Raw genomic sequence first — 115,343 nt, forward strand, 5'->3', positions numbered from 1 at the left:
TGGTACTGCAGGGGGGACCCTGTGGGAGAGTAGGACGCCGCCGAACAATTATTCAAAGGGTTGGACCCCGAACTTCGGTTCTGGGTTCAACCCTTTTTTGTTTTCCGTCACTTGAAGTTCACGTTGCGCTACGAGCATCTGCCGTATGGGTACTGCAGCAATGCTCAGGGCCGCCGGCGTAGGAGTCGGCGACGAGGTCGTCGTACCTGCCTTCGGCAACGTGGAAGTCGCGGAGGCTGTGGCTCTGGCCGGCGCTCTGCCGGTGTTCGCCGACATAGATCCTGTCTCGTACTGCCTGGACGCCTCGGCGGTGGAGGCGGCGCTGACGTCCCGTACCGCCGCCGTCGTCGTGGTGCACCGCTTCGGAAGGCCGGCGAATCTCGGGCCGCTGCACGCGGTCGGCCGGAGGCACGGGCTGCTCGTGCTGGAGCACGGCGAGTCAGAGGCGCCGTACGACGAGATAGCGCAGCGACGGCAGCGGGCGGCCTACCTGGACGGGAAGTTGAAGGGCGTGCGCGCCCCGGACTGGGGAGACGGGCACACCTATCAGCAGTACGTGGTGCGCGTGCCGGGCAATGGGCGTCCGGACCGGGACGCCTTCGCGCGGGCCGTGCGGGGGCGCGGGGTCGGGTGCTGGGTGCCGGTGAAGACGCCGGTGCACCGGATGCCGGGCTTCCGGCGGTGCGTGTCGCTGCCCGAGACGGAGCGGGCGGCCGACGAGACGCTCGGCCTGCCGGTCGACGCCGCGCTGACCAAGAGGGACATGCAGCGGATCGTGTCCGCGTGCAATGCCCTGGGCGGGCTTCTGCAGCCGGCCTTCTGAATGGCGTGGTTGGGAGCACGGGTCTGTTCGGGGTATGATCTATTCCGTTGCCGCGAGGGAAACCTCGGAAAAGCGACAGGCCCCTATAGCTCAGTCGGTAGAGCGTCTCCATGGTAAGGAGAAGGTCAACGGTTCGATTCCGTTTGGGGGCTCCACCACGAAAGGCCCCGCCCAACCGGGCGGGGCCTTTCGCATGCCCTGATGCGACCGGTCAGTCCGCGTGCGGCTCCGGGACGCGCATCGCCAGGATCGCCATGTCGTCGGACGGGGCGTCCGAGGCGAAGCGCTCGACCGCGCGCATGATGCGGGCCGCCACCGCGCCCGCCGTGAGCCCGGTGCAGGTCGTGAGGACGTCGGCGAGGCCGTCGTCGCCCAGCATGCGGGTGCCCTCCCGGCGTTCCGTGACGCCGTCCGTGACGCAGAGCAGGACGTCACCCGGGTCCAGGGTGACCGTCTGCTCGTAGAGCTCCAGGTCCTCGATGACACCGAGGAGCGGCTGAGGTTCGGCGGCGGGTTCCACCGTGCCGTTCTGGCGCAGGCGGAGGGGGAGCGGGTGGCCGGCGCAGACGACCTTCAGCTCGGCGCTGCCGTCGGCCTGGGGGCGCATCTCGCCGTACAGGAGGGTGAGGAAGCGGCTGCGGGCGCCCTCGTCGAGGATGGCGGAGTTGAGGCGCTCCAGGACCGCGGGGCCGGTGAGGCCCTCGCGGGCGAGCAGGCGCAGGGCGTGCCGGGCCAGGCCCGTGACGGCCGCCGCGTTCGGACCCGTGCCGCAGACGTCGCCGATGGCGAAGCCGTACGCGTCGTCGCTGATGGGGAAGAGGTCGTAGAAGTCGCCGCCGACCTCGTTGCCCTCGCCGGCCGCGCGGTAGATGACCTCGACCTCGACGCCGTCGATGACGGGGAGCTCCGGGGGCAGCAAGCTGCGCTGGAGGGACTGGCTGATGGCCGTGCGCTCCGAGTACAGGCGGGCGTTGTCCAGGGCCAGGGCGGCCCGGCGGGACAGGTCCTCGGCGAGTTCCAGGATCTCCTGGCGGAAGTGTTCGTCGGTCGGCTTGCCGAGCGTCAGCATGCCGATGACGCGGTTGCGGGCGACGAGGGGGAGGACCACGGTCTCGCCGCCGACCGCGGCCGCCGTGGCGAGCGTCGGGCCGATGCCGGTGCTCAGCTGGGGCGTCGTACCGCTGTTGAGGCCCAGGTCACGCATGGACGTGCGCAGGGCGGCCTGGTGGGCCAGTTCGCCGGGCGCCGACCAGACGCGGGCGCCGGGGGTGGGCACCGGGTCGGGCGGGGCGATCTTCGAGAGCAGGGACTTGATGCCGTCGATGAGCTCCTCGTCCTCGTGCAGGACGTAGGAGAGGTACGGCTCCGAGGCCTGGTCGGCGATGGTGTAGACGGCGCACCAGGTGGCCAGGGTCGGGACCGTCATCTGGGCCATCAGGGCCAGGGTCTGGTCGCGGTCCAGGGTGCCGGCGAGGAGGTCGGAGGCCTCGACGAGGAAGCTGAGCGAGCCCCGGCGCAGCCGTTCCAGCTCGCCCAGACGGGCGGACTCGACGGCCAGGGCGATGCGGTCGGCGGCGAACTGGAGGCGCAGCGCCTCCTCGTTCGAGTACCGGCCGGCGGCCTCCGCGGCGACGCCGAGGGAGCCGGTGAGGCGGCCCTCGACCTTGAGCGGGACGGTGACGACGGAGCGCATGCCGGTGCCGTTGAGCAGCGGGACGGCGCCGGGGACCGCGGCCAGGTCGTCGTGGACGGCGGGCATGCGGGCGGAGCCGTAGCGGCCGGGGCCGGCCTCGACGGGGACCCGGGCGAAGCGCTGGCGGGCGGAGGGCAGGCCGGTGGAGGCGCGGACCTCCAGCTCCGTCTCGTCGTCGGTCGCCAGGAGCAGGAAGGCGGCGTCCGCGTCGAGCATGTCGCGGGCGCGTTCGACCGTGCGCTGGAGGAGGCCGTCGAGGTCGTCCGGGGCGGGGGAGCCGATGAAGACCTCGAAGGGGTCGGTGCTCTGGCCCTCCGAGGGGGCGGCGCTGTCGGAGGCCGGTACGCGCAACGGTGTCTGGAGGACGGCGCGTTCGTGGTCGCGGACGAGGAGGCAGACCGTGGAGGGCTCGCCGCCGGCGTCGCGGACGCGGAGGTGGGAGGCGTAGACCGGGGTGACGCGGCCGTTGGCGCCCCTTATGCCGTAGCTGCCCTCCCAGCGGGAGAGCTGGAGCGCTTCGGCGATGCCGGTGCTGGTGCCCGGCGTGTGCGGCCAGGCGGCGAGGTCGGTCAGCGGCTTGCCCACGACCTGCTCGGCGGCGTAGCCGAAGAGCTCACCGGCGTCCTCGTTCCAGGACGTGACGGCGCCGGTGCGGTCGATCTGGACGACGGCGACGCGGACGCGGCCGTCGGCGAGCGGGAGCAGGTCGGCGGGGAGCGAGGGACCTGCGGCACGGGTGCCGACCGGGCGCTCGGGCAGGTGGAGGTGGAACCAGACGTTCTTCAGCGTGGGCGTGTACTCGACGCCCCAGCGGTCGGCCAGGGCCGCGCACAGCTGGAGTCCGCGGCCGCCCTCGCGGTCGAGGCTGCCCATGGTGGCGGGGGAGCCCTGGAGCGGGACCTCGCGCTCGGGATAGTGGTCGGCGACCTCGATCCGTACGCCGTCGTCGCTGCGCAGGCAGACGACGTCGGCGGTGGTCCCGGCGTGCACCACGGCGTTGGTCACCAGCTCGCTGGTGAGCACCACGGCGTCGTCGACGATGTCGGCATGGCCCCAGCCCTGCAGCGTGTCCCGGACGAAGGACCGGGCGCTCGCCACCGATCGTCCGACGGGCTCGAAGCTGGCGGCCGCGCGCGCGGTGATCACAGAACTCCTCGACCCTCTCTCCCCGTGCACGGCCTCATGGCCGACCGGCTCGCGCCGCTGCTGCGGCAGTCCACCCGTCGGCCCGGGATCCGGGGGCTGCTCCCCCGGGATCAGTCCGGTGGTCATTCCGGCCGCCCCTCCGATGCCCGCTCGTCTCCGTGCCACCGCCCAGGCCGGACGGACCGGCGAGGCTGGACAGCCGCATGCAAGGTTACTTACCTTCGCCGTCCATGCGGATGCCGGTCTGCTGTGTTTCCGCCCAGAGGGTGTGCGGACGATGTGCGAAGCTGCCGAACTGTTATGGCCTGGTTCGGCCGGGGTGAAACACTGGGCAAGCTTCCAGTGAAGGTCCGGGCAGGTTGAATGCGCACCCAGTGCGGCGGGCAGCAGCCCCGGGAGCGGTCCGGCGAACCCGTGCGGACCGCGCGGCAGCACAGGCAGTACGCGGCAGTAACCGGTCCGCCGAGAGGTGGCGGCCGGGCACAGCAGTAACGGTCGACCCCTGCGGGAGGGACACAGTGGAGTCTGGCGCAGCGACGCGGGGCACAAAGGCGCGCGCGAAAGGCGGACAGTCCCTGAGTAACCAGGGCAAAACGCGGGGCGGCAGTACGACCGTGGACACGGCCGCGCTGAACCGGCTGCTGACGGCACTGGTGGCGATGCGGGAGGGCAACTTCCGCAAGCGGCTCACGGTGTCCGGCGACGGCGTGATGTCGGAGATCGCGGCGGTCTTCAACGAGGTCGCCGACCGCAATCTGCACCTCACGGGCGAGCTGGCCCGGGTGCGGCGGGTGGTCGGACGTGAGGGAAAGCTCACCGAGCGGCTGGAGACGGGGGCCTGCGAGGGTTCCTGGGCGGCCGCCATCGACAACTCGAACGCGCTGGTCGACGACCTCGTACGGCCGGTCTCCGAGGTCAGCCGGGTGCTGTCGGCGGTCGCGGACGGTGATCTGTCGCCGCGCATGGAGCTGCGGACCCAGTCGGCGGAGGGCACCGGGCAGCCGCTGCGCGGGGAGTTCCTGAAGGTCGGCCGGACGGTGAACAACCTGGTCGACCAGTTGTCGACGTTCACGGACGAGGTCACGCGGGTCGCCAGCGAGGTCGGTACCGAGGGCAAGCTCGGCGGACAGGCCCGGGTGCGCGGTATGTCCGGTTCGTGGAAGGACCTGACGGACTCCGTCAACACGATGGCGTACCGGCTCACCGCTCAGGTGCGGGACATCGCCCTGGTGACGACGGCGGTGGCCAAGGGTGACCTGTCCCGCAAGGTCACGGTGCACGTGGCCGGCGAGATGCTGGAGCTGAAGAACACCGTCAACACGATGGTCGACCAGCTCTCCGCGTTCTCCTCCGAGGTGACGCGCGTCGCCCGTGAGGTGGGCACCGAGGGCGCCCTGGGCGGGCAGGCCCAGGTGCCGGGCGTGGCCGGGGTGTGGAAGGAGCTGACCGACTCCGTCAACACCATGGCCGGGAACCTGACGGCCCAGGTGCGGGAGATCTCCCACGTGACGACGGCGGTCGCCAACGGTGACCTGTCGAAGAAGGTGACGGTCCCGGCCCGCGGCGAGGTCGCGCAGCTCGCCGAGACGATCAACCAGATGACCGAGACGCTGCGGATCTTCGCGGACGAGGTCACGCGGGTGGCCAACGAGACCGGTGGTGAGGGCCAGCTCGGTGGGCAGGCGAACGTGCCGGGTGCGGCGGGGATCTGGAAGGACCTGACGGACTCCGTCAACACGGTCTTCCGGAACCTCACCACTCAGGTGCGCGACATCGCCGCGGTGACGACGGCGGTGGCCAGCGGCGACCTGTCGCAGAAGGTCACCGTGGACGTGGCCGGCGAGATGCTGGAGCTGAAGAACACCGTCAACACGATGGTCGACCAGCTGTCCGCCTTCGGCGCCGAGGTCACGCGGGTGGCCCGCGAGGTCGGTGTCGAGGGTGAGCTGGGCGGTCAGGCGCAGGTGCCCGGGGCGGCGGGGACCTGGAAGGACCTGACGGACTCCGTCAACACGGCGTTCCGGAACCTCACCGGTCAGGTGAGGAACATCGCCCAGGTGACGACGGCGGTGGCCAACGGTGACCTGTCGCAGAAGGTCACCGTGGACGTCTCCGGCGAGATGCTCCAGCTGAAGAACACCGTGAACACGATGGTCGACCAGCTGTCGTCCTTCGCCGACCAGGTGACGCGGATGGCCCGGGACGTGGGCACGGAGGGCCGCCTGGGCGGTCAGGCGCGGGTCGACGGTGTGTCGGGCACCTGGAAGGAGCTGACGGACTCCGTCAACTCGATGGCGTCCAACCTGACCGGTCAGGTGAGGAACATCGCCCAGGTGACGACGGCGGTGGCGCGCGGTGACCTGTCCCAGAAGATCGACGTCGACGCGCGCGGCGAGATCCTGGAGCTGAAGAACACCATCAACACGATGGTGGACCAGCTGTCGAGCTTCGCTGAGCAGGTCACGCGGGTGGCCCGCGAGGTGGGCACGGAGGGCCGCCTCGGCGGTCAGGCGCAGGTGCCCGGCGTCGCGGGTGTGTGGCGCGACCTGACCGACTCGGTGAACGGCATGGCCGGCAATCTCACCGCGCAGGTGCGCAACATCGCGCAGGTCGCGACGGCGGTGGCGCGCGGTGACCTGTCCCAGAAGATCACCGTGGACGCGCGCGGGGAGATCCTGGAGCTGAAGAACACGCTGAACACGATGGTGGACCAGCTGTCGTCGTTCGCCCAGGAGGTCACGCGCGTCGCGCGCGAGGTGGGCACCGAGGGCATCCTCGGCGGCCAGGCGGAGGTGCAGGGCGTCTCCGGCACCTGGAAGGACCTCACGCAGTCCGTGAACGGCATGGCCAACAACCTGACCATGCAGGTCCGCAACATCGCCGAGGTGACGACGGCCGTCGCCAAGGGCGACCTGTCGAAGAAGATCACCGTCGACGCCAAGGGCGAGATCCTGGAGCTCGTCACGACCGTCAACACGATGGTCGACCAGCTGTCGTCCTTCGCGGAGCAGGTCACGCGCGTGGCCCGCGAGGTGGGCACCGAAGGCATCCTGGGCGGCCAGGCGCACGTGCCCGGCGTGGTGGGCATCTGGAAGGACCTCAGCGACAACGTCAACCTGATGGCGAAGAACCTCACCGTTCAGGTGCGGAACATCTCCCAGGTGGCCGCCGCCGTCGCCAACGGCGACCTGACGCGGACGGTGACGATCGAGGCGCGCGGTGAGGTCGCGCAGCTCGCCGACACCTTCAACACCATGGTCAAGACGCTGAGTTCGTTCGCCGACCAGGTCACCAAGGTGGCCCGCGAGGTGGGCACGGACGGCATCCTGGGCGGCCAGGCGCACGTTCCGGGTGTGGCGGGCACCTGGAAGGACCTCACCGAGTCGGTGAACCAGATGGCGTCCAACCTGACCGGTCAGGTGCGCAACATCGCCATGGTGACGACCGCCATCGCCAAGGGCGACCTCACCAAGAAGATCGACATCGACGCGCGCGGCGAGATCCTGGAGCTGAAGACGACCATCAACACCATGGTCGACCAGCTGTCGTCGTTCGCCGAGGAGGTCACCCGCGTGGCCCGCGAGGTGGGCACCGAGGGGCAGCTGGGCGGTCAGGCACGCGTGCGTGACGTCGACGGAACCTGGCGGGACCTGACGGAGTCCGTGAACGAGATGGCCGGGAACCTGACCCGGCAGGTCCGTGCCATCGCGCGCGTGGCGACCGCGGTGACCCGCGGCGACCTGAACCTGAAGATCGACGTGGACGCCTCGGGGGAGATCTCCGAGCTCCAGGACTACATCAACAAGATGATCGCCAACCTGCGCGACACCACCATCGCCAACAAGGAGCAGGACTGGCTCAAGGGCAACCTCGCCCGTATCTCCGCGCTGATGCAGGGCCGGCGGGACCTCCAGGACGTGGCCTCGCTGATCATGAGCGAGCTCACCCCGGTGGTCTCCGCGCAGCACGGCGCGTTCTTCCTCGCCATGCCGCACGTCGACGGCCAGGAGCAGGCCGGCGCCGAGGGCGACCAGTACGAACTGCGCATGCTCGGGTCGTACGGCTACTCGATGGGCTCCATGCCCACCTCGTTCCGGCCGGGGGAGGCGTTGGTCGGCACGGCGGCCCAGGAGAAGCGCACGATCCTCGTGGAGAACGCGCCGAGCGGCTATCTGAAGATCTCCTCCGGGCTCGGGGAGGCTCCGCCCGCGCAGGTGATCGTCCTGCCGGTGCTGTTCGAGGGGCAGGTGCTCGGCGTCATCGAGCTGGCGTCCTTCACCCCGTTCACGCAGATCCAGAAGGACTTCCTCAACCAGATCGCCGAGATGATCGCGACCAGCGTCAACACCATCTCCGTCAACACCAAGACGGAGGTGCTGCTGAAGCAGTCGCAGGAGCTGACCGAGCAACTGCGCGACCGGTCGGAGGAGCTGGAGCAGCGGCAGAAGGCGCTGCAGTCGTCCAACGCCGAACTGGAGGAGAAGGCCGAGCTGCTGGCGCAGCAGAACCGCGACATCGAGGTGAAGAACACCGAGATCGAGGAGGCGCGGCAGGTCCTGGAAGAGCGCGCGGAGCAACTCGCGGTCTCCATGCGCTACAAGAGCGAGTTCCTGGCCAACATGTCGCACGAGCTGCGTACGCCGCTCAACTCGCTGCTGATCCTGGCCAAGCTGCTCGCCGACAACGCGGACGCCAACCTGTCCCCGAAGCAGGTCGAGTTCGCCGAGACGATCCACGGGGCCGGCTCCGACCTGCTCCAGCTCATCAACGACATCCTCGACCTGTCGAAGGTCGAGGCGGGCAAGATGGACGTCTCCCCGACACGCATCGCGCTCGTCCAGCTCGTCGACTACGTGGAGGCCACCTTCCGGCCGCTGACCGCGGAGAAGGGCCTGGACCTGTCGGTGCGGGTGTCGCCGGAGCTGCCGGCCACGCTGCACACCGACGAGCAGCGGCTCCTCCAGGTGCTGCGCAACCTGCTGTCCAACGCGGTGAAGTTCACCGACTCGGGAGCCGTCGAGCTGGTCATCCGCCCGGCCCGGGACGACGTGCCGCAGGCCATCCGGGAGCAGTTGCTGGAGGCCGGTTCGATGACCGACCCGGACGCCGAGTTGATCGCGTTCTCGGTGAGCGACACGGGCATCGGCATCGCGGCCAGCAAGATGCGGGTGATCTTCGAGGCGTTCAAGCAGGCCGACGGCACCACCAGCCGCAAGTACGGCGGTACGGGCCTCGGGCTGTCCATCTCGCGGGAGATCGCGCAGCTGCTGGGCGGCGAGATCCACGCGCAGAGCGAGCCGGGCCGCGGGTCGACGTTCACGCTGTACCTGCCGCTGCACCCGAGCGAGCTCCCCGCGCACGGCTACCAGCAGCCCCTGCCGGCCCTGGAGCCCGGCGGGGCGCTCGCCACGCCGGGCGCCGACGTTGCGCTGCCGGGGGCGCAGGCCGAGCTGCCCGCCGAGGTGAAGTCGTACCAGGATGCCCAGAACGGTGCCGCCTCCCTCTTCCGGCGCCGTCGCCGGGCCGCGTCGGAGGCCGCGCAGGGACCCGCCGCACTGCCGGAGCAGCAGCCGTCCGCCGAGCAGGACGCGGCCCCGACTTCGAGCCGCGGCATCCGGTTCGGCGGGCAGAAGGTGCTGATCGTCGACGACGACATCCGCAACGTCTTCGCGCTCACCAGCGTCCTGGAACAGCACGGCCTGTCCGTGCTGTACGCCGAGAACGGGCGCGAGGGTATCGAGGTGCTGGAGCAGCACGAGGACGTGGCGGTCGTCCTGATGGACATCATGATGCCCGAGATGGACGGGTACGCGACGACCACAGCGATCCGCCGGATGCCCCAGTTCGCCGGTCTGCCGATCATCGCGCTGACCGCGAAGGCGATGAAGGGCGACCGGGAGAAGGCCATCGAGTCGGGCGCCTCCGACTACGTGACGAAGCCGGTCGACCCCGATCACCTGCTGACGGTGATGCAGCAGTGGATGCGGGAGGAGTGAGGGCCGGTCCTCGCGGGCACGGGGCGGTACTTCAGGGCAGCGCGCCCGCGGTCCCTGCGGGCACAGTGCCCGGGGTGTGAACGGGGACCGTCCGCACCGCACCCGGGGGCGGTGTGCGAACGTGGGTGTACGCACGTGGCGGGAAGCTCCGGAGTTCACGCCGGGTCGCTGACTCAGTGTGCCCGGAGCCGTGTAGAAGCGCGGGATTCGGGGAACCTTCTGGTCCCCTGCCGCGTTTCTGCTACGTGCACAGTGACATCACGGTGACAGGGTGTGGCGACAGGCGGGGTGCGGCTACGATGACCGGCACAAGGACGGGCGGCGCAAGGGAGCCGTCCCCTGGGGCGGCACCCGCCGGTGCTGCGCCAAGTCCTGCGGACAGGGGAGGCCCCACGCCGGGGCGAGGAGGGCGGGCCATGGTGCAGAAGGCCAAGATCCTCCTGGTCGATGACCGGCCGGAGAATCTGCTCGCGCTGGAGGCGATCCTCTCGGCGCTCGATCAGACGCTGGTGCGGGCATCGTCCGGGGAGGAAGCGCTCAAAGCACTGCTCACGGACGACTTCGCGGTCATTCTGCTGGACGTCCAGATGCCGGGCATGGACGGTTTCGAGACCGCTGCCCACATCAAGCGGCGGGAGCGGACCCGGGACATCCCGATCATCTTCCTCACCGCGATCAACCACGGCCCGCACCACACCTTCCGCGGGTACGCGGCGGGCGCGGTGGACTACATCTCCAAGCCGTTCGACCCGTGGGTGCTGCGCGCGAAGGTCTCCGTCTTCGTCGAGCTCTACATGAAGAACTGCCAGCTGCGCGAGCAGGCGGCGTTGCTGCGGCTCCAGTTGGAGGGCGGCACCAAGGAGGCGGCGGGCGAGGCCAAGGAGCCGGCGGGGCTGCTCGCCGAGCTGTCGGCGCGGCTGGCGGCCGTCGAGGAGCAGGCCGAGGCGCTCTCCAAGCAGTTGGGTGACGAGTCGACGGACGCGGCGGCGGTGGCGACGGCGGCCCATCTGGAGCGCAAGCTCACCGGACTGCGGCGGGCGCTGGACGCCCTGGAGCCGGGCTCGTCCGGAGGGCAGGCCGCGGTCAACTGAGCGGCGTGGGCGGTACCGTCCGTCGCGCGCCTGCCGTGAGGGCACGTCAGGGGCAGTACCGGAGGCGTCAGTTCCGCATTTCCGCGGGGGCGACACGAACGGGTGAAGCGGTGGGCACACGTGTCGACCGCCGTCTCCCCCGGTAACCTCGCACCTATGGCCTCACGTCCCTCCGCAGCCAAGAAGCAGCCCGCGAAGAAGGCGGCCGCTCCCGCGAAGGGTCCGGCGAAGAAGGCCCCTGCCAAGAAGGCACCGGCGAAGAAGGCGCCCGCCAAGAAGGCCGCGGCCAAGAAGCCCGCGCCCAAGCCGGCGCCCAGCCCCACGGGAGGCGTCTACCGGGTCGTACGCGCCCTGTGGCTGGGCATCGCCCACGCCGTCGGCGCCGTCTTCCGCGGCATAGGGCAGGGTGCGAAGAACCTCGACCCGGCGCACCGCAAGGACGGCGTCGCCCTGCTGCTGCTCGGCGTCGCCCTGATCGTCGCCGCGGGCACCTGGGCCGACCTCAAGGGCCCCGTCGGCGACCTCGTGGAGATCCTCGTCACCGGCGCCTTCGGCCGGCTCGACCTGCTGGTCCCGATCCTGCTCGGCGCCATCGCCGTACGCCTGATCCGGCACCCGGAGAAACCGGAGGCCAACGGCCGGATCGTGATCGGCCTCTCCGCGCTCGTCGTCGGGGTCCTCGGGCAGGTCCACATCGCCTGCGGCTCACCGGCCCGCGGGGAGGGCATGCACGCCATAAGGGACGCCGGCGGCCTCATCGGCTGGGGCGCGGCGACCCCGCTGTCGTACACCATGACCGACGTCCTGGCCGTGCCGCTGCTCGTGCTGCTCACCGTCTTCGGGCTGCTGGTCGTCACGGCCACCCCGGTCAACGCCGTCCCTCAGCGGCTGCGGCAGCTCGGCGTACGGCTCGGCCTCCTCCGGGACCCGGAGGCCTACGAGTTCACGGACGACGACGAGCGGTACGACGAACAGTGGCGTGAGGCGCTGCCCGCGCGGTCACGCAAGCGCGGGGGGCCGGCCGCCGAGCCGTACGACCCCGACGGGGCGGAGCAGGAGGCGCTCGCCCGGCGCCGTACCAGGCCCCGGCGGTCCGCCGTGCCGCAGCCCGACATGGACCGGCCGATGGACGCCGTGGACGTCGCCGCCGCCGCGGCCGCCGCCCTCGACGGCGCCGTACTGCACGGAATGCCGCCGTCCCCGCTGGTCGCCGACCTCACCCAGGGCGTGAGCACGGGGGAGCGGGAGTCGTCGGCGCCGACCCCGACGCCGGTTCCGGCGGCGCGTCCGCAGCCGGGGAAGCTCAAGAAGGACGGTCCCGGAGAGAAGGCGGGCGTCCCGGACCTCACCAAGACGCCGGTCCCGCAGGAACGGGAGCTTCCGCCGCGCGCCGAGCAGCTCCAGCTCTCCGGCGACATCACCTACTCGCTGCCGGCCCTCGACCTCCTCACGCGCGGCGGCCCCGGCAAGGCGCGCAGCGCCGCCAACGACGCCATAGTCGCCTCGCTGACCACCGTCTTCACCGAGTTCAAGGTCGACGCCGCCGTCACCGGCTTCACCCGGGGCCCGACGGTCACGCGCTACGAGGTGGAGCTCGGGCCCGCCGTGAAGGTCGAGCGGATCACCGCGCTGGCCAAGAACATCGCCTACGCCGTCGCCAGCCCCGACGTGCGGATCATCAGCCCGATCCCCGGCAAGTCCGCGGTCGGCATCGAGATCCCCAACACCGACCGGGAGATGGTCAACCTCGGCGACGTGCTGAGGCTGGCCGAGTCCGCCGAGGACGACGACCCGATGCTGGTCGCCTTCGGCAAGGACGTCGAGGGCGGCTACGTCATGCACTCGCTGGCGAAGATGCCGCACATGCTGGTCGCGGGCGCCACCGGTTCCGGCAAGTCGTCCTGCATCAACTGCCTGATCACCTCGGTCATGATGCGGGCGACCCCGGAGGACGTCCGGATGATCCTGGTCGACCCCAAGCGCGTCGAGCTGACCGCGTACGAGGGCATCCCGCACCTGATCACGCCGATCATCACCAACCCGAAGCGGGCCGCCGAGGCGCTCCAGTGGGTCGTGCGCGAGATGGACCTGCGCTACGACGACCTCGCCGCCTACGGCTACCGGCACATCGACGACTTCAACCGCGCGGTGCGCGAGGGCAAGGTGAAGCCGCCCGAGGGCAGCGAGCGCGAGCTCCAGCCGTACCCGTACCTGCTGGTGATCGTGGACGAGCTGGCCGACCTGATGATGGTGGCGCCCCGCGACGTCGAGGACGCCATCGTGCGCATCACGCAGCTCGCCCGCGCGGCCGGCATCCACCTGGTGCTCGCCACCCAGCGGCCGTCCGTGGACGTCGTCACCGGCCTGATCAAGGCCAACGTGCCCTCGCGGCTGGCCTTCGCGACCTCCTCGCTCGCGGACTCGCGGGTCATCCTGGACCAGCCTGGTGCCGAGAAGCTGATCGGCAAGGGCGACGGCCTCTTCCTGCCGATGGGCGCGAACAAGCCGACCCGTATGCAGGGCGCCTTCGTCACCGAGGAGGAGGTCCAGGCGGTCGTCCGGCACTGCAAGGAGCAGATGGCGCCCGTCTTCCGGGACGACGTCACGGTCGGGACCAAGCAGAAGAAGGAGATCGACGAGGACATCGGCGACGACCTCGACCTGCTGTGCCAGGCGGCCGAGCTGGTCGTCTCCACGCAGTTCGGGTCGACCTCCATGCTCCAGCGCAAGCTGCGCGTCGGCTTCGCCAAGGCCGGGCGGCTGATGGACCTGATGGAGTCGCGCAGCATCGTCGGACCGAGCGAAGGCTCAAAGGCTCGTGACGTTCTTGTGAAGCCTGACGAGCTGGACGGCGTGCTCGCCGTGATCCGGGGGGAGTCTGAGGGGTAGGGAACGGTGAGCGAGGGTTCCACCGACGGAGAGTCACGGCGGTCGGCCGGCCGATCGTGACTCACCCGTTAGGGATCATTGGGCAACCGTTTCCTCATGGCGTACGTCAAGTTGAGGGAAACGACAAACTGATAGTCCACCATCGGGATGCCGGGCCATACCGATGGCGTACAAAGTCGTACCGCCCGGTTGCCCCACCCGTTCGCACCCCCCCTAGACTGAACGTCCAGCACAGGCGGCTAAACGCTCGAAAGGCGCCCCCGTGTCCATCGGCAACTCCCCTGAAGACGAGCGTCCGATCGCAGACGTGTCCCCAGACGTTCCTGACGAGGTCTCCGAAGGCGCCCCTCAGGAATCCCGCCCCTCCGTCGGCCGCGCCCTGCAGCAGGCACGGATCGCCGCCGGGCTGACCGTCGACGACATCACCACCGCCACCCGGGTCCGGATCGCCATCGTGCACGCCATCGAGGCGGACGACTTCGCTCCGTGCGGCGGGGACGTGTACGCGCGCGGTCACATCAGAACCCTCGCCAAAGCCGTCGGGCTGGATCCGGCGGAGCTGCTCGCGCAGTTCGACGCCGAGCACGGAGGCCGCCCGGCGCCGACTCCGGCCGCGCCCCTGTTCGAGGCGGAACGCATCCGTCCGGAGCGGCGCGGACCCAACTGGACCGCCGCCATGGTCGCCGCGATCGTCGCCGTGATCGGCTTCGTCGGCTTCACGTTCGTCAAGGGCGGCGACGACGGCGGCAACGAGGCGAGCGTCGCCGAGGGCGCCCAGCCGTCGGCCGGCGAATCCGCCTCGCCGAGCGCCAAGCCGAAGAAGCCCGCCGACCCCAAGCCGGACCCGACCGACAGCGCCATCGCCGCCGCGCCCCGGGACAAGGTGACCGTCAAGGTCACCGCCGCCGACGGACGCAGCTGGATCTCCGCCCAGGACCACAACGGCCAACTGCTCTTCGACGACATCCTCGAGAAGGGCGACTCCAAGACCTTCCAGGACAACGAGAAGATCAAGCTCGTCCTCGGCGATGCCGGCGCCATCGAGCTCTACGTCAACGGCAAGAAGATCGACGACGACTTCCAGCCGGGCGCCGTGGAGCGCCTGACGTACACGAAGGGCGACCCGCAGGCCGGATAAGGGGACCGGGGGAGCGCGTCACCACGGGGTTGGCCGGGATCGGCCAACCCCGTCGACGTGGGCTGTCCGCGGGACGAAGTACTCTTGAGCCCATGCCTGAAAGCCGTACCGTCGCACTCGTCACCCTTGGCTGCGCCCGTAACGAGGTGGACTCGGAGGAGCTCGCAGGCCGTCTGGAGGCGGACGGCTGGAAGCTCGTCGACGACGCCGAGGGGGCGGACGTCGCCGTCGTGAACACGTGCGGCTTCGTCGAGGCCGCGAAGAAGGACTCCGTCGATGCCCTCCTGGAGGCCAACGACCTCAAGGGCCACGGCAGAACGCAGGCCGTCGTGGCGGTGGGCTGCATGGCCGAGCGGTACGGCAAGGAGCTGGCCGAGGCCCTTCCCGAGGCCGACGGCGTCCTCGGCTTCGACGACTACGCCGACATCTCCGACCGCCTGCAGACCATCCTGAACGGCGGCATCCACGCCGCCCACACCCCGCGCGACCGGCGCAAGCTGCTGCCGATCAGCCCCGCCGAGCGTCAGGAGGCCGGCGCCTCCGTCGCCCTGCCCGGGCACGCCCCGGCCGACCTCCCCGAGGGTGTCGCCCCCGCCTCCGGTCCCCGCGCGCCCCTGCGCCGCCGCCTGGACGGCTCCCCGGTCGCCTCGGTGAAGCTGGCCTCCGGCTGCGACCGGCGCTGCTCCTTCTGCGCCATCCCGTCCTTCCGCGGCTCCTTCATCTCGCGCCGCCCCAGCGACGTGCTGAACGAGACGCGGTGGCTGGCCGAGCAGGGCGTCAAGGAGATCATGCTGGTCTCCGAGAACAACACCTCCTACGGCAAGGACCTGGGCGACATCCGTCTGCTGGAGTCGCTGCTGCCGAACCTCGCCGAGGTCGACGGCATCGAGCGGGTGCGCGTCAGCTACCTCCAGCCCGCCGAGATGCGCCCCGGCCTGATCGACGTCCTGACCTCCACCGAGAAGGTCGTGCCCTACTTCGACCTCTCCTTCCAGCACTCCGCGCCGAACGTGCTGCGCGCCATGCGCCGCTTCGGCGACACCGACCGCTTCCTGGAGCTGCTGGACACCATCCGGAGCAAGGCGCCCGAGGCCGGTGTGCGCTCCAACTTCATCGTGGGCTTCCCCGGCGAGTCCGCTTCTGACCTCGCCGAGCTGGAGCGTTTCCTGAACCACGCGCGGCTGGACGCCATCGGCGTCTTCGGCTACTCCGACGAGGAGGGCACCGAGGCGGCGACCTACGGCGACAAGCTGGACGAGGACGTCGTCGCCGAGCGGCTGGCCCACGTCTCCCGCCTCGCCGAGGAACTGGTCTCGCAGCGCGCCGAGGAGCGCGTGGGCGCCACCGTGCGCGTCCTCGTCGAGTCCGTGGACCCCTCCGACGAGGGTGACGGCGTCCGGGGGCGGGCGGAGCACCAGGCGCCCGAGACCGACGGCCAGGTGCTGCTCACGAGCGGCGAAGGCCTGCGGGTCGGAAGTATGGTCGAGGCGAAGGTGGTCGGTACGGAGGGTGTTGACCTGGTGGCGGAGCCGCTGCCGGGGTCGTCCGCGTGGAGTGAGGAGGCCGGCAGATGACGGGAGTCCCGGCGTCCGCGGCGGGCGGTTCCTCCGGTGCGCGCAGGACCGGCGGTGCGACCGAGGGCGGGGCCGCCGGGCGCGGCGGCAAGATCGCGGCCGCCGCCGTCAACCAGGCGAGCGTGTGGAACGTCGCCAATCTGCTGACGATGCTCCGGCTGCTCCTCGTACCGGCCTTCGTCGCCCTGATGCTCGGCAACGGCGGGTACGACCCGGCCTGGCGCTCCTTCGCCTGGGCCGCCTTCGCCGTCGCCATGATCACCGACCTGTTCGACGGGCACCTGGCGCGCACCTACAACCTCGTCACCGACTTCGGGAAGATCGCCGACCCCATCGCCGACAAGGCGATCATGGGGGCGGCGCTCATCTGTCTGTCCGCCCTGGGTGACCTGCCGTGGTGGGTGACGGCCGTCATCCTCGGCCGGGAACTCGGCATCACCGTGCTGCGTTTCGTGGTCATCCGGTACGGCGTCATCCCCGCGAGCCGGGGCGGCAAGCTCAAGACCCTCACCCAGGGCGTGGCTGTCGGCATGTACGTCCTGGCGCTGACGGGCCCCCTGGCGACCCTGAGGTTCTGGGTGATGGCGGCGGCGGTCGTCCTGACCGTGGCGACCGGACTGGACTACGTGAAACAGGCCATTGTGCTGCGGCGCCGGGGAATCGCCGAGCGCAGAGCTGCGTTGAAGGAGAGGGAAGTTTGAGTTCCACGGCCGCCGACGTGGTGCGGCTACTCACGGTCAGGGGCGAGACCCTCGCGGTCGCCGAGTCACTGACCGGTGGACTGGTGGCGGCCGGGATCACCTCGGTCCCCGGTGCTTCCAAGGCTTTCCGGGGATCGGTCACCGCCTACGCGACGGAGCTGAAGCGGGACCTGCTCGGCGTCGACGGAGACCTGCTCACGGCGCGCGGAGCGGTGGACCCGCAGGTCGCCGCCCAGATGGCGGCGGGCGTGCGGAAGGCGCTGGGCGCCGACTGGGGCCTCGCGACCACGGGCGTGGCCGGCCCCGACCCGCAGGACGGACAGCCGGTGGGCACGGTCTTCGTGGCCCTGGACGGGCCCTGCGCAGAAGACGGTGGTTCCGCCCGTGGCGGAAAAGTGGAGGCGCTGCGGTTGAACGGCGATCGCGCGGAAATTCGTATGGAGAGTGTACGGAGCGTACTCACACTGCTCTTGAGGACGCTTGCGGGCGAACAGAACGGGAATGAGCGGGCACAGGATACGGAACGGAACGGGGGGTTTTGATGTTTGCAGCCCTGAGTGAACACGACATCGCTCCCCGCACGGCCGCGGCGCGAGGCGGTACGGTGGGGCGTGAAGGATGCGGTTACACGGTCCGAGGAGGGAGCCACCGATGATTCTGCTCCGTCGCCTGCTGGGTGACGTGCTGCGTCGGCAGCGCCAACGCCAGGGCCGTACTCTGCGCGAAGTCTCCTCGTCCGCCCGAGTCTCACTCGGCTATCTCTCCGAGGTGGAGCGGGGGCAGAAGGAGGCTTCTTCCGAACTGCTCTCCGCCATCTGCGACGCGCTGGACGTACGGATGTCCGAACTCATGCGGGAAGTGAGCGACGAGCTCGCGCTCGCCGAGCTGGCTCAGTCCGCTGCGGCCACGCCCAGCGAGACCGTTCCCGCGCCGGTTCGCCCGATGCTTGGTTCCGTGTCGGTGACCGGTGTGCCACCGGAACGGGTGACCATCAAGGCGCCCGCGGAGGCGGTGGACGTCGTCGCCGCCTGAGCGCTGCGAACGTGTGCGTGTGAGGCCCCGGCCGGGGCTTCTCCGGGGAGCCGGAGAGGTGCGGTCGGGGTTTTTGCGTGCGTGGTCGGGATCCTTGCGTGCGTGGGGGCAGGAGTGCCGGTGGTGATGGCCGGTCGTGCCCGGTTTGCCGGTCTTCGGCGGTGCGGTCATCGTGGAGGGACTGGCCGCGGCGGGAGCGGCCGGGGGGCCGACCGACGGAGGTGTGGATGTACGTCGTGAAGAGCCCGTTGTCCGACGCGGACCTGAAGGCCGTCTCCGAGGCGCTCCAGGGCGGCCTCGTGGACCTGGTGGACCTGGCCCTGGTCGCCAAGCAGATCCACTGGAACGTGGTCGGCCCGCGGTTCCGCTCCGTCCACCTCCAGCTCGACGAACTGGTCGACACCGCGCGCACGCACTCGGACACCGTGGCCGAGCGCGCCTCGGCGCTGGGAGTCTCCCCTGACGGGCGTGCCGCGACCGTGGCCGTCGGCAGCGGCATCGACGTGACGCCGGACGGATGGGTCGACGACAACACCGCGGTGCAGACGATCGTGGACGCGCTGGGCGCGGTGATCACGCGGATGCGGGAGCGGATCGCGGCGACCTGGGACCCCGACCCGGTGAGCCAGGACATCTTCATCCAGATCACCGCCGATCTCGAGAAGCAGCACTGGATGTTCCAGGCCGGGAACGGCTGACGCGGCCATGGTGTCGGCGCGGGCCGCTCGCCGGGCGGCCGCGCTGGGGGCCGGCGCGCTGTGGTGGTGGGCCGTACTGCGCCTGGCGCTCGAACCCGGGGCCGGGGTGCTCGAAGGCGCGGTCGCGGTCGGTGGCTGGGGGCTGAGTGTGCTGCCGGTGCACTGCGTCCCCAGGCGGCAGGCGGTGGGGGCGATGGGCGCGGGGCGGTGGCGGCGGGCCCTGTTCGCGGCCGTGTGCGGACGGGGATCGCCGAGGGGTGGTGCATGACCCTGGCTCAGGCAGGCAGCGCTTTACAAGGCCTCCTGACGGAGCTAACGTACAACCAAATGGTTGTAGATGGAGTTCCCGGAGGCACGGAAGAAGCCGAAGACGTCGTGGACCGCCTGTTCCACGCCTTGGCCGACACGACGCGCCGCGACATCCTGCGTCGCTGCGTGGGGGAGGACCTGTCGGTGTCACGACTGGCCAAGGCCTACCCGATGAGCTTCGCCGCGGTGCAGAAACACGTCGCGGTGCTGGAGCGGGCCGGCCTGGTGGTCAAGCGGCGCCGCGGACGGGAGCAGCTCGTGCGCACCGACCCCGATGCCGTGGGCCGGGCCCGTCAGGCACTGGACGAGCTCGAGACCGCCTGGCGCGGCCGGGTGGAGCGGATGTCCCGTCTGCTCGCCGGAGAAGCGGAACCCGACGTGCCCAACCCGCTGGAAGGACCGGAACGATGAGCGTCACCAGTCTGAACAAGGACCTCGAGAACCTGACCCTCACCCTGATCGCCGACTTCTCCGCTCCCGTGGAACGGGTGTGGGAGCTGTGGTCCGACCCCCGGCAGCTGGAGCGCTGGTGGGGCCCGCCGACCTACCCGGCGACGGTGGAAGAGCACGACCTGACCCCGGGCGGGGACGTCACGTATTTCATGACCGGACCCGAGGGTGACAAGTACCGCGGCTGGTGGCGGGTCGCCACGGTGGACGCGCCGACGTCCCTGGAGTTCACCGACGGGTTCGCCGACCAGGACGGCGTGCCCAACGCCGACATGCCGACGACCACGACCAGGGTCACGCTCACCGAGCGCGACGGCGGCACCCGCATGGAGATGCTGGCGGTCTTCGACACCCGGGAGCAGATGGACCAGCTGATGAAGATGGGCATGGAGGAGGGCCTGCGCGAGGCGGCCGGCCAGATGGACGCCCTGCTCGCCGGCTGAGTCAGCGCGGCCCGCGCTGCCACCCGGGCTCGCCCCGCGGGCCGGTGGCGGCGCGGACGGGGGCGGGGCCGGCCTGGCAGGCCGGGCACCAGTACGTGGGACGCTCACGCGAGCCGTCGCCCTGGTCGGCCACCCGGACCGAGGTACCGCAGCGCAGGCAGGGCCGGGGCGCCCGGCCGTACACGAACAGGTCCGCGCCGCGCAGGCCCGTCGTGCGGCGGACCGGACGGTCGCGGTTGGCCTCCAGCAGCCGCTTCGCCAGCGCGGGCACCTTCGCGGCATGCGTGGCGGGCAGCTCCCCGACGGGCAGCCAGGGAGTGACGCCGAGCAGGAAACAGAGCTCGCACTTGTAGACATTGCCGATACCGGCGAGGTTGCGCTGGTCCAGCAGGGCTTCGCCGAGGGTGCGGGCGGGGTCACCCAGCAGGTTGGCCAACGCCCGGTCGGGGTCCCAGTCCGGGCCCAGCAGGTCGGGGCCGAGGTGGCCTACGGCGCGCCCCTCGTCGGCCGTGCGGAGGATCTCCAGCACCGGGAGGCGGTAGCCGACTGCCGTGCGGTCGGCGGTGCCGAGCACGGCGCGGATCTGGTGCGCCGGGCCGCCGCTCCAGCGCCGGCCCGCCGCGAACACCTTCCAGGAGCCGTCCATCCGCAGGTGCGAGTGCACCGTCAGACCGCCCTCCACGCGGGCCAGCAGGTGCTTGCCGCGCGGGGTGACGTCCAGGACCGCGCGGCCGGTGAGGTCGGCCGTGGCGTAGCGGGGGACGCGGAAGTCGCTGCGCGTCAGCACCTTGCCGGCGAGGGCGTCGTGCAACCGCCGCGCGGCCTGCCAGACCGTGTCTCCTTCGGGCATGGGTCAAGGGTGACAGGCTCAGGCGCGGATGCGCAGACCGCGCGGGGTGGCGACGAACCCCGCGTTCTCCAGCAGCGGGTCGAACGGGGAGGTCAGGGCCGCCGCGCCGTTGACACGCTCCACCGTGACCGTGCCGAGGGATCCGGCACGGGCTGCCTCGGCGAGCGCCTCCGTCGCCGCGCGCAGGCGGGGATCGTCCGTGGGCGGACCGTCGGGGGCGGACGGCCACAGCAGGAGCGTCTTGCCGCCGCGCTCCATGTAGAGCGCGGGCTCGCCCTCGACCAGCACCACCAGGGACCCCGCCTTGCGGCCGGGTTTGTGTGTGGAGCCGGCCGGGGGCTCGGGCCAGGGGAGCGCGGCGCCGTACGCGTTCGCCGGGTCGGCGGCGGCCAGTACGACGGCGGGCGGACCGGCGGGGGCGCGGCCGCGGCGGTCGCCGAAACCGGTGCCGTACGAACCACTGCTGTACGAACCGCGCCGGCCGCCGAAGCCGCTGTCAGCGCCTCCGGGTAGCCCTCCGAAGCTGCCGGGACTGCCGCCCTGCGCGCCGCCGCCGCGCGGGCCGCCGGCGCCCGGCTCGGGGTAGTCGCGGGGGGAGATGTAGTCACCACGGGACGGGGACCGGCCCAGCCCGTCCGGGTCCGCGAAGACGTCGTCCGAGGGACCCGGGGCGCCGGAAGCGCCGGGCGACCCGTGGCCGCCGGGCTGGAAGCCGTCGGACGGGGCGTCGAACGAGCCGTCGTAAGGGCCGGCCCAGGGCGAGCCGGGGGCCGGGCCGGGGAAACCGTCGGGTGCCGCCGGGCTGTCGTGGCCGCCGGCGAAGGGCGCCGGTCCCGGGGCGCCCTCGCCGCGGTCCCGGGCGTTCGCCACCGCACGCAACCGGTCCACGGCGCCCTCCATGGCGAACTGCGCCGCCCCGAGCCCTTCCACGACATAGCCCCGCCGGGCCTGCCCGCTCTCCTCGAAGGCGGCCAGAATGCGGTACACCGCCGAGAAACCGCCCTCGACGCCCTCGGCCGCGACCGCACCCCTGGTCACCACGCCGTGTCGGTCGAGGAGCGTGCGGGCCAGCGCGTGAGCGCGCACCGTCGTGTCCGGCTCCCGGGCCGGGAGCAGCGACCATCGTCCGGCGACGGTCGGCGGGCCGCCGCGGGCGGCGGGCCGGGCGGCGGCCGTGAGCGAGCCGTAGCGTCCGCGGGGCACGGATCGCTTGGCGCGGTGAGCGGTGGAGCCCGCGGTGCGGCCGGAGCCCAGCAGGGAGCGCAGGGGCGCGAGCGTGTCGTTGGTCAGCCGTCCGGACCACGCCAGCTCCCACACGGCGTCGGCCAGCTGTGGATCGGTGACGTCCGGGTGGGTGGTCGCACGGACCTGGTCGGCGATCTGGCGGAAGAAGAGGCCGTACCCGCCCGAGAGGGCGCTCAGGACGGACTCGTGCAGAGCGGTCGTCTCCAGGGGGTGCGGAGGCGGCAGGAGCACGGGGGCCGCGTCCGCGAGGTAGAGGGAGACCCAGCCGTCCTTGCCGGGGAGCGAGCCGGCTCCGGCCCACACCACCTCGCCGGCGGCCGTGAGTTCGTCCAGCATCGCCGGGTTGTAGTGCGCCACCCGCGACGGCAGGACCAGCTTCTCCAGGGCGGAGGCGGGCACCGACGCGCCCTGCAACTGCTCGACCGCACGGACCAGCCCGTCGACGCCGCGCAGCGCGTGCCCCTTGCCGATGTGCTGCCACTGGGGAAGGAACTGCCCGAGCGCGGCCGGCGGCACCGGCTCCAGTTCGTGCCGGAGCGCGGCCAGGGAGCGGCGCCGCAACCGGCGCAGGACCGTCGCGTCGCACCACTCCTGGCCGATGCCGGCCGGATGGAACTCGCCCTGCACGACACGGCCCGCCGCCGCGAGCCGTTGCAGGGCGCCGTCGGTGACCGCCACGCCGAGGCCGAAGCGGGCCGCCGCGGTGACCGACGTGAACGGGCCGTGGGTGCGGGCGTGGCGGGCCAGCAGGTCGCCGAGGGGGTCCTTGACCGGCTCGGTGAAGGCCTCCGGCACGCCGACGGGCAGCGCCGTGCCCAGCGCGTCGCGCAGCCGCCCCGCGTCCTCGATCGCCGCCCAGTGGTCGGCACCGGCGATCCGTACCTTGATCGCGCGCCGGGCGGCGGCCAGCTCCGGCGCCCACCGCGGCTCGGCACCCCGCTCGGCCAGCTCGGCGTCGGTGAGCGGGCCGAGCACCCGCAGCAGGTCCGCGACGCCCTCCGGGTCCTTCACCCGGCGGTCGTCGGTGAGCCACTGCAGCTCGCGCTCCAGCTCGGTCAGCACCTCCGCGTCGAGCAGCTCGCGCAGCTCCGCCTGGCCGAGCAGTTCGGCCAGCAGCCGGGAGTCCAGCGACAGGGCGGCGGCCCGGCGCTCGGCGAGGGGCGAGTCGCCCTCGTACAGGAACTGTGCGACGTAGCCGAAGAGCAGCGAGCGGGCGAACGGCGACGGCTCCGGGGTGGTGACCTCGACCAGGCGCACCTTGCGCGACTCCAGGTCGCCCATCAGCTCGACAAGACCGGGCACGTCGAAGACGTCCTGGAGGCACTCGCGGATCGCCTCCAGGACGATCGGGAACGAGCCGTACTCGCTCGCCACCTCCAGCAGCTGCGCGGCGCGCTGCCGCTGCTGCCACAACGGGGTGCGCTTGCCGGGGCTGCGGCGCGGCAGCAGCAGCGCACGGGCGGCGCACTCGCGGAACCGGGACGCGAACAGCGCGGAGCCGCCCACCTGGTCGGTGACGACCCGGTCCACCTCTCCCTTGTCGAAGACGACGTCGGCCGCGCCGACGGGCGCCTTCTCGGCGTCGTACTCGAGGCCCGGCTTCGCGGGGTCCTGGTCGAGGAAGTCCAGACCCATCAGGTCGGCGTCCGGCAGGCGCAGCACGATGCCGTCGTCGGCGTGCATGACCTGCGCGTCCATGCCGTACCGCTCGGTCAGCTTGGCACCGAGCGCCAGCGCCCACGGGGCGTGGACCTGCGCGCCGAAGGGGGAGTGGACCACGACCCGCCAGTCGCCCAGCTCGTCCCGGAACCGTTCGACCACGATGGTGCGGTCGTCGGGGACGTGTCCGCAGGCCTCGCGCTGTTCGTCGAGGTACGCCAGCACGTTGTCCGCCGCCCAGGCGTCCAGCCCGGCGGTGACCAGGCGCAGCCGGGCGTCCTCCTTGGCGAGGGAGCCGACCTCGCGCAGGAAGGCGCCGAGTGCGCGGCCCAGTTCCAAGGGCCGGCCCAGCTGGTCGCCCTTCCAGAACGGCAGCCGGCCCGGCACGCCGGGAGCCGGGGAGACCAGCACCCGGTCGCGGGTGATGTCCTCGATCCGCCAGGAGCTGGTGCCGAGCGTGAAGACGTCCCCCACGCGGGATTCGTACACCATCTCCTCGTCGAGCTCGCCGACCCGGCCGCCGCCCTTCTTCGGGTCGGCTCCGGCGAGGAAGACACCGAAGAGTCCGCGGTCGGGAATCGTGCCGCCGGACGTGACCGCGAGGCGCTGCGCGCCCGGCCGGCCGGTGATCGTGCCGGCGACCCGGTCCCAGACCACGCGCGGGCGCAGTTCGGCGAAGGCGTCGGACGGATAGCGGCCCGCGAGCATGTCCAGGACCGCCGTGAAGGCCGACTCCGGCAGCGAGGCGAACGGGGCGGCGCGTCGGACGGTGGCGAGCAGGTCGTCGACCTGCCAGGTGTCCAGGGCCGTCATCGCCACGATCTGCTGCGCCAGGACGTCCAGCGGGTTGGCCGGGATCCTGAGCGCCTCGATGGCGCCGTCGCGCATCCGCTCGGTGACCACGGCCGCCTGCACCAGGTCCCCGCGGTACTTGGGGAAGACCACGCCCGTGGAGACGGCGCCGACCTGGTGTCCCGCGCGGCCGACGCGCTGGAGGCCGGAGGCCACGGAGGGCGGCGACTCGACCTGGACGACCAGGTCGACGGCGCCCATGTCGATGCCCAGCTCCAGGCTGGACGTCGCCACCACCGCGGGCAGGCGGCCCGCCTTGAGGTCCTCCTCGACCAGGGCGCGCTGCTCCTTGGAGACCGAGCCGTGGTGGGCGCGGGCGATCACGGACGGGGCGCCCTGCGCGACGCCCGACCCGCCCATGAGCTCCGCGGGGGAGTGGTGCTCGTCCAGCGGCTCACCGGTGGCCCGCTCGTACGCGATCTCGTTGAGCCTGTTGCACAGGCGTTCCGCCAGGCGCCGGGAGTTGGCGAAGACGATCGTGGAGCGGTGCGCCTGGACGAGGTCGGTGATGCGCTCCTCCACGTGCGGCCAGATCGACGGTCGCTCCGCGCCCTCGTTGCCGTCCGCGACCGGGGAGCCGCCCAGCTCGCCCAGGTCCTCGACCGGGACGACGACGGACAGGTCGAACTCCTTGCCCGACTCCGGCTGGACCACCTCCACCCTGCCGCGCGGGGCCAGGAACCGGGCGACCTCGTCCACGGGGCGGACCGTCGCCGACAGCCCGATGCGGCGGGCCGGCTTCGACAGCAGCTCGTCCAGCCGCTCCAGGGTGAGTGCGAGATGGGCGCCGCGCTTGGTGCCCGCCACCGCGTGCACCTCGTCCAGGATCACCGTCTCGACGCCGGTCAGCGCGTCGCGCGTGGCCGACGTCAGCATCAGGAACAGGGACTCTGGGGTGGTGATCAGGATGTCCGGCGGACGGGTGGACAGGGCACGGCGCTCGGCGGCCGGGGTGTCGCCGGAGCGGATACCGACCTTGACCTCGGGCTCGGGCAGGCCGAGGCGCACGGATTCCTGGCGGATGCCGGTCAGGGGACTGCGGAGATTGCGCTCGACGTCGACGGCCAGGGCCTTGAGCGGGGAGACGTAAAGGACCCGGCAGCGCTTCTTGGGGTCGGCGGGCGGCGGCGTCGAGGCCAGCTGGTCCAGGGCGGCGAGGAAGGCGGCCAGCGTCTTGCCGGAGCCGGTGGGGGCGACCACCAGGACGTCGGAGCCCTCCGAGATGGCCTGCCACGCCCCCGCCTGGGCGGCGGTGGGCGCGGAGAAGGCCCCCGTGAACCAGCCGCGGGTCGCGGGGGAGAAGCCGTCCAGGGCTCGGTGTGCGGAGCTGACCATGGATCCATCGTGCACCCGAGCACTGACAATCGGCCTGAGCTGGGCGGATGCGGGTGCCTGCGGCTGCGGTGGCGGGGCGGCGCGCAAGCGTGACGGAGAATGGGCGCATGGCGGGATCGGGTGAGCGGGCGCGGCACTGGCGGTACCCGGAGCTGCCCGGCGTCGACCTGCTCCGGGCCCAGTACATACGGAAGACCTTCATCCGCCACACGCACGAGCACTTCGTCATCGCCGCCATCGCCGACGGCGTGGAGATCTTCCACCACGGCGGGAGCGACCAGTACGCAGGGGCCGGGTCGCTCGCCCTCGTCAACCCGGACACCCCGCACACGGGTCGGGCCGGCGTACCGGAGGGCTGGCGCTACGGTGCCGTCTACCCGGCGCCCGAGCTCGTGGCCGGCATCGCGGCGGAGACGACCACACTGCGCGGGACACCCGGATTCGTCAGGCCGGTGCTCGACGACCCGTACACCGTCGAGCTGGTGCACCGCGTGCTGCGGGCCGCCGACGAGGGGAACGCGCTCGCCGCCGACACCCTGCTGCGCGTGGCCGTCACCCGGCTGCTGCGGCTGAACGGCGGTGCGCTGCCGCGCCGGGAGGTGCGGACGGCCGGGGCGCGGATCGCGGCACGCGCGCGTGCCGTGCTGGAGGAGCGGATGGCCGGCCCGCCGAGTCTGGAACGGCTCGCCGCCGAGCTCGGCAGCAGTCCCTTCGCGCTGCTGCGCGCCTTCCGGGACGCCTACGGGATGCCGCCCCACACCTGGCTGACGGACGCCCGGGTACGCCGGGCGCGGCGGCTGCTGGACACCGGGACGTCACTGGCCGAGGCCGCCGTCGCCGTGGGCTTCACCGACCAGCCGCACCTGAACCGGCACTTCGCGCGGATCGTGGGTGTGCCGCCCGGCGCCTACCAGCGGGAGCGCAAGAACGTACAAGACGCGCGGCGGAGACTTCTCCTACCGTCCGAGGAGTGACAGATCAGACAGTAGTCCCGGAAACGAGCGTGGAGGGCAAGCCGGACGCCGCCGTCGTACGGGACGCCCTCGGTGTCGGCGTCGCCGTCGGACTGTCCGGGTTCGCCTTCGGGGTGACCTCGGCCGGCAGCGGACTGACACTGGCGCAGACCTGCGCGCTCAGCCTCCTGGTGTTCACCGGGGCGTCCCAGTTCGCGCTCGTCGGGGCGCTGGCGGCCGGCGGCAATCCGCTCACCGCCGCGGCGGGGGCCTTCTTCCTGGGCGTGCGCAACGCCTTCTACGGGCTGCGGCTGTCGCAGTTGCTGGCCCTCCCGCGCGCGGTGCGCCCGTTCGCCGCGCAGTGGGTGATCGACGAGACGACGGCCGTGGCCCTCGCCCAGCCCACGCGGCGCGGCGTCCGGATCGGGTTCACCGTCACCGGACTCACCCTGTACTTGCTGTGGAACCTCACCACCCTGCTCGGCGCGCTGGGTGCGGAGGCCATCGGGGACACCGACGCCTGGGGGCTCGACGCCGCCGGGCCCGCCGTCTTCCTGGCGCTGCTCGCGCCGATGCTGAGGACCACCACGGAACGGATGGTTGCCGCGCTGGCCGTCCTCCTGGGACTCGGCCTGCTCCCCGTCCTGCCCGCCGGTGTGCCCGTTCTGGTGGCCGCACTGGCGGCCCCGGTCGTCCTCTGGGCGCGCGGACGCCGCGGGAGCGGGGCCGGTCAGGACTTGGCACGGGAGGAGGACCGTTGAGCGTCTGGATCGCGATCGGCGTGACCGCGGTGGGGTGCTACGTCGTCAAACTCGTCGGGCTGCTGGTGCCCGCGGGCGCGCTGGAGCGGCCCTTGGTGCGGCGTCTCGCCGCCCTGCTGCCCGTGGCGCTCCTCGCCGCGCTCACCGCGCAGCAGACCTTCGCCGACGGGCAGGCGCTGGTGCTGGACGCGCGGGCCGCGGGAGTCGCCGCGGCCGCCCTGGCGCTGGTTCTGCGCGCGCCGTTCCTGCTCGTCGTCGCGGCGGCCGTGGTGGTGACCGCGGGCGTACGGGCCATGGGCGGCTGACGAGCCCGGTCGGCCGGTCGGTCGGCCGTCAGTCGATCGGGCGGCCGTACGCGCGGAGCGTGCGCAGGGCCTCGATCGTCACCCCGGGACGGGCCTCCAGGGCGGGAGCGGGTGCCCAGCGGCGCCAGCGGACGGGCCAGCCCCCGTCCTCCTCCTGCTCCGAGGCGAGGAAGTCGAGGGAGCGGGCCATCTCGTCGTCCGTGAACCACGCGCGCGCGAGGGAGTGCGGGTGGCCCGCGTAGTCGTGGGGGAAGTGGTGCTCGCCCGGGGCGTAGCCCGGGGAGACCGGGTACGCGTCGCGCTCGTCCGGCTCCAGTACCGCGAGGCGCTGTCCGCGCACGAGGCGGCCCAGCCGGCCGGCGGCCGCCTCCGCGCGGGGACGGTCGGGAGCGCTGTCCAGGAAGGCCACGGCGGCCTCGATCTCGTAGGGGTGAGAGGATTCCAGCGACTCCGCCGCCTGCCAGCAGAAGTCCGTCGCCCGGAACAGCCAGGCGTGCCAGACGTCGTTGCGGTGCAGCAGGCCGACCACCGGCCCCGTGGCGAGCAGCTCGCCGGGAGGGTCGTCCACGACCGGCACGAACGGGGCCGCCGGATACCCCCGCTGACTGGGGTGGACCGCGGGCAGGGCGCCGTCCCGCGTGGACACGGAGGTCAGGTAGCGGCACATCCGCTCCACGCGCTGTCCGCCGCAACCGCCGACGGCGTCCAGGACGCGCAGGGCACGCGCGGTGTGCAGCGGCTGGCTGACCGGGCCGCGCAGATCGGGCTCCAGCCCGTGACCGTACCCGCCGTCCTCGTTGCGGTAGGCGTCCAGGGCACTCTCCACCGGACCGGCGTCGCCACCGCGGAAGTGGTACGCGAACAGGCGCTGTTCCAGCACCCGCGCGGTGAGCCAGACGAAGTGCTCGGCGCGTGCGAGCGGAGAGCGCCCCGCCGGGGGCGGGGGCGTCGTGGGGAGTGCGGAAGCTCCGTTTTCGGCCATGGTCAAGACCGTAGGACGGAAAGCGGTCCCGGTAGGTGGTCCCGGCACAGGGCCCACCCTCAGGGGCGGGATACTGGAGTCATGCGGTTGACGGTCTTCTGGGAGCGGATGACGGATCACTTCGGTCCGGGGTACGCCGACACCTTCGCGCGCGATCACGTGATGGCGGAGCTGGGCGGGCGTACGGTGCACGAGGCGCTGGACGCCGGCTGGGACGCCAAGGACGTGTGGCGGGTCGTCTGCACCGTCATGAACGTGCCGCGGGAGCAGCGCTGACCGGGCGCGAAGATCACCGAACGGGACTCCGCCGTCCCCGGCGTGGGCGAGACTTGGTCCGTGGCACCGACTGACGAGACCGGGCAGGCGACCCGGCACCCCTCCGCGCCCGGCACGACGCCGCCCGCCCCGCCCCCGCCCGCAGGCGCCGCCGGGCCGGGTGCGCGCATGCCGCGCTGGCTGCCGCGCGCCATGGTGCTCGCTCTCGCGCTCATCGCCGTCTTCCAGCTGGGCAGCTGGGCCTTCCACCAGCTCACCGGCCTGTTGATCAACATCCTCATCGCGTTCTTCCTGGCCCTCGCCATCGAGCCCGCGGTGAGCTGGATGGCCGCTCGCGGCATGCGCCGCGGACTGGCCACCTTCTTCGTGTTCCTCCTGGTGCTGATCGCCGCAGCCGGGTTCGTCACGCTGCTCGGCTCCATGCTCGCGGGCCAGATCGTCAAGATGGTCGAGGACTTCCCGGAGTACCTCGACTCCGTCATCAACTGGGTCAACGGCCACTTCCACACCGAGCTGAGACGGGTGGACATCCAGGAGGGCCTGCTCCGCTCCGACTGGCTGCGCAACTACGTGCAGAACAGCGCCACCGGTGTCCTGGACGTGTCGGCCCAGGTCCTCGGCGGGCTCTTCCAGCTGCTGACGATCCTGCTGTTCTCCTTCTACTTCGCCGCCGACGGTCCCCGGCTGCGGCGCGCGCTCTGCTCCGTCCTGCCGCCCGCCCGGCAGGCCGAGGTGCTGCGCGCGTGGGAGATCGCCGTCGACAAGACGGGCGGCTATCTGTACTCGCGCGGTCTGATGGCGCTCGTGTCTGGTGTCGCGCACTACATCCTGCTGGAGTTCCTGGAGGTGCCGTACGCCCCCGCGCTCGCCGTGTGGGTGGGCCTGGTGTCGCAGTTCATCCCCACCATCGGCACCTATCTCGCGGGCGCCCTGCCGATGCTGATCGCCTTCACGGTCAACCCCTGGTACGCGCTGTGGGTGCTGGTCTTCGTGGTGATCTACCAGCAGTTCGAGAACTACGTGCTGCAGCCCAAGCTGACGTCCAAGACCGTGGACATCCACCCCGCGGTCGCCTTCGGCTCGGTCGTCGCGGGCACCGCCCTGCTCGGTGCGGTCGGTGCGCTGATCGCCATTCCGGCGATCGCCACGCTGCAGGCGTTCCTGGGGGCGTACGTCAAGCGCTACGACGTCACGGACGATCCGCGCGTCCACGGACGCCGGATCCGCCGGCCGGCCGGGGCCGGAGGTTCCACGCGCCTGCGCAAGCTGTGGGCCAAGAGGCCGGAGGACGGGGCCGGCTCTTAGAGGGATCAGCCCTGCGGCTCCTGCGGCTTGGCGTCGGTCTCCCGCAGTCCGAGGTCCGTGCTGCCGGTGCGGGTCTCCGTGCGGTGGCCGCGGGCGATGTAGTCCCGCACCACCGCCTCGACGGCGTCCTGGGGCGATCCGATGCCGGCCAGGACCATCACCTCCACCACCAGTTCGGCGTCAAGACTGATGCTGATCTTGGCCATGGTGCCCCCCTCTTCACGTCGCGACCGCACTCTAGCCACGTGGCGGCCGGACCGGCAGACGTACGCTCGGAGGAGCCACGTGGTGCGCTTGACACGAAAATCGAACATCCATTCTTATGGAGGCTCCGGCGAGGCTCGTGACGGGTGATTCGACTGGGTTTGGACGGAGAAGTGCCCGAGTTATCCACAGGCCGGACCCGCATCGGGGCGCATTGTCAGTGGCAGGCATTAGCGTCTTTGACGTGAAGCGATCGAATCAAGCAAACCGGGTGGAACCCATGGCAGGAACCGACCGCGAGAAGGCGCTGGACGCCGCGCTCGCACAGATTGAACGGCAATTCGGCAAGGGCGCGGTCATGCGCATGGGTGAGCGGTCGAAGGAGCCCATCGAGGTCATCTCGACCGGCTCGACCGCGCTCGACGTGGCCCTCGGTGTCGGTGGCATCCCGCGTGGCCGGGTCGTGGAGATCTACGGCCCCGAGTCCTCGGGCAAGACGACCCTGACCCTGCACGCCGTGGCGAACGCGCAGAAGGCCGGCGGTCAGGTCGCGTTCGTGGACGCGGAGCACGCCCTCGACCCCGAGTACGCGCAGAAGCTCGGCGTCGACATCGACAACCTGATCCTGTCCCAGCCGGACAACGGCGAGCAGGCCCTGGAGATCGTGGACATGCTGGTCCGCTCCGGTGCCCTCGACCTCATCGTCATCGACTCCGTCGCCGCGCTCGTGCCGCGTGCGGAGATCGAGGGCGAGATGGGCGACAGCCACGTCGGTCTCCAGGCCCGGCTGATGAGCCAGGCCCTCCGGAAGATCACCAGCGCGCTCAACCAGTCCAAGACCACCGCGATCTTCATCAACCAGCTCCGCGAGAAGATCGGCGTCATGTTCGGCTCTCCGGAGACCACGACCGGTGGCCGGGCGCTGAAGTTCTACGCCTCGGTGCGCATCGACATCCGCCGCATCGAGACCCTGAAGGACGGCACGGAGGCGGTCGGCAACCGCACCCGCTGCAAGGTCGTCAAGAACAAGGTCGCGCCGCCCTTCAAGCAGGCCGAGTTCGACATCCTCTACGGCCAGGGCATCAGCCGCGAGGGCGGCCTGATCGACATGGGCGTGGAGCACGGCTTCGTCCGTAAGGCCGGCGCCTGGTACACGTACGAGGGCGACCAGCTCGGCCAGGGCAAGGAGAACGCGCGCAACTTCCTGAAGGACAACCCCGACCTCGCCAACGAGATCGAGAAGAAGATCAAGGAGAAGCTGGGCGTCGGGGTGCGTCCCGAGGAGCCGGCGGCCACCGAGCCGGGACCGGACGCCGCCGCGGCCGACCCCGCACCGGCGGTGCCCGCCCCCGCGACCCCCAAGGCCACCAAGTCCAAGGCCGCGGCAGCCAAGAGCTGACCCGTGACGCGACGAACCGACTGGGCGGTCACCACGTACGAGACGGATTCGTTCGCCGTCGACGCCGGTGGCGGAGGCGAGGCGCGCCACGGTGACGGCGAGGCGCGCCGCTCGGGCGGACGTGGCCGTGGAACAACGGGCGGCGGGCGCGGACGGCGGCGGCGCGAGCGCGCTGAGCCGTCCGCGGAGGACGGAGGTGCCACCTCCTCGTCGAGGGCCGAGCAGGCGGAGCCTCCGCGGGACCCGGTGGAGCAGGCACGGGCGATCTGCCTGCGCCTGCTCACCGGGACCCCGCGCACCCGCAAGCAGCTCGCCGACGCGTTGCGCAAACGAGAGATCCCCGATGAGGCCGCCGAGGAGGTGCTGTCCCGGTTCGAGGAGGTCGGACTGATCAACGACAGCGCCTTCGCGGACGCCTGGGTGGAGTCCCGGCACCACGGCCGCGGGCTGGCCAGGCGAGCCCTCGCAAGGGAGCTGCGGACCAAGGGCGTCGACGCCACGCTCATCGACGCGGCTGTCTCCCAGCTGGACTCCGAGCAGGAGGAGGAGACCGCACGCGAACTGGTCGACCGGAAGCTGCGCGCCACCCGGGGTCTCGACCGTGACAAGAGACTGCGCCGCCTCGCGGGCATGCTCGCCCGCAAGGGCTATCCCGAGGGCATGGCCCTGCGGGTGGTCCGCCAGGCGCTGGAGGAGGAGGGCGAGGACACGGAGTTCCTCGGCGAGGAGGGGTTCTGACCGGTACCAGGGCGCCGGGTCTCGGGAGTGCCCGGTCGGCAGACTACGGAGCGGCGACCGGCAGTCCCGCCGCCCGCCACGCCTGGAACCTGCCGATCAGATCGGTCGCCCGGTGCCAGCCCCAGACGGTGCGGTGACTCCGCCGCCAGGCTGGAGGCGTGGCCCTCGTCGCAGATGACGACGGCGCGCAGGTCATGGCCCGTGGCCTCGGGGATACGGTGGCGCCCCGCGGGTCCAGGCGCCACTCTGATGCCGACCAGCAGCGCCGTGCCGGCCCTGGCGGCGTCGTACGCCTCGTGCACGTGGTGCCGGCCGAAGGTGCGTCCCTCGCCGGCAGGCAGCCGGCGTTCCCGGTCCATGCCGTCGGTGAGTTCCAGGGATTTCCAGCTGTCGCGGGCAGACTGGCGGCGAGGGCGTTCTCCTTGAGCTCGCCCGCCGCGGTCACGAAGGCACCGACCGACTCGGCGTGATCGTGCCAGCCGGTGCCGGTGCCGGGTGGCCACCCGATCAGCCAGGCGGTAGGCGCAGAGGCAGGGGAGGAGACAGACGCGGATACCGGCCTGTGTGGTTCGCGAAGAGCGCGCGGCGGCACGTCGAGCGGCGCGTGCGAAGGAAGTGATGCGGATTCAGCAGGACGGGCGACACACGCAGCCCCGCGTAACGGACGAGGTCCGTGTGGACCCTCCGCCGCAGGCGCACACAGGTGTCCGTCACGACCCGGAGTGGACCACGGCGGTGCCGGCCGGTCACGGCGACCGGCCACAGCCGGTCGCCCACGAGTCGTCGACGCGGACCGCGCCCGCCGGTCAGCGACTGGACCCGGCCACCGCACTCGCCTCCGCCGCGTCCTCCGCGGCCGTCGCGCTCGCCGCCGCCCCGCCCAGCGCGGTCTCCGCCGCCGCGTACAGGTCGGCCGGACGCACGCCGCCCTGCGCCGAGACCAGGTGACCGTCGGGCCGTACGAGCAGCACGGTGTGGGCGGCGGCACCCGGGTACGCCTCGGCGACGAGCAGTTCGGCGCGGTGCGGCAGCGCCGTCACCGCGGCCGCCAGCCGGGGCATGATCCCGGCGGTCACCCAGTGCTTCCGGTCCCACACCCCCGTACCCGGCGCGACCAGCACCACCAGCAGCGCCCCGCGCCCGAGCCGGTCGCGCAGCCGTACGAACGTGCCGTCCTCGGCCGTGACCCGCACGTCGGTGACTGGGGAACCGGGCGCAGTGCCGACGACCGCCTCCCCCGCGAGTTGCCCGGGCATGAGCGGCGAGTCGGCGTACGCCCCCGGCGCGCCCAGGGCTCCACGCCCCAGGTGGCCGTCGGCGAGCAGCGCGTCATTGCCCCGTGACGAGCCGGGCACGTAGGCACGCAGGCCACCGCCGCCACGCAGCAGCGGAAGTACCTGGTCGGCGGCGCGCAGACGCGCGGCGATCGCCGTACGCCGCTCCTCCTGGTAACTGTCGAGCAGCGCGTCACGCGGCCCGTGATGCCAGGCCAGGGCCAGCTTCCAGGCGAGGTTGTCGGCGTCCCGCAGCCCTTCCTCCAGGCCCTGCGTGCCCAGCGCGCCCAGGAGGTGGGCCGCGTCCCCGGCGAGGAAGACGCGCCCCACCCGCCAGCGGCGAGCCAGCCGGTGGTGGACGGTGTGGACGCCGGTGTCGAGGAGCTCGTACGACGGAGTCACCCCCTCCGCCCAGCCGGTGAGCGTCTCACGGACGCGGTTCACCAGCAGTTCCGGCGTGACCAGGTCCTTCCCGGGCGGCAGCAGCCAGTCCAGGCGCCAGACACCGTCCGGCAGGGGGCGGCCGACGATCTCTCCCGTCGACGGGCCCGACGTCCGCCACGGCGGCATCCGGTGGAGCAGCGCCTCGTCGGTCCACGGGAGTTCTGTACGCAGCGTGGCCACGGCGTATCGTTCCACCGCCGTACGGCCGGGGAAACGGATGTCCTGGAGCTTGCGGACGGTGGAGCGGGGGCCGTCGCAGCCGACCAGGTAGCTGCCGCGCCACCAGGTGCCGGCGGGCCCGCGGGTGTGGGCGGTGACGCCGGATCCCTCCTGCTCGATGCCGTCGAGACGGCTGTCGACGGCGACCTTCACGAGCGTTTCGCGGGCGAGCGCGGCGCGCAGGACGCCGGTCAGTTCGTGCTGGGTGATGTGCAGCGGCGCGGGGTCGGCGTCGCCGAATTCGACCTCACGCGTCACCTGCTTGCGCCGCATCGACCGCCATCCGGCCCAACGGGAACCCAGTTCCGTCAACGGTGTTCCGGTGAGCCGTTCGACGAGGGCGACGGTGTCCTCGCGCAGCACGACGGTGCGCGCGGGGCGCGGTTCGTCCTTGCCCGGCCCTTCGTCGAGGACGACGCAGGGCACCTCCTGCCGCGCCAGTGCCAGGGCGAGCGTGAGCCCGACGGGCCCCGCTCCGGTGACGATCACCGGGTCCACGGTGCGGTGCCCCCTGCCCGTGGCGGTGTCCCGGGGGACGTAGGTGAACAGGACGTTGGAGCAGGGTGCACGGTCACAGAACGTATGCAACCCATTGGCGCAGCTTGCGTCAAGCGACGGAGGCAGTGGCGATCATGCCACTGCCTCCGTTGGTGTTACGCGAGGTGACCGAGTGTCAGAACCCTCCGGTGCCTGCCACCGCTCCGGCGTTCGGCTGGTTGTCGTCCGCACTGAGAACCGCGCCGGTCGACTTCTTCCCCCGCCGCAGCCGGCGTTCCAGCCAGCTCGCGAAGCTCGTGAGGGCGAAGTTGATCGCGATGAAGATGACCGCCACCACCGTGAAGCTGGCGATCGTGTTGGCGCCGTAGTAGGCGCTCATCGTGTTGGCCGCGGCGAGCGTCTCTCCGAAGGTCAGGATGGCGCCGCCGAGGGCGGTGTCCTTCACGATCACCACGAGCTGACTGACGATGGCCGGAAGCATCGCGGTGACCGCCTGCGGCAGCAGAATCAGCCGCATGACCTGTCCCTTGCGCAGACCGATCGCCATCGCGCCCTCGGCCTGGCCCTTGGGCAGGGCCAGGATGCCGGCCCGGACGATCTCGGCGAGGACCGAGGCGTTGTACAGCACCAGGCCGGTGACAACCGCGTACATGGGGCGGACGTCGGAACTGACGCTGGTGTACTCGGAGAACAGCGCCATACCGAAGATCATCAGGACCAGCACGGGGATGGACCTGAAGAACTCCACCACGATCGCGGCAGGAACACGGACCCAGACGTGGTCGGAGAGCCGGGCGATGCCGAGTACGGCCCCGAGCGGCAGCGCGATGAGCACCGCGAGTGCGGCGGCCTTCAGCGTGTTCTGCAGACCAGGCCAGATGTACGTCGACCAGGGCTCACCACTGGTGAAGAACATCTTCCACTTGTCCCAGTCCAGCTGGCCCTTGTCGGCGAGCGTGCCGATGACCCACCAGAACAGGGCCGCGAAGGCGACGAAGAAGACAACAGTGAACAGGACGTTGCGCCGCTTGGCCCGGGGCCCCTGGGCGTCGTAGAGGACCGAACTCATCGCTTCACCGCCACCTTCTTGCCCACCCAGCCGAGGAACAGGCCGGTCGGCAGGGTCAGGACCACGAACACGAGGGCGATGATCGCGGAGATCAGCAGCAGCTGAGCCTCGTTCTCGATCATCTCCTTCATCACCAGCGCCGTCTCGGCCACACCGATGGCGGCGGCCACAGTGGTGTTCTTGATGAGCGCGATGAGCACGTTGGCCAGAGGGACGACGGAGGAACGGAACGCCTGAGGCAGCACCACGTAGCGCAGCACCTGACCGAAGCTGAGCCCGATCGCCCTGGCCGCCTCGGCCTGGCCGACCGGCACCGTGTTGATGCCGGAACGCAGCGCCTCACACACGAAGGCCGAGGTGTAGAGGACCAGACCGAGGACGGCGAGCCGGAAGTTGATCGTCTCGAAGTCGCCCTCCGCACCGAGGGTGATCTGCAGCGTCTGGTTCAGTCCCAGCGAAGCGAACAGGATGATCACCGTCAGCGGGATGTTCCGCACGATGTTCACGTACGCGGTCCCGAAGCCGCGCATCAACGGCACCGGGCCGACCCGCATGGCGGCCAGTATGGTGCCCCAGATCAGGGAGCCGACGGCCGAGAGCACAGCGAGCTGCACTGTCGTCCAGATGGCTCCCGCCAGGTCGTAATCCTGAAGAAAGTCGAACACGATCTCCCGCGCTTCCGCGTGTAGGGACGCCCGCCAGGGTGCGCCGCCCCTTCCGGAGGGCGGCGCACGTGGTCAGGCCCGGCCTCAGCTCTTGACGTCGCCGATCTTCGGCGCCGGCTCGTTCTTGTAGTTGGCCGGGCCGAAGTTGTCCTTGACGGCCTTGTCCCAGGCACCGTCGGCGACCATGGCCTCGAGCGCGTCGTTGATCTTGGCCTTGAGGTCGCTGCCCTTCTTGACGCCGATGCCGTAGTTCTCGTTGGTCATCTTGAAGCCGCCGAGCTTGAACTTGCCCTTGAACTGCTCCTGCGAGGCGTAGCCGGCGAGGATCGAGTCGTCGGTGGTCAGCGCGTCGATGGCGCCGTTCTGCAGGCCGGTGAGGCAGGCGGAGTACGTCGGGTAGTTCTGCAGCTGCGCGTCGGGAGCCAGCTTGTCCTTGACGTTCTGGGCCGAGGTCGAGCCGGTGACGGAGCAGAGCTTCGCGTCGTTCAGGTCCTCCGGCGACTTGATCTTGTCGTCGTCGGCGCGGAGCAGCACGTCCTGGTGGGCGAGCAGGTACGGGCCGGCGAAGTCGACCTTCTCCTCGCGCTTGGGGGTGATCGAGTACGTCGCGGCGATGAAGTCGACGTCACCGCGCTGCAGCATGGTCTCGCGGTCGGCGCTCTTCGACTCCTTCCACTCGATCTGGTCCTCGGAGTAGCCGAGCTTCTTGGCGACGTACGTGGCGACGTCGACGTCGAAGCCCTCGTAGCCGTCCGGGGTCTTCTGGCCGAGGCCCGGCTGGTCGAACTTGATGCCGATGGTGATCTTCTTGTCGCCGCCGCCGGAGGAGCCGCTGTCCCCGTCGTCGGAGCCGCACGCGGTGGCGGTCAGGGCGAGGGCGAACACGGTGGCCGAGGCGGCGGTGACCTTGCGGAGCTTCATGGTGAACATCCTTTGACTGTGGTCGAACGGCGATCGGGCGATCAGATGACCGGGCGATCAGAGGTTCAGGTGATCGGATGCGGGCGACGCGGGGCGTCGGAGCCGCACCGGGTCAGTGGTGCAGGATCTTCGACAGGAAGTCCTTGGCACGGTCACTGCGCGGGTTGCTGAAGAACTGGTCCGGCGTGGCCTCTTCGACGATCCGGCCGTCCGCCATGAACACCACGCGGTTGGCCGCCGACCGGGCGAAGCCCATCTCGTGGGTGACCACGATCATGGTCATGCCGTCCTCGGCGAGCTGCTTCATGACCTCCAGGACCTCGTTGATCATCTCGGGGTCGAGAGCCGACGTCGGCTCGTCGAAGAGCATGACCTTCGGGTCCATGGCCAGCGCCCGCGCGATGGCGACGCGCTGCTGCTGGCCACCGGAGAGCTGCGCGGGGTACTTGTCCGCCTGGGCGCCCACGCCGACCCGGTCGAGGAGGGCGCGCGCCTTCTCCTCGGCCTTCTTGGCGTCGACCTTGCGGACCTTGGCCTGGCCGAGGGTGACGTTCTCGAGCACGGTCTTGTGCGCGAAGAGATTGAAGGACTGGAAGACCATGCCGACGTCGGCCCGCAGCCGGGCGAGCTCCTTGCCCTCGGCGGGCAGCGGCTTGCCGTCGATCGCGATCGATCCCGAGTCGATGGTCTCCAGGCGGTTGATGGTGCGGCACAGGGTGGACTTACCGGACCCGGAGGGCCCGATGACCACGACGACCTCGCCGCGGGTGATCGTCAGGTCGATGTCCTGGAGCACGTGCAACGCGCCGAAGTGCTTGTTGACACTCTTCAGGACGACCAGTTCGCCGGTCGAGGCCTTGTCTTCCTTGGCCACCGATACTTCGGTCATCGCTCTCGGGCTCCGTCCTCCTCGGTTTCGGAGGACAGTAGTAACGCCGATCGACCTGCGTCTCTATATCTGAGGGGAATCTGAGCATCACGATCCGATAGCAATCGGACACGAGTCGTAGCACTTGTGAGCAGGGCGCATATCGGCCGGATAACTTCGAGCGGCCGCAACCGGAACCCTCTTGACGCCGTCCCCTTCCATCGGCGTCACTGCACAGGACGCACGCGCGCGTGCCTGCGGTTCCGCACCCGCCCGATGCCCGCCCACCATGACGATCAACCCTCCAGACGTACGGCCGATGAACCGAAGGGAGCCCGGATGAGACTGCTGCTCGTCGAGGACGACAACCACGTGGCCGCCGCCCTGTCCGCGATCCTGGCCCGGCACGGCTTCGACGTCACCCACGCGCGCAGCGGCGAGGAGGCGCTCCAGGCGCTCGTCCCGGACGGCGACTGCTTCGGCGTCGTCCTGCTCGACCTCGGGTTGCCCGACCAGGACGGCTACGAGGTCTGCGGCAAGATCCGCAAGCTCACCGCCACCCCGGTCATCATGGTCACCGCCCGCTCCGACGTCCGTTCCCGCATCCACGGCCTGAACCTCGGTGCCGACGACTACGTGGTCAAGCCGTACGACACCGGAGAGCTGCTCGCCCGCATCCACGCCGTCAGCCGGCGCACCGCCCACGAGGACGCCACGGGGAGCACCGAGACCGTGGTGCGCCTGGGAGCCGTGCGCATCGAGCTGCCGACCCGCCAGGTCAGCGTGGACGGTTCGGCCGTCCAGCTCACCCGCAAGGAGTTCGACCTGCTCGCCCTGCTCGCGCAGCGACCCGGGGTGGTCTTCCGCCGGGAGCAGATCATCAGCGAGGTGTGGCGCACCAGCTGGGAGGGCACCGGGCGCACCCTGGAGGTGCACGTCGCCTCACTGCGCGCCAAGCTGCGCATGCCGGCGCTGATCGAGACCGTCCGCGGCGTCGGCTACCGCCTCGTCGCCCCCGGCGCGTAGCGGGGCCGGGTGAGCACACGCCTGCTTCCGCTGCTCATCGTCCTGATGGCGGCCGTACTCCTCGCGCTGGGCGTCCCCCTGGGCGTGAGCGTCGCCCGCGCGGAGCAGCAGAAGGTCGTCATCGACCGCATGGACGACACCGCCCGCTTCGCCGCGCTCGCCCAGTTCGTCACCGAGGAGGTCCCGGGCGGCTCCCGCCCCACCAGCACGGACGAGCGCCTGGAGACCCTGCAGACCGAGCTGACCAGCTACCACGAGGTGTACGGCATCAAGGCGGGCGTCTTCTACCGCAACCACATCCCGATGGCCAACGCGCCGACGACCTGGTTCCTGCCGCAGACGGGCGAGGTGCGCGAAGCCTTCGACGAGGCACTGCTCAGCCGCCGCAGTCACGACCCCCAGCAGGTGTGGCCCTGGCAGGACGGCACCCTGGTGGTCGCCTCCCCGGTCATCCGGGACGGGGACGTCGTCGCGGTGGTGGTCACCGAGTCGCCGACCGACTCGATGGCGTCGCGCACCCTGCGCGGCTGGCTGATCATCGCCGCCGGGGAGACCGCGGCGATGCTGCTCGCCGTCGGCGCCGCGCTCCGGCTGACCGGCTGGGTGCTCCGCCCGGTGCGCGTCCTGGACGCCACGACGCACGACATCGCCACCGGACGCCTCAAGTCCCGGGTCGCACCTGCCGGGGGGCCGCCGGAGCTGCGGCGGCTGGCCCGGTCGTTCAACGAGATGGCGGACCACGTGGAGGACGTGCTGGAGCAGCAGCGCGCCTTCGTCGCCGACGCCTCGCACCAACTGCGCAACCCCCTCGCGGCGCTGCTGCTGCGCATCGAACTGCTCGCCCTGGAGCTGCCCGAGGGCAACGAGGAGATCGCCTCCGTCCAGACCGAGGGCAAACGCCTGGCCCGGGTCCTGGACGACCTGCTCGACCTGGCGCTGGCCGAGCACACCCAGGCGGACCTCGCGGTCACCGACGTCGGCGCGCTGGCCGCCGAGCGGGTGGCCGCCTGGGCGCCGACCGCCGAGGCCAAGGGCGTACGACTGGTGGGGGACTGCCCGCCCACCACCGGGTGGGCCGACCCGGTGGCGCTCTCCAGTGCCCTGGACGCGGTGATCGACAACGCGGTGAAGTTCACGCCCGCCGACGAGACCGTACGCGTCACGGCCGCCTCCACCGGGGACTCGGCGACCGTCGTCGTCACCGACGAGGGCCCCGGGCTGACCGACGACGAACTCGCGCGCGTGGGGGACCGTTTCTGGCGCAGCGGCCGGCACCAGAACATCAAGGGCTCCGGCCTCGGCCTGTCCATCTGCCGGGCGCTGCTCGCGGCGGGCGACGGCTCGATCACCTTCGCCCACCACGAGCCGCACGGCCTGGCGGTGACGGTCACGGTGCCGCGCTCGGGCAACCGCGGGGAGCCGGCGGAGTCCTACGGCTTGACCGACCGGTAGTAGCGCCGGGCGCCCTCGTGCAGCTGAAGCGGGTCGGTGTAGATCGCCGTGCGCAGATCCACGAGCTGCGCGGAGTGGACGTGTGCCCCGATGCCGTCGCGGCTGTCGAGGACCGTCCTGGTCAGCCATTCGGTGAGGCGCGGATCCATGTCCGCGCGGGTGACCAGCAGGTTGGACACCGCCATGGTGGGCACCACGGCGCCGTTCTGCACGGTCGGGTAGGCCGACTCCGGCATGTTGGTGGTGCGGTAGTACCGCGTTGCGCCGCCGGACTCGTGCAGCTTGGTGACGAGGTCCTCGGTGATGGGCACGAACCGGAAGGCCGAGGTCTCCGCTATCTGCCGGAGCCCGTCCGTGGGCACGCCGCCCGACCAGAAGAACGCGTCCAGCTCCTCGCCCAGCCGTCCCGGTCCGGTGTCGATGCCGTCCGCGCTGGGCCTGATGTCCGTCTCCGGGTCGATGCCCACGGCCTTCAGCAGCCGGGTGGCGATCAGCCGGACCCCCGAGTTCGGCAGCCCTATGGCCACCCGCTTGCCGCGCAGGTCGGCGACGGACTGGATGTCCGAGTCGGTGGGCACCACGAGCTGCACGTAGTCGTCGTAGAGGCGGGTGACACCGCGCAGCGCCTCGGCCCCGGGCCGGCCGGCGAGCTTGTACGTCTCCACCGCGTCGGCCGCGGCGATGGTGAAGTCGGCCTCCCCGGACGCCACCCGCTCGACGTTCTCCTGGGAGCCCGCGCTCGTCATGAGCCGCACGTTCAGCTCCGGCATGTCCTTGCGCAGCTCGGTGCGCAGCAACTCGCCGTACCTCTGGTAGACCCCCGCGCGGGTGCCCGTGCTGAACGTGATCGTCCCGCCCGGCGGCTCCTCGCCCAGGGGCAGCAGCCACCACAGCAGCAGCCCGAGGGCGACGGCACCGGCGACCGCGCCCCGGACGGCGCGGCGCCCGCCGACGCGGGAGAACAACGAGGACATGTGCGCGATCCTGCCAGCCCCCACCCCGGCTGACCAGGGCCGAGCTCACACGACGGGGGCGTCGCGCTGCCCGGGGCCGACTGTCGGTGGTGATCGCTACAGTCGGTGGCATGAGCTCTTCGCCCGCCGACCTGGTCCGCGCCTTCCACCACGCCTTCGGGCTCGACGTCCGCGGCGTCCCGGCCGAGGTGCCGCCCGAGCTGGCCGCGCACAGAGGCGAGCTGCTCGCCGAGGAGGCCGCCGAGGTCGCCGAGGTGTCGGTGACGGGGCCGCTGGACCGGCTCGCGCACGAGCTGGCCGACGTGGTCTACGTCGCCTACGGCACGGCCCTCGTCCACGGCATCGACCTCGACGAGGTGATCGCCGAGATCCACCGCTCCAACATGACCAAGGTGGGCCCCGACGGCCACATCAGCCGCAGAGCCGACGGCAAGGTCCTCAAGGGCGATCACTACGAGGCACCGGACGTCTCCGGCGTCCTGCGCGGGCAGGGGTGGGTGCCACGGACGCCGGGAGCCTGAAGCCGGGGTCGGTGCAGAACACGACCCCGGCACCTGCGTACCGGTACCGGGGTCACGTCGGGTCGTGCGCCGCCCGCCGACGGCCGCCGCGTCAGTCGCCCACCGACGCCTCCGCCCCCGTCGGGCGGGGCGTCCCGTCGGCCTCGCCGGGCAGCCCGGCGGATCCGGCGGGACGGTCGGGATTGTCGCGGCGGCGGAACAGGCGCATCGCCAGCGGTTCGGTGAAGCGGGCGGTGAGCGGGCCGAGGACGACCAGGATGAGCACGTAGGCCGTGGCCAGCGGGCCCAGGGACGGTTCGATGCCGGCCGAGACCGCGAGACCCGCGATGACGATCGAGAACTCGCCGCGCGCCACCAGCGCCCCGCCGGCCCGCCAGCGGCCCTTCACGGAGATTCCCGCCCGCCGCGCGGCCCAGTAACCGGTGGCGATCTTGGTCACCGCGGTGAGCAGGGCCAGTGCCAGCGCGGGCAGCAGCACCGGCGGAATGCTCGCCGGGTCGGTGTGCAGCCCGAAGAAGACGAAGAAGACCGCGGCGAACAGGTCCCGCAGCGGGCTCAGCAGCGTGTGCGCGCCCTCGGCGACCTCTCCGGACAGCGCGATGCCCACCAGGAAGGCGCCCACCGCCGCCGACACCTGGAGCTGCTGCGCGACACCCGCGACCAGGATCGTCAGGCCCAGCACCACGAGGAGCAGCTTCTCCGGGTCGTCGCTCGAGACGAACCGCGAGATCAGACGGCCGTAACGCACCGCCACGAACAGCACCGCGCCGGCCGCGGCCAGCGCGACCGCCAGCGTGACGCTCCCGGTCATCAGACCGGCACCGGCCACCAGAGCCGTGACGATCGGCAGGTACACCGCCATCGCCAGGTCCTCCAGGACCAGCACGCTCAGGATCACCGGCGTCTCGCGGTTGCCGACCCGGCCGAGGTCGCCGAGCACCTTGGCGATGACACCGGACGACGAGATCCAGGTCACGCCCGCCAGGACCACGGCGGCCACCGGGCCCCAGCCCAGCAGCAGCGCGGCCACCGCACCCGGCACCGCGTTGAACGCGCAGTCCACGAGACCGGCCGGATAGTGGGACTTGAGGTTGGTGACCAGGTCACCGGCCGTGTACTCGAGGCCGAGCATCAGCAGCAGCAGGATGACGCCGATCTCGGCGCCGGTCGCGACGAACTCCTCGCTCGCGCCCAGCGGCAGCAGCCCGCCCTCGCCGAACGCCAGACCGGCCAGCAGGTACAGCGGGATGGGGGAGAGGCGGTAGCGGCCGGCGAACCGGCCCAGCAGCCCGAGCCCCAGAATGATGGAACCGAACTCGATCAGCAGAACCGCGGAGTGCACCGGCTCACTCCTGCCCGAGTATCGCCGCGGCGGCGTCGACACCTTCGCGGGTGCCGATGACGATCAACGTGTCACCACCCACCAGCCGGAAGTCCGGCGCCGGCGAAGGAATAGCCTCGGCCCGGCGGAGCACGGCGACGATGGAGGCGCCGGTCTCGGTGCGCATGCAGGTCTCGCCCAGCAGCCTGCCGTTCCAGCGGGACGTCGCGGCCACCTCGATCCGCTCGGCGACCAGCCCCAGGTCGGTGGTGTAGAGCAGGTTCGCGCTGTGGTGGGAGGGCTTGAGCGCGTCGATCAGCGCACCCGCCTCCGGGCCGGCCAGCCGAAGCGAGTGCGCGCAGGAATCGGGGTCGTCGGCCCGGTACATGTTCACCGTCCGGGTGCCGTCGCGGTGTGCCACCACCGAAAGGTGGCGGTGTTCGCGGGTCACCAGGTCGTACTGGACCCCGATACCCGGCAGCGGCGTCGCCCTCAGGCGTGGAGCTGACACGAGCTTTCCCCTCATTCGTCTTGCTTCCCTTGCCGCACTTCGCACACGTGCGTGACGTGTTCACGGCCCCGCCATGCTGTCATCCGCACGTACGGTGGCGATATGGGTGTCGTGACGGATATACGCAGCCGCACATGGTCGGCGAAGCTGGTCGAGGCGGTGTCGTGCGCGAAGGCCGGGAGGAGCGGGAAGAGGACCGTGTCGCTTTTCTGGCGGATCTTCTCGCTCAACGCCGCGGGCCTGGTCGTCGCCACCGCACTGCTGCTCGGCCCGGTCACCGTCTCGACCCCCGTTTTGCGGCACGAAGCACTGGTACTGCTCGCCGGTCTCGTGGCGCTGCTCGCCGGGAACGCGTTCGTCCTGCGCATAGGACTCACCCCGCTGCAACGGCTGGGCCGCGCGATGACCACCGCCGACCTGCTGGTGCCCGGCGCCCGTCCGGCGGTCTCCGGGCCGGCCGAGGCGGCGGAGCTGATCGCGACGTACAACACGATGCTCGACCGGCTCCAGGCCGAGCGCGCCGCGGGCGCCGGCCGGGCGCTCCACGCCCAGGAACGCGAACGCCACCGCATCGCCCGCGAGCTCCACGACGAGGTCGGCCAGACCCTCACCGCCGTACTGCTCCAGCTCAAGCGCGTCGCCGACCGGGTGCCCGGAGAACTGCGCGAGGAGGTGTCCCTCGCTCAGGAGGCCACCCGGGCCGGGCTGGACGAGATCCGCCGCATCGCCCGCCGGCTGCGCCCCGGCGTCCTGGAGGAACTCGGTCTCGCCAGCGCGCTGCGTTCGCTCGCCGCCGAGTTCACGCACCACGGTCTCACCGTCCACCACCACGTCCCCGGAGATTTGCCCCCGCTCGCCCCGGAGGCGGAACTCGTCATCTACCGAGTCGCGCAGGAGGGCCTGACCAACACGGCCCGCCATGCCGCCGCCGACCGCGCGGAGCTCCGCCTCCGCCCGCTGCCCGACGGCGTCGAACTGCTCGTCCGCGACAACGGCACCGGTCTGGGACCGGCCGCCGAGGGCGCCGGCATCCGCGGCATGCGGGAACGGGCGCTGCTGGTGGGTGCCGAGATCCACTTCGACGCGGCTCCCGGTGGCGGCACCGACGTACGGCTGCGCGTCCCGGTCCCGTTCGGGAGCCGGAGCGGCGACCGGGTCCGGGAGGAAGACCGACTGAGGGACCGACTCGCAGACCGGCACGCAGACGCATACGCAGACCAGCGCGCAGACGATTACGCAGACAAAGACGCAGACAAAGACGCAGACAAAGACGCAGCACCCTTCACAGCCCGACCCGCACACCGACATACAGACCGCCCCGGAGACCGCCCTTGACGTCCGCACGGCCACCGATCCGCGTCCTGCTCGCCGACGACCACACCCTCGTACGCCGGGGAGTCCGGCTCATCCTGGACGGTGAACCGGACCTCACGGTCGTCGCCGAGGCCGGGGACGGGGCCGAGGCGGTCGCGGCGGCCCGGACCACCGAGGTCGACCTCGCCGTCCTGGACGTCGCCATGCCCCGCATGACGGGCCTCCAGGCGGCGCGCGAGCTCTCCCGCCGCCTGCCCGGACTGCGCATCCTCATCCTGACCATGTACGACAACGAGCAGTACTTCTTCGAGGCGCTCAAGGCCGGCGCCTGCGGGTACGTGCTCAAGTCCGTCGCCGACCGCGACCTGGTCGAGGCGTGCCGGGCGGCCGTACGCGACGAGCCGTTCATCTATCCGGGCGCCGAGCGCGCCCTGGTCCGCTCGTACCTGGACCGCCTGCACGGCGGTGGCGGCCTGCCCGACCGGCCCATCACCGAACGCGAGGAGGAGATCCTCAAGCTGGTCGCCGAGGGCCACACCTCGAAGGAGATCGGCGAGCTGCTGTTCATCAGTGCCAAGACCGTGGAGCGCCACCGCGCGAACCTCCTCCAGAAGCTCGGCGTCCGCGACCGCCTGGAGCTCACCCGGTACGCGATCCGCGCCGGCCTCATCGAACCCTGACCTGCGCGACCCGCCGTGACCTGCCGTGACCCCGGTTGTCCACAGGCGGCCCGGGACACCGCCGCCGACCGCCTACCCTTATTGCCATGAGCAGCATCGACCGGAGCCAGTCAGTGGGCGGCCCACGCACCTATGAAGTACGCACCTACGGGTGCCAGATGAACGTCCACGACTCCGAGCGATTGTCCGGTCTGCTGGAGGACGCGGGCTACGTCCGCGCCCCCGAGAGCGCCGACGGCGACGCGGACGTCGTCGTCTTCAACACCTGCGCCGTCCGGGAGAACGCCGACAACAAGCTGTACGGCAACCTCGGCCACCTCGCCCCGAAGAAGGCGAGCCGCCCCGGGATGCAGATCGCGGTCGGCGGCTGCCTGGCGCAGAAGGACCGCGACACCATCGTGAAGCGGGCGCCCTGGGTGGACGTCGTCTTCGGCACGCACAACATCGGCAAGCTGCCGGTGCTCCTGGAGCGCGCCCGCGTCCAGGAGGAGGCTCAGGTGGAGATCGCCGAGTCCCTGGAGGCGTTCCCGTCCACGCTGCCCACCCGGCGCGAGAGCGCGTACGCGGCCTGGGTCTCCATCTCCGTCGGCTGCAACAACACGTGCACCTTCTGCATCGTCCCGGCGCTGCGCGGCAAGGAGAAGGACCGCCGCCCCGGCGACATCCTCGCCGAGGTCGAGGCCCTGGTGGCCGAGGGCGTATCCGAGATCACCCTGCTCGGGCAGAACGTCAACGCCTACGGCTCCGACATCGGCGACCGCGAGGCGTTCAGCAAGCTGCTGCGGGCCTGCGGGAAGATCGACGGCCTGGAGCGCGTGCGCTTCACCTCCCCGCACCCGCGCGACTTCACCGACGACGTCATCGCCGCCATGGCCGAGACGCCGAACGCCATGCCGCAGCTCCACATGCCGCTCCAGTCCGGGTCCGACCCGGTGCTGAAGGCGATGCGCCGCTCCTACCGGCAGGAGCGTTACCTGGGCATCATCGAGAAGGTGCGGGCCGCCATCCCGCACGCGGCGATCACCACCGACATCATCGTGGGCTTCCCCGGCGAGACCGAGGAGGACTTCGAGCAGACCCTGCACGTGGTGCGCGAGGCCCGGTTCGCCCAGGCCTTCACCTTCCAGTACTCCAAGCGGCCCGGCACCCCGGCCGCCGAGATGGACGGCCAGATCCCCAAGGCGGTCGTCCAGGAGCGCTACGAGCGTCTCGTCGCCCTCCAGGAGGAGATCTCCTGGGAGGAGAACAAGAAGCAGGTCGGCCGCACCCTGGAGCTGATGGTCGCCGAGGGCGAGGGCCGCAAGGACGGCACCACCCACCGCCTCTCCGGCCGCGCCCCCGACAACCGCCTGGTGCACTTCACCAAGCCCGACCAGGAGGTCCGCCCCGGCGACGTGGTGACCGTCGAGGTCACCTACGCCGCCCCGCACCACCTCCTCGCCGAGGGCGCGGTGCTCGACGTGCGCCGCACCCGCGCGGGCGACGCCTGGGAGAAGCGCAACGCGGCCGAGCAGGCCAAGCCCGCGGGCGTGATGCTGGGCCTGCCGAAGATCGGCGTCCCCGAGCCCCAGCCCGCCGTGGCGAGCGGCTGCGGCTGCGACTGACCGCAGGGCGTGCGGTGGCGGACGGCGGTCCGGGGATACGCTGCCGATCATGCTTGTCGCAGCCGCCGTCTGTCCCTGCCCGCCGCTCCTCGTGCCGGAGGTCGCCGCGGGCGCCGCACCCGAGCTGCACGCCGCGCGTGCCGCGTGCACGGACGCGTTGGGCGTGCTCGCCGCCGCGCGGCCCGACCGGCTGGTGGTCGTCGGGCCCGCCGGCGACGCGGGGCCGGAGATCTATCCGCAGGGCACTCCGGGGACCTTCCGGGGCTTCGGGGTGGACGTGGACGTCCGCCTGGGCACGGTGCGTGGCCTCGGCACGGAGGAGACCGGACGCGAGCTGCCGTACGGGCTGGCCGTGGGTGCCTGGCTGCTCGGGCGCGCCGGGTGGGCCGACAGTCCCGTCGAAGGGGTCGGCGTGGGGGAGGAGCTGCCCACTGAGCGCTGCGTGGCCCTCGGACGGGACCTCGCCGCCCGGCCCGGGCGGCTCGCGCTGCTGGTGCTGGGCGACGCCAGCGCGAGCCGCACCCTCAAGGCCCCCGGGTACCTCGACGAACGGGCGGCGCCCTTCGACGTGGAGGTCGCGCGGGCGCTGGCGGCGGCGGACCCCGCCGCCCTGGCGGCCCTGGACGTCACGCTGGCGCGCGAGCTGAAGGCCTCCGGCAGGGCACCGTGGCAGGTCCTCGCGGGCGCGGTCGGCGACGCCGACCTCGCCGGCGCACTGCTGTACGAGGACGCGCCGTACGGGGTGGGATACGTGGCGGCTACCTGGTCGTAGCTGCGGCGACCGCCGGGACGCAGCCGCTGGCACCGTTCGGTCGTGAGGGCCGCGGTCGCTGTCCGGTCGTGAGGGCCGCGGTCACCGTCCGGTCGTGGAAGCCTCCGTCACCAGCCAGCCGTAGTGGCCGCCACCACCTGGCCGCGAGCACCACCCGCCCCCCCCCGCTGCGAACACCGACTGCCCCCCCGGCCGCACGCGCGCCGGCGGACGGCCAGGAGCCGGGTGGCTCGTGACCGTCCGCCGATGTGCGTGCCCCCGTCCGCGCGGGGACGCGTGACCCTCAGGAAGCCGGCGGCGGCCCGGCGGGCGGGGGGCCGCCCGGAGTGGTGCCCGGTGTGCCCCCGCCTCCGGGCGTGCCGTCGTCGTCCTTGTGAGCGAGGCGGTCCATGGCGCCCTTGGCCTTGCCGGTGCCCGTCTGGATCCGGTCGCTGTACTTGCCCTTGGTCCTCTCGTCGACGGTCCTCGCCACCTTGTCGAGACCGCGATCGATCTTGTCCCCGTGCTGCTGCGCGAGGTCGGAGACCTTGCCCTTCGCCGGTCCCAGCCTGGCCTTCAAGTTGTCCATCAGACCCATGGTTCGCCTTCCCTCACGGGGCGGTCAGGTGCGGGCGCCCTTGTCGGCCTCGTTGTCGACGGCCTCCCCGGCGGACTGCTGCTTGGGGATGCCGACGCCTTCCGCATCGGCGGCTTCGGCGGTCTCGTCGGCCTTCGCGGACTCCGACGTGTTCCGGGGCCCGGAGCCGGCCGTCTCCACGGCCTCCGCCGTGTCCTCCGCCGCACGCTCGGTGTCCGGGGTGTCGGTCCGTGCCTCTTCGGCCGACGCCTCCTCAGTGGTCTTCGACCTCCGAAGAAGCCGTGCAAAAACGCCCATATCAACTCCATACGTTACTCGTGCGGGCGAAATCCCGCGGCATCCGGTGCGTCCGTTTGCGCGGCCGGGGCCGTGGCCCCGGTGGCCCGGGGAGCGGGAACTTCGCAACGGGCAACGACTCCCGTCCCGCGCCGTCACGTAACTCGTTCGAGGGCAGGGCGAGAGGTTTGGGAGACTGGTGCGGTGAGCAGCGCACCCCCCGCCCCCCGCGTCATCGCCGTAGTCGGTCCCACCGCGGCCGGAAAGTCCGATCTGGGCGTATTCCTGGCCCAGCGGCTCGGCGGCGAGGTCGTCAACGCCGACTCCATGCAGCTCTACCGCGGGATGGACATCGGCACCGCGAAGCTGACGCCCGAGGAGCGCGGCGGCATCCCGCACCATCTGCTCGACATCTGGGACGTGACGGTCACGGCCTCCGTCGCCGAGTACCAGCGGCTGGCCCGCGAGCGGATCGACGCGCTGCTCGCCGAGGGACGCTGGCCGGTCCTCGTGGGCGGCTCCGGCCTCTACGTCCGCGGGGCCGTCGACAACCTGGAGTTCCCCGGCACCGACCCCGAGGTCAGGGCCCGGCTGGAGGAGGAGCTCACCCTGCACGGCCCGGGGGCGCTGCACGCCCGGCTGGCCGCGGCCGACCCCGAGGCGGGCCGGGCCATCCTGCCCAGCAACGGACGCCGCATCGTGCGCGCCCTCGAGGTGATCGAGATCACCGGCAGGCCCTTCACCGCCAACCTCCCCGGCCATGACTCCGTCTACGACACGGTCCAGATCGGCGTGGACGTGGCCCGCCCCGAGCTGGACGAGCGCATCGCCCGCCGCGTCGACCGGATGTGGGAGGAAGGTCTGGTGGACGAGGTGCGCTCCCTGGAGGCGCGAGGGTTGCGTGAGGGGCGTACGGCGTCGCGCGCGCTCGGCTACCAGCAGGTGCTCGCGGCGCTCGCCGGCGACTGCACCATGGACGAGGCGCGGACCGAGACCGTCCGTGCCACCAAACGCTTCGCGCGCCGTCAGGATTCATGGTTCAGGCGCGATCCGCGGGTGCACTGGTTGAGTGGGGCTGTGGCGGATCGCACGGAACTTCCGCAGCTCGCGCTGTCGTTGGTCGAACGACCGGTTACAGCCTGATCACGTGATGGCATCGGGACGCCCCGGCCGTCATCCGGGCCTTCGGCGGCGTGCCATCATCGAGCTTCGATCGACCGAGTGAGTCCTAGTTGGGAGGGCGCGTGGCGATGGAGGCCGGCCCTCGCGACACCGCACCAAGCACCGAGCACGGCGCCGCCGACCACGACGGCCCGGAGCCCGACGGAGCCGCCCTGAGCCCCGACGGCCCCGACGAGACGCCGGAGGGCGTGACGACGGACGGCCCGGAGCCCGCCGAGATGTACGGCGACGAGGTCGAGGTCGAGCTGCGCCCGCAGCGGCGGCTGCGCATCTGGCAGCTCGCGCCCATCGTCGGCCTGGCCGCGGTCGGCTCCCTGATGTTCGCCTTCCCGCTGGCCTTCGACTTCGGCGACAGCGGCGCCGTGATCGCGATGCTGGGGCTGCTGATCTGCGCCTGCGCGGCCGGCTGGGGCATGATGGCCGCCCGCCGCGTCGGCTACACCCTGCCGGGGCTGCCGCAGCGCGGCTCGGGACGCCGCGCCGACTGGCGCATGCTCCTCGTCTACGCCCTGACGGTCGCCGCCGTCGTCGCCCTGGCCGTGTGGCGGGTCGCCCGCCTGCGCGGGTGACACGAGCCCACCGGCCCCACTGACCCGCGTCCACCGTCACGCCGCCGGCGCGTGCGCAGGCGCCCGCCACACGACGGCACGCCGCGCCCACCCCGTACGATCGAGGAATGAGCACGCGGATCGCCTTCCTCAAGGGTCACGGCACCGAGAACGACTTCGTGATCGTCCCGGACCCGGAGAACGCCGTCGAACTGCCCCCCGCCGCCGCAGCCGCCCTGTGCGACCGCCGCGCGGGCATCGGTGGAGACGGCCTGCTGCACGTCGTGCGGTCCGCGGCGCACCCCGAGGCCCGGCACATGGCGGCCGAGGCGGAGTGGTTCATGGACTACCGCAACGGCGACGGCTCGGTCGCCGAGATGTGCGGCAACGGCGTACGCGTCTTCGCCCGCTACCTCCAGCGCGCCGGACACGCCACCGAGGGAGACCTCGCCGTCGCCACGCGCGGGGGCGTGAAGACCGTGCACCTCGCCAAGAACGGAGACGTCACCGTCGGCATGGGACGCGCGCTGCTCCCCGAGGGCGACGTCGAGGTGAGCGTCGGCGAGCGCAGCTGGCCCGCGCGGAACGTGAACATGGGCAACCCGCACGCGGTGGCCTTCGTCGCCGACCTCGACCACGCGGGCGACCTGTACACCGCGCCGCCGTTCCGGCCGGTCACCGCCTACCCGGACGGGGTGAACGTCGAGTTCGTCGTCGACCGCGGCCCGCGCCACGTCGCCATGCGCGTGCACGAGCGCGGTTCCGGGGAAACCCGTTCCTGTGGCACCGGCGCCTGCGCCGTGGCCGTCGCCACCGCCCGCCGGGACGGCGCCGACCCGGCCGTCACGGGCACCCCGGTGACATACACCGTCGACGTGCCGGGCGGCACCCTGGTGATCACCGAGCACCCCGACGGGGAGATCGAGATGACCGGCCCCGCGGTGATCGTCGCCGAAGGCGAGTTCGACGCGGAATGGCTCGAGGGGGTGCTCGTCTGAACCACAGCCCGGTCCATGACACTCAGTGCGAAAACGTAAACCCTCGGTCCATCGCTCGAATGGGTGATCCGTTTCACGCTCCGCGAGAGGCGGTCGGCCGCACGTGATGGGCTCGATAGCATCAAGCACCGGCCCGGACGGGGGAACGACACCATCCCTTGAGCCGCGTCCGCCCCGGGATGCCCCGTCCGCCGGTCCACGCAGCCGGAGGTGCCCATGAACGCGGAGGCCGTGAATCCAGCGAGCCCGGGACCGGTGCCGCCCGCGACCACCGGCGCCGTCGCGCCGTCCGCGCCCCGCAGGAAGGCCCGCCCCCGGATCGACCTGCGCCGCCTGGGCCGCGCCGCACTGCTCGGCTCCGCCGCCCGCGGCCGGCAGCTCCCCGACGCCATCGGCCACGTCGTCGAGGCCCACCGCGCCCACCACCCCGACGCCGACCTCGACCCGCTGCGCCGCGCCTACGTGCTGGCCGAGTCCTCGCACCGCGGACAGATGCGCAAGAGCGGCGAGCCGTACATCACCCACCCCCTCGCCGTCACCCTGATCCTCGCCGAACTCGGCGCCGAGACCACCACCCTGACCGCGTCCCTCCTCCACGACACCGTCGAGGACACCGACGTCACCCTGGACCAGGTCGGCGAGGAGTTCGGCGCCGAGGTCCGCTACCTCGTCGACGGCGTCACCAAGCTGGAGAAGGTCGACTACGGCGCCGCCGCCGAGCCCGAGACCTTCCGCAAGATGCTCCTCGCCACCGGCAACGACGTCCGCGTGATGTCGATCAAACTCGCCGACCGGCTGCACAACATGCGCACCCTCGGCGTCATGCGCCGCGAGAAACAGGAGCGCATCGCCAAGGTCACCCGCGACGTCCTCATCCCGCTCGCCGAACGGCTCGGTGTCCAGGCGCTCAAGTCCGAGCTCGAGGACCTGGTCTTCGCGGTCATGCACCCCGAGGAGTACGCGCACACGCGTGAGCTCGTCACCGCGAACGCCGCCCGCGCCCAGGACCCGCTGGCCGAGGTCGCCGAGGACGTGCGCCAAGTGCTGCGCGAGGCCGACATCAGTGCCGAAGTCCTCATCCGGCCCCGCCACTTCGTCTCCCTGCACCGCGTCTCCCGCAAACGCGACCCGCTGCGCGGCGCCGACTTCGGCCGCCTCCTGGTGCTCGTGCAGGAGGACGCCGACTGCTACGCCGTCCTCGGCGAACTGCACACCTGTATGACCCCGGTGGTCTCGGAGTTCAAGGACTTCATCGCCGTACCCAAGTTCAACCTGTACCAGTCGCTGCACACCGCGGTCGCCCGCCCGCAGGACGGTCAGGTCGTCGAAGTCCTCGTCCGCACCCACCAGATGCACAAGGTCGCCGAGGCCGGAGTCGTCGCCCTCGGCAACCCGTACGCCCAGCCGACGGAGGACCAGAGCACGGGCGACGGGGAGCGCGCCGACCCGACCCGGCCCGGCTGGCTGTCGCGGCTGCTCGACTGGCAGCGCGGCGCCCCCGACCCGGACACCTTCTGGTCCACCCTCCGCGAGGACCTCGCCCAGGACCGCGAGATCACCGTCTTCCGCCCCGACGGCGGCACCCTCGGCCTCCCCGACGGCGCGACCTGCGTGGACGCCGCCTACGCCCAGTACGGCGAGGACGCGCACGCGGCCATGGGCGCGCGGGTCAACGGCCGCCTGGCGACCATGAGCACGGTGCTGCGGGACGGCGACACCGTGCAGCTCCTGATGGGCCAGGACCCCGCCTCCGAGCCCTCCCGGGAGTGGCTGGAGCACGCCCGCACACCAGCCGCGCGGATCGCCATCCAGCGCCGGCTCGCGGCCCGCCCGGAGCAGACGTCCGCCGACCCGGAGGACGCGCCCCGCACCTCCCTGACCGGTGACGCACCCGCCGCCCGCCCGGCGTCCGACGGACCGGCTCCCCGTCCCGCCGCCGACGTCCTCGCCGACCGGCCGGGGGCGGCCGTACGGCTGGCCGGCTGCTGCACTCCCGTACCCCCCGACGAGATCACCGGTTTCGCCGTGCGCGGGGGAGTGGTGACCGTGCACCGCGCGGAGTGCGCGGTGGTGGCGCGCATGAAGGGCGCGGGGCGACCGGAGGTCGGCGTGCGCTGGGGGGAGAGCACCCAGTGCCGGGTCACCCTGCTCGCCGAATCGTTCGGTCGGCCGCACCTGTTGGCCGACCTCACCGAGGCGATGGCCGTCGAGGGCGCCGAGATCGTCTCCGCGACCGTCGAGCCGCCCGACCGCCAGCGGGTCCGCCACACCTACACCGTCCTGCTGCCCGACGCGGCACGGCTGCCCGGCCTCATGCGCGCGATGCGGGACGTGCCCGGGGTGTACGACGTGAGCCGGGCGCAGCCGCAGACCACAGGGGTCTGAGCCGCACCGCCCCGCCGGGCCGACGCTCGGGACGCACCCGCCCCTACCGCCGGGCTCACCCGTCGGACACGGCCGACCCTCTCAGGCCCGGGCACCGTGACGTGCCCGCGCGGTCGGCCATCGCCTCGCCGTCCCGGACGCCATTGCCTCCCTGCCCAAGCGGCGAGGTTCCCCTACCAGGGGCCGGAGGCGCGCCCTTGCCGCGCCAAGGACCGCCTGTTCGCGAACCCCGGGGGCCGGCCCCCGGGGCCAGACGCCCTGTGCGGCCCGCCGAGGGACGCCCGTCCCCCGGGCAGCCGGTCTTCGTGCACCGCTCGCGCCCCGCGCCCGCGGTCGATCGGCACTTCCCGGTGCGGCCCGCAGCCGACCGAACCTCCCCGTACGTCCGTTGCCGGCACCCCCGCCCCGCCCGCCGGAACGCACCCGTTCGGGTGCCCCGGGCGCGCGTCGGCCTCGCGGCCCGGGTGCGCGCTGATAGCCGTGGGGCATGCCGCACACCCCGCACCCCCCGGCTTCCCGCCCCCGCGCGCGAGCCCGCCGCCGGCTCAGGGCCGCCGCGCTGCTCGCCTCGGCCGTCTCCGTATGCCTGGTCGCCGCCAGCGCCCCGCCGAACCCCCTGGGCGTCGGCGACCGTCTCTACCCGCACCTGGGCAACCCCGGGTACGACGTGGCGGCGTACGACCTCTCCTTCACCTACTCCGGCAGCAACAGCGAGCCGTTGAAGGCCGTCACCGTCATCGACGCCCGGACGACGGCCGACCTGGACCGGGTCAACCTCGACTTCGCCCACGGCGAGGTCGACTCCGTCGAGGTCGACGGCGAGCCCGCGGCCTTCGCCACCGCCGGTGAGGACCTCGTCGTCACACCCGAGGACCCGCTCGACGAGGACGAGTGGACGCGGATCACCGTGCGGCACACCAGCGACCCGGTGTATCCGGAAGACCGTGAGGGCGGCTGGGTGCGCACCTCGGACGGGCTCGCCATGGCCAACCAGGCGGACGTCGCCCACCTGGTGTTCCCCTGCAACGACCACCCTTCGGACAAGGCGAGCTTCACCTTCCGCGTCACCGCCCCGGACGGCCTCACCGCCGTCGCGAACGGCCTGCCGACGGGTGTCGACCGGGCGGACGGCACCACCACCTGGACGTACCGGACCGCGCACCCCATGGCCACCGAGCTGGCGCAGGTGTCCATCGGCCGCTCCACGGTGCTGCACCGCACCGGCCCGCACGGCCTGCCCGTCCGGGACGTCGTGCCGACCGAGCACCGCGCGGCGCTCGAACCGTGGCTGGAGAAGACGCCCGACCAGATCTCCTGGATGGAGGAGAAGGTCGGGCGCTACCCCTTCGAGACGTACGGGCTGCTCATGGCCGACGCCACCACCGGCTTCGAGCTGGAGACCCAGACGCTCTCCCTGTTCGAACGGGAGCTGTTCACCGAGCCGGGCTACCCGAAGTGGTACGTCGAGTCGATCATGGTGCACGAGCTGGCCCACCAGTGGTTCGGCAACAGTGTCGGCCCGGCCACCTGGTCCGACCTGTGGCTCAACGAGGGCCACGCCACCTGGTACGAGGCCCTCTACGCCGAGGAGACCGCCGGCAAACCCGTGGAGGCGCGGATGAAGGCCGCCTACGGAGCCTCCGACGGCTGGCGCGCGAAGGGCGGGCCGCCCGCCGCGCCGACGCCGCCCACTTCCGGCAGCAAGACCGGCATCTTCCGCGCCAACGTCTACGACGGCGCGGCACTCGTCCTCTACGCCCTGCGCCAGGAGATCGGCCGCCCCGCCTTCGAGCGCCTCGAACGGGCCTGGGTCACCCGCCACCGGGACGGGACGGCGACGACCGCCGACTTCGTCCGGCTCGCCTCCGAGACCGCCGGCCGCGACCTGGGCGACTTCCTCCACGGCTGGCTGTACGGCGAGAAGACCCCGCCGATGCCCGGACACCCCGGCTGGAAGCCGGTAGCCGGGGAATAAGCCGGTGACGAGACGGCCCGTGCCGTGCGACCATCTTCGGGACGGCGCGGTACGGGCCGCGGGAATCCTCCCGGCGGTCCGAGCGTTGTGAAGAGTGTCGCAGCAGCGCACCGCCGCGCGACTCGTCGATTCGTTTCCCAGCTACGTAAGGATCCAATGACCTCCTCTTCTTCCCCTTCCCAGGACACCAAGCGTCTCGCGCAGACCTACCCCGAGGGCCTTCGGGCCGATGCCCTGATGGAAGAGGACGTCGCCTGGAGCCACGAGATCGACTCGGAGTGGGACGGCGAGCAGTACGACCGCTCCGACCGCGCGGCTCTGCGCAGGGTGGCGGGCCTCTCCACCGAGCTCGAGGACGTCACCGAGGTCGAGTACCGCCAGCTCCGCCTGGAGCGGGTCGTCCTCGTCGGCGTATGGACCTCGGGCACCGTGCAGGACGCGGACAACTCACTGGCCGAGCTGGCAGCCCTCGCGGAGACCGCGGGCGCGCTCGTGCTCGACGGCGTCGTCCAGCGCCGCGACAAGCCCGACGCCGCCACCTACATCGGCTCCGGCAAGGCCGAGGAGCTGCGGGACGTCGTCCTCGAAACGGGCGCGGACACCGTCATCTGCGACGGTGAGCTCAGCCCCGGCCAGCTGATCCACCTCGAGGACGTCGTCAAGGTCAAGGTCATCGACCGCACGGCCCTGATCCTGGACATCTTCGCCCAGCACGCCAAGTCCCGAGAGGGCAAGGCGCAGGTCGCGCTCGCGCAGATGCAGTACATGCTGCCGAGGCTGCGCGGCTGGGGCCAGTCGCTGTCCCGGCAGATGGGCGGCGGCAAGGGCGGCGGCCTCGCCACCCGTGGTCCCGGTGAGACCAAGATCGAGACGGACCGGCGCCGGATCCGCGAGAAGATGGCGAAGATGCGCCGTGAGATCGCGGAGATGAAGACCGGCCGCGAGATCAAGCGCCAGGAGCGCCGGCGCCACAAGGTGCCGTCCGTGGCCATCGCGGGCTACACCAACGCCGGCAAGTCCTCGCTGCTCAACCGCCTCACGGGCGCGGGCGTGCTGGTGGAGAACGCGCTGTTCGCCACCCTCGACCCGACCGTGCGCCGCGCGGAGACGCCGAGCGGCCGCCTGTACACGCTGGCGGACACCGTCGGCTTCGTCCGGCACCTGCCGCACCACCTGGTCGAGGCGTTCCGCTCCACCATGGAGGAGGTCGGCGACTCCGACCTGATCCTCCACGTGGTCGACGGTTCGCACCCGGCTCCGGAGGAGCAGCTGGCCGCCGTGCGCGAGGTGATCAGGGACGTCGGCGCCACCGACGTACCCGAGATCGTCGTGGTCAACAAGGCCGACATGGCCGACCCGCTGGTGCTCCAGCGGCTGATGCGGGTCGAGAAGCGGTCCATCGCGGTCTCGGCACGCACCGGCCAGGGCATCGACGAGCTACTCGCCCTGATCGACAACGATCTGCCGCGCCCGTCGGTCGAGATCGAGGCGCTCGTGCCGTACACCCACGGCAAGCTGGTCGCCCGCGCCCATGACGAGGGCGAGGTGATCTCCGAGGAGCACACCCCGGAGGGCACCCTGCTCAAGGTGCGGGTGCACGAGGAACTGGCGGCGGAGCTCACGCCGTACGTTCCCGCGCCGCTCGCCTGAGGGCCCGGCACCGTACGACGACCGAGGGCCCGTCCCCTGCCAGGCAGGGGACGGGCCCTCGTCATGTGCGGATCACCGCTCGCCGCGGGTCACTGCCCGCCATACGTCCGGCTCATGTTCTGGTACATCGCCTCGGCCTCGGGGCCGAGCTGCGGGCCCGCCAGCCAGGTGTTGTCGAGCGGGCCGATCGACGTGTTCGAGACCAGCTTCGTCTCGCCGTCCACCACCCGGAACCAGCCGCCGCCGGAGGAACCGCCGGTCATGGTGCAGCCGATGCGGTACATCGTGGGCAGCGACGGGCTCAGCGACAGCCGGCCGGGCCGGTCGACGCACTTGAACATCTTCAGGCCGTTGTACGGCGGTGCGGCCGGGTAACCCCAGGCGCCCATGCTGCCGACCTCGGTCGCGGAGGGGGCCGAGAAGTCCACCTCCAGCGCCGCGCCGACCGTCTCCTCCAGTGACTTGCTGCCCTGCTCCGGTTTCACGTGCAGCACGGAGTAGTCGTGCGCGGCGCCGTCGCCGCCGTCCTCCGCACCGCCCTGGATCCACTGGTTGGAGGTCGAGGCCCAGTCGGCCCACCAGGTGCCGTACGGGGCCATCTCGGTGGTCGTCGCGCCCGCCAGCTCGGCCTCGGACTTGCCGAGGTCGTTGTACGAGGGCACGAAGGCGATGTTCCGGTACCAGCCACCGCTGCCGCCGGCGTGCACGCAGTGGCCCGCGGTCCAGACCAGATTGGACTTGCCCGGGTTGTTCACGTCCTTGATGACGGTGCCGGAGCAGACCATCGACCCCTCGGGGGAGTCGAAGAAGACCTTGCCGACCGGTGCGGCGTTGTCGTGGTACGGCGTCTTCTCCGCCACGGCCTCGACAGGCTCCGGCTCCGGATCGGTGGCGCCCTGGCCGGCGGCCGTGTCCTTGGTGGTGACCGCCTTGTCGGCCTCTTTCGCGGACCGCATCCGGTCCGGCTTCCACAGGCCCTCGATCACCGGGTTGACGAAGTCCTTGGCCTCACTGAGCCACTTGTCCTTGTCCCAGTCCTTCCAGCCGCCGTCCTTCCACCGGTCGACGTCGATGCCGTGCTCCTTGAGCCGGTCCGCGAGGTCTCCCGGCAGCTGGACCCCGCCGCCCCCGGTGTCGCCGGCGTCGGCCGCCTGGGAGGTGCCGCCGCTGGGCTTCGCGTCGGCCTCGTCCTTCTCCGAACCGCCGCACGCGGTGGCGGTCAGCGCCAGGGCGGCGACCAGGCCGGTGGCGGCCAGGACGGTACGCCGTCGGCGTGGCGCGGCGGGCATGGGTACGGAACGCATGGTGGATCGACCCCCGTTGGAACGTGTGGATGTGGAACGTACGGATGTTGTTGCCGGGCGCTGCGCTCAGCCCGCGCTCACTGACCGGCGAACTTGCCGCTCACCGCGTCGAACACGCCCTTGGCCTCCTCGCCCAGCCGCGGACCGGCCAGCCAGCCCGCCGTCACCGGGCCGATCGAGGTGTTGGACACCAGCGCCGGCTTGCCGTCGGAGCCGTTCGCGACCCAGCCGCCGCCGGAGGAACCGCCGGTCATGGTGCAGCCGATGCGGTACATCGTCGGGTCGGAGGCGCTGATCGACAGCCGTCCGGGCTTGTCCTCGCACTGGAACATCTTCTGCCCGTCGTACGGCGGGGCGGCCGGGTAGCCGATCGCCTTCATGCTCTCGATCTCCGGCACGGCGGGCGCGTCGAAGTCGACCGGAAGCGCCGCGCCGACGGTTTCCTCCAGCGACCTGCCGTCGCCGCCCTTCTCCGGTGTCACGTGGATGACGGCGAAGTCGTACGAGGCCCCGTCGCCACCGGTCGCTCCGCCCTGCTCGATCCACTGGTCCGAGGTCTGCGCCCAGTCGCCCCACCAGACGCCGTAGGGAGCGAGGTCCTCCTTGGTGGCGTTCTGCAGTTCCTCGGTCGACATGCCCGTGTCGTTGTACGACGGTACGAAGGCGATGTTGCGGTACCAGCCGCCGTTCTTGCCGGCGTGCACGCAGTGGCCCGCGGTCCACACCAGGTTGGACTTGCCGGGGTTGGCCGGGTCCTCGACGACGGTGGCCGAGCAGACCATCGAGCCCTTGGGCGAGTCGAAGAGCAGCTTGCCGGACGTGGCGGCGCTGTCGTGGTACTTGGGCGGCACGGCCGCCGCCTGGACGGGCGCCGGCTCCGGGTCGGTGACGCCCTGGTCACCCGTGAGGTCGTTCTCGTCGACCTCCTGGTCCGGCTCCTCGGCGTCCCGCATCCGGTCCGGGTCCCACAGGTCCTCGATGATCGGGTTGACGAAGTCCTGCGCCTCGCGCAGCCAGTCGTCCTTGCTCCAGTCCTTCCAGGCACCGTCCCGCCACTTGTCGACGTCGATGCCGTGTTCCTTGAGCTTGTCCTTGATGTGGTCCGGGATCCGGATCTCGCCGTTGCCCCCGTCCGCGGCGGACGCGGAGGCCGAGGCGTCGCCGCCCGCCTCGGGGTCGCCGGACTCACACGCGGTGGCGGTGAGCGCGAGCGCCGACACGAGCGCGACGGCGACCGGCGCGGGGGAGGTCCTGCGCCGCCCGCGCTGGTGTCCGCGCGTGGTGAACGACGGCCGTATGGATCGCATGGTGGTGACTCCCCCTGGTGTGAACTGCATAAGAACGGGCCACACACTATGCGGTCGCTGTGGGGGAGTTCCGACGGTACGGCAACGGTTCGGATACAAGCGGCCTGACCTGGCACGCCGTTGCGGCGAGGATCCGGACGACCACCCGTAACCCGGCCGACCGTCCGCGGTTGTAGCGGTGGGGGGCCCGCTGTCCGGGCGCGGCCCCCGCCGAGAGCGGCCGGCGAGCCGGACGCGCGGGGACAGCGGGAGGTCGGAGCCGTGGCGAAGAGCGCAGTACGCAGGGGAACCGCGCGGGAGTGTGCTCCGAGACGCGGGCCGGTGCGCGACGACGCCGCGGCCGGCACCGGGGCGGGCGTCCTTCCGGTCGTACCGGTCCGGGCCCGGGGGCTCACCATCGAGGGCGCCGACGGCCGCCGTTACCTCGACTGTGTGTCCGGGGCGGGGACTCTGCCGCTGGGGCACAACCACCCGGTCGCCCTGCGGGCGATCCGCGAAGTCCTGGACGCGGGCGCCCCCTTGCAGGTCGCCGGCCTCACCACTCCGGTCGAGGAGGCCTTCGTCGCCGAACTGATGCGTACGTTGCCGCCCGGACTGGCCGACCGCGCGCGCGTGCGGTTCTGCGATCCGGCAGGGAAGAACCCGGTCGCCACCGCCGCCGGACTGGTCCGTGCCGCCACCGGCCGGACCCGGGTGATCCACTCCACGGACGCGGACGCGGACGTGGACCCGGACCACGCGGCCGGGACCGGTCTCGCCGCCCCGAGGCCGGAAGAGGCGCTGCCCGCCGGAATGCTCCTGGAACCGGTGCGGAGCCGGGACGGCGTGCTCCCCACGCCGGACGCCGTGCTGCGCCGCCTGCGCCGCGGCACGGCCGAACGGTCCGTTCCGCTGATCGTCGACGAGACCGAGACCGGTGTCGGGCGAACGGGGGCCTTCTGGGCGGTCGAACACAGCGGTGTCGTCCCCGACGTCCTGGTCCTCTCCAAGGCGATCGGCGGCGGACTGCCTCTCGCCGCCGTGGTGTACCGCGACGACCTGCACACGGGGGAGGGGAGCGCCTTCCGCGGCAATCAGCTCGCCATGGCCGCGGGCGCCGCCACCCTCGCCCACGTCCGCGAGCACCGTCTCGCCGAACACGCCGCGGCCCTGGGCGGCCGGACGCTGGCCCGGCTGCGCGGCCTGGCGGAGGACTCTCCGTGCGTCGGCGACGTACGGGGGCTCGGTCTGATGATCGGGATCGAGCTGACGGCACCGGACGGTACGGCCGATGCCGCACCCCGCGGCACTCGCCTCAGTACCGCCGCCGCCGTCCAGCGGGAGTGCCTGCGCCGCGGGCTGATCGTGGACCTCGCGGGCCCGTCCGGGAACGTCGTACGACTGCTGCCGCCGCTGATCGTCACCGAGGAGCAGATGTCGGCGGTGCTGGACCGTCTCGCCGACGCGGTTCAGGCGGTGGAGCGGGGCCCGAGCGGTCACGTCCCGTCGCACGGGGTGCGCGCCGCGCACCGGCCGTAGCGACCCGCAGCCCAGGCCCCCAGCACGTCACGAGGAACCGCGTTGCACACCACCCCCACACCGGAACCGGCGGCCACCGCGGACGCCGGGCCGTCCGTCGCAGCCGCTGCCGCCCACACGTCGGCCCCCTGCACCGTGCCCGCCTCCGGGCCGGCTTCCGGCGTCGTTCCCGCGCCCGCGACCCCCGTCGACGCGTCGGGCGGGCCGGACCCGTACGCCGAGGCGCGGGCCGCGGCCGTGGAGAACCTGCTGCGCTGCTGGGCGCGCGAGACCGACGCCCGTGCCCCCGACGACGGCAGCCTCGCCGTACCGCTGCCGTCGAGCGGTACCGCCCTGGCCGTTCCCGTCCTCTACTGGTCGCCGACGGGATGGCACCGCTTCGGCGCCCCGCGTCTGGCCGACACGCCCGACCCGGCCCCACCCGTCGACGCCGTCACCGTCGCCGCGCTGCTCGTACGGGAGTGCGCCCACGGCCGGGAGGCCGACGGCCGGGGGGCCGACGGGACCGACCTCGTGGCCCGCGTCGCGGACTCCGTCCGCCGCACCGCCGCGATCCTCCGCGAACGGCCGAAGGACCCGGCGCGCGCGCACGCCCCCGGCACCTGCACGGAGCCGGACCTCTTCCTCGCCGCAGAACAGGCCCTTGTCCTCGGGCACCCGCTGCACCCCACCCCGCAGAGCCGGGAGGGCCTCACCGAGGCGGAAGCGCGGCTGTACTCACCCGAACTGCGCGGCGCCTTCCCCTTGCACTGGCTGGCCGTCGCCCCCTCCGTCCTCGCCACCGACTCCGCGTGGACGGAAGGGGGCCGCCTGGTCACCGCGCCCCGGCTCACCGCGCGCCTCCTCGGAAAGGGGGCGGCGGCGCCGGACGGACACGCGGTCCTGCCCCTGCACCCCTGGCAGTTCCGCGCCGTACGGCACCGGCCGGAGACCGAGGCGCTGCTGGACGCGGGGCTGCTCAGGGACCTCGGCGTCCAGGGCGTTCCCTGGTGCCCCACCTCCTCCCTGCGGACCGTCCACCGCACCGGCGCCCCCGCCATGCTCAAGCTCTCCCTGGCCCTGCACATCACCAACTCACGCCGGGAGAACCTCCGCAAGGAACTCCATCGCGGAGTCGAGGTGCACCGTCTGCTGCGCCGGGGCCTGTCCCGTCAGTGGCGGGCCGCCCACCCGAACTTCGACATCGTCCGTGACCCGGCGTGGCTCGCCGTCGACGGGCCGGACGGCAGGCCCGTACGAGGGCTCGACGTCGTCGTCCGGCACAACCCGTTCCGGCCCTCGGACGACGTCTCCTGCGTGGCGGGTCTCGTCGCGCCGCGGCCGGACGGCGGCGACCGGCCCACCACCCGTGTCCCGCGCTCCCGGCTGGCCGAGCTCGTCACCCGGCTGGCCGGCCGGACCGGCCGTGCCCGCGGAACGGTCGCCGCCGAGTGGTTCCTGCGGTACCTCCACCACGTCGTGCGGCCCGTCCTGTGGCTGGACGCCCACGCCGGGATCGCCCTGGAGGCGCACCAGCAGAACACGCTGCTCCTGCTCGACGCCGACGGCTGGCCCGCCGGCGGCCGCTACCGCGACAACCAGGGCTACTACTTCCGCGAGTCGCGCCGCGCGGAACTCGACGCCCGGCTGCCCGGCATCGGTGAGCACAGCGACACGTTCGTCGCCGACCAGGTCACCGACGAGCGCTTCGCGTACTACCTCGCCATCAACAACGTGTTCGGCCTCGTCGGCGCCTTCGGTTCCCAGCGACTCGCCGACGAACGGCTGCTGCTCGCGGCCTTCCGCCTCTTCCTCGAAGACGTCGCCTCCGGTCCCGGCCCGCTGGACAGCCCACTGCCCGCGCTGCTCCTCGACTCGCCCGAACTCCGCTGCAAGGCCAACCTGCTGACCCGTCTGCGGGGCCTCGACGAACTGGTCGGGCCGGTGGACACGCAGTCCGTCTACGTCACCATCGCCAACCCACTGCACGCCTGAGCAACACCTGGCGTCTCCCCTTCCTCGTCCCCGCCCCCGAAAGAGCGACCCCGTGACTTCCACCGACGCGAGCGCCGACGACACCCTGGACCTGCACCTGCCCGCGGAGTTCATCACGCTCTTCGGGAAGGACGGGAAGAAGGGGGCGCCCGATGAGACGCCGCCGCCCCGGCGGACCGGCGGCGATCTGCTCGACCGCGTCACCGACTGGGGCCCGGTCGCCACCGCGGCGGGCGAGTTCCGCCTGGTGCCCGTCCACGCCGATCGGGACCTGCCGCTCATCGACCGCTGGATGAACGACCCCGCCGTCGCCGAGTTCTGGGAGCTGACCGGACCGCAGAGCCTGACCGAGGACCACCTACGGGCCCAGCTGGCCGGTGACGGACGCAGCGTCCCGTGCCTCGGCCTGCTGGAAGGGGTGCCGATGAGCTACTGGGAGCTGTACCGCGCCGACCTCGACCCGCTCGCCCGGTACTGTCCGGTGAGACCGCACGACACCGGCCTCCACCTGCTGATCGGCGACGCCGCCGACCGCGGCCGGGGCATCGGGACGACCCTGATCAGGGCCGTCGCCGAGCTGGTCCTCGGCAGGCGGCCCGCCTGCACGCGCGTGCTCGCCGAACCCGACGTCCGCAACCGTCCGTCCGTCGCCGCGTTCCTCGGCGCCGGGTTCCGGCTGTCCGGCGAGATCGACCTGCCGGCCAAGCGGGCCGCCCTCATGATCCGCGACCGGTCCCCGCGCGAGGTGCCGTGACGCCGTGCCGCCCGCTCGCCGACCATTCCGCCCAGGAGCCACTCGTGCCGCCGCCGTCCCCACAGCCCCACCCGCGTCTCGCAGCCGCAGCCGCAGCCGCGGCCTCAGCCGCCTTCCGTGCCCGTTTGTCAGTCCCGGGCCGTAGGGTGGTCGCGCTATGACGAAGCCCTCTCTCCCCGAACTCCTGCACGCCGCCGTCACCGCCGTCGGCGGCACGGAGCGTCCCGGCCAGGTGACCATGGCCGAAGCCGTCGAGGAAGCCATCGACGGCGGCTCCCATCTGCTGGTCCAGGCCGGCACCGGCACCGGCAAGTCGCTGGGGTACCTGGTGCCCGCGCTGGCCCAGGGGGAGCGGGTCGTCGTGGCCACGGCGACCCTGGCCCTCCAGCGCCAGCTGGTCGAGCGCGACCTGCCCCGCACGGTCGACGCGCTCCACCCGCAGCTGCGCCGCCGCCCGGAGTTCGCGATGCTCAAGGGCCGGTCGAACTACCTGTGCCTGCACCGGCTCCACGAGGGGGTGCCGCAGGACGAGGAGGAGGGCCTCTTCGACCAGTTCGAGGCCGCCGCACCCACCAGCCGGCTGGGCCAGGACCTGCTGCGGATGCGCGACTGGGCGGACGAGACCGAGACCGGCGACCGCGACGACCTGACGCCCGGCGTCTCCGACCGGGCCTGGTCGCAGGTCTCGGTGTCCTCCCGGGAGTGCCTGGGCGCCTCGAAGTGCGCGTACGGCACGGAGTGCTTCGCCGAGATGGCCCGGGAGCGCGCCAAGCTGTCCGAGGTCGTCGTCACCAACCACGCGCTCCTCGCCATCGACGCCATCGAGGGCGCCCCGGTCCTGCCGCAGCACGAGGTGCTGATCGTCGACGAGGCGCACGAGCTGGTCTCCCGGGTCACCGGGGTCGCCACCGGAGAGCTAACCCCCGGCCAGGTCAGCCGGGCGGTGCGCCGGGCCGCGAAGCTGGTCAACGAGAAGGCCGCCGACCAGCTCCAGACCGCCTCCGAGGGCTTCGAGCGGCTGATGGAGCTGGCCCTGCCTGGCCGCCTGGAGGAGATCCCGGAAGACCTCGGATACGCGCTGATGGCGCTGCGCGACGCCTGTCGTACGGTCATCTCCGCGATCGGCGCGACCCGCGACAAGTCCGTGCAGGACGAGGACGCCGTCCGCAAGCAGGCGCTCGCCTCCGTGGAGTCCGTGCACGACGTGGCGGAGCGCATCACCAACGGCTCCGAGTGGGACGTCGTCTGGTACGAGCGGCACGACCGCTTCGGAGCCTCCCTGCGCGTCGCTCCCCTGTCCGTCGCGGGCCTGCTGCGCGAGAAGCTCTTCGCGGACCGCTCGGTGATTCTGACCTCCGCCACCCTGAAGCTGGGCGGCGACTTCAACGGCGTCGGGGCATCCCTGGGCCTCGCCCCCGAGGGCACCGAGGGCGAGGACGTACCCCAGTGGAAGGGCGTCGACGTGGGCTCGCCCTTCGACTACCCCAGGCAGGGCATCCTGTACGTCGCCAAGCACCTGGCCCGCCCCGCCCGGGACGGCGACCGCGGTGACATGCTCGACGAGCTCACCGAGCTGATCCAGGCGGCCGGCGGACGCACGCTGGGCCTGTTCTCCTCGATGCGTGCGGCCCAGCTGGCCGCCGAGGAGCTGCGCTCCCGGATTCCGGAGTACCCGATCCTGCTCCAGGGCGAGGAGACGCTCGGCGAGCTGATCAAGAACTTCGCCGCCGACCCGGAGACCTGCCTCTTCGGCACGCTGTCGCTCTGGCAGGGCGTGGACGTCCCCGGGCCGAGCTGTCAGCTGGTCGTGATGGACAAGATCCCCTTTCCGCGGCCGGACGACCCCTTGATGAGCGCCCGCCAGAAGGCGGTGGAGGAGGCCGGCGGCAACGGCTTCATGGCGGTCGCCGCCACGCACGCCGCGCTGCTGATGGCGCAGGGCGCGGGGCGTCTCGTACGGGCGTCGGGCGACCGCGGTGTGGTCGCCGTACTGGACCAGCGACTGGCCACGGCGCGGTACGGGAGCTATCTGAAGGCCTCACTGCCCGACTTCTGGTTCACCACGGACCGCAATCAGGTCCGCAAGTCGCTCGCCGCGATCGACGCGGCGGCCCGGCGGACGGAGTCCGAGGGCGACTGAGCGACCGGGCCCCGCGCTGTGCGGCCGCCGCACAGCGCGGGGCCCCGGAACCGGCGCAGAGGTCCCGGGGCCCGGTCTGGTCGGCGGGGCGCTGTCGTCGCGTTCCCGCCCGCCGTGGCGCTCAGACGCGGCGCAGTACGGCCACCACCTTGCCGAGGATGGTCGCGTCGTCACCCGGGATCGGCTCGTACGCCGCGTTGTGCGGGAGCAGCCACACGTGGCCGTCCTCCCGCTTGAAGCGCTTGACGGTGGCTTCGCCGTCGAGCATCGCGGCCACGATGTCGCCGTTCTCGGCGACCGGCTGGCGGCGGACCGTGACCCAGTCGCCGTCACAGATGGCGGCCTCGATCATCGAGTCGCCGACGACCTTCAGGACGAACAGCTCGCCGTCACCGACGAGCTGCCGGGGCAGGGGGAAGACGTCCTCGACGGATTCCTCGGCGAGGATCGGACCACCGGCCGCGATGCGCCCGACGAGCGGGACGTACGACGCGGCGGGCTTGCCGGCGGTGTCCGTGGGCTGCACGGAGGCGGCCTGGTCGGAGCCGCGTACCTCGTAGGCGCGCGGGCGGTGCGGGTCGCGGCGCAGGAAACCCTTGCGCTCGAGTGCCATCAGCTGGTGCGCGACGGAGGAGGTGCTGGAAAGGCCGACGGCCTGGCCGATCTCCCGCATCGACGGCGGGTAGCCGCGCCGCTGCACGGAGTCGCGGATGACTTCGATCACCCGGCGCTGGCGGTCGGTCAGTCCCGAGCTGTCCGCCCGGATGCCCGGAGGTCGGCCCGGCAGGGAGCGCTTGTGCCCCTCTGGACTCGCGGCGTCGCTCATCGCGTGCATCGGCTCAGGTCGGCCCTGGGGGCGGTCCTGGGCAGTGATGGCGGCACTGTCGGCGGTGGTGGTCACGTCGGCCCCTCTCGATGGTCTCCCTGCTGCCCAACGGTAGTAGCTTTCGAAAGGTTGCGCCAAACACACGTTCGAGTGAAAAAACGGGAATCGCTCGCCTGGATCGCATGTCTGGGTGTATGGCTACCGCGGTGCCCGACGGACAAAAGCGCGCATTGCTGTACTCTTCACCGCCGTGGTGACAACCTCGGGGATGTCGCTCCAGTCTGCCATCCGCCATCCCGTTCGACGGGGCGGGTCCGCCCATCTGTGCGGTAGTCCCACGCCCCCTCCCCGTGGCGGCCACGGTATCTCCGCATGCCCTCGCTGGATACGGCCGTGCGTGTGCATGTGCGTGCATGCGTGTGCGGCCGCAGGTGCGTGTGCAAGCGCGTGTGAGTGACAGCGGGACCGTCGCGGCCGTACGAGTTCCGTACGGACCGGCGCGACACGCGTGCAGGGCGTGTATGTATGAGCCAATCCCCACATGTAGTGGTTGGATTGCGGGAGCAGCCCACAAGTTGTGGTCCCCCGGGTCTTCGGGCCCGCCGCGATCGCCTATGCTTGGGGCTGCTTCGAGGGGTCTGAAGGGCCCTTTGTGGCTATGGGTCTGCTGTGAGGAGGGTTCGGAGTTCATGCACTGCCCCTTCTGCAGGCACCCCGACAGTCGTGTCGTCGACAGCCGCACCACCGACGACGGCACGTCGATCCGCAGGCGCCGCCAGTGTCCCGACTGCTCCCGTCGTTTCACGACCGTGGAGACGTGCTCGCTCATGGTGGTGAAGCGGTCCGGGGTCACCGAACCCTTCAGCCGCACCAAGGTGATCAACGGCGTGCGCAAGGCCTGCCAGGGCCGGCCCGTCACCGAGGACGCGCTCGCGCAGCTCGGCCAGCGGGTCGAGGAAGCGGTGCGGGCCACCGGAAGCGCCGAGCTGACCACCCACGACGTGGGGCTGGCCATCCTCGGCCCGCTGCAGGAACTCGATCTGGTCGCCTATCTGCGGTTCGCCTCCGTCTACCGGGCGTTCGACTCGCTCGACGACTTCGAGGCCGCGATCGCGGAGCTCAGGGAGACGACCGGGCGAACCGGCGCGGACGGCGACGGCGACGCCGGTGCGGGGAGCCAGGAGAACGACCGCGGGTCCACGGGGGCGGCACAGGTCCCCGAGCCCGCAGGCGCCGCCGACTGACCGGCGGGCCGGACCTGGACTTCGGCGCCCGGGCCCGGCCGGTCGACGGCGAACGAGAAGACCTGTCGCGGGCGGAGCGAGAGACGCCCGCGACACCAGACAGAACACCGTGCCCACGGGAACAATCGGGGCACTTCAGGGCGTTTTCGCCCGTACAGGGAGGCGGCATGACAGAGACGGCGAGCGGTCCGGCACGGAGTTCCCGCGCCAAGGGCACCAAGGCGGGCAAGGGACTCCGCGTCGAGCGCGTCCACACCACTCCCGGCGTCCACCCCTACGACGAGGTGGCCTGGGAGCGTCGTGACGTCGTCATGACCAACTGGCGCGACGGCTCGGTCAACTTCGAGCAGCGTGGCGTCGAGTTCCCCGAATTCTGGTCGGTGAACGCGGTCAACATCGTCACCAGCAAGTACTTCCGGGGCGCCGTCGGCACCCCGCAGCGCGAGGTGAGCCTGAAGCAGCTCATCGACCGCATCGTGAAGACGTACCGGAAGGCCGGTGAGGACCACAAGTACTTCGCCTCGCCCGCCGACGCCGAGATCTTCGAGCACGAGCTGGCCTACGCCCTCCTGCACCAGATCTTCAGCTTCAACAGCCCGGTCTGGTTCAACGTCGGCACGCCCCAGCCGCAGCAGGTCTCCGCCTGCTTCATCCTGTCCGTCGACGACTCCATGGAGTCGATCCTCGACTGGTACAAGGAAGAGGGCATGATCTTCAAGGGCGGCTCGGGCGCCGGCCTGAACCTGTCCCGCATCCGCTCCTCCAAGGAACTGCTCTCCTCCGGCGGCAACGCCTCCGGCCCGGTCTCCTTCATGCGTGGCGCCGACGCCTCCGCCGGCACCATCAAGTCCGGCGGCGCCACCCGCCGCGCCGCGAAGATGGTCATCCTCGACGTCGACCACCCCGACATCGAGGACTTCATCCAGACCAAGGTCAAGGAAGAGGAGAAGATCCGCGCCCTGCGCGACGCGGGCTTCGACATGGACCTGGGCGGCGACGACATCACGTCCGTCCAGTACCAGAACGCCAACAACTCGGTCCGCGTGAACGACACGTTCATGAAGGCCGTGCAGGACGGCGGCAAGTTCGGCCTGACGTCCCGCATGACCGGCGAGGTCATCGAGGAGGTCGACGCCAAGGCGCTCTTCCGCAAGATGGCCGAGGCCGCCTGGGCCTGCGCCGACCCGGGCATCCAGTACGACGACACCATCAACCACTGGCACACCTGCCCGGAGTCCGGCCGGATCAACGGCTCGAACCCCTGCAGCGAGTACATGCACCTGGACAACACGTCCTGCAACCTCGCCTCGCTGAACCTGATGAAGTTCCTGAAGGACGACGGCAAGGGCAACCAGTCCTTCGACGTCGAGCGCTTCTCGAAGGTCGTCGAGCTCGTCATCACCGCGATGGACATCTCCATCTGCTTCGCGGACTTCCCGACGCAGAAGATCGGCGAGAACACCCGCGCCTTCCGCCAGCTCGGCATCGGCTACGCCAACCTCGGCGCCCTGCTGATGGCGACCGGCCACGCGTACGACTCCGACGGCGGCCGCGCCCTGGCCGGCGCCATCACCTCCCTGATGACCGGTACGTCGTACAAGCGCTCCGCCGAACTCGCCGCGATCGTCGGCCCGTACGACGGCTACGCCCGCAACGCGCAGCCGCACCTGAGGGTCATGAAGCAGCACTCCGACGAGAACGCCAAGGCCGTCCGCATGGACGACCTGGACACGCCGGTCTGGGCCGCCGCCACGGAGGCCTGGCAGGACGTGCTGCGCCTCGGCGAGAAGAACGGCTTCCGCAACTCCCAGGCGTCCGTCATCGCCCCGACCGGCACCATCGGTCTGGCGATGTCCTGCGACACCACCGGCCTCGAGCCCGACCTCGCCCTGGTCAAGTTCAAGAAGCTGGTCGGCGGCGGCTCGATGCAGATCGTCAACGGCACCGTCCCGCAGGCCCTGCGCCGCCTGGGCTACCAGGAGGAGCAGATCGAGGCGATCGTCGCCCACATCGCCGAGCACGGCAACGTGATCGACGCCCCCGGCCTCAAGCACGAGCACTACGAGGTGTTCGACTGCGCCATGGGCGAGCGCTCCATCTCCGCGATGGGCCACGTCCGCATGATGGCCGCCATCCAGCCGTGGATCTCCGGCGCCCTGTCCAAGACGGTCAACCTGCCGGAGTCGGCGACCGTCGAGGACGTCGAGGAGGTCTACTTCGAGGCGTGGAAGATGGGCGTCAAGGCGCTCGCCATCTACCGTGACAACTGCAAGGTCGGCCAGCCCCTCTCCGCCAAGACCAAGGAGAAGGAGAAGGCCGAGGTCACGGAGAAGGCCGAGGCGACCATCCGCGAGACGGTCGAGAAGGTCGTCGAGTACCGCCCGGTCCGCAAGCGCCTGCCGAAGGGACGCCCCGGCATCACCACGTCCTTCACCGTCGGCGGCGCCGAGGGCTACATGACCGCCAACTCCTACCCGGACGACGGTCTCGGCGAGGTCTTCCTGAAGATGTCTAAGCAGGGCTCGACCCTCGCGGGCATGATGGACGCCTTCTCCATCGCGGTCTCCGTCGGCCTCCAGTACGGCGTGCCGCTGGAGACGTACGTCTCGAAGTTCACCAACATGCGCTTCGAGCCGGCCGGCATGACGGACGACCCGGACGTGCGGATGGCGCAGTCGATCGTCGACTACATCTTCCGCCGCCTGGCGCTGGACTTCCTGCCCTTCGAGACGCGTTCCGCGCTCGGCATCCACTCCGCCGAGGAGCGCCAGCGCCACCTGGAGACCGGTTCGTACGAGCCGTCCGACGACGAGCTCGACGTCGAGGGCCTGGCCCAGTCGGCGCCGCGCGCCCAGGAGCTGAAGGCCGTCGTCACGCCGAAGGCCGAGGTCGAGGCGGCCAAGCCCGCTCCGCAGCAGGCGCACACCAGCGCCGAGCTGGTGGAGATGCAGCTGGGCATCCAGGCCGACGCCCCGCTGTGCTTCTCCTGCGGCACGAAGATGCAGCGCGCCGGTTCCTGCTACATCTGCGAGGGCTGCGGCTCGACGAGCGGCTGCAGCTGACCTGTAGTGCTCAGTAGCGCTCAATGAGTAAGGGGCGTCCACCAGAGTGGACGCCCCTTACTCATGCACGCGCGCCGTCAGGACCGGCGCGCCGCGCCCATGGTGGCGGCGAAGGCCGCGGGGTCGCCCTCAAAACCGTGGACGCCGGCCCGGAACTCCCACGCCCCCGTCTCGTCCCGCACGAACTCCGCGACCGTCGCCGCGGTCGCGCCCAGTACCCCGCCGAAGTCGTCCGTGGCCAGGTCGGTGTAGCCCTCACGGATGCGCAGGCCCGGGTTGGTCACGTCACCGAAGGTCTGGTCCTCGGTGCGCTGCTGGATCGCGACCCCGACCACCACGCGCGCGTACCGCGCGTCGAGCCGCTCCAGCTCCAGGGTCATGACCTCGTCGAAGCCGAAGCCCTTGCCGTCCTGGCTGTCCCGGTTGAGATAGACGGTGCCGTCGGGGGAGCGGCTGTCGTGGTGCACCACGTAGGCGGGAGCACCGTACGGGTCCTCGGCCAAGTAGGTCCCGGCGACGACGTCCAGGTCGGCGGGTGGCTGCCCCGCCGGGTTCGGATCCCACCGCAGCGCGACCTCGACCTTGCCCATGCCTTTGCTGAGGCCGTTCACAGACTTCCCCTTCCAGGTCCCCCGCCCCTGCCCGGCCACCTCAACTGCCGAGCGGTGACGGCCGGTTGTCCATCCTGCCACGCACAGCGACGCCGGTGGTGACAAGCGGTCCGCCGGACAGTGACCGGTGCCACGTTCCTGGCCTTACGATGGCGCGGTGCTGGTCAAGTGGATTCGCTGCACCGTGGTGGACCGCCGGGGGTTCGAGCGGGGGCAGCGGAAGTGGGCGGGGCTTCCGGGGGAGCCGGGTTTTCGGGGGCAGGGGGGCGGTTGGAGCCGGGGGCGACCGGACGTGGCGCACGTCTTCGCCTTCTGGGAGAGCCGTGCCTTCTACGACTCCTTCATGGCCCGCTCGCACGACCGGCTCGCCTCGGCCCAGGCGGGCACCTTCAAGGACGCGCAGGTCAGGCTCTTCGACTACCGCTTCGACGTGAAGACCGGATTCGAACCCCGCTTCACGGACGCCGACCTGCTGCGGGTGGCGCTCTGCCGCGTGCACGAGGAGCGCGCCGAGCACTACGTCCTCATGCAGGAGAAGGTCTGGAACCCGGCGATGGCCGGCTCGCCCGGGATGATCCGCGGGCTGTTCGGCGAGGCGCCGGGGAACGAGTACCTGGTGCTGTCGATGTGGCGGTCGGCCGCCGAGCACGGCAAGTACCGCACCGAGCGGGTGGAGCGGCTCGCCCTGCGCGCCCAGACGGAGGCCGACATCGCGGCGCTGACGGGTGACATCGTGCAGCTGGAACCCTCCTGGACCGTCTGAGGGCGCGGCCGGCACCCCGGTGCCTGTGTGAGAAGTGTGTGACGTACGCCGTACGGGGCCCCTTCGAGTGCTTGGTTCCGCCCGTCTCGATCTAGGGTGCAAGGCATGGCACGACCACGGCGCATCGTTCTGGTCCGGCACGGCGAGTCGACCGGCAACGTCGACGACTCCGTGTACGAGCGCGAACCCGACCACGCCCTGGCCCTCACCGAGCAGGGCCGGGCGCAGGCGGAGGAGACCGGGAAGGCGCTGCGCGAGGTGTTCGGCCGTGAGCGGGTCAGTGTGTACGTCTCTCCGTACCGCCGCACGCACCAGACGCTGCACGCCTTCCACCTGGACCCGGGGCTGATACGGATCCGGGAGGAGCCCCGGCTGCGTGAGCAGGACTGGGGCAACTGGCAGGACCGTGACGACGTGCGCCTGCAGAAGGCCTACCGGGACGCCTACGGCCACTTCTTCTACCGCTTCGCCCAGGGCGAGTCCGGTGCCGACGTGTACGACCGGGTCGGTGGCTTCCTGGAGAGCCTGTTCCGCAGTTTCGAGGACCCCGACCATCCGCCGAACGTTCTCCTGGTCACCCACGGTCTGGCCATGCGGCTGTTCTGCATGCGGTGGTTCCACTGGACGGTCGCGGAGTTCGAGTCGCTGTCGAACCCCGGGAACGGCGAGATGCGGATGCTCGTTCTCGGTGAGGACGGCAAGTACGGTCTTGACCGGCCCTTCGAACGCTGGCGAGATCCGGAACCGTACGGGATCACCGGCTAGAGTGGCGAGGCGATGACCGCTCATTCAACTCCCGAGGGGCGCCTGGACCGCGCCCTCTCCAGCCTGCGCGGACTGTCGGTGGGGGACGCGCTGGGCTCGCAGTTCTTCGTGCCCGCGAACTACCCGCTGCTCAAGGACCGTGCGTTGCCGCCCGGCACCTGGCAGTGGACGGACGACACGGAAATGGCCTGTTCCGTGGTCTCCGTCCTGGCCACCCACCACCGCATCGACCAGGACGCGCTGGCCCTCTCCTTCGCCCACCACCACGACTTCGACCGCGGCTACGGCCCCGCGGTCAACCGGCTGCTGCGCCTGGTGCGCGAGGGCGGCGACTGGCGCGAGCTCGCCGCCGCGCTGTTCAACGGCCAGGGATCCTGGGGCAACGGTGCGGCGATGCGCATCGCCCCGTTGGGCGCCTGGTACGCGGACGACCCGGAACAGGCCACCCACCAGGCGGAGATCTCCGCCTACCCCACGCACCAGCACCGTGAGGCGGTGGTCGGCGCCATGGCGGTCGCCGCTGCCGCCGCGCTGGCCGCGGACCCCGGCGGGCCTCCCGCCGCGCACGCGCTCCTGGACGGCGTGATCGCGCTGGTGCCGAAGAGCGCGGTCGGTGCCGGGCTGCGACGGGCCCGGGACATGCTCGACTACGGTGACGCCGCGACGGTCGCGGCCGTGCTGGGCTGTGGCAGGCGTACCACCGCCCACGACACCGTTCCCTTCGCCCTCTGGTCGGCCGCGCGGGCCCTCGGGGACTACGAGCGCGCCTTCTGGACGACCGCCCAGGTCGGCGGGGACGTGGACACCACGTGCGCCATCGTGGGCGGCGTGGTCGCCGCGGGCGAGGCGGGTGCGCCGCCGGCCGGCTGGGCGGATCGGGTCGAGGCTCTGCCCGGATGGATGGTCACGACCGTATAGCCACGCTCCGTGCATGCCGGGAACTCTGCGTGACCGCCGCCCGTTGTCATGACATCCGCCGTGCGAGGCAGGCAGCTTCGTACGAGACCGGGTGCCGTGAGAGGGGACGAAGGGGGGAGCGGGGACATGGAAGCGCTGTGGCTGCCGCTCGTCGTGCTGCCGCTCCTGGTGTTCCTCACGCGGTCGAGCACGTGGGCGAGGGGGCGCGGACCGGGCCGGTGCCGGTCGGTCGGGCATCGGCGGCGGGCAGGTGTGCTGCCGCTCGCCGATGGAATCCGCCCGGCCGCCGGTACCGCGACGTCAGCCGATCCCCGGGCCGGCCGAGCCGGAGAGGGCCTCCAGGTCGCTCTTGCGCACCCGGATCACCAGCCACGCCGTGGCCAGGGCGAGGACTGCCATGGCCGCGGCCGGGACGAAGGCCGCCGAGATGCCCTGCGCCAGCACGTCGTGCCCCCAAGGTGCCGGCAGCTGCTGTGTCCGGGCGAACTCCGCCTTCTGCTCCGCCGAGCCGTCGGCGAGGAAGTCCGGCACCTGCTTCTCCGCCTCGTTCTTGCTGGCCGTGCCGAAGACCGTCGTCAGGATGGCGAGGCCGATCGATCCGCCCACCTGCTGACTCGTGTTGAGCAGACCGGACGCGGCGCCCGCCTCGTGCTGGGCGACCCCGGAGACGGCGGTCAGTGTCAGCGTCACGAAGTTCAGCCCCATACCGAATCCGAAGATCAGCATCGGGCCGAGGACGCCGCCGACGTACGAGCTGTCGGAGCTGATCAGGGCCTGCCAGCCGAGTCCGATCGCGGCGAGCGTCGAGCCCGCGATCATGAACGGCTTGGGGCCGAAGACCGGCAGGAACCGCTGGGACAGGCCCGCACCCAGTGCGATGACCACAGTGACCGGCAGGAAGGCCAGGCCGGCTTCGATCGGGGTGTAGCCCAGCACGTTCTGCACGAACAGCACGATGTAGAAGAACATGCCGAACATCGCCGCGGCCAGGCTCAGCATGATCACGTACGTGCCGGAGCGGTTGCGGTCGGCGAACATCCTGAGCGGGGTGATCGGCTCCTTGGCCCGCCGCTCGATGAACACGAAGGCCAGCAGCAGGATCACGGCGGCCGCGAAGGAGCCGATGGTCAGGTTGTCCCGCCAGCCCTCGTCCGCGGCGCGGATGAAGCCGTAGACGAGGGAGGCCATACCCGCCGTCGAGGTCACCGCCCCGGCTATGTCGAAGCGGCCGGAGTGCCGTTCGGACTCGTTGATGTACAGCGGGGTGAGCACGGCGATCAGTACGCCGATGGGCACGTTGACGAACAGGACCCAGCGCCAGTCCAGCCACTCGGTGAGCATGCCGCCCGCCAGCAGACCGATGGCGCCACCGCCCGCCGACACGGCCGCGAAGACACCGAAGGCCCGGTTGCGTTCCGGTCCTTCGGGGAAGGTGGTGGTGATGAGGGCCAGCGAGGTGGGCGACGCGATCGCGCCCCCCACGCCTTGCAGGACGCGAGCCGCCAGCAGCTGCCAGGGTTCCTGGGCGAAGCCACCGAGCAGCGAGGCGAAGGTGAACAGCAGGATGCCGGTCATGAAGACCCGGCGTCGGCCGAGGATGTCTCCGGCCCGGCCGCCGAGCAGCAGCAGACCGCCGAAGGTGAGCGTGTAGGCGCTGACGACCCAGGTGAGGTCGGTGGTGCTGAAACTGAGCGCTTCTTGAATGTGCGGGAGGGCGATGTTCACAATCGTCGCGTCGAGTACCACCATGAGTTGGCAGGCCGCGATGACTGTGAGCGCGATGCCGGGGCGCCCCTCCCGGCGGGCAGCTCCCGGCTTCTGGTCCGGTATCAGAGAGGTTGTCACTATGTGTCCCCCACGAACGAATTAGTGAACGCCCGCGTTCACTGTTGCTTCAACGTTAGTGACTCCCGGACAGTGAACGCAAGCGTTCACTTGTTGGGGTGTCGTGCGGTCCGTCCCCCGCTGTGGCCGCCCGGCGCGACTTTCGTCCCCGAAAACCCGTTGTCCCCGCTCATTGGAGACCTTCGACATGGTTGCTTCGCACTGGGTGGCCGCCTCCGCCCGGACGCCGCCCTCCCGTCGGCGTGGCGCGGTCCTCGAGCGCGCGATCCTCGACGCCGCGCTGGATCAGCTCGGAACCGTCGGCTGGAACGGCCTGACGATGGAGGGTGTGGCCGCCGGCGCGCAGACCGGCAAGGCGGCCGTCTACCGCCGCTGGCCGTCCAAGGAGGACCTCGTCGCGGACGCGCTGCGGTCCGGGCTGCCGCGCTTCGACACGGTGCCGGACCTCGGGAGTGTGCGCGACGACCTGCTGGCGCTCTGTCGCAGAGCGCGCGACGCGATGTTCTCGCGCCCAGGGCTCGCCCTGCGATCAGTCATTCACGAATGCGACAGCGTGCAGGCGGAGCGCTTCCATGCGGTGATCTTCAAGGGTGTGATCGAGCCGACCCTCGCCATGCTCCGAGAGGTCATCACCCGTGGAATAGAGCGGGGCGAAGTCCGGCGTGACGCGGCGAACGCATACGTCTTCGACGCCATCCCGGCAATGATGATGTACCGCTCCAAGATTTGTGGAAGCGAATGGACGGACCAGGAGGTCGAGGAAATGATCGACCGGATGATGGTGCCGTTGCTGCGGCCCGACGGCGCCTGATCCCTGGGCGGCACGGACCCCCGCCACTTTTGGGGAACCGGGGTGTCGCCGGCGGTTCGGGGCGGCGTAGGCTAAGGGCGTCATGCCCTACGAACCGCCTACCCACACCGTCGAGCGCTCACTCCGCGCCACGACCGGAGCGAAGATCATTGCCGGTGTCGACGAGGTGGGGCGCGGCGCGTGGGCCGGGCCGGTCACGGTCTGTGCCGCGGTCACCGGCTTGCGGCGGCCCCCGGTGGGCCTCACCGACTCCAAGCTGCTCACCATCAAGCGACGCACCGAACTCGCCGAGGAACTGCGGACCTGGGTGACGCATCACGCCCTGGGGCACGCCTCGCCGGAGGAGATCGACGCCATGGGGATGACCGCGGCGCTTCGACTGGCGGCGGTGCGAGCTCTGGAAGGCCTGCCGATCCGCCCCGACGCCGTCATCCTCGACGGCAAGCACGACTACCTCGGGGCGCCCTGGAAGGTCCGTACGGTGATCAAGGGTGACCAGTCCTGCGTGGCTGTCGCGGCGGCCTCGGTGCTCGCCAAGGTCCAGCGCGACAAAATGATGGCCGAACTGGGTATCGACCATGCAGACTTCGCTTTCGCGGACAACGCCGGGTACCCGTCTCCCGTGCACAAGGCCGCACTGGAGGAGCGGGGGCCCACTCCGCACCACCGTTTGTCGTGGGCGTATCTTGATGCGCTGCCCCAGTGGCGGCACCTCAAGAAGGTCCGCAGTTGGGTGGAGGGAAGCGTTCCGGAAATCGAGGGCCAGCTCGGATTCGATTTCTGACCGCTCCGCTCGCAGGTACGTGCCACCCGCCGACGCGAGCCGCACCAATGTTTGATAAATATCAGCCCATGCCTCTCATTCCCGAGGAGCCTCAGATTCACGAGAAGGCCCAGGGTCCCCGCGCCACTCCGGCCAGCGGCCGCACCGCGCCGACCCCTCGCCCCGTACCCGGCCCCCGCCCCGCGGCTCCGCCGCGCCCCGGCCGTCCCGGTCCCGCGCGACCGGCGCCGCCGGCGCAACGCGCGTCGCGTGACTCGTCCGCAGCCAAGCCCGGCCCGTCGGGCCCGGCTGCTCCGGCGGCCGCCCCGGCCACCGCGCAGATCCAGCTCATCCCGGCTTCTCCCGAGGGCGCGCTCGACGCGGCCGAGGAGGCCGTGGACATGCTGCTGGACTCCGGCCGCACCCCCGGTGACGTGCTGGTGATCACCACTGGCGATCCGCACCCGTGGGCCGCCCACGAACTCTCCTTCGGTGACGCGGCCTACTGGGCGCAGCACGACGCGGGCGACGACGTCTTCTACGCGGACGCCGCCGTCGCGAGCCGTGCCACGTCCCGGCCGGTGGTCGTGGTGGCGCTCAACGGCGGTCCCGAGGACTCCGCCGTCACGGCCCTGTCCGCGGCGCACGCCCGGGCCGGCGCCCTGCTGATCGTCTGCGGTGACCCGCAGCGCATCAACTCGTTGCTGGGCGCGGGGGTCTGAGCCCGCTCGGCCGGGGCGGCGGACACCGGAGTGATGCGGGGCCGCTCGGCCGGCCCCGCACGGTGCGGGCCTCGTCGTCCCCGGTGGCCGCCGTGCTCGTCGCACTGTGGGGCCGTGGTCGGGCTCTTCCACGGACCTGCCGCCGCACGGGACTTCATGGCGCTGTGCTCCGGTGCACCGTGCCCTTCGGGCTCAGCGGGCCGCCGCACGACGCAGTACGTCCGAGGCGACGCCGCCGGTACGCGGTGGCGGGAGCGGTGCCTGAGACGTGGCGAACGGCTCCGGTGCCGAGGCCGCGTTGGGCCGACGGCCGCCGCGGCCCTCGCCCAGGACCTGCCAGCCGTCCCGGGTCAGCGTGATGTACGCCCCGCAGCGCAGCCCGTGCAACGTGCACGCGTCCCGCAACCCCCACATCCACGCACCGTCCTCCTCCGTCCAACGCGCGTCGCCCTCACGGCAGTAGAGCAGCACGGCGGTGCGCACGGGAGTGCGGCGCCGCAGGTCGTGCGGGATGACGCGACGCAGCTGGGCGAGCAGCGCGTTGCGGAACATCCAGCCGTCGGCCGCGGCCCGGTGGCTGGTGAACGAGGCGCTGGCACGCAGGCGTTCGTCGGGATCGAGCACGGCCACGATCGCGGTCGCGGGACCCGGGCGGTGTCGCGTATGGAGTCCGCTGACGACCTCTCGCGGATTGCGCAGCAGTGGGATTCCGGCGGCGGCCCACTCCGCAGGTTCGAGCATACGAGTGGCGGTTGCGGCGGACGACGACAAGGATGCCGCCGAGGACGGAGCGAATCCGAAGGTCACGTTCCTCCCTTCGGCTACGCGCCCACACTGCGGGCGGGGTCGGATTCGGGGAGCGCGCACCGCAGTGAAGCCCTGCCGGATCACGGACGAGCCGTGCGGGGAGCGGACTTCAATTCTTCCTGTCGAACTGGGATGCGGCAACGAGCAATTGAGGCCGACGACCGTTATCGGATGATGCGCGTCCTATATCCCTACCCAGAGTGCGGCCGGGTGACGCACGGAACGCACCGCCGGCAGCCGCGCGAGGCCCCGGCCCCGCGAAGCGCGCTCACGGCCGGGTGTCACCCCTGCACAGCCAGGACCAGTGGCAACACCTCCTGCGCGCCCGCGCGGCGCAGCAGCCGGGCCGCCACCGCGAGGGTCCAGCCGGTCTCAGTACAGTCGTCCACGAGCAGAACCGGGCCGTCAAGACCGTCCAGGGTTGCGGCGAGCGCCGGCGGCACCGTCAGCGCGCCGTCGAGTGCCTTGAGCCGCTGCGCACTGTTGCTGCGGGACCCCGCGGGCGCCTCGCCCGTGTACTCGACCGAACCGAGCAACGGCAGCCTCCCGACCTGGGCGATGCGCGCCCCCAGGGAGTGGATCAACTGAGGCCGGGTCCGCGAGGCGATCGTCACCACCCCCGACGGACGGGGCCGTCCGTCGGCGGCGCCCGGAGCCCATCCGCCCGGCCCCTTGGCCCAGTCGGCCAGTACCGTCACGACGGCCTGGGCTACATCGTCCGGCACCGGGCCGTCCGGAGACTGTGCCGAGAGTATCGGTCGCAGCCGGTTGCCCCAGCCGATGTCGGACAGCCTGCCCAGGGCCCGGCCTGTCGAGGCCTGTTCACCGGCCGGAATGCGCCCCTTCAGATCCACGCCGATCGCCGGCAGACCGGTCGGCCACATGCGGCGCGGCTCCACCTCCACGCCCGCCCGGCCCAGATCGACCCGCGCGGCGTCGAGGCTGTCGGTGGAGGTGTCCGCGGTGAAGCGCGGGCCCGCGCAGTTGTCGCAGTGGCCGCAGGGCTTGGCGCCCTCGTCGTCCAACTGGCGTTGCAGGAACTCCATCCGGCACTCGCTCGTCGAGGCGTAGTCGCGCATCGCCTGCTGCTCGGCCTTGCGCTGCCGCGCCACCCAGTCGTACCGCTCGGAGTCGTACGCCCACGACTGCCCGGTCGCGATCCAGCCGCCCTTCACCCGCTTGACCGCGCCGTCCACGTCGAGAACCTTGAGCATGGTCTCCAGACGGGAGCGGCGCAGCTCCACCAACGGCTCCAGGGCGGGCAGGGAGAGCGGCCGCCCGGCGCCCGCGAGGATGTCGAGGGTGCGGCGCACCAGGTCCTCCGACGGGAAGGCCAGCGAGGCGAAGTACTCCCAGATCGCCTCGTCCTCCTTGCCCGGCAGGAGGAGCACCTCGGCGTGCTCCACGCCGCGCCCGGCACGGCCGACCTGCTGGTAGTAGGCGATGGGCGAGGAAGGCGAGCCCAGGTGCACCACGAACCCCAGGTCGGGCTTGTCGAAGCCCATGCCCAGCGCCGACGTGGCGACCAGTGCCTTGACCCGGTTGGCGAGCAGATCGTCCTCGGCCTGCTGCCGGTCCGCGTTCTCGGTCTTGCCGGTGTAGGAGGCGACGGTGTGGCCGCGGTGCCGGAGAAAGGCGGTGACCTCCTCGGCGGCGGCCACGGTGAGTGTGTAGATGATCCCGGAGCCCGGGAGCCGGTCGAGGTGGTCGGCGAGCCATGCCATCCGGTGCGCGGCGTCGGACAGCCGCAGCACGCCGAGGCTGAGGCTCTCCCGGTCCAGCGGGCCGCGCAGCACCAGCGCGTCCGAGGTGCCCCCGGTGCCGAGCTGCTCAGCCACGTCGGCGGTCACCCGCGCGTTGGCCGTGGCAGTGGTGGCCAGGACCGGTACGCCGGGCGGGAGGTCGGTGAGCATCGTGCGCAGTCGCCGGTAGTCCGGGCGGAAGTCGTGGCCCCAGTCGGAGATGCAGTGGGCCTCGTCCACCACGAGCAGCCCGGTCGCGGCGGAGAGCTTGGGCAGCACCTGGTCACGGAAGTCCGGGTTGTTGAGCCGCTCGGGACTCACCAGCAGCACGTCGACCTCACCGGCGGCGATCTCGTCCTGGATCGCGTCCCAGTCCTCGGTGTTGGAGGAGTTGATCGTCCGGGCGCGAATGCCGGCCCGCGCCGCCGCCTCGACCTGGTTGCGCATCAGCGCGAGCAGCGGGGACACGATCACGGTGGGGCCGGAGCCGCGCTCACGCAGCAGGGCGGTCGCCACGAAGTAGACCGCGGACTTGCCCCACCCCGTGCGCTGGACGACCAGGGCCCGGCGCCCCTCGGCTACCAGTGCCTCGATCGCCCGCCACTGGTCGTCCCGCAGCCGGGCGCTTCCGGACGTGTCCCCGACGAGGCGGGCGAGGACCGCGTCGGCGGCTGTCCGGAGATCCGCGTTGCTCGTGTGCTCCATGCGTTCCATACAACAGGACGGGACTGACAGCCGGGCGTGCGGGAGGAAGGGGCGCGGTCGCCGAGTGCCCGGTGACGCGTCCCTGATCAGAGTTATCCACAGGGCAAAGCGGAACTCCGCGATCCGCGAGATCGTCGGGCCATGACGAACCACAGCGAAACGACCGGACCCTCCGACAACGGTGACATCGAGGGATCCGAGCACTCCGGCCGGACGGTCCCCTTCCCGGACGACCAACCCCGCGACGAGCCGCAGGTCACCCTCCGCACCCCTGCCGAACTGGCCGACGCCCTGCCGTATCTGCTCGGATACCGCCCCGAGGACAGCATCGTCCTGGTCGCCCTGCGCGACCGGGACGGACGTGGCCGTTTCGGCGGCCGGGCCCGGCTCGGCGTTCCCGCGAACCCGGACGACTGGGCCGCTGCGGCCGGACAGCTGGCCCACGGCCTGGTGACCGGCAGTGAACGCCGAGGGGTCCGACCCGAGCAGATGGTGGCCTACCTCTGCCAGGAACCGGCACCGGGCGAGACCGGCCGGGACGTGATGGAACGACTGCGGCCGCTGGCTCAGCAGCTGCGCGTCGAGTGCGGCGTCCTCGACGTTCCGGTGGTCGAGGCGCTCTGCGTCTCGGCGGGGCGCTTCTGGTCCTACGTCTGCGACGACCGGGCCTGCTGCCCGGCCGAAGGCACGCCCATGGGGCTGGCAGGCACCTCCGTGCTGGCCGCAGCGGCCACGTACGCCGGGATCCAGGTGCGCGGCACGCTCGGTGAACTGCGCGCCAGGCTCCTGCCCCGGGAGAGCGACGTGGCTCTCGAGCAGGAGGCCGCCCTGGACGCGGCGGCCGTGCCGTTGGTGACGCGGATCCTCGACGACGCCGGCCGCTCGGAGGTGGCGCAGGAGACGCTGCACCTGGCACAGCGGGTGATGCGACGCCTCGCGGAGGCCCGGCCCGTGTCCGGAACGGCCGCCGAAGACCTGCGCGACGATCTACTGCTCGGTCACGACGAGGCGGCGACGATGATCCTCGGCCTCCAGGACCGTACGACCCGTGACCGCGCCGCGGAATGGATGGAGGGGGACGAGGCGGCACCGGCGCTGCGCCTCTGGCGGGCCCTGGCCCGTCGCTGCGTCGGGTCGTACGGCGAGCACGCGGCCGCACCGCTCACCCTCGCCGGATGGGTCGCCTGGTCCACGGGCGACGAACTGGAGGCCCGTGAGGCCCTTGCCATGGCACTCGGCGCGGATCCCGACTACCTCTTCGCCCGGCTCCTGCACCAGGCGTGCAACGAGGGGCTCGACCCGGAGTCGGTCCGTCGCTGTCTGCGTGCGGAGCGCGGGTGCCGGGACGCCCCGAAGGGCGAGCCGGACGGTGAGAAGCAAGCCGACGGGGCAGCGGAACGCGAGTCGGCCGAACCCTCCCCGGCAGCGCGGGCATCCCTCGGCCGCCGGCGTCGCACCCGCTCCGGCGTGTCGGCCGACGGAGTCCCCCGTCGGTCGAGGGCGGCGCGTGGCCGGGAGCCGGGTGCGAAGTTCGTGCGGCCTCGCACTCCGGCTTCGGGCGAGCGCCCGGGTCCCGCGCGGACGGGCCGTGCGCGTTCACGGGCGGAGGAGGAGAAGGGCGCGGGCCGGACGGGCGCCTGTGCGGGTGGCGCACGCACAGGAGACCACGGGCCTAAGGGGGCGGCGAGCGACTCCGAATGAGCACAGGGTGGGACGTCACCAGGCCGACGATGGTCGCCGGGGCGGCGCCGGACCGCCGGTGGGCAGCCCGGCAACGCTGTGCCGTCGTTCTGGCCGCCATTCCTCGGCCATCCTCCCTGGCTCCCCCTCCCGACCATCGCCCTGGGACCGTCGTCCCTCGGCTGTGATCCACGGCCGTGGTCCTTCCGCTGTGGTTCCTTCCCTTGTGCTCCTCGGCCGTGCTCGATCGGCGAGGACGGGCCGCCGTGGCTCCGGAGGCGGTACGTGGACCGCGTGCCTCCGGCCCCGGGGCCTCCCGCCCCCGTGCGTGACCTGGAGGTCCCCCCGCCCGTTCACCTGAGTGGCCGAATGCCCGGACGGGCCGGAGCACCGCCACCGCCCGTTTCGGAACCACCGCACGGCGTCGCTCCGTTCGAGGGCGTCGAGCAGAGAGGGAGGTCTCCCATGCACCAGCCGACCCCGTCCTCGTCCGCCGTCACCGACCTCGGCGTGAGCGGCCGGCGGGGCGCCGCGGTGCCGTCACTCGCCGGGCCTGCGGTGCCGGTCAGAAGAAGCGGTCCGGGGCCGGGGCGGAATCCTGGCGGACCGGCTGCCCGGGTGGGGCTGCCCTCGGCGCCGTCGGTCTCCCGGCCCGGTGGGGAGTCGGCGGGCACCGGCCTTGCGGGTGTTCCCGCAGACCGCGCCCCTGCCCGGCGTACACCGCCCGGAAAGCCGCACAGGCCCGGGGAGCTGCCGCCCACCCACAGGACCATGATCGGCGTGGCGCTCCCCGGCCTCGTGATCTCCACGGAGCAGGGCCAGCTGAACGGCCTGGGTTTGGAGGGGTTCTACCGCGCGGGCCGGCGCCTGCTGTCCCGGTGCCGCCTTCGCGTGGCCGGACGTGAACCGCTTCCGTCCCAGGCCCGGATGACCGGCGCCGACGGTACTCGCTTCGTCGGCACGCTTCGGACAGCCTCCGCGCCGGGTCCGGACCCGGACGTGATGATCGAGCGCACCCGCCACGCCGACGGCACGGAGCGGATCACGCTGCGCAGTTGGGCATCCGTCCCGCTGCGTCTGCCGGTCGAGGTGGTGCTCGGTACCGACCTGGCCGACCTCGGAGCGATCGCCGCGGGCGAAGCGGGGCCGGACCTGCCGGCCACCGTGCACGGCTCCGGGCTGCGGTGGACCCGCGGCACGGGCGGCGCGTCGGTCGCGGCGGTCCCCCCGCCCGCCGAGGCACTGGCCTCCGCCGGACTGCTGCGATGGGAGTTCGTGCTGCCCGCGGGCGGCAGCGCCGGCGTCGAACTGCGCGTACAGCCGGACGGCGCCGGGCCGGTCCGGGCAGTGGGCCGTACGGCGGCCGATCCGCTGGCCTCCGCACACGCCACTGGTGACGACGCCGGGGTCTCCGCTCTGCTGCGGACCAGCATCGAGGACCTCAGGGCCCTCCTGGTGCGCGACCCCGCGCATCCCACCGACGTCCACCTGGCCGCCGGCGTCCCCTGGCGCTGCGGTCCGGCTCCCGCCGAGGCCCTCGCCGCCGCCCGGATGACGCTTCCCCTCGGCACCCGGCTCGCCGCGGGTACCTTGCGCTCCCTCGCCCGCACCCAGCAGCCCGGCCCCGGACCGAGATCCGGCATGATCCCCGGACCGGGGCGCGGCACCGGCCCGCACCTGCCGCCGGGCTGCACCGGCACGGAGGCCACCCTGCTCTTTCCCGTGCTTCTCGCGGAGGCCCGCCGCTGGGGGCTCGGCGCACACGAGACGCAGGACCTGCTGCCCGCCGCCGAGCGTTGCCTGACCTGGCTGCGGACCACCGTGGGCAACGGCACGTACGTACCTGACCCGCACCCCCAGGGCCCCGTCCGCTGCGAGACCCAGGCCCAGGCTCACCGCGCCGCCCTGCTCGGCGCCGAACTGCTCGACGACTTCGGCAGGCCGGGCGGCGACTGGCTGCGGCAGTGGGCCCAGCGGCTGCGCACGGCGTTCCGGCGCGACTTCTGGATCGACGACGCGACGGGCGGAAGACCAGCGGCGGCCCGTACGCCGGACGGACGCCTCGTGCCGCACCTGAGCGCGGCCGCCGCCCACCTCCTGGACACCGGGCTGCTGGGCGGGGGCACGGTCGCACCAGGCCTGCTCGACCCGGTCCGGACCGGCCGGCTCGCCCGGTTGCTGGGCAACCCGGTCATGGACTCGGGCTGGGGGCTGCGTGCCCTGGCGGCCACGGAAGCGGGATACAGCCCCTTCGGGCATCGCGCGGGGGCGGTGCACGTGCAGGAGACGGCGATGGCGGTGGCGGGTCTGGCCGCCGCCGGTCACGACAAGGAAGCGGGCTCGCTGCTGCGCGGGATACTGGCCGCGGCCGGCGCCTTCGGCCACCGCCTGCCGGAAATGTTCGCGGGGGAACAGCGCACCGGCACGAGCGCTCCGCTGCCGCACCCGGCGGCCTGCCGCCCCGCCGCCACCGCGGCAGCCGCAGGGGTACTGCTGCTGACCACGCTCGCGGGCATCCGCCCCGACGCCCCGGCCGGGACCGTCACCCTGCGTCCCGTACGCAGCGCACCCCTGGGGGAGCTCGGTCTGACCGGGCTGAGGGTGGCGGGGGAGCCCTTCTCCGTGCGGGTAAGCCGACTCGGCCTGGCCATGGTGGAAGAGGCCGCCGACGGGCTGCGACTAGGGGCTTGACCAGGTTGGACCGTTCCTCGCCCGACGACAGGGAGCAGACGGTGCCAAGAAGATCCGGCGGCGACGGACCAGCCGCCGATGCGGCCGGTGAGGGGAGTGTTTATCGTCAGGCAGACGACTATGATCGCCGCATGCCCTACGACCCGTCAGCCTTTCCGCCCTTCGCCGTCACTGTGGACCTGGTCGTACTGACCGTACGTCGCCACTCCCTGTGCGCGCTGGCGGTGCGCAGGGGCGAGCCTCCGTTCCAGGGCCGCTGGGCGCTGCCCGGTGGCTTCGTGCGGGCCGGCGAGGACCTGGCGCAGGCGGCGGCGCGGGAGCTGGCCGAGGAGACGGGACTGTGCGTCCACGACCCCGCCGCGCCCACCCAGGACAACGGCGCCCACCTGGAGCAGCTCGCGACGTACGGCGACCCCGAGCGGGACCCCCGCATGCGGGTGGTGAGTGTCGCCCACCTCGCGCTCGCGCCGGACCTGCCCGCGCCCCGGGCGGGCGGTGACGCCAGCAACGCACGCTGGGCGCCGGTCGAGGAGCTGCTCGAGCAGGCCGGTCACGGCCGCGAGGGCGAACCGCCGGCACCCCTCGCCTTCGACCACACCCAGATCCTGGCGGACGGCGTGGAACGAGCCCGCTCCAAGATCGAGTACTCGTCGCTGGCCACCGCCTTCTGTCCACCGGAGTTCACCGTCGGCGAGCTGCGCCGCGTCTACGAGGCGGTGTGGAGCGTGGCGCTCGACCCGCGCAATTTCCACCGCAAGGTGACGGGCACCCCGGGCTTCCTCGTTCCCACCGGCGGTACGACCACCCGCCAGGGCGGCCGCCCCGCCCAGCTCTTCCGGGCCGGCGGTGCCACTCTCCTCAACCCCCCGATGCTGCGTCCCGAGGTGTGAGGCCGCTGCGGGAAAGGATCCCGGAGCGAACGGCGAACAAAGGAGCGACGAGGCCCGGCCTCCCGCGCCCCGGCGGGCCGTACGATGCCCGAAAAACCGGATATGGCACGCTATCTTGCTGCGGTGATCGAGGCCTTCGGACTGACCAGCAACCCCCGCAAGGAGCTCCCGCCCGCCGTCGACGACGTCTCCTTCGAGGCGTGCGCGGGCCGCGTCACCGCACTGCTCGGAGCGTCGGGCGCCGGCAAGACGACAGCGCTCAGACTCATGCTCGAACTCCAGCGCGGCCGCGGCCTCACCTACTTCAGAGGCCGCCCACTGCACCGCATCGCCCACCCCGCGCGAGAGGTCGGCACAGTGCTGGGAGAGGTGCCGGGACATCCGTCCCGCACGGTTCGCGGCCATCTGCGCATGCTCTGTGCGGCGGCCGGAGTTCCCGTCCGGCGGGCCGACGAAGTCCTCGAGTCGGTCGGTCTCGTCAGTCTGCGCGACGAACGCCTGGGCACCCTCTCCCGTGGCATGGACCGACGTCTCGGGCTGGCCTGCGCACTGCTTCCCGACCCGCACACCCTGGTGCTCGACGACCCCGCCGGCGCACTGTCCGCCCGCGAGGCCGGCTGGGTGCATGCCACGCTGCGCGCATACGCGTCCCACGGCGGGACCGTCCTGTTCAGCACGGCCGATCCCAAGGAGGCCGCGCGGACCGCCGATCACGTCGTGACGCTGGAGCGGGGCAGAGTCGTCGCCGACCAGGAAGCGGCGGAGTTCTCGCGCACCCGGCTGCGTCCCCGCGTCGCCGTGCGCACTCCGCATGCCGCCCGACTGGGCGCCGTCCTGGTCAAAGAGGCCCGTGCGGGCCGACGTTCCGTCGAGGTCGTGCGCGAGGGCGGCAATCGCCTGGCGGTGTACGGCAGTACGTGCGCCGACATCGGTGACACCGCGTTCCGGCACAGGATTCTCGTGCACCAACTGGCCGACGAGGTCGGAGACATGGGGCCGGGAGCCGGCACGGAGTCCGTGCCCCGACGGCACGAGACCGGGAGCCGCCGTGCAGCGGACGCCGAGAGCGCGCCCGCTGCGCCCCACGGCGAGACTCCCCGACCGTCCGGCGACTCCAGGCCGTCTGCCGAGCCCAGGCCGTCGGCCGACGACGGTGCGCCGCCGGCCCCCGGTAAGGCGCTCCCCGGCGCAGAGGCCCCGCAGCCGTCACCGGGACCGACGACGCCCGGTACTGCCGCCGAAGCGCCGCCCCCGGCTGTCGCGGCGTTGTCGGCGGCCGATGCCGTCGGGGAATCGGCGGCAGGCGCCGCCGGCGAGGCCTTCCCGGAAGCGGCCGGGAACGGGGCACCGTCGGAGGGCGCCGCCCCCCAGCCCCCACCAGCCGCTGCCGAGCCACGGCCAGGCACCCCCCGGCCGGTCCCGGACGACTCCCGGCCGGGGCCCGATGCCGCCGCCCATTCGCCCGGAGGCCGTGAAACCGCCGACAGCGACGGCCAAGCCTCCCCCTCCCCGCCCGCAGTCACCGGCACCCACGCCCCCCGCACCCCACCGGACGCCAGCACGCCGGTCACCCGCTCCACCCGGCCCGACCCCGTCGGCCCCCGACGCTTCCCGCGCCGCCACGCTTCCCTCACCCCCGCCCCGGCCCATACCAGGGAGGAGGCCTCCTCACTGCCGCCCCCCGTCACCGTCCGCGCCGCCCCCAGCCCTCTGCGACCGCTCCGCTACGAGCTCCGCCGCGCGGCCGGCATCAGGACCGGCCTCGTCACCGGCGCCGTCGTCCTCGTGCTCTCCACCGTCACCGCCGTGGTCCTGGCGCGAGTCGGGCACACACCGCAGCCGCGTCTGCTGGCCGCGTGGCCGCGAGAGCTCCCGCTGCCGCCCGCGGCGCTCGGCGCGGGACTGCTCGGGGCGCTCGCCTCCGGCGACGAGTTCCGCCACCCCGCGCTGGCGGCGGACCGCGGTGCCGTCCCCCGGCGCCTGGGGCTGCTGACCGCGAAGCTCCTCGTCTCCGCGGCCACGGCGCTGGTGCTGGCCCTTCTCACCGTGGGCTGCAACGCCGAAGTGCTCCACCTGTTCTACGGACCGGAACTCGCCGGCGTTCCCGCCGACTGGCCCGCGCTGGCCGCCGGTTGGCTCGCCCTCGTCGTCGGATGCGGCTGGGCGGGCGTGCTCGCCGCCGGTGTCTTCCGGTCCGCCACGGCCGGGCTGGCCGCGGTGGTCGCCGTACCCGTACTCGTCGTGCCGCTCGTACAGAGGGTCTGGGACGGCCCGTCCGTGCGGACCGCCGCCGGTCTCCCGATGAGAACGCGCGAGCTCCTCCTGACGACGTGGCCCTTCGGCGGCGAGCGGTATGTGGCCGAAGCGCTGCGCATGATCGCCCAACCCGTGGGCAGCGCACTGGCGTTGTCCGTGACCGCTCTGCTCTGCGCATATCTGCTCATGACCCTGCGCAGCAGGCCCCAATGACATCCGCCACACCCTTCCGGTCCGACCGTGCGCGCAACTCCCCGGGGAAAGCCCATTTCTTTCCGATAAGGCGTCAATTGCGACGGGGTGAGCGATCACCCTTTCGTGTGCTTTTCACCAAAGACCTCAAGGGAGTTGGAAGCGACGCCGACAAAGGATGCGTGACTACCCTTGCGCACTCCATGATGACCGCCGCCCGCTCCGCCGACTCCGGCCTCACGAACCCGGGCGAACTCGACCGCTACCCCTACGCCGAGACGCCCGCCGTCGACCGCGTCGGGGCGCCCGCCTGGGAAGGGGTGGAGACCGAGCTGGGCCGCGTGGGCCGGCGCGCCACGGGCAGCCGTGGGCGCGGACTGCACGGGCAACTCGTCCAGCAGCTGGGACAGATGATCGTTTCCGGCGACCTGGGTGCCGACCGTCCGCTGGTGCCCGAGGAGATCGGCCAGCGTTTCGAGGTGTCCCGCACCGTCGTGCGCGAGTCCCTCCGTGTCCTGGAGGCCAAGGGTCTTGTCAGCGCCCGCCCGAACGTCGGCACGCGCGTGCGCCCCGTCAGCGACTGGAACCTGCTCGACCCGGACATCATCGAGTGGCGCGCCTTCGGGCCGCAGCGTGACGATCAGCGCCGCGAGCTCAGTGAGCTGCGCTCGACGATCGAACCGCTCGCCGCGCGCCTGGCCGCCGGGCACGGGCGCGAGGAGGTGCAGCAGCGCCTGTCCGACATGGTCGGGATCATGGGCCACGCCATGCAGCAGGGCGACGCCCTGACCTTCTCGCGTGCCGATGCCGAGTTCCACACGCTCCTCATCCAGATCGCGGGCAACCGCATGCTGGACCACCTCTCCGGAATCGTCTCCGCGGCCCTGCACGTTTCCGGCGGCCCGGTCACGGGCTGTGACCGGCCGAACGACGTCTCCCTGGCGCAGCACGGGAGGATCGTCGACGCCCTCGCCACCGGGGACGGAGCGGCGGCCGAGGCGGCCATGCGCCAGCTCCTGACCGTCCACCCCGAGGTGGAGCGCGTGGTGCCCGCCCCGCGCGAGCACTGACCGCGGTTCGCCGGGCCGGCGCGGGCCGGACACGCCAGACCCCTCCTATGGCAGTGGCCGGCCGGTTCGCCGCCACCCCGGACCCCGTGGAATCCATCGTGATCCCACGGGGTCCGACGGTGCGATGAGAGGCTGAGCCTCCGGTATGGCCGGGTCGGAGCGCTCAAGTGACCCCTCTTATTCGCATCTGACCGGTTTTGAACGCTTACGGGGTGTGACTCGGGCCACGCGGATTGGGCGTAACGCTCGTGGGAACAACGCGATGACCTAAGAGGTGACAGCCGCGGAGGGAATACGGGCGCCGTTCAGGGCGCTGTGCAACTCCCCGGCCTCCGCCCGCGCCGTCGGCCCATTCCAAGCCGGCGGTCGGCCCCTGTCCGCCGTGGACGGGGCCGGAAGCCGTTTTCCAACGTTCCGAGAGGTTGTTCGTGTCGGCCAGCACATCCCGTACGCTCCCGCCGGAGATCGCCGAGTCCGTCTCTGTCATGGCGCTCATTGAGCGGGGAAAGGCTGAGGGGCAGATCGCCGGCGACGACGTGCGTCGGGCCTTCGAAGCTGACCAGATTCCGGCCACTCAGTGGAAGAACGTACTGCGCAGCCTCAACCAGATCCTCGAGGAAGAGGGTGTGACGCTGATGGTCAGTGCCGCGGAGCCCAAGCGCACCCGTAAGAGCGTCGCAGCGAAGAGTCCCGCCAAGCGGACCGCCACCAAGACGGTCGCGGCGAAGCCGGTGACCAGCAGGAAGGCCACGGCGCCCGCCGCCCCGGCCGCACCTGTCACCGAAACCGGCGCCGTCGCCGAGGAAGAGGCGGAGGCACCGGTCAAGAAGACGGCTGCCAAGAAGACGACCGCGAAGAAGGCGGCCGCCAAGAAGACGACCGCCAAGAAGACGGCGGCCAAGAAGACCACTGCCAAGAAGGACGACGCCGAGCTTCTCGAGGACGAGGCGATCGAGGAGCCGAAGGCCGCGACGGAGGAGCCCGAGGGCACCGAGAACGCGGGCTTCGTGCTGTCCGACGACGACGAGGACGACGCCCCCGCCCAGCAGGTCGCGGCGGCCGGTGCCACCGCCGACCCGGTCAAGGACTACCTCAAGCAGATCGGCAAGGTTCCCCTGCTCAACGCCGAGCAGGAGGTCGAGCTCGCCAAGCGCATCGAGGCGGGTCTGTTCGCCGAGGACAAGCTGGCGAACTCTGACAAGCTCGCCCCCAAGCTCAAGCGCGAGCTGGAGATCATCGCCGAGGACGGCCGCCGCGCCAAGAACCACCTCCTGGAGGCCAACCTCCGCCTGGTGGTCTCCCTGGCCAAGCGCTACACCGGCCGCGGCATGCTCTTCCTGGACCTCATCCAGGAGGGCAACCTCGGTCTGATCCGCGCGGTGGAGAAGTTCGACTACACCAAGGGCTACAAGTTCTCCACGTACGCCACCTGGTGGATCCGCCAGGCGATCACCCGCGCGATGGCCGACCAGGCCCGCACCATCCGCATCCCGGTGCACATGGTCGAGGTCATCAACAAGCTCGCGCGTGTGCAGCGCCAGATGCTCCAGGACCTGGGCCGCGAGCCCACCCCGGAGGAACTGGCCAAGGAACTCGACATGACCCCGGAGAAGGTCATCGAGGTCCAGAAGTACGGCCGCGAGCCCATCTCCCTGCACACCCCGCTGGGCGAGGACGGCGACAGCGAGTTCGGTGACCTCATCGAGGACTCCGAGGCGGTCGTCCCGGCCGACGCGGTCAGCTTCACGCTCCTCCAGGAGCAGCTGCACTCCGTCCTCGACACCCTGTCCGAGCGCGAGGCGGGCGTCGTGTCCATGCGCTTCGGTCTCACCGACGGTCAGCCGAAGACCCTCGACGAGATCGGCAAGGTGTACGGCGTCACGCGCGAGCGGATCCGTCAGATCGAGTCGAAGACGATGTCGAAGCTGCGTCACCCGTCGCGCTCCCAGGTGCTGCGCGACTACCTCGACTAGACCGAGGTCGTAGAGCGACGAGGCCCGGTTCCACCAGGTGGGGAACCGGGCCTTCGCCTTGCGCAGCGGGTGCGCGCCGGGGCGGGCTGGATCACTCTGGGTGTTCCGTCACCACAAGGAGTGAGGAGCCTGCATGCGTCGCCTCTTTGCCCGGGCGCTGGCCCGGCCGCTGGTCCTGGCGGCCGCGGCGACCGCGATACCGCTCGCGTCCGCCGCGCCCGCATCCGCCGACAGCATCGTCGTCGGGGGCTTTCCGGTCGAAGTGTCCGACAGCCCGTGGACCGTCGCCCTGTCCAGTCGTGACCGGTTCGGAGGTACGCGGGCGGGACAATTCTGCGGGGGAGTGGCCGTCGGCCGCACCACCGTCCTCACGGCGGCCCACTGCCTGGCGACGGAGGTTCTCGGCTCGCCGCCCGAGCAGGTGCGCGACCTGAGGGTCATTGCCGGCCGCACCGACCTGCTCTCCGACAAGGGCCGGGAGATCCCCGTCCGCGACGTCTGGGTCAACCCGGCGCACGACGACATCAGCAACGCCGGCGACTTCGCGGTGCTCACCCTGTCGGAGGCCCTGCCCGCCGGCTCCGCCATAGGGATGGCGGCAGAGGGGGACCCCGTCTACGGACCCGACACGGGCGCACTCGTCTACGGCTGGGGCGACACCTCGGGCGCCGGGGACTACGCCAACAGCCTGCGGGCGGCGCGCGTACGGGTACTGCCCGACGCGGCGTGCGAGCGGGCGTACCCGGGGAGCGACGACGGACGCTATCTCGCGGACACCATGCTCTGTGCCGGTGAGGACGCCGGCGGCCGCGATGCCTGCCAGGGGGACAGCGGTGGGCCACTGGTCGCCCAGGGGAGGCTCATCGGACTCGTGTCCTGGGGGAGCGGCTGCGGGCGCCCGGGCAGTCCCGGGGTGTACACACGCGTCTCCGCCGTGCTGCGGGCGCTGGGATGGGACAACCCGGCCGCGCGGCAGTCCGAGAGCGCCTGACGGCCTCCTGAAGCCCGCCGGGCACGCGCACGGGCGGCCGCCCCTCGGCTGGAGGGGCGGCCGCCCGTTGACCGGCTTGTGCCGGGTCGGCTCGTCGTCGGGCGCGTCGCGTCAGCGCTCTTCCTCGGAGGAGGATCCCGGAACGGCGGTGAGCCGCTCCGTCTCGTCCTGTATCTCAGCGGCGATCTTCTTGAGTTCCGGCTCGAACTTGCGCCCGTGGTGGGCGCAGAAGAGCAGTTCTCCGCCGCTCAGCAGGACGACGCGCAGGTATGCCTGGGCGCCGCAGCGGTCGCAGCGATCAGCGGCCGTCAGCGGGCTTGCGGAAGTCAGAACAGTAGTCACGTCGCCTCTTCTCTAGCTCGACGAGCTGTCGTACCAGGGTCAACATCCAACCAGCCCCAAAACGTTCCCGCTCGTGGCTTTTCCTCGAAAAAAATTTCCGAGGGGCCGGCTGTTGCCGGTTGGCGGCGAATGTGCCGTATTGCGTGTCTGTGTGTCGTACGGGTTCGCGCAGTCGGTCAGTGTCGGTCCCGCCGGCTGGGTTGCCGGTTTGTTCATGAGGACGTGCCCGGAGCCTAAATGGTTCATGCCTCGATGGGAACGTGATGTGTACTTCACCCCATCGAGGGATCGAACAAGCATGCGACGCTGGACTAGGGTGAGTCTTCGACGAGGGTGGCGTTACAACGGCTCTACCAGGCCTCGGTACCCTCTGACCGGTACACCGAGCCGCGCCCTTACCCAGCGGGGCCCCATCTGAAATTCAGCGAGGAGCGAACCGCGTGACCGCCGAGACATCCGTGCCGTCCACTGCGCTGCTGGCAGGAGCAGACCGGGACGGATCCAACTACACCGCGCGGCACCTGCTCGTCCTCGAGGGTCTCGAGGCCGTGCGCAAGCGTCCGGGCATGTACATCGGATCGACCGACAGCCGTGGCCTGATGCACTGCCTGTGGGAGATCATCGACAACTCCGTCGACGAGGCCCTCGGTGGCTACTGCGACCACATCGAGGTGATCCTCCACGACGACGCGTCGGTGGAGGTCCGGGACAACGGCCGGGGCATCCCGGTCGACGTCGAGCCGAAGACCGGCCTGTCCGGCGTCGAGGTCGTCATGACCAAGCTGCACGCCGGAGGCAAGTTCGGAGGCGGCTCCTACGCCGCCTCCGGCGGTCTGCACGGCGTCGGTGCCTCCGTGGTGAACGCCCTGTCCAGCCGGCTGGACATCGAGGTGGACCGCGGCGGGTACACGCACGGCATCAGCTTCCGGCGCGGTGTCCCCGGCGCGTTCACGGGGGCCGGCCCGGACGCCGAGTTCGAGGCCAGGAGCGGACTGCGCAAGACCAAGAAGAAGATGCCGAAGGCCCGCAGCGGCACGCGCGTGCGGTACTGGGCCGACCGGCAGATCTTCCTGAAGGACGCCAAGCTCTCCCTGGACAACCTGCACCAGCGGGCCCGCCAGACCGCCTTCCTGGTCCCGGGGCTGACCATCGTGGTCCGCGACGAGTTCGGTCTCGGCGACGGCGGAAGCAAGGGCGAGGAGTCCTTCCGCTTCGATGGCGGCATCAGCGAGTTCTGCGAGTTCCTGGCCAGTGACAGGCCCGTCTGCGACGTCCTCCGCTTCAGTGGGCAGGGCAGCTTCAAGGAGACGGTTCCCGTCCTCGACGAGCACGGCCAGATGACACCCACCGAGGTCACGCGCGAGCTCGGCGTCGACGTCGCGATGCGCTGGGGCACCGGGTACGACACCACCCTCAAGTCGTTCGTCAACATCATCGCCACGCCCAAGGGCGGCACCCACGTCGCCGGCTTCGAGCAGGCGGTGGCCAGGACGATGAACGAGGCGCTGCGGGCCAAGAAGCTCCTGCGGGTGGCCGAGGACGACATCGTCAAGGACGACGCCCTGGAGGGCCTCACGGCGGTCGTGACGGTCCGGCTCGCCGAGCCGCAGTTCGAGGGGCAGACCAAGGAGGTCCTCGGCACCTCGGCGGCCCGCCGCATCGTGAACAACGTCATCAGCAAGGAACTGAAGGCGTTCCTGACCTCCACCAAGCGTGACGCGGCCCAGCAGGCCCGGGTGGTCATGGAGAAGGCTGTCGCCGCGGCCCGCACCCGCATCGCGGCCCGCCAGCACAAGGACGCCCAGCGCCGCAAGACGGCCCTGGAGTCGTCCTCGCTGCCCGCCAAGCTCGCCGACTGCCGCAGCGACGACGTCGACCGCAGCGAGCTGTTCATCGTCGAGGGAGACTCCGCGCTGGGCACGGCGAAGCTCGCCCGGAACTCCGAGTTCCAGGCGCTGCTGCCGATCCGCGGCAAGATCCTCAACGTCCAGAAGTCGTCCGTGACCGACATGCTGAAGAACGCCGAGTGCGGCGCGATCATCCAGGTCATAGGAGCCGGCTCGGGCCGTACCTTCGACATCGACGCGGCCCGCTACGGCAAGATCATCATGATGACCGACGCCGATGTGGACGGCTCCCACATCCGCACCCTCCTGCTCACCCTGTTCCACCGCTACATGCGGCCCATGGTGGAGTCGGGCCGGGTCTTCGCCGCGGTGCCCCCGCTGCACCGCATCGAGCTCATCCAGCCCAAGAAGGGCCAGGACAAGTACGTCTACACGTACTCGGACCGGGAGCTGCGGGACAAGCTCATGGAGTTCCAGAGCAAGGGCGTCCGGTACAAGGACTCCATCCAGCGCTACAAGGGCCTGGGCGAGATGGACGCCGACCAGCTGGCGGAGACGACCATGGACCCGCGGCGCCGTACCCTGCGCCGGATCAACCTCACCGATCTGGAATCCGCGGAGCAGGTCTTCGACCTGCTCATGGGCAACGACGTCGCTCCCCGCAAGGAATTCATCTCCAGCTCGGCGGCGACGCTGGACCGGTCGCGCATCGACGCGTGACCGTGCGTGACAGGTGCCTCCCGAGCCGGGGATCAGGAGGCACGGTCACCTGATGGGGTGAAGTGCCGAGGGAAGAAGAGTCGGGGATCTTCCCGTTCTGTCCATCCTTGGGCATGCAGTCAAGCAACGACCCGTCCTGCGCCGAGGCGTCCGGGAGCCCGGGCTACGACGACCCGTGGTACGACGCCCTCGCCTCCGGCTGGGGCGAGTCGGCCGGCGCCGGTGCCCCCGAGCCGGCGGCGGTGCCGCAGACGCGCGCGGAACCGGCCCCCCAGCCGCCGCGGGCCGCGGCCGACGTCTACCTGGAGGTGCAGCGCAGCGCGGCCTTCCAGGAGGTCCGCAGCCGCTACCGGCGGTTCGTGGTGCCGGCGGTGGCCGCGTTCCTCGCCTGGTACGTCGCGTACGTGGTGACCGCGACCGCGGCGCCCGCGCTGATGGCCCGGCCGGTGGCGGGGGCGGTCAACGTGGCGATGCTCGCCGGGCTCGGCCAGTTCCTCACCACCTTCCTGCTCACCTGGGCGTACGCCCGGCACGCGAGGCTGCGCCGGGACCGGGCCGCGCTCGAACTGCGCTGGGACACCCAGGAACTGACACGCGGTGTGCGGGGCGATGCGTCGTGACCGGCGACCATCAGACGCTGGCGCTGCTGCTGTTCAGCACGTTCGTCGCCGTCACACTGGGGATCACGACGTGGGTGAGCCGTCACCGGCACGGCTCGGCGGAGGAGTTCTACGCGGGCGGCCGTCTGTTCTCCCCTATGGAGAATGGTTTTGCCATCGCCGGCGACTACATGTCGGCGGCCTCCTTCCTCGGGATCTCGGGAGTCATCGCGCTCTACGGCTACGACGGGATGCTCTACTCGGTGGGCTTCCTCGTCGCCTGGCTCGTCGTGCTGTTCCTCGTCGCGGAACTGGTGCGCAACTGCGGGAGGTTCACCCTCGCGGACGTCGTGGCGGCACGGATGCGCGAGCGGCCGGTCCGGATCGCCGCCGGAACGTCCTCGGTAACCGTCTCCATCATGTACCTGGTGGCACAGATGGTGGGCGCCGGCAGCCTGGTCGCCCTGCTGCTCGGAGGCACGAGCGAGGCGGCGCGCACCTGGACCGTCATCGGCGTCGGCGCCCTGATGGTGATCTACGTGTCGCTGGGCGGAATGCGGGCCACCACCTGGATCCAGATCGTTAAGGCGGTGCTGCTGCTCGGTGGCACCGTGGCCCTGACCACGCTGGTGCTGGTGCGCTTCCACGGCGACGTCGACCGGCTGCTGCGCACGGCGGCCGAGCGCAGCGGCCACGGCGAGGCGTTCCTCGCACCCGGGCTGGCGTACGGCGGGGACTGGACCTCGCGCTTCGACTTCATCAGCCTGGGACTCGCCCTGGTACTGGGCACGGCGGGGCTGCCGCACATCCTGTCCCGCTTCTACACGGTGCCCACGGCCCGGGCCGCGAGGCGGTCGGTCGTCTGGTCGATCGGCCTCATCGGAGGCTTCTACCTGATGACGATCGTGCTCGGCTTCGGCGCGGCGGCCCTGGTCGGCCCCGAAGCGGTACGGGCCTCGAACGCGGCCGGGAACACGGCGGTCCCCCTGCTCGCCCTCGACCTGGGCGGCGGCGCGGGGTCCACCGGGGGCGCGGTGCTGTTCGCGGTCGTGGCGGCCGTCGCCTTCGCCACCATCCTCGCGGTGGTCGCGGGCATCACCCTGGCCTCCTCGGCGTCCGTGGCCCACGACCTGTACGCGTCCCTGCGACGCCGGGACGCCAAGCCGCGCAGCGAGGTCGCCGTGGCACGTGTCGCCGCCGTCGCCATCGGCGCGGTCGCGATCGCGCTCGGCCTGCTCGCCCGCGACCTCAACGTCGCGTTCCTGGTGGGCCTCGCCTTCGCCGTCGCCGCGTCGGCAAACCTGCCGGTGCTGCTCTACTCGCTGTTCTGGCGCGGCTTCACCACGCGCGGCGCCGTGTGGGCCGTCTACGGCGGCCTCGTTCCCGCGGTGGTGCTGGTCCTGCTGTCGCCCGTGGTGTCGGGCAGCCCGCAGTCGCTGTTCCCGGGCGTCGACTTCCAGTACTTCCCGCTGCAGAACCCCGGTCTGGTGTCGATCCCACTGGGCTTCCTGGCCGGGTGGATCGGTACGGTCACCTCGCCGGAGGCCCCGGACGAGGCCAAGCACGCCGAGACCGAGGTGCGGTCACTGACCGGGGCGGGGGCCGTGTAGGAGACGGCGGTGCCGTCCCGCCTCAGGCGCGGGTCGCCCACACGTAACGGTGCTCCGGGCGGCCCGCGTCGCCGTACTTGAGGGTCAGCGTGGCCCGCCCGGTGCGCTCCAGGAGCTTCAGATAGCGCTGGGCGGTCTGCCGGCTCACCCCGGTCCGTTCGGCGATCTCCTGGGCAGAGAGCGCGCCGTCTGCCTTCATCAGGCACTGGCGCACCAGCTCGGCGGTGGTGGGGGAGTGCCCCTTGGGCAGTCCCGGCTCCGACGGCGCCGACAGTGCGCCGAAGATCCGGTCCACCTCCGCCTGCTCCGCCTCGCCCCCGCCGTCGAGTGTGCGCCGCAGCTGCGCGTACGCCTCCAGCTTGGCGCGCAGCCCGGCGAAGGCGAACGGCTTGACCAGGTACTGCAGCGCACCGTGACGCATCGCCGCCTGGACGGTGGACACGTCCCGCGCCGCCGTCACCATGATCACGTCGGTCTGGTGGCCGCGGCGCCGCATCTCCTGGACGACCTCCAGGCCGGTGCGGTCGGGCAGGTAGTGATCCAGCAGGATCAGGTCCACGCGGGGCAGTGTCTCCACGCCCCGCAGGGCCTCCAGCGCGTTGTGCGCCTGCCCGGCGACGTGGAAGCCCGGCACCTTCTCGACGTAGGCGGCGTTCACCCGCGCGACCCGCGTGTCGTCGTCCACGACCAGGACCTCGATCATCGGGACTCCTCCTCGGCAGCGGTGTTCACGTGGGCGGCGACGGCAGGGGTGGCGGGGACGGGTCCCTCGTCCGGCTGGGCCGGGAGCGGTTCGGCAGGGTCCCGTTCCGTCAGGGCCTCGGGCAGTACGACGACGAACTCCGCGCCGCCGCCGTGCGCCTCGCCGACGGCGGCACTGCCGCCCTGGCGCTCGGCCAGCCTGCGCACCAGCGACAACCCGATGCCCCGCTGCCGGTGTGCCGGGGGCTCCTTGGTGGACCAGCCCGTCGTGAAGACGAGCTCGCGGTGTTCCGCGGGGATGCCGGGCCCGGTATCGCGCACCTGGAGCGTGGCCGTGCGCCCGCGCGCTCGCAACTCGACCTCCACGCGCGCGTGCGGCGTACCCGCGACGGCGTCGAGCGCGTTGTCGACCAGATTGCCGACGATGGTCACGAGCCCCCGGGAGTCGACCAAACGGTCCGGCAGGCGCGTCCGCTCCGACACCCACAGGGAGACACCGCGTTCGGTCGCCACGGTCGCCTTGCCGACCAGCAGCGCGGCGAGGAGCGGGTCCTCGATCCGCTCAGTGATCTGTTCCGCGGTGACCCGGTGGTCGCCCACCACCTCGCCGACGAACTCCACGGCGTCGTCGTACATCTCCAGTTCCAGCAGTCCCAGCAGGGTGTGCATGCGGTTGGCGTGTTCGTGGTCCTGTGCGCGCAGGGCGTCGATGAGGCCGCGCGTCGAGTCCAGCTCCCGGCCGAGCTGTTCCAGCTCGGTACGGTCGCGCAGGGTGGCGACGGCGCCCCCGTCGTCGGTCGGCATCCGGTTGGCGACGAGAACCCGCTGGCCGCGCACGGTCAGCAGGTCGGTCCCGGTCACCCGGCCGGCCAGGACGTCGGCCGTGCGTCCCGCGCCCAGCGCCTCGTCGGGGGAGTGGCCGACGGCCTCCCCGCCGATGCCCAGCAGGCGCTGCGCCTCGTCGTTGAGCAGGCGCACCCTGCCGCCGCGGTCCAGGGCGACGACGCCCTCCCGGATGCCGTGCAGCATCGCCTCGCGCTCCGCCAGCAGGCCCGCGATGTCCGAGAAGGCCAGGTCCCGGGTCTGCCGCTGCACCCGGCGCGAGATGAGCCAGGCGGCCAGCGCGCCGACGGCCAGGGCGCCGCCGGCGTACGCGAACAGCCCGGGGATGGCGTGGATCAACCGCGCCCGGACACTGTCGTAGGCGATGCCGACCGACACCGCGCCGACGACGTCGCCCTCGCCGTCGCGCAGCGGCACCTTGCCGCGCGCGGAGCGGCCCAGCGTGCCGTCGTCGATCTCCATGACCTCGCGTCCGGCCAGGGCCTGCCCCGGATCGGTGGAGACGACCTCGCCCACCCGCTCCGGATCGGTGTGCGACCAGCGCACGCCCCGCCGGTCCATCACGACGACGTACTCCGCCCCCGTGGCCTCACGAATCCGTTCCGACTCCCGCTGCACCGGGCCGCTCGCGGTCGGCGCGGTGTCGCGCAGGTCCCGGACGATCTGGGGCTGCTGTGCGGTGGTCTGCGCGATCGCGAGGGCCCGGCGCATCGCCTGGTCGTCCAGCTGGTCGCCGAGCGGCGCCAGGAACAGGCCGGTCGCGAGCACGGCGACCCCCGCGGCGATCGCCAGCTGCATCAGCAGCACCTGCGAGAACACCCGCCGGGGCAGGCCGAGGCGCAGCCGGCGGGCGGGGGGAGCGGAACTCATACCCATGACGGTACGTGGGCGTGGCGACGTGCCGTAGCGGGGTGTGGCGCGTATCTCCCGGGCGCCTGACGTGCGTGTCCCGGCAGGGCGCGCCAGTTCGGCCGGGGCCCTACGCTCCGGCCTGGACGTCAGCTCGCGAGCGCCGCCGTCACCGACAGTTCGCGTACCGCCGTGATCTCCATCCGCGCGGGCGAGCCCAGCACCGACGCCGCGCAGCTCTCCGGACGCGGCGGCGCCGCCGCGCCCTGCACGACGGTGACCCGCCAGTGCCGTCCGTCGCTGTGGGCCACGGTCACCTCCCAGCGGGGCGCCGCGCCGTCCGTCCGTACGACGTCCAGCGCCTGGGCCGCTTCCTCGCCGACGGCCGTGCGCACGGCCAGCTCGGCGGCCTGCCCGGGGCGCTCCCACGCGGAGCTCCCCCGGCAGTTCTCGACCACGATCCGCCCCTGGCGCGCACTGTGCAGGATCTCCTTGACCGCGTGGCCCTGGACCCGTCCGTAGGCGTAGCCGTGCGGCAGCACCAGCACGGTCGGCGAGAAGCGGTGACCGCCCAGATGGGTGACCTCCCAGACGTCCCCGTCACCGGAAGCGGCGAGCTCCGCCGCGAGCGGCCGGCCGAGGAGCGCGCAGCACCGGTCGCGCTTGCCGTTGGTGCAGACGAGGGCGAGCGGATCACCCAGGTGGGGAGCGCCTTCGAGTACCGAGTCGAAGGCGCGGCGGTCACCCTTGCCGAGCGCGGCGAGATCGAGGTCGAGCAGCCTGCGGGGATCGGTGAGCGTGGCGCCGTGCAACCAGACGTTCCCGGGCACGGTGTGGGCCGCGTACACCCGGCGTTCGGCAAGGGTGTGGCGGTCCGCGTGGCGTCCGGGCCTGCGGACCAGCGCGACCCGTACGCCCGTGCCCTTCACGGCCGCCTCCAGGGCGCGCCCCAGCGCGGGATCCAGGTGGCTCGACGTCAGCGCCTTGGCGCCCCACGGGCCGGGCTGCTCCAGCAGCAGCCAGGTCCTCGCGACGGGCGCGGTGCCCGCGACGGGTTCGTCGAGGTTCCGGGAGACGGATGAGCACGTACTCACAGAGGTGAGCCTAACCTGACTTGCGCCGCCGCGACTTCCAGCCGCGCTCGGGCGCTACTCCGGCAGTGGCTGAGGTGGCCGGGGACCCGTGAGGTGGCGCGGCGGTTCGGCGGCCCGGCGCGGGTCGTGGGCCGGAGCGCGAGCATCCGGGACAGGCGCGGGACTCGAAGATCATCCCCGCGGCAGGGTGAGCATGCGAGCGGCCTGGTGCCGTTCGGGCGCCAGGCCTCAGCGGTGGGGCGTCGAGCGCGGGCGGGGTTCCGCGCTGCTCGGCGGTGGGGCTTCCGGCACGGGCGGCGGTGGACACGGCCGGAGACGTGGACGGTTCAGGCGTCGGGGATGTCGGCCTTGGCGCGGATCAGGGTTTCCCGGCTGATGACCACGATGCGTTCGTAGTCCGCGCGAGAGGCATCGGCGGGGAGCTCACGTTCCAGCGCCTCGGTGGCCTCCGTGCCGATCACGGCGAAGTTGCCGTCACTCAGCTCGAAGAGATCCGGGCAATTGGCTCCCGAGGTACTGCCACGCGAGCTTGGAGGCACACCGATGCGGCGCACGATTTTCAAGGGGTATCGGTCCTTACGCAGACTGGGCACACTGTCGGCAGCACGTTACTGGAAGTTCAAGGCGTGGGAGGGGTCCCCACCACCCACCACTCGTCCGTGTCGGCCTCGTCCAGATCCTTGATGAGGCCATCGACCATCGCGCCGATCCGGGCCTCCTCCGAGGACGCCTTCAGCGTCGCGCGCTGAGCCCTGGACGCTTCCCAGTACTCCCGCATCAGTGGTGTCTGGAAGAACTCACGCAGACGTCCGAACAGCTCCTCCTGGTCCATCAGGCCGGCCTCGTAGACGTGGAAGAGGTTGACGTACCACGCGTTGGCGTAGAAGAACTGGCGCCGCTTCTCGGCGGGAATGTCCTTGTCGTAGGTGTCGATCACCGCGGCCAGGGACGGGTCGTCGATCGCCCTCGCGAGAAGTTCCCAGTGCATGCGCTGCTGGTGCGCCAGCGCCCGGCGGCGCGATGCGGTCTCTTCGAGTGCGAGTCGCCGTGCGCGCAACCGTTCCACTTCCAGCGCGCGCTGCCGCGCGGCCAGCGTCACCCCGGCAGTGGCGAACAGAATGCCCGCCGCGGCGGAGCCGAACCTCCCCGTGATCTTCTTCCGTGTGGCCATGTCAACCCCCGAATCAGGCGACCGCCGCCGGTCGTCGAGTGCGGGTCGGCTGACGGGGAACCGGCGAGCGATGGGCGGCGCTTGCCGCCTCCAGAGTGCCGAGCTGCGCTGATCGGCGGGGAGGCGGAGAGGAGGCGCACGGAGGGAAGCGAGGGTCGCACACTCCGGCACCTTGTCCAGACGTCTGCCCAGCGAGTGGCGCTAACAATCGTTCACACCGCGCCGGCCCTGTCGGCTCGTATCCTGATCAGGCAATTCCGTACGTGGGTGTACGCCCTGCCGCGGGCCGGCGTACGCGTGGTGGAGAGAGAGGTCGCACGGTGGGGCAGCGCCCGACTCCGCAGCAGATCCCGGTCGTCGTACTCGCCGGATTCCTCGGCTCCGGGAAAACCACACTCCTCAACCACCTCCTGCACCGCAGCGGAGGCAGCCGTATCGGCGCCATCGTCAACGACTTCGGGTCGATCGAGATCGACGCGATGGCCGTGGCCGGCGCACTCGGCGACTCCACCGTGTCGCTCGGCAACGGCTGCCTGTGCTGCGCCGTCGACGCGACCGAACTCGACGGTTACCTGGAGCGGCTCGCGCGGCCCGAGGCCGGCATCGACGTGATCGTCATCGAGGCCAGCGGCCTCGCCGAGCCGCAGGAACTCGTGCGCATGCTGCTCGCCAGCGACCAGCCGGGCGTCGTCTACGGCGGGCTGGTCGAGGTCGTCGACACCGCCGAGTTCGACGCCACGCGCGCGAAGCACCCCGAGATCGACCGGCACCTGGCCCTCGCCGACCTGGTCGTCGTCAACAAGACCGACCGGGCCCCGGACGCCGAGCGGGTGCTCGCGCTCGTCCGCTCACTCGCCGACCGCGCCGCCGTCGTGCCCGCGACCTATGGCCGCATCGATCCCGAGTTCCTCTACGACTGCCGCCCGAGCGAGGAGCGCGTGGGGCAGCTGTCCTTCGACGACCTGCACGACCACTCCGCGCACGGCGCGTACGCCGAACACCTGCACGCCGCCTACGACACCCTGTCGTTCGTCTCCGGCCTCCCGCTCGACCCGCGCGGGCTCATGCGGTTCCTCGACAGCCGTCCCGAGGGCCTGTACCGGATCAAGGGCTACGTCGACTTCGGCCCGTACGACTCACGCAACCGCTATGCCGTCCACGCCGTCGGGCGCTTCCTGCGTTTCTACCCGGAGCCCTGGCCCCCCGGCGAGCCCCGCCGCACCCAGCTGGTGCTCATCGGCTCCGGCATCGACGTCCCCGCCCTGGGCGGGCAACTCGACGCGTGCCGCAGGGACGACGACGCCCCACCCGCCGACGAGCACGGCATGTGGGGCGTCCTGCGCTACGTACCGGACCCCGAAGGAGCGGAGCAGAGCGGCGAGGAGCCGCCGCTCATGCCCTGATCGCACCCTGACGTCCTCGTCAGGCCGGACCCGCCACCACCGACACCGTCTTCGGCAGCGACACGCCCGAGCCGTCGCGGCGCGGGTCGGTCTCCGGGAGCTGGGCCGGCGAGCCGTTCTTCTGCGCGGCGAGCGCCGGGACGGCTCCGGCCCAGGCGAACGCCAGGCAGTCCTCGCCCTTCAGGAACCGCTGGCAGCGCACGCCCCCCGTGGCGCGGCCCTTGCGCGGGTACTGGTCGAAGGGGGTGAGCTTGGCCGTGGTCTGCACGGAGTCGTCCAGCGTGCCGCGGGAACCGGCGACCGTGAAGACCACCGCGTCCGCGGCCGGGTCCACCGCCGTGAAGGAGATGACCTTGACGCCCTCGGCGAGCTTGATTCCCGCCACGCCGCCCGCCGGACGGCCCTGCGGGCGGACCTGGGAGGCCTGGTAGCGCAGCAGTTGAGCGTCGTCGGTGATGAAGACCAGGTCCTCCTCGCCGGTGCGCAGCTCGACGCCGCCGACGATCCGGTCGCCATCCCTGAGGGCGATGACCTCCAGCTCGTCCTTGTGGGACGGATAGTCGGGCACCACCCGCTTGACCACGCCCTGTTCCGTGCCGAGCGCCAGCCCCGGCGAGGACTCGTCCAGGGTGGTCAGGCAGACGACCGTCTCGTCGTCCTCCAGGGACACGAACTCCGCGAGCGGCGCGCCGCCCGAGAGGTTCGGCGCCGGCATGGACTCGGGGAGCTGAGGCAGGTCCACCACGTTCACCCGCAGCAGCCGCCCGCCGGAGGTCACCACGCCCACCTCTCCGCGTGCCGTGGCGGGCACCGCCGAGACGATCAGGTCGTGCTTGACCCGCTTGGCCTTGGCGTCCGCGACCAAGGGCTCGTCGTTCACCGTGCGGGCGAGCAGGCCGGTCGAGGACAGCAGCACCCGGCACGGGTCGTCCGCCACCTGGAGCGGAACGGCGGCCACCGGGGCTCCGGAGGACTCCAGCAGGACCGTGCGTCGGTCGGTGCCGAACTTCTTGGCGACCGCGGCCAGTTCGGCCGAGACCAGCTTGCGCAGCTCCGTGTCCGAGTCGAGGATCCGGGTCAGCTCCTCGATCTCCGCGTTGAGCCGGTCCTTTTCGGCCTCCAGCTCGATCCGGTCGTACTTGGTGAGCCGGCGCAGCGGCGTGTCCAGGATGTACTGGGTCTGGATCTCGCTCAGCGAGAAGCGCTCCATCAGGCGCTGCTTGGCCTCGGCGGAGTTCTCGCTGGAGCGGATGAGACGGATGACCTCGTCGATGTCCACCAGCGCGACGAGCAGGCCCTCGACCAGGTGCAGGCGGTCCCGGCGCTTGCCGCGGCGGAACTCGCTGCGGCGGCGTACGACGTTGAAACGGTGGTCGAGGTAGACCTCCAGCAGCTCCTTGAGGCCCAGGGTGAGGGGCTGGCCGTCCACCAGGGCGACGTTGTTGATGCCGAAGGACTCCTCCATCGGCGTCAGCTTGTAGAGCTGTTCGAGGACCGCCTCGGGCACGAAGCCGTTCTTGATCTCGATGACCAGGCGCAGCCCGTGCTCGCGGTCGGTGAGGTCCTTGACGTCCGCGATGCCCTGGAGCTTCTTCGAGCCGACCAGGTCCTTGATCTTCGCGATGACCTTCTCGGGGCCGACCGCGAAGGGCAGCTCGGTGACGACCAGGCCCTTGCGGCGGGCCGTGACGGTCTCCACGGACACCGTCGCGCGGATCTTGAACGTGCCGCGCCCGCTCTCGTAGGCGTCCCGGATGCCGGGCAGGCCGACGATCCGGCCGCCGGTGGGCAGGTCGGGGCCCGGCACGTGCTTCATCAGCGCGTCCAGGTCGGCGTTCGGGTACCGGATGAGGTGCCGGGCTGCCGCGATGACCTCGCGCAGGTTGTGCGGCGGCATGTTCGTGGCCATGCCGACCGCGATGCCGGAGGCGCCGTTGACCAGCAGGTTGGGGAAGGCGGCGGGCAGCGCCGCCGGCTCCTGCTCCTGGCCGTCGTAGTTCGGGCCGAAGTCGACGGTGTCCTCGTCGATGGACTCCGTCATCAGGCCGGCGGCATCGGCCATCCGGCACTCGGTGTACCGCATGGCGGCCGGCGGGTCGTCGTTGCCCAGCGAGCCGAAGTTGCCGTGACCGTCCACCAGGGGCACGCGCATCGAGAAGGACTGGGCCATGCGCACCAGGGCGTCGTAGATCGACGCGTCGCCGTGCGGGTGCAGCTTGCCCATGACCTCGCCGACGACGCGGGCGCACTTCACGTAACCGCGCTCGGGCCTGAGGCCCATCTCGTTCATCTGGTAGACGATGCGGCGGTGCACCGGCTTGAGGCCGTCCCGGGCGTCCGGCAGCGCACGGGAGTAGATGACCGAGTACGCGTACTCGAGGAAGGAGCCCTGCATCTCGTCGACGACGTCGATGTCGAGGATCTTCTCCTCGTACGAGTCGTCGGGCGGCGGGGTCTTCGTACTACGGCGGGCCATCGCTGCCGGCTCCTTGCTGAAGCGTGAACGGTGATCTGACGCGGTCCATTGTGGACCGGGGCACTGACAGCGACCGACCAGGACCCGTCACGGGCTGCCCGGCCCGGCGCTGCCCGCAGAGTACGCCCTCGTCCCGCACGCCCGTCCCCGGGCCGCCAACCGCGTTCTCGCTCTCGGCGTACGCGGTCCGGGAACTCCACCGGCCGCCCGCACGCTTGCATACAGTGGCAGGATCGGCAGGATCGGCGGAATTCCGCAGTTCCGGCCAATGATTCCACCCAGCTGATCCCACTCAGCGTTTCGCGATCGAAGGGACGTACATGCCCATGGGTCACACGGCCACAGCCCAGGCAGACTCCGGCGGCCTGACAGCGACCGAGCACCGCCTGGCCAACGGCCTGCGCGTGGTGCTCTCCGAGGACCACCTGACCCCGGTCGCGGCGGTGTGCCTCTGGTACGACGTCGGTTCGCGCCACGAGGTCAAGGGACGTACCGGCCTGGCTCACCTTTTCGAGCACCTCATGTTCCAGGGCTCCGCCCAGGTCAAGGGCAACGGTCACTTCGAACTGGTGCAGGGGGCCGGCGGCTCGCTCAACGGCACCACCAGCTTCGAGCGCACCAACTACTTCGAGACCATGCCCGCCCACCAGCTGGAGCTCGCCCTCTGGCTGGAGGCCGACCGCATGGGTTCCCTGCTGGCCGCCCTGGACGACGAGTCCATGGAGAACCAGCGCGACGTCGTCAAGAACGAGCGCCGCCAGCGCTACGACAACGTCCCCTACGGCACCGCCTTCGAGAAGCTCACCGCCCTCGCCTACCCGGAGGGCCACCCCTACCACCACACGCCGATCGGCTCGATGGCCGACCTCGACGCGGCGACCCTGGAGGACGCGCGGGCGTTCTTCCGTACCTACTACGCGCCGAACAACGCGGTGCTGTCCGTCGTCGGTGACATCGACCCCGAGCAGACGCTCGCCTGGATCGAGAAGTACTTCGGCTCCATCGCCTCGCACGACGGCAAGCAGCCCCCGCGGGACGGCTCGCTGCCCGACGTCATGGGCGGACAGCTGCGCGAGGTCGTCGAGGAGGAGGTCCCGGCCCGTGCCCTGATGGCGGCCTACCGCCTGCCGGAGGACGGCACGCGCGCGTGCGACGCGGCCGACCTGGCCCTCACCGTCCTCGGCGGCGGCGAGTCCTCCCGCCTCTACAACCGGCTGGTGCGCCGCGACCGCACGGCCGTCGCCGCCGGGTTCGGTCTGCTGCGGCTCGCCGGAGCGCCCTCCCTGGGGTGGCTGGACGTGAAGACGTCCGGTGACGTCGAGGTGCCGGTCATCGAGACCGCCATCGACGAGGAGCTCGCCCGGTTCGCCGAGGAGGGCCCGACGGCCGAGGAGATGGAGCGCGCCCAGGCGCAGCTGGAGCGCGAGTGGCTGGACCGCCTGGGCACCGTCGCCGGCCGCGCCGACGAACTGTGCCGGTACGCCGTCCTGTTCGGCGACCCGCAGCTCGCCCTCACCGCCGTGCAGCGGGTGCTCGAGGTGACGGCCGAGGAGGTCCAGGAGGTCGCCAAGGCCCGCCTGCGCCCCGACAACCGCGCGGTGCTCGTCTACGAGCCCACCGCCCCCGCCGACGAGACCGCCGCCGACGCGGACGACGCCACCGACGAGAACGAGGAGGCGGCCAAGTGACCGAGCTCGCCACCATGGACTTCCACCCCCAGCCGCAGGGCGGCGAGCCCAAGCCGTGGGCGTTCCCCGCCCCCGAGCGCGGCAGCCTCGACAACGGCCTCACCGTGCTGCGCTGCCACCGCCCCGGCCAGCAGGTCGTCGCCGTCGAGGTGCTGCTCGACGCACCGCTGGACGCCGAGCCGGCCGGACTCGACGGCGTCGCCACCATCATGGCGCGCGCCTTCTCCGAGGGCACCGACAAGCACTCCGCCGAGGAGTTCGCCGCCGAGCTGGAGCGCTGCGGCGCCACCCTCGACGCGCTCGCCGACCACCCCGGCGTCCGGCTGAGCCTGGAGGTGCCCGCCTCGCGCCTCGCCAAGGCCCTCGGCCTGCTCGCCGACGCCCTCAGGGCGCCCGCCTTCGCGGACGGCGAGGTCGAACGCCTGGTCCGCAACCGGCTCGACGAGATCCCGCACGAGCTGGCCAATCCGGCCCGCCGAGCGGCCAAGGAGCTCTCGAAGGAGCTGTTCCCGGCCGGCTCGCGCGTGTCGCGCCCGCGCCAGGGCACCGAGGAGACGGTGGCGAACATCGACTCCGCCGCCGTACGGACCTTCTACGAGAAGCACGTGCGCCCCGCCACGGCCACCGCGGTGGTCGTCGGCGACCTCACCGGCGTCGACCTCGGTGCGCTGCTCGGCGACACCCTGGGCGCGTGGACCGGCTCCGCCGCCGATCCGCGCCCCGTGCCGCCGGTGACCGCCGACGACCGGGGCCGGGTCGTCATCCTGGACCGCCCCGGCGCCGTCCAGACACAGCTGCTGATCGGCCGCACCGGCGCCGACCGGCACGACCGCGTCTGGCCCGCGCAGGTCCTCGGCACCTACTGCCTCGGCGGCACCCTCACCTCCCGCCTGGACCGCGTGCTGCGCGAGGAGAAGGGCTACACCTACGGCGTGCGGGCGTTCGGGCAGGTCCTGCTCTCCGCGCCCGACGGCACCGGCGCCGCGATGCTCGCCATCAGCGGCTCCGTCGACACCCCCAACACCGGCCCCGCGCTGCAGGACCTGTGGACGGTGCTGCGCACGCTCGCGGAAGGCGGACTCACCGATGCCGAGCGCGACGTCGCCGTGCAGAACCTGGTGGGCGTGGCGCCGCTGAAGTACGAGACGGCGGCGGCCGTGGCGAGCACGCTGGCCGACCAGGTCGAGCAGCACCTGCCCGACGACTACCAGGCCGCGCTCTACCGTCAACTCGCCGCCACCGGCACGGTGGAGGCCACGGCGGCGGTCGTGAACGCCTTCCCGGTGGACCGCCTGGTGACGGTGCTCGTCGGCGACGCCGCGCAGATCAAGGCGCCCGTCGAGGCCCTCGGCATCGGTGAAGTCACCGTGGTGTCGGCCGAGTAGCGCCACGCGCGCGTGGTGGCCCTGGTGACCCGAGTGTCACCAGGGCCACCGTTTGTCCGAATTGAGGGAGAGACGGCCTGTCTGCCCTGTGGCATGCGCTACAAAAAGCTTGTTGCGTTTGAGGATTGAAGGCAGCCGCGCTTAGCGTCTTCCGGGCTGTTCGTCAGGCAGTACGCCGCACCCGCGGCACCGGACAGTCATCGCCGAGTCCCCGTACGGCGCGAGCCAGGGGAGCCGGGGACCCATCGCAGTCCCTGGGGTGAATCGGACGCCCGCGCGTGCAGCGAGGGGGTCCGTAGGAGACCTTCCACCTCCGAACCCGTCAGCTAACCCGGTAGGCGAGAGGGAAGGAAAGGACCAGCCTCTACATGGCGTTCACGCGCGCCACCGGGAAGCACCGCCGTCCCAGCCGGATGCACCGCACTACCGCCCGCGCGGCGGGAGTCGCGGCCCTCGCCACCACCGGCGTCGTCGGCACCCTCGCCGCACCGGCGCTCGCCGCCGAGCCCGAGGCGGAGCAGACCGGGATCACCCCGGTCATCTCCATCGGCGACTCCATAGCCGACGAGATCGACGCCCAGGCCGCCGCCCAGGAGCAGGCCGCTCAGCTCGCCGCCGCCCGTGAGGCAGCCCAGGAGGCCGCGCGCGAGCGGGCCGCCGAAGCGGCCGAGGAGGCGCGCGAGGCCAAGGAGCGCGCCGCGCGGGAGGCCGAACGCAAGCGCCTCAACACCTTCGTGTCGCCGATCACCGCCTCGTACGTCTCCACCGCCTACCAGGCTGGCAGCTCCCTGTGGTCCTCCGGCAGCCACACCGGGATCGACTTCCACGCCTCCACCGGCACCACCGTGCACGCCGTCGGCGTCGGCACGGTCGTCGAGGCCGGCTGGGGCGGGGCGTACGGCAACCAGGTCGTCATCAAGATGCACGACGGCACGTACACGCAGTACGGCCACCTGTCGTCCATCGGTGTCTCGGTGGGCCAGTCGGTCTCCGCCGGCCAGCAGATTGGCCTCTCCGGTGCCACCGGCAACGTCACGGGGCCGCACCTGCACTTCGAGGCCCGTACGGGCGTCGAGTACGGCTCGGACATCGACCCCGTCGCCTACCTCCGCTCCCACGGCGTGAACGTCTGACGGCGGACCGCGCACGGCAAGGTCCTGGAAAGGCCCCGGCTCCCCGAGCCGGGGCCTTTCGCATTTCCGCGTGCGGTCCGGGCAGGAACACGACCGTTGTCCAAAAAATGTCCATGAAATCCGACCCGCCGTCGGAATATCCGCCCGACTGGCCTAGAGTCACTGAACACGCGTCAATCGTCGACGTTTCACGGGGATTAAGACGGAGGTCGGGGCATGCGTATTCCGGCGCACTCGGTGTGCACGGCCATCCGGGACGACATCGTCGCCGGTGTCCACGGGCGCGGCGGCCGCCTCACCGAGGAACTGCTCGCCCGCCGCTACGGAGTCTCCCGTGTCCCCGTCCGCGAGGCCCTGCGCACGCTGGAGGCCGAGGGCTTCGTGGTGACCCGGCGGCACGCGGGCGCGTGCGTGGCGGAACCCACCGAACAGGAGGCCGCCGACCTGCTGGAGACCCGGGCCCTCCTGGAGCCCCTGGGCGCCGCACGGGCCGCCCGGCGCCGCACCGAGGCCCACCTCAAGGTGCTGCGCGGGCTGGTCAGGCTCGGTCAGGACCGTGCCGGGCAGGGCCACGGCGAGGACCTTCGGGCACTGGACGGATGGTTCCACGACACCCTCGTCCAGGCCGCCGGCAGCCCCTCCCTGGCGGCCCTGCTGACCCAGCTGCGCCGCAAGATCGCCTGGATGTACGCCGTGGCGGCGCCCGCCGATCCGGCGGGCTGCTGGGCGGAGCACGGCGCGATCACCGACGCGGTGGCCCGCGGCGACGGCGAGCGCGCGCGGGCGCTCATGGCGCTGCACACCGAGCGGTCCGCCCCCGCGTACCGGCTGCGGTTCGCCCCCGGGGGCGAACGGACGGAGAGCGTGAGCACATCGCAACATGCCGTAAACACACCGAGCCTTCGGTATTAACGCGCGGCCCGTATACAAGAGGTATTGATCGGGGGGGGCTTTCCGCTGCCTCCGAATGCCCGCGAAAAGCGGTAACGCGGTTCGTGGAGAGGGAAAAAGAAAAGCCCGCCCGGTGCTCCGGGCGGGCCGTTCGGCATTGCTCTTTCCGTCGGTCAGACGGTCTCGGGAAGCTCCTCGAGGCCCTCGGAGACCAGCTTCGCCAGCCGGTCCAGGGCGGCGTCCGCGCCCTCGGCGTCGGAGGCGAGGACGATCTCCTCGCCACCCTGGGCGCCGAGGCCGAGGACGGCCAGCATGGAGGCCGCGTTGACGGGGGAACCGTCGGCCTTGGCGATCGTGACCGGGACGCCTGTGGCCGTGGCGGCTCGGACGAAGATGGAGGCGGGGCGGGCGTGGAGGCCCTCGGCCCAGCCGACGTTGACGCGGCGCTCAGCCATGTGATGCTGCCCTTCAGGTGTTCAAGGATTCATGTTGTCTAGACCAGTCTTGTCTAGACCAGTTTCCCACATCGTGAAGCGTGCCGGGACGGCACCGTGCGCCGTCCCGCGTGATCGTCGGACCGCGGCCTCGGCCCGACCTCCCGTCCTCCACAGACTGCCTCGCGCCGTTGTCGTACGCGAGCCGTACTCTGGGGCCCATGCAGACCTCGTCGGACCGGCACGAGTATCCCGCCCACTGGGAGGCCGACGTGGTGCTGCGCGACGGCGGCACCGCGCGCGTCCGCCCCATCACCGTTGATGACGCCGAGCGCCTGGTCAGCTTCTACGAGCAGGTCTCCGACGAGTCGAAGTACTACCGCTTCTTCGCGCCGTACCCTCGCCTGTCCGCCAAGGACGTCCACCGCTTCACGCACCACGACTTTGTGGACCGGGTGGGACTCGCGGCCACCGTCGGCGGCGAGTTCATCGCCACCGTACGCTACGACCGGATCGGCGCCGGCGGAACGCCCGCCACCGCACCCGCCGACGAGGCCGAGGTCGCCTTCCTCGTCCAGGACGCCCACCAGGGGCGCGGCGTCGCCTCCGCGCTGCTGGAGCACATCGCCGCCGTCGCCCGGGAGCGCGGCATCCGCCGCTTCGCCGCCGAGGTGCTGCCCGCCAACACCAAGATGATCAAGGTGTTCATGGACGCCGGGTACACCCAGAAGCGCAGCTTCGAGGACGGCGTGGTCCGCCTGGAGTTCGGCCTCGAACCGACCGACCGCTCCCTGGCCGTTCAGTACGCGCGCGAGCAGCGCGCGGAGGCGCGTTCCGTGCAGCGGCTGCTGAGGCCCGGCTCGGTCGCGGTCGTCGGCACCGGCCGCACGCCGGGGGGAGTCGGCCGCAGCATCCTCGGCAACATCCGGGACGCGGGCTACACCGGTCGGCTGTACGCCGTGAACAAGGCCTTCCCCGAAGACCGGAAGGAGATCGACGGGGTGCCCGCGTGCCGCTCGGTGCGTGACATCGACGGGCCGGTCGACCTCGCCGTCGTCACCGTCCCCGCCGAGCGTGTCCCCGAGGTCGTCACCGAGTGCGGCGAGCACGGCGTGCAGGGCCTGGTGGTGATCTCCGCCGGATACGCCGACAGCGGCCCCGAGGGACGCGAACGCCAGCGCGCCCTCGTGCGGCAGGCGCGCACGCACGGCATGCGGATCATCGGGCCCAACGCCTTCGGGGTCATCAACACCTCCGCGGA

90 protein-coding genes, 1 tRNA gene, 3 pseudogenes and 1 riboswitch (1 of these 95 running past the window's edge) are annotated in these 115,343 nt (G+C 71.8%); of the genes and pseudogenes, 62 read left to right on the forward strand and 32 right to left on the reverse strand.

The window, feature by feature from the left end; translation table 11 throughout:
- Positions 1 to 160 precede the first annotated feature (160 nt).
- Both AMK11_RS32455 and AMK11_RS32460 read left to right on the forward strand, forming a co-directional pair.
- Positions 161 to 823 carry a DegT/DnrJ/EryC1/StrS family aminotransferase gene (locus AMK11_RS32455; protein WP_241847132.1) on the forward strand — a complete coding sequence of 221 codons (663 nt, stop codon included), beginning with the start codon at positions 161 to 163 and terminating at the stop codon, positions 821 to 823.
- A 79-nt stretch (positions 824 to 902) separates the two neighbouring features.
- Positions 903 to 978 (forward strand) — tRNA-Thr (locus AMK11_RS32460).
- Positions 979 to 1,034: 56 nt separating this feature from the next.
- Here AMK11_RS32460 and AMK11_RS32465 read toward each other — a convergent pair.
- Positions 1,035 to 3,788, reverse strand: coding sequence for a SpoIIE family protein phosphatase (locus AMK11_RS32465; RefSeq protein ID WP_073731701.1), 2,754 nt, complete (start codon positions 3,786 to 3,788; stop codon positions 1,035 to 1,037).
- 392 nt (positions 3,789 to 4,180) lie between these two features.
- Between AMK11_RS32465 and AMK11_RS32475 the strand changes: the two genes are divergently transcribed.
- The 12 genes from AMK11_RS32475 to AMK11_RS32530 all read left to right on the forward strand — a co-directional run bounded on the left by AMK11_RS32475 (position 4,181) and on the right by AMK11_RS32530 (position 19,983).
- Positions 4,181 to 9,658, forward strand: a complete 5,478-nt coding sequence (locus tag AMK11_RS32475; RefSeq protein WP_073731702.1) for a HAMP domain-containing protein — start codon at positions 4,181 to 4,183, stop codon at positions 9,656 to 9,658.
- Between the two features lie 416 nt (positions 9,659 to 10,074).
- Complete coding sequence (locus AMK11_RS32480; protein ID WP_073731703.1) at positions 10,075 to 10,749, forward strand: response regulator; 675 nt, start codon at positions 10,075 to 10,077, stop codon at positions 10,747 to 10,749.
- Between the two features lie 156 nt (positions 10,750 to 10,905).
- On the forward strand, positions 10,906 to 13,638 hold the full coding sequence (locus AMK11_RS32485; protein WP_198941512.1) for a DNA translocase FtsK: 2,733 nt from the start codon (positions 10,906 to 10,908) through the stop codon (positions 13,636 to 13,638).
- A gap of 262 nt (positions 13,639 to 13,900) precedes the next feature.
- Entirely contained in the window at positions 13,901 to 14,776 is an 876-nt protein-coding gene (locus AMK11_RS32490; protein WP_073731704.1) for a helix-turn-helix domain-containing protein, read from the forward strand.
- Positions 14,777 to 14,868: 92 nt separating this feature from the next.
- Positions 14,869 to 16,350 (forward strand): 30S ribosomal protein S12 methylthiotransferase RimO, encoded by a 1,482-nt coding sequence (gene rimO / locus AMK11_RS32495; RefSeq protein WP_073731705.1) that lies wholly within the window; start codon positions 14,869 to 14,871, stop codon positions 16,348 to 16,350.
- The gene (gene pgsA, locus AMK11_RS32500; protein WP_073731706.1) at positions 16,347 to 17,051 is read left to right on the forward strand and encodes a CDP-diacylglycerol--glycerol-3-phosphate 3-phosphatidyltransferase; all 705 of its coding nucleotides are present in this window, start codon (positions 16,347 to 16,349) and stop codon (positions 17,049 to 17,051) included. Before rimO ends, pgsA begins: the two co-directional genes overlap by 4 nt.
- Complete coding sequence (locus AMK11_RS32505) at positions 17,048 to 17,593, forward strand: CinA family protein (RefSeq protein WP_073731707.1); 546 nt, start codon at positions 17,048 to 17,050, stop codon at positions 17,591 to 17,593. The genes pgsA and AMK11_RS32505 overlap by 4 nt, the downstream gene beginning before the upstream one ends.
- Positions 17,594 to 17,702: 109 nt before the next feature.
- On the forward strand, positions 17,703 to 18,083 hold the full coding sequence (locus tag AMK11_RS32510; RefSeq protein ID WP_007387871.1) for a helix-turn-helix domain-containing protein: 381 nt from the start codon (positions 17,703 to 17,705) through the stop codon (positions 18,081 to 18,083).
- 227 nt (positions 18,084 to 18,310) lie between these two features.
- Positions 18,311 to 18,781, forward strand: coding sequence for a Dps family protein (locus AMK11_RS32515; RefSeq protein WP_073731708.1), 471 nt, complete (start codon positions 18,311 to 18,313; stop codon positions 18,779 to 18,781).
- 7 nt (positions 18,782 to 18,788) lie between these two features.
- Entirely contained in the window at positions 18,789 to 19,049 is a 261-nt protein-coding gene (locus AMK11_RS32520) for a hypothetical protein (protein ID WP_073731709.1), read from the forward strand.
- Between the two features lie 59 nt (positions 19,050 to 19,108).
- The gene (locus AMK11_RS32525; protein WP_073731710.1) at positions 19,109 to 19,501 is read left to right on the forward strand and encodes an ArsR/SmtB family transcription factor; all 393 of its coding nucleotides are present in this window, start codon (positions 19,109 to 19,111) and stop codon (positions 19,499 to 19,501) included.
- The gene (locus AMK11_RS32530) at positions 19,498 to 19,983 is read left to right on the forward strand and encodes an SRPBCC family protein (RefSeq protein WP_073731711.1); all 486 of its coding nucleotides are present in this window, start codon (positions 19,498 to 19,500) and stop codon (positions 19,981 to 19,983) included. Before AMK11_RS32525 ends, AMK11_RS32530 begins: the two co-directional genes overlap by 4 nt.
- Before the next feature lies 1 nt (position 19,984).
- Here AMK11_RS32530 and AMK11_RS32535 read toward each other — a convergent pair whose 3' ends face one another.
- Positions 19,985 to 20,833 carry a DNA-formamidopyrimidine glycosylase family protein gene (locus AMK11_RS32535; protein WP_073731712.1) on the reverse strand — a complete coding sequence of 283 codons (849 nt, stop codon included), beginning with the start codon at positions 20,831 to 20,833 and terminating at the stop codon, positions 19,985 to 19,987.
- An 18-nt stretch (positions 20,834 to 20,851) separates the two neighbouring features.
- Positions 20,852 to 25,924: an ATP-dependent helicase gene (locus AMK11_RS32540; RefSeq protein WP_073731713.1), complete on the reverse strand. Its 5,073-nt coding sequence runs from the start codon at positions 25,922 to 25,924 to the stop codon at positions 20,852 to 20,854.
- 107 nt (positions 25,925 to 26,031) lie between these two features.
- On the opposite strand from AMK11_RS32540, the gene AMK11_RS32545 reads away from it, so the two are divergent.
- Genes AMK11_RS32545 through AMK11_RS32555 form a run of 3 tightly spaced genes read left to right on the forward strand, consistent with a single transcriptional unit; the run spans position 26,032 to position 27,943 of the window.
- Positions 26,032 to 26,898: an AraC family transcriptional regulator gene (locus AMK11_RS32545; RefSeq protein ID WP_073731714.1), complete on the forward strand. Its 867-nt coding sequence runs from the start codon at positions 26,032 to 26,034 to the stop codon at positions 26,896 to 26,898.
- Positions 26,895 to 27,638 (forward strand): AzlC family ABC transporter permease, encoded by a 744-nt coding sequence (locus tag AMK11_RS32550; protein ID WP_073731715.1) that lies wholly within the window; start codon positions 26,895 to 26,897, stop codon positions 27,636 to 27,638. Before AMK11_RS32545 ends, AMK11_RS32550 begins: the two co-directional genes overlap by 4 nt.
- Positions 27,635 to 27,943 carry an AzlD domain-containing protein gene (locus AMK11_RS32555; RefSeq protein WP_073731716.1) on the forward strand — a complete coding sequence of 103 codons (309 nt, stop codon included), beginning with the start codon at positions 27,635 to 27,637 and terminating at the stop codon, positions 27,941 to 27,943. The genes AMK11_RS32550 and AMK11_RS32555 overlap by 4 nt, the downstream gene beginning before the upstream one ends.
- A 28-nt stretch (positions 27,944 to 27,971) precedes the next feature.
- Here AMK11_RS32555 and AMK11_RS32560 read toward each other — a convergent pair whose 3' ends face one another.
- A complete protein-coding gene (locus AMK11_RS32560; RefSeq protein ID WP_073731717.1) occupies positions 27,972 to 28,925 on the reverse strand; it encodes a hypothetical protein in 954 nt (317 codons plus the stop codon).
- Positions 28,926 to 29,006: 81 nt separating this feature from the next.
- Between AMK11_RS32560 and AMK11_RS32565 the strand changes: the two genes are divergently transcribed.
- Both AMK11_RS32565 and AMK11_RS32570 read left to right on the forward strand, forming a co-directional pair.
- Positions 29,007 to 29,201 carry a DUF3046 domain-containing protein gene (locus AMK11_RS32565; protein ID WP_007445009.1) on the forward strand — a complete coding sequence of 65 codons (195 nt, stop codon included), beginning with the start codon at positions 29,007 to 29,009 and terminating at the stop codon, positions 29,199 to 29,201.
- A gap of 60 nt (positions 29,202 to 29,261) precedes the next feature.
- Complete coding sequence (locus AMK11_RS32570; protein ID WP_198941513.1) at positions 29,262 to 30,506, forward strand: AI-2E family transporter; 1,245 nt, start codon at positions 29,262 to 29,264, stop codon at positions 30,504 to 30,506.
- A 5-nt stretch (positions 30,507 to 30,511) separates the two neighbouring features.
- Here AMK11_RS32570 and AMK11_RS32575 read toward each other — a convergent pair whose 3' ends face one another.
- Entirely contained in the window at positions 30,512 to 30,712 is a 201-nt protein-coding gene (locus tag AMK11_RS32575) for a DUF2191 domain-containing protein (protein ID WP_073731719.1), read from the reverse strand.
- A 278-nt stretch (positions 30,713 to 30,990) separates the two neighbouring features.
- Here AMK11_RS32575 and recA point away from each other — a divergent pair, with 278 nt between their 5' ends.
- Both recA and recX read left to right on the forward strand, forming a co-directional pair.
- Positions 30,991 to 32,109, forward strand: a complete 1,119-nt coding sequence (gene recA / locus AMK11_RS32580; RefSeq protein WP_073731720.1) for a recombinase RecA — start codon at positions 30,991 to 30,993, stop codon at positions 32,107 to 32,109.
- A 3-nt stretch (positions 32,110 to 32,112) separates the two neighbouring features.
- The gene (recX, locus tag AMK11_RS32585) at positions 32,113 to 32,847 is read left to right on the forward strand and encodes a recombination regulator RecX (RefSeq protein ID WP_073731721.1); all 735 of its coding nucleotides are present in this window, start codon (positions 32,113 to 32,115) and stop codon (positions 32,845 to 32,847) included.
- A gap of 43 nt (positions 32,848 to 32,890) precedes the next feature.
- Here the strand turns inward: recX and AMK11_RS38850 are convergent.
- From AMK11_RS38850 to AMK11_RS32615, 7 genes and pseudogenes are all read right to left on the reverse strand, one after another.
- A pseudogene (locus AMK11_RS38850) lies at positions 32,891 to 33,206 on the reverse strand (rhodanese-like domain-containing protein).
- 95 nt (positions 33,207 to 33,301) lie between these two features.
- Positions 33,302 to 33,679: pseudogene (locus AMK11_RS39290) on the reverse strand (hypothetical protein); the annotation flags it as partial.
- Complete coding sequence (locus AMK11_RS32595) at positions 33,654 to 35,282, reverse strand: FAD-dependent monooxygenase (RefSeq protein ID WP_073731864.1); 1,629 nt, start codon at positions 35,280 to 35,282, stop codon at positions 33,654 to 33,656. The gene AMK11_RS32595 and the pseudogene AMK11_RS39290, both read right to left, overlap by 26 nt.
- A gap of 175 nt (positions 35,283 to 35,457) precedes the next feature.
- Entirely contained in the window at positions 35,458 to 36,351 is an 894-nt protein-coding gene (locus tag AMK11_RS32600; protein WP_073731722.1) for an amino acid ABC transporter permease, read from the reverse strand.
- A complete protein-coding gene (locus tag AMK11_RS32605; protein ID WP_073731723.1) occupies positions 36,348 to 37,016 on the reverse strand; it encodes an amino acid ABC transporter permease in 669 nt (222 codons plus the stop codon). The genes AMK11_RS32600 and AMK11_RS32605 overlap by 4 nt, the downstream gene beginning before the upstream one ends.
- Before the next feature lie 84 nt (positions 37,017 to 37,100).
- Positions 37,101 to 37,937, reverse strand: a complete 837-nt coding sequence (locus AMK11_RS32610; RefSeq protein ID WP_073731724.1) for a glutamate ABC transporter substrate-binding protein — start codon at positions 37,935 to 37,937, stop codon at positions 37,101 to 37,103.
- A 112-nt stretch (positions 37,938 to 38,049) separates the two neighbouring features.
- The gene (locus tag AMK11_RS32615) at positions 38,050 to 38,826 is read right to left on the reverse strand and encodes an amino acid ABC transporter ATP-binding protein (protein WP_073731725.1); all 777 of its coding nucleotides are present in this window, start codon (positions 38,824 to 38,826) and stop codon (positions 38,050 to 38,052) included.
- 318 nt (positions 38,827 to 39,144) lie between these two features.
- Here AMK11_RS32615 and AMK11_RS32620 point away from each other — a divergent pair, with 318 nt between their 5' ends.
- Positions 39,145 to 39,831, forward strand: coding sequence for a response regulator transcription factor (locus AMK11_RS32620; protein ID WP_073731726.1), 687 nt, complete (start codon positions 39,145 to 39,147; stop codon positions 39,829 to 39,831).
- A 9-nt stretch (positions 39,832 to 39,840) separates the two neighbouring features.
- Positions 39,841 to 41,283 carry a sensor histidine kinase gene (locus AMK11_RS32625; RefSeq protein WP_073731727.1) on the forward strand — a complete coding sequence of 481 codons (1,443 nt, stop codon included), beginning with the start codon at positions 39,841 to 39,843 and terminating at the stop codon, positions 41,281 to 41,283.
- Here AMK11_RS32625 and AMK11_RS32630 read toward each other — a convergent pair.
- Positions 41,262 to 42,257 (reverse strand): TAXI family TRAP transporter solute-binding subunit, encoded by a 996-nt coding sequence (locus AMK11_RS32630; RefSeq protein WP_073731728.1) that lies wholly within the window; start codon positions 42,255 to 42,257, stop codon positions 41,262 to 41,264. The genes AMK11_RS32625 and AMK11_RS32630 overlap by 22 nt on opposite strands.
- A gap of 110 nt (positions 42,258 to 42,367) precedes the next feature.
- Between AMK11_RS32630 and AMK11_RS32635 the strand changes: the two genes are divergently transcribed.
- A complete protein-coding gene (locus AMK11_RS32635; protein ID WP_073731729.1) occupies positions 42,368 to 42,778 on the forward strand; it encodes a MazG nucleotide pyrophosphohydrolase domain-containing protein in 411 nt (136 codons plus the stop codon).
- A 91-nt stretch (positions 42,779 to 42,869) separates the two neighbouring features.
- On the opposite strand, the gene AMK11_RS32640 is transcribed toward AMK11_RS32635, so the two are convergent.
- Positions 42,870 to 44,120, reverse strand: coding sequence for a cation:proton antiporter (locus tag AMK11_RS32640; protein WP_073731730.1), 1,251 nt, complete (start codon positions 44,118 to 44,120; stop codon positions 42,870 to 42,872).
- Positions 44,121 to 44,124: 4 nt separating this feature from the next.
- The gene (locus tag AMK11_RS32645) at positions 44,125 to 44,610 is read right to left on the reverse strand and encodes a cation:proton antiporter regulatory subunit (RefSeq protein ID WP_073731731.1); all 486 of its coding nucleotides are present in this window, start codon (positions 44,608 to 44,610) and stop codon (positions 44,125 to 44,127) included.
- A gap of 102 nt (positions 44,611 to 44,712) precedes the next feature.
- On the opposite strand from AMK11_RS32645, the pseudogene AMK11_RS32650 reads away from it, so the two are divergent.
- From AMK11_RS32650 to AMK11_RS32665, 4 genes and pseudogenes are all read left to right on the forward strand, one after another.
- Positions 44,713 to 45,756, forward strand: a pseudogene (locus AMK11_RS32650) (HAMP domain-containing sensor histidine kinase); the annotation flags it as partial.
- A gap of 185 nt (positions 45,757 to 45,941) precedes the next feature.
- Positions 45,942 to 46,604 carry a response regulator gene (locus AMK11_RS32655; RefSeq protein ID WP_073731733.1) on the forward strand — a complete coding sequence of 221 codons (663 nt, stop codon included), beginning with the start codon at positions 45,942 to 45,944 and terminating at the stop codon, positions 46,602 to 46,604.
- Positions 46,605 to 46,690: 86 nt separating this feature from the next.
- Positions 46,691 to 48,208: a tRNA (N6-isopentenyl adenosine(37)-C2)-methylthiotransferase MiaB gene (gene miaB, locus AMK11_RS32660; protein ID WP_073731734.1), complete on the forward strand. Its 1,518-nt coding sequence runs from the start codon at positions 46,691 to 46,693 to the stop codon at positions 48,206 to 48,208.
- A gap of 49 nt (positions 48,209 to 48,257) precedes the next feature.
- Positions 48,258 to 48,980: a class III extradiol dioxygenase subunit B-like domain-containing protein gene (locus AMK11_RS32665; RefSeq protein ID WP_073731735.1), complete on the forward strand. Its 723-nt coding sequence runs from the start codon at positions 48,258 to 48,260 to the stop codon at positions 48,978 to 48,980.
- A 283-nt stretch (positions 48,981 to 49,263) separates the two neighbouring features.
- On the opposite strand, the gene AMK11_RS32670 is transcribed toward AMK11_RS32665, so the two are convergent.
- Together AMK11_RS32670 and AMK11_RS32675 are read right to left on the reverse strand one after the other, a co-directional pair.
- On the reverse strand, positions 49,264 to 49,557 hold the full coding sequence (locus tag AMK11_RS32670; protein ID WP_073731736.1) for an antitoxin: 294 nt from the start codon (positions 49,555 to 49,557) through the stop codon (positions 49,264 to 49,266).
- Between the two features lie 24 nt (positions 49,558 to 49,581).
- Positions 49,582 to 49,854 (reverse strand): hypothetical protein, encoded by a 273-nt coding sequence (locus AMK11_RS32675; RefSeq protein WP_073731737.1) that lies wholly within the window; start codon positions 49,852 to 49,854, stop codon positions 49,582 to 49,584.
- A 183-nt stretch (positions 49,855 to 50,037) separates the two neighbouring features.
- Here AMK11_RS32675 and miaA point away from each other — a divergent pair, with 183 nt between their 5' ends.
- The 6 genes from miaA (at position 50,038) to hflX (ending at position 58,571) form a co-directional block, all read left to right on the forward strand.
- Positions 50,038 to 50,976 carry a tRNA (adenosine(37)-N6)-dimethylallyltransferase MiaA gene (gene miaA / locus AMK11_RS32680; RefSeq protein WP_073731738.1) on the forward strand — a complete coding sequence of 313 codons (939 nt, stop codon included), beginning with the start codon at positions 50,038 to 50,040 and terminating at the stop codon, positions 50,974 to 50,976.
- Between the two features lie 107 nt (positions 50,977 to 51,083).
- Positions 51,084 to 51,584 carry a hypothetical protein gene (locus AMK11_RS32685; RefSeq protein WP_073731739.1) on the forward strand — a complete coding sequence of 167 codons (501 nt, stop codon included), beginning with the start codon at positions 51,084 to 51,086 and terminating at the stop codon, positions 51,582 to 51,584.
- Between the two features lie 107 nt (positions 51,585 to 51,691).
- The gene (gene dapF, locus AMK11_RS32690) at positions 51,692 to 52,561 is read left to right on the forward strand and encodes a diaminopimelate epimerase (RefSeq protein WP_073731740.1); all 870 of its coding nucleotides are present in this window, start codon (positions 51,692 to 51,694) and stop codon (positions 52,559 to 52,561) included.
- A gap of 216 nt (positions 52,562 to 52,777) precedes the next feature.
- Positions 52,778 to 54,946, forward strand: coding sequence for a RelA/SpoT family protein (locus AMK11_RS32695; RefSeq protein ID WP_073731741.1), 2,169 nt, complete (start codon positions 52,778 to 52,780; stop codon positions 54,944 to 54,946).
- 487 nt (positions 54,947 to 55,433) lie between these two features.
- Positions 55,434 to 56,921 carry a M1 family metallopeptidase gene (locus AMK11_RS32700; RefSeq protein WP_073731742.1) on the forward strand — a complete coding sequence of 496 codons (1,488 nt, stop codon included), beginning with the start codon at positions 55,434 to 55,436 and terminating at the stop codon, positions 56,919 to 56,921.
- A 156-nt stretch (positions 56,922 to 57,077) separates the two neighbouring features.
- Positions 57,078 to 58,571, forward strand: a complete 1,494-nt coding sequence (gene hflX, locus AMK11_RS32705; RefSeq protein WP_073731743.1) for a GTPase HflX — start codon at positions 57,078 to 57,080, stop codon at positions 58,569 to 58,571.
- An 89-nt stretch (positions 58,572 to 58,660) separates the two neighbouring features.
- On the opposite strand, the gene AMK11_RS32710 is transcribed toward hflX, so the two are convergent.
- Entirely contained in the window at positions 58,661 to 59,875 is a 1,215-nt protein-coding gene (locus AMK11_RS32710) for a trypsin-like serine peptidase (protein ID WP_073731744.1), read from the reverse strand.
- 77 nt (positions 59,876 to 59,952) lie between these two features.
- Entirely contained in the window at positions 59,953 to 61,182 is a 1,230-nt protein-coding gene (locus AMK11_RS32715) for a trypsin-like serine peptidase (protein WP_073731745.1), read from the reverse strand.
- A 321-nt stretch (positions 61,183 to 61,503) separates the two neighbouring features.
- On the opposite strand from AMK11_RS32715, the gene AMK11_RS32720 reads away from it, so the two are divergent.
- The 4 genes from AMK11_RS32720 to AMK11_RS32735 all read left to right on the forward strand — a co-directional run bounded on the left by AMK11_RS32720 (position 61,504) and on the right by AMK11_RS32735 (position 67,568).
- Positions 61,504 to 62,700 carry an aminotransferase class III-fold pyridoxal phosphate-dependent enzyme gene (locus tag AMK11_RS32720; protein ID WP_073731746.1) on the forward strand — a complete coding sequence of 399 codons (1,197 nt, stop codon included), beginning with the start codon at positions 61,504 to 61,506 and terminating at the stop codon, positions 62,698 to 62,700.
- A 42-nt stretch (positions 62,701 to 62,742) separates the two neighbouring features.
- Complete coding sequence (locus AMK11_RS32725) at positions 62,743 to 64,674, forward strand: IucA/IucC family protein (RefSeq protein ID WP_073731747.1); 1,932 nt, start codon at positions 62,743 to 62,745, stop codon at positions 64,672 to 64,674.
- 52 nt (positions 64,675 to 64,726) lie between these two features.
- A complete protein-coding gene (locus AMK11_RS32730; RefSeq protein WP_073731748.1) occupies positions 64,727 to 65,428 on the forward strand; it encodes a GNAT family N-acetyltransferase in 702 nt (233 codons plus the stop codon).
- A 157-nt stretch (positions 65,429 to 65,585) separates the two neighbouring features.
- Positions 65,586 to 67,568 carry an ATP-dependent DNA helicase gene (locus AMK11_RS32735; protein ID WP_073731749.1) on the forward strand — a complete coding sequence of 661 codons (1,983 nt, stop codon included), beginning with the start codon at positions 65,586 to 65,588 and terminating at the stop codon, positions 67,566 to 67,568.
- A gap of 121 nt (positions 67,569 to 67,689) precedes the next feature.
- Here AMK11_RS32735 and lexA read toward each other — a convergent pair whose 3' ends face one another.
- A complete protein-coding gene (lexA, locus tag AMK11_RS32740; protein WP_073731750.1) occupies positions 67,690 to 68,469 on the reverse strand; it encodes a transcriptional repressor LexA in 780 nt (259 codons plus the stop codon).
- Between the two features lie 614 nt (positions 68,470 to 69,083).
- On the opposite strand from lexA, the gene nrdR reads away from it, so the two are divergent.
- Positions 69,084 to 69,638, forward strand: a complete 555-nt coding sequence (gene nrdR, locus AMK11_RS32745; protein ID WP_073731751.1) for a transcriptional regulator NrdR — start codon at positions 69,084 to 69,086, stop codon at positions 69,636 to 69,638.
- 167 nt (positions 69,639 to 69,805) lie between these two features.
- The gene (locus AMK11_RS32750) at positions 69,806 to 72,700 is read left to right on the forward strand and encodes a vitamin B12-dependent ribonucleotide reductase (RefSeq protein WP_073731752.1); all 2,895 of its coding nucleotides are present in this window, start codon (positions 69,806 to 69,808) and stop codon (positions 72,698 to 72,700) included.
- A 77-nt stretch (positions 72,701 to 72,777) separates the two neighbouring features.
- On the opposite strand, the gene AMK11_RS32755 is transcribed toward AMK11_RS32750, so the two are convergent.
- Positions 72,778 to 73,311 carry a TerD family protein gene (locus AMK11_RS32755; protein ID WP_073731753.1) on the reverse strand — a complete coding sequence of 178 codons (534 nt, stop codon included), beginning with the start codon at positions 73,309 to 73,311 and terminating at the stop codon, positions 72,778 to 72,780.
- 157 nt (positions 73,312 to 73,468) lie between these two features.
- Between AMK11_RS32755 and AMK11_RS32760 the strand changes: the two genes are divergently transcribed.
- The 3 genes from AMK11_RS32760 to AMK11_RS32770 all read left to right on the forward strand — a co-directional run bounded on the left by AMK11_RS32760 (position 73,469) and on the right by AMK11_RS32770 (position 75,757).
- Positions 73,469 to 74,074: a YdbC family protein gene (locus tag AMK11_RS32760; RefSeq protein ID WP_073731754.1), complete on the forward strand. Its 606-nt coding sequence runs from the start codon at positions 73,469 to 73,471 to the stop codon at positions 74,072 to 74,074.
- Positions 74,075 to 74,179: 105 nt separating this feature from the next.
- A complete protein-coding gene (locus tag AMK11_RS32765; RefSeq protein ID WP_073731755.1) occupies positions 74,180 to 74,839 on the forward strand; it encodes a histidine phosphatase family protein in 660 nt (219 codons plus the stop codon).
- Between the two features lie 12 nt (positions 74,840 to 74,851).
- Positions 74,852 to 75,757, forward strand: coding sequence for an ADP-ribosylglycohydrolase family protein (locus AMK11_RS32770; RefSeq protein ID WP_073731756.1), 906 nt, complete (start codon positions 74,852 to 74,854; stop codon positions 75,755 to 75,757).
- Positions 75,758 to 76,057: 300 nt separating this feature from the next.
- Here AMK11_RS32770 and AMK11_RS32775 read toward each other — a convergent pair whose 3' ends face one another.
- Positions 76,058 to 77,605, reverse strand: a complete 1,548-nt coding sequence (locus tag AMK11_RS32775) for an MFS transporter (protein ID WP_073731757.1) — start codon at positions 77,603 to 77,605, stop codon at positions 76,058 to 76,060.
- Between the two features lie 184 nt (positions 77,606 to 77,789).
- Here AMK11_RS32775 and AMK11_RS32780 point away from each other — a divergent pair, with 184 nt between their 5' ends.
- The 3 genes from AMK11_RS32780 (at position 77,790) to AMK11_RS32790 (ending at position 79,898) form a co-directional block, all read left to right on the forward strand.
- A complete protein-coding gene (locus AMK11_RS32780; RefSeq protein WP_073731758.1) occupies positions 77,790 to 78,413 on the forward strand; it encodes a TetR/AcrR family transcriptional regulator in 624 nt (207 codons plus the stop codon).
- A gap of 82 nt (positions 78,414 to 78,495) precedes the next feature.
- Entirely contained in the window at positions 78,496 to 79,197 is a 702-nt protein-coding gene (locus tag AMK11_RS32785) for a ribonuclease HII (protein WP_073731759.1), read from the forward strand.
- A gap of 68 nt (positions 79,198 to 79,265) precedes the next feature.
- The gene (locus AMK11_RS32790; protein WP_073731760.1) at positions 79,266 to 79,898 is read left to right on the forward strand and encodes a hypothetical protein; all 633 of its coding nucleotides are present in this window, start codon (positions 79,266 to 79,268) and stop codon (positions 79,896 to 79,898) included.
- A gap of 192 nt (positions 79,899 to 80,090) precedes the next feature.
- Here the strand turns inward: AMK11_RS32790 and AMK11_RS32795 are convergent, their stop codons facing one another.
- The gene (locus tag AMK11_RS32795) at positions 80,091 to 80,705 is read right to left on the reverse strand and encodes a hypothetical protein (RefSeq protein ID WP_073731761.1); all 615 of its coding nucleotides are present in this window, start codon (positions 80,703 to 80,705) and stop codon (positions 80,091 to 80,093) included.
- Positions 80,706 to 80,986: 281 nt separating this feature from the next.
- Entirely contained in the window at positions 80,987 to 83,152 is a 2,166-nt protein-coding gene (locus AMK11_RS32800; protein ID WP_073731762.1) for a RecQ family ATP-dependent DNA helicase, read from the reverse strand.
- Positions 83,153 to 83,293: 141 nt separating this feature from the next.
- Between AMK11_RS32800 and AMK11_RS32805 the strand changes: the two genes are divergently transcribed.
- From AMK11_RS32805 to AMK11_RS32835, 7 genes are all read left to right on the forward strand, one after another.
- Positions 83,294 to 84,853 (forward strand): DUF4192 domain-containing protein, encoded by a 1,560-nt coding sequence (locus AMK11_RS32805; RefSeq protein ID WP_073731763.1) that lies wholly within the window; start codon positions 83,294 to 83,296, stop codon positions 84,851 to 84,853.
- A 750-nt stretch (positions 84,854 to 85,603) separates the two neighbouring features.
- Positions 85,604 to 87,523 carry a glycogen debranching N-terminal domain-containing protein gene (locus AMK11_RS32810; protein WP_073731764.1) on the forward strand — a complete coding sequence of 640 codons (1,920 nt, stop codon included), beginning with the start codon at positions 85,604 to 85,606 and terminating at the stop codon, positions 87,521 to 87,523.
- A 131-nt stretch (positions 87,524 to 87,654) separates the two neighbouring features.
- Complete coding sequence (locus tag AMK11_RS32815; RefSeq protein WP_073731765.1) at positions 87,655 to 88,413, forward strand: NUDIX hydrolase; 759 nt, start codon at positions 87,655 to 87,657, stop codon at positions 88,411 to 88,413.
- A 102-nt stretch (positions 88,414 to 88,515) separates the two neighbouring features.
- Positions 88,516 to 90,882, forward strand: coding sequence for an ABC transporter ATP-binding protein (locus tag AMK11_RS32820; RefSeq protein WP_241847124.1), 2,367 nt, complete (start codon positions 88,516 to 88,518; stop codon positions 90,880 to 90,882).
- A 161-nt stretch (positions 90,883 to 91,043) separates the two neighbouring features.
- The gene (gene whiH, locus AMK11_RS32825) at positions 91,044 to 91,931 is read left to right on the forward strand and encodes a sporulation transcriptional regulator WhiH (protein ID WP_073731767.1); all 888 of its coding nucleotides are present in this window, start codon (positions 91,044 to 91,046) and stop codon (positions 91,929 to 91,931) included.
- 428 nt (positions 91,932 to 92,359) lie between these two features.
- Complete coding sequence (locus AMK11_RS32830) at positions 92,360 to 93,904, forward strand: RNA polymerase sigma factor (RefSeq protein WP_073731865.1); 1,545 nt, start codon at positions 92,360 to 92,362, stop codon at positions 93,902 to 93,904.
- A 133-nt stretch (positions 93,905 to 94,037) separates the two neighbouring features.
- Positions 94,038 to 94,895, forward strand: coding sequence for a S1 family peptidase (locus tag AMK11_RS32835; protein WP_073731768.1), 858 nt, complete (start codon positions 94,038 to 94,040; stop codon positions 94,893 to 94,895).
- A gap of 111 nt (positions 94,896 to 95,006) precedes the next feature.
- Here the strand turns inward: AMK11_RS32835 and AMK11_RS32840 are convergent, their stop codons facing one another.
- Complete coding sequence (locus AMK11_RS32840) at positions 95,007 to 95,237, reverse strand: DUF7455 domain-containing protein (RefSeq protein ID WP_019325822.1); 231 nt, start codon at positions 95,235 to 95,237, stop codon at positions 95,007 to 95,009.
- A gap of 440 nt (positions 95,238 to 95,677) precedes the next feature.
- Here AMK11_RS32840 and AMK11_RS32845 point away from each other — a divergent pair, with 440 nt between their 5' ends.
- The 3 genes from AMK11_RS32845 to AMK11_RS32855 all read left to right on the forward strand — a co-directional run bounded on the left by AMK11_RS32845 (position 95,678) and on the right by AMK11_RS32855 (position 100,013).
- The gene (locus AMK11_RS32845) at positions 95,678 to 97,804 is read left to right on the forward strand and encodes a DNA gyrase/topoisomerase IV subunit B (RefSeq protein WP_073731769.1); all 2,127 of its coding nucleotides are present in this window, start codon (positions 95,678 to 95,680) and stop codon (positions 97,802 to 97,804) included.
- 113 nt (positions 97,805 to 97,917) lie between these two features.
- Complete coding sequence (locus AMK11_RS32850) at positions 97,918 to 98,424, forward strand: DUF485 domain-containing protein (RefSeq protein ID WP_073731866.1); 507 nt, start codon at positions 97,918 to 97,920, stop codon at positions 98,422 to 98,424.
- Positions 98,421 to 100,013 (forward strand): solute symporter family protein, encoded by a 1,593-nt coding sequence (locus AMK11_RS32855; RefSeq protein ID WP_073731770.1) that lies wholly within the window; start codon positions 98,421 to 98,423, stop codon positions 100,011 to 100,013. The genes AMK11_RS32850 and AMK11_RS32855 overlap by 4 nt, the downstream gene beginning before the upstream one ends.
- 22 nt (positions 100,014 to 100,035) lie before the next feature.
- On the opposite strand, the gene AMK11_RS32860 is transcribed toward AMK11_RS32855, so the two are convergent.
- The 5 genes from AMK11_RS32860 to AMK11_RS32880 form a co-directional block, all read right to left on the reverse strand.
- Entirely contained in the window at positions 100,036 to 100,716 is a 681-nt protein-coding gene (locus tag AMK11_RS32860) for a response regulator (protein ID WP_073731771.1), read from the reverse strand.
- Positions 100,713 to 102,428 carry an ATP-binding protein gene (locus AMK11_RS32865; protein ID WP_073731772.1) on the reverse strand — a complete coding sequence of 572 codons (1,716 nt, stop codon included), beginning with the start codon at positions 102,426 to 102,428 and terminating at the stop codon, positions 100,713 to 100,715. The genes AMK11_RS32860 and AMK11_RS32865 overlap by 4 nt, the downstream gene beginning before the upstream one ends.
- Positions 102,429 to 102,556: 128 nt before the next feature.
- Positions 102,557 to 103,501, reverse strand: a complete 945-nt coding sequence (locus AMK11_RS32870) for a sucrase ferredoxin (protein ID WP_073731773.1) — start codon at positions 103,499 to 103,501, stop codon at positions 102,557 to 102,559.
- 326 nt (positions 103,502 to 103,827) lie between these two features.
- Entirely contained in the window at positions 103,828 to 104,064 is a 237-nt protein-coding gene (locus AMK11_RS32875) for a hypothetical protein (protein WP_079187841.1), read from the reverse strand.
- A 56-nt stretch (positions 104,065 to 104,120) separates the two neighbouring features.
- On the reverse strand, positions 104,121 to 104,672 hold the full coding sequence (locus AMK11_RS32880) for a DUF6082 family protein (protein WP_073731774.1): 552 nt from the start codon (positions 104,670 to 104,672) through the stop codon (positions 104,121 to 104,123).
- Between the two features lie 320 nt (positions 104,673 to 104,992).
- Here AMK11_RS32880 and AMK11_RS32885 point away from each other — a divergent pair, with 320 nt between their 5' ends.
- Positions 104,993 to 106,075, forward strand: coding sequence for a CobW family GTP-binding protein (locus AMK11_RS32885; RefSeq protein WP_073731775.1), 1,083 nt, complete (start codon positions 104,993 to 104,995; stop codon positions 106,073 to 106,075).
- A 19-nt stretch (positions 106,076 to 106,094) separates the two neighbouring features.
- Here AMK11_RS32885 and AMK11_RS32890 read toward each other — a convergent pair whose 3' ends face one another.
- On the reverse strand, positions 106,095 to 108,551 hold the full coding sequence (locus tag AMK11_RS32890) for a DNA gyrase/topoisomerase IV subunit A (RefSeq protein WP_073731776.1): 2,457 nt from the start codon (positions 108,549 to 108,551) through the stop codon (positions 106,095 to 106,097).
- A 320-nt stretch (positions 108,552 to 108,871) separates the two neighbouring features.
- On the opposite strand from AMK11_RS32890, the gene AMK11_RS32895 reads away from it, so the two are divergent.
- The 4 genes from AMK11_RS32895 (at position 108,872) to AMK11_RS32910 (ending at position 113,669) form a co-directional block, all read left to right on the forward strand.
- On the forward strand, positions 108,872 to 110,239 hold the full coding sequence (locus AMK11_RS32895; RefSeq protein ID WP_073731777.1) for a M16 family metallopeptidase: 1,368 nt from the start codon (positions 108,872 to 108,874) through the stop codon (positions 110,237 to 110,239).
- Positions 110,236 to 111,624, forward strand: coding sequence for a M16 family metallopeptidase (locus tag AMK11_RS32900; protein ID WP_073731778.1), 1,389 nt, complete (start codon positions 110,236 to 110,238; stop codon positions 111,622 to 111,624). The genes AMK11_RS32895 and AMK11_RS32900 overlap by 4 nt, the downstream gene beginning before the upstream one ends.
- A gap of 191 nt (positions 111,625 to 111,815) precedes the next feature.
- A riboswitch (cyclic di-AMP (ydaO/yuaA leader) is annotated at positions 111,816 to 111,980 on the forward strand.
- A gap of 12 nt (positions 111,981 to 111,992) precedes the next feature.
- Positions 111,993 to 112,757, forward strand: coding sequence for a M23 family metallopeptidase (locus tag AMK11_RS32905; RefSeq protein WP_073731779.1), 765 nt, complete (start codon positions 111,993 to 111,995; stop codon positions 112,755 to 112,757).
- A gap of 216 nt (positions 112,758 to 112,973) precedes the next feature.
- Positions 112,974 to 113,669, forward strand: a complete 696-nt coding sequence (locus AMK11_RS32910; protein ID WP_073731780.1) for a GntR family transcriptional regulator — start codon at positions 112,974 to 112,976, stop codon at positions 113,667 to 113,669.
- Positions 113,670 to 113,821: 152 nt separating this feature from the next.
- Here AMK11_RS32910 and AMK11_RS32915 read toward each other — a convergent pair whose 3' ends face one another.
- Complete coding sequence (locus tag AMK11_RS32915) at positions 113,822 to 114,103, reverse strand: HPr family phosphocarrier protein (RefSeq protein WP_019325837.1); 282 nt, start codon at positions 114,101 to 114,103, stop codon at positions 113,822 to 113,824.
- 200 nt (positions 114,104 to 114,303) lie between these two features.
- Here AMK11_RS32915 and AMK11_RS32925 point away from each other — a divergent pair, with 200 nt between their 5' ends.
- Positions 114,304 to 115,343 carry the start of a bifunctional acetate--CoA ligase family protein/GNAT family N-acetyltransferase gene (locus tag AMK11_RS32925; RefSeq protein WP_073731781.1) on the forward strand. It continues 2,143 nt past the right edge of the window, so only the first 1,040 of its 3,183 coding nucleotides appear in the window; the start codon lies at positions 114,304 to 114,306; the stop codon falls past the right edge of the window.

This window comes from Streptomyces sp. CB02414, assembly GCF_001905385.1.
Taxonomy (GTDB): domain Bacteria; phylum Actinomycetota; class Actinomycetes; order Streptomycetales; family Streptomycetaceae; genus Streptomyces.

Bases quoted from the DNA above. Each gene is read 5' to 3' on its own strand.
- AMK11_RS32455 (WP_241847132.1), top strand. From the start codon at position 161: ATGCTCAGGGCCGCCGGCGTAGGAGTCGGCGACGAGGTCGTCGTACCT.
- AMK11_RS32465 (WP_073731701.1), bottom strand. From the start codon at position 3,788: ATGACCACCGGACTGATCCCGGGGGAGCAGCCCCCGGATCCCGGGCCG.
- AMK11_RS32480 (WP_073731703.1), top strand. From the start codon at position 10,075: ATGGTGCAGAAGGCCAAGATCCTCCTGGTCGATGACCGGCCGGAGAAT.
- AMK11_RS32485 (WP_198941512.1), top strand. From the start codon at position 10,906: ATGGCCTCACGTCCCTCCGCAGCCAAGAAGCAGCCCGCGAAGAAGGCG.
- rimO (WP_073731705.1), top strand. From the start codon at position 14,869: ATGCCTGAAAGCCGTACCGTCGCACTCGTCACCCTTGGCTGCGCCCGT.
- pgsA (WP_073731706.1), top strand. From the start codon at position 16,347: ATGACGGGAGTCCCGGCGTCCGCGGCGGGCGGTTCCTCCGGTGCGCGC.
- AMK11_RS32510 (WP_007387871.1), top strand. From the start codon at position 17,703: ATGATTCTGCTCCGTCGCCTGCTGGGTGACGTGCTGCGTCGGCAGCGC.
- AMK11_RS32515 (WP_073731708.1), top strand. From the start codon at position 18,311: ATGTACGTCGTGAAGAGCCCGTTGTCCGACGCGGACCTGAAGGCCGTC.
- AMK11_RS32520 (WP_073731709.1), top strand. From the start codon at position 18,789: ATGGTGTCGGCGCGGGCCGCTCGCCGGGCGGCCGCGCTGGGGGCCGGC.
- AMK11_RS32525 (WP_073731710.1), top strand. From the start codon at position 19,109: ATGGTTGTAGATGGAGTTCCCGGAGGCACGGAAGAAGCCGAAGACGTC.
- AMK11_RS32530 (WP_073731711.1), top strand. From the start codon at position 19,498: ATGAGCGTCACCAGTCTGAACAAGGACCTCGAGAACCTGACCCTCACC.
- AMK11_RS32535 (WP_073731712.1), bottom strand. From the start codon at position 20,833: ATGCCCGAAGGAGACACGGTCTGGCAGGCCGCGCGGCGGTTGCACGAC.
- AMK11_RS32540 (WP_073731713.1), bottom strand. From the start codon at position 25,924: ATGGTCAGCTCCGCACACCGAGCCCTGGACGGCTTCTCCCCCGCGACC.
- AMK11_RS32545 (WP_073731714.1), top strand. From the start codon at position 26,032: ATGGCGGGATCGGGTGAGCGGGCGCGGCACTGGCGGTACCCGGAGCTG.
- AMK11_RS32560 (WP_073731717.1), bottom strand. From the start codon at position 28,925: ATGGCCGAAAACGGAGCTTCCGCACTCCCCACGACGCCCCCGCCCCCG.
- AMK11_RS32565 (WP_007445009.1), top strand. From the start codon at position 29,007: ATGCGGTTGACGGTCTTCTGGGAGCGGATGACGGATCACTTCGGTCCG.
- AMK11_RS32575 (WP_073731719.1), bottom strand. From the start codon at position 30,712: ATGGCCAAGATCAGCATCAGTCTTGACGCCGAACTGGTGGTGGAGGTG.
- recA (WP_073731720.1), top strand. From the start codon at position 30,991: ATGGCAGGAACCGACCGCGAGAAGGCGCTGGACGCCGCGCTCGCACAG.
- AMK11_RS32600 (WP_073731722.1), bottom strand. From the start codon at position 36,351: ATGAGTTCGGTCCTCTACGACGCCCAGGGGCCCCGGGCCAAGCGGCGC.
- AMK11_RS32610 (WP_073731724.1), bottom strand. From the start codon at position 37,937: ATGAAGCTCCGCAAGGTCACCGCCGCCTCGGCCACCGTGTTCGCCCTC.
- AMK11_RS32615 (WP_073731725.1), bottom strand. From the start codon at position 38,826: ATGACCGAAGTATCGGTGGCCAAGGAAGACAAGGCCTCGACCGGCGAA.
- AMK11_RS32620 (WP_073731726.1), top strand. From the start codon at position 39,145: ATGAGACTGCTGCTCGTCGAGGACGACAACCACGTGGCCGCCGCCCTG.
- AMK11_RS32630 (WP_073731728.1), bottom strand. From the start codon at position 42,257: ATGTCCTCGTTGTTCTCCCGCGTCGGCGGGCGCCGCGCCGTCCGGGGC.
- AMK11_RS32635 (WP_073731729.1), top strand. From the start codon at position 42,368: ATGAGCTCTTCGCCCGCCGACCTGGTCCGCGCCTTCCACCACGCCTTC.
- miaB (WP_073731734.1), top strand. From the start codon at position 46,691: ATGAGCAGCATCGACCGGAGCCAGTCAGTGGGCGGCCCACGCACCTAT.
- AMK11_RS32665 (WP_073731735.1), top strand. From the start codon at position 48,258: ATGCTTGTCGCAGCCGCCGTCTGTCCCTGCCCGCCGCTCCTCGTGCCG.
- AMK11_RS32670 (WP_073731736.1), bottom strand. From the start codon at position 49,557: ATGGGTCTGATGGACAACTTGAAGGCCAGGCTGGGACCGGCGAAGGGC.
- AMK11_RS32675 (WP_073731737.1), bottom strand. From the start codon at position 49,854: ATGGGCGTTTTTGCACGGCTTCTTCGGAGGTCGAAGACCACTGAGGAG.
- AMK11_RS32685 (WP_073731739.1), top strand. From the start codon at position 51,084: ATGGAGGCCGGCCCTCGCGACACCGCACCAAGCACCGAGCACGGCGCC.
- dapF (WP_073731740.1), top strand. From the start codon at position 51,692: ATGAGCACGCGGATCGCCTTCCTCAAGGGTCACGGCACCGAGAACGAC.
- AMK11_RS32695 (WP_073731741.1), top strand. From the start codon at position 52,778: ATGAACGCGGAGGCCGTGAATCCAGCGAGCCCGGGACCGGTGCCGCCC.
- AMK11_RS32700 (WP_073731742.1), top strand. From the start codon at position 55,434: ATGCCGCACACCCCGCACCCCCCGGCTTCCCGCCCCCGCGCGCGAGCC.
- hflX (WP_073731743.1), top strand. From the start codon at position 57,078: ATGACCTCCTCTTCTTCCCCTTCCCAGGACACCAAGCGTCTCGCGCAG.
- AMK11_RS32710 (WP_073731744.1), bottom strand. From the start codon at position 59,875: ATGCGTTCCGTACCCATGCCCGCCGCGCCACGCCGACGGCGTACCGTC.
- AMK11_RS32715 (WP_073731745.1), bottom strand. From the start codon at position 61,182: ATGCGATCCATACGGCCGTCGTTCACCACGCGCGGACACCAGCGCGGG.
- AMK11_RS32735 (WP_073731749.1), top strand. From the start codon at position 65,586: ATGACGAAGCCCTCTCTCCCCGAACTCCTGCACGCCGCCGTCACCGCC.
- nrdR (WP_073731751.1), top strand. From the start codon at position 69,084: ATGCACTGCCCCTTCTGCAGGCACCCCGACAGTCGTGTCGTCGACAGC.
- AMK11_RS32750 (WP_073731752.1), top strand. From the start codon at position 69,806: ATGACAGAGACGGCGAGCGGTCCGGCACGGAGTTCCCGCGCCAAGGGC.
- AMK11_RS32765 (WP_073731755.1), top strand. From the start codon at position 74,180: ATGGCACGACCACGGCGCATCGTTCTGGTCCGGCACGGCGAGTCGACC.
- AMK11_RS32770 (WP_073731756.1), top strand. From the start codon at position 74,852: ATGACCGCTCATTCAACTCCCGAGGGGCGCCTGGACCGCGCCCTCTCC.
- AMK11_RS32780 (WP_073731758.1), top strand. From the start codon at position 77,790: ATGGTTGCTTCGCACTGGGTGGCCGCCTCCGCCCGGACGCCGCCCTCC.
- AMK11_RS32785 (WP_073731759.1), top strand. From the start codon at position 78,496: ATGCCCTACGAACCGCCTACCCACACCGTCGAGCGCTCACTCCGCGCC.
- AMK11_RS32790 (WP_073731760.1), top strand. From the start codon at position 79,266: ATGCCTCTCATTCCCGAGGAGCCTCAGATTCACGAGAAGGCCCAGGGT.
- AMK11_RS32800 (WP_073731762.1), bottom strand. From the start codon at position 83,152: ATGGAGCACACGAGCAACGCGGATCTCCGGACAGCCGCCGACGCGGTC.
- AMK11_RS32805 (WP_073731763.1), top strand. From the start codon at position 83,294: ATGACGAACCACAGCGAAACGACCGGACCCTCCGACAACGGTGACATC.
- AMK11_RS32810 (WP_073731764.1), top strand. From the start codon at position 85,604: ATGATCGGCGTGGCGCTCCCCGGCCTCGTGATCTCCACGGAGCAGGGC.
- AMK11_RS32815 (WP_073731765.1), top strand. From the start codon at position 87,655: ATGCCCTACGACCCGTCAGCCTTTCCGCCCTTCGCCGTCACTGTGGAC.
- AMK11_RS32820 (WP_241847124.1), top strand. From the start codon at position 88,516: ATGGCACGCTATCTTGCTGCGGTGATCGAGGCCTTCGGACTGACCAGC.
- AMK11_RS32835 (WP_073731768.1), top strand. From the start codon at position 94,038: ATGCGTCGCCTCTTTGCCCGGGCGCTGGCCCGGCCGCTGGTCCTGGCG.
- AMK11_RS32850 (WP_073731866.1), top strand. From the start codon at position 97,918: ATGCAGTCAAGCAACGACCCGTCCTGCGCCGAGGCGTCCGGGAGCCCG.
- AMK11_RS32860 (WP_073731771.1), bottom strand. From the start codon at position 100,716: ATGATCGAGGTCCTGGTCGTGGACGACGACACGCGGGTCGCGCGGGTG.
- AMK11_RS32865 (WP_073731772.1), bottom strand. From the start codon at position 102,428: ATGAGTTCCGCTCCCCCCGCCCGCCGGCTGCGCCTCGGCCTGCCCCGG.
- AMK11_RS32880 (WP_073731774.1), bottom strand. From the start codon at position 104,672: ATGGCCACACGGAAGAAGATCACGGGGAGGTTCGGCTCCGCCGCGGCG.
- AMK11_RS32890 (WP_073731776.1), bottom strand. From the start codon at position 108,551: ATGGCCCGCCGTAGTACGAAGACCCCGCCGCCCGACGACTCGTACGAG.
- AMK11_RS32895 (WP_073731777.1), top strand. From the start codon at position 108,872: ATGCCCATGGGTCACACGGCCACAGCCCAGGCAGACTCCGGCGGCCTG.
- AMK11_RS32905 (WP_073731779.1), top strand. From the start codon at position 111,993: ATGGCGTTCACGCGCGCCACCGGGAAGCACCGCCGTCCCAGCCGGATG.
- AMK11_RS32910 (WP_073731780.1), top strand. From the start codon at position 112,974: ATGCGTATTCCGGCGCACTCGGTGTGCACGGCCATCCGGGACGACATC.
- AMK11_RS32915 (WP_019325837.1), bottom strand. From the start codon at position 114,103: ATGGCTGAGCGCCGCGTCAACGTCGGCTGGGCCGAGGGCCTCCACGCC.